Raw genomic sequence first — 115,343 nt, 5'->3', positions numbered from 1 at the left:
GGAAGGCGGTGGCGATACAGCGTGGGATTTCTTGGGGGTCACGGACCATAAAGCTGTGTTTGGTGATGGGCATGGTCATGCCGACGATGTCTGCTTCTTGGAAGGCGTCGGTGCCGATGACGGAGCTTGAGACTTGTCCGGTGATGGCGACGATGGGTACGGAGTCCATGTTTGCGTCGGCGATGGGTGTGAGGAGGTTGGTGGCTCCGGGGCCTGAGGTGGCGAGGCAGACTCCTACTTTTCCGGTGGATAGTGCGTATCCTTGGGCTGCGTGTCCTGCGCCTTGTTCGTGGCGTACGAGGATGTGGCGAATTTGGGTGGAGTCAAAGAGTGGGTCGTAGGTGGGGAGGATGGCTCCTCCGGGTAGGCCGAAGATGTCGGTTACGCCGAGTTTTTCGAGGCTGCGGATGATCGCTTGTGAACCGGTCATGCGTTCGGTGTGGGTTTCGGTTGCGGTGCTGTCGTTGTGTTTGCCAACGTTTTGAGCGAGTACAGCTGGTGTCATCGATGGACCCGTGGTCATTTTCTTTTGCCCTTTGACGTTTTAGTGGTGGTGATGCTTTTCATGGTCGTTGACGGGTGTGTCTGCCGATCATGTTCGTAGGAGGTTTTGGTGTTTTCCTGATACGAAAAAACCCTCCGCCTGAGTGGAGCGAAGGGTACGCATGCATGGAACACAACAAAGTTTTGCCTAGGCTAGCGCGCCCTATCTGACGACTAGAAGGCTAATAATGTGTTGTGAACTGCGTTGCATTTGCATAGCTATAATATTTGTCGTGATGGGCGGTAAAAGTCAAAGACATCTCATCATCCGACACGTTATTGTGAGGTCTTTCGTCTTTTTGGGCGGGTTATGTGCGGTTTATGTCGTCTTTTAACGAGCGTGACCTTATGTTAAATATGACGTGCAAAACATCAATAATGTTTTAATAGTCGCGTTAGAGGGGCGTTTACCCTAGACTGGGGTTCATGACCACACATACGCTTTCTAGCGAGTTCATTACGGCAGCTTTGCACCCAGTATTTGATGAGCAGATTATCAACTATGGTGCTTATAACCTTATTTTTGCTACAGGTCATGCGTTGTATCGCAATCCTGATATTGCTATTCAGCAGCAGGATTCTCAAGAGTATTTCATTATTGGGTATCGTGATACTCCGCGAGAGGTCATTGTGGCTCCCGTACTTTTGCCGCAGGCTTCACCGGCGGGGACTCCTACCTCTATTGATAATACGAACGCGATTCGTGCCTATAGTTTGAATGAAGATACTTTTGGTTTGGAGTCTACGACGGGTACGTCTTTTATTTTGACGATTCCTCAGAGTATTGAGATTGTTTTAGAGAATGGTTCGGGTGTATTAGAGCAGTCTAGTGACATTCTTGATTTTCAGAATTTTCTGAGTGAGTCGTGGCTTGAGGACTAATATTTTTTGATGTTTTCTGCGTGTTGATACGCTCTACAGATGTAGAAAAGGGTGGTTACCGTTTTTGTTGGTAACCACCCTTTTCGTGTGGTGCGCCCCGTGGGACTTGAACCCACAACCCATTGATTAAGAGTCAATTGCTCTGCCAATTGAGCTAGAGGCGCATTCTTGTTGCCGAAGCAACGAATAAAAACTATACCTCGGTGAGGAGGAAGACGCAAATTTTCAGACAAGAGATATACGGCACACCGAGTATCGGGCGAGTCAGTGTTAAAGCATTGAGGGTCTGACTCGTTCGAGTCAGACCCTCAATATTATGTGGTGCGCCCCGTGGGACTTGAACCCACAACCCATTGATTAAGAGTCAATTGCTCTGCCAATTGAGCTAGAGGCGCATTCTCGTTGCCGAAGCAACGAATAAACTATATCCGACATGATGAAGATATAGCAAACCCTACACCCTCAATGTTGCACAAAACACAGTTGTGGGGTTTATTGTTCTCGTTGAGCACGAGCAGCGTCAAGAAGTTCAGGGGTAACAATATCAAGCACCGCAGTTGTTGGGCCAACAACTTGAGACACCTCGACAGGAGCTTCCCCTTCAGGTTGTACAGGTTCAATGTCTCCGGTGAAGTCGGCAAGTCCAACAGCAGCGCGGTGCTCTTCTTGCGCACCGTGAAGAACGATGTCGTTACCTTCTTCTTCCGAGAGTTTACGTACAATATCGACGAGCATCTCACGAAATTCGGGGTTAGCTAATGCGCCCAAGGAGGCGAGATTCTTATCAATTTTTTCAGCGCGTGCAAGCACGTCTCGTCCTGCGTCAGTGATATCTAAAAGATAACTGCGGCGATCGTTGGCGTTGCGCACTCTAAAAACATAGTGGTGAGATTCTAGACGGGATAGAGTCTTTCCCATGGTTTGAGCTTGCACCCCAACGATGGAGGCGATACGAACTTGTGAAGTTTTTCCTTCACGAGCAATGACACCAAGAGCGGTAACTCCGGCGTGAGTTAATCCCAACTCGCGTAGGTGGTTATTCCAGCTATGTTCAAGCATGCGAGCGGACGTAGATAACAAACGATTAATTGACCAATTACCAATATCAGGCATGTATCTAGTATAGGTAAAGTCTTTACATATTTTGACGGAATCTATACTTTGGCAAGCAAAGAATAATCACATTCAGACCTTATACACAGCCCGTGCACATAGTTTCGTCAAGCAAACCTCAGGTTTTTGAGAACGCTCTCAGAACACCGAGAAAAACCGTAGAGCCTCAAGAGATGAGAACATCACACCTAAGTGTTTCACATATTGGACACAGGTTTGGTTTTAGTGACTCCCCCACCCTAAACAATCGCCAACACGCACCTAGTGCAAAACATCTGCCACCCGATAAGATAGACCCCTAAACAACACCCACCCCCTATAAATAGTAGGAGCATTCAATCATGACAGAACGCCTCGACATTGGAACACCAGCACCAGCATTCTCACTCAAAAACAGCAACGGAGAAACCGTCTCCTTAGAACAATTCTCCGGACAAAAAGTCGTGCTCTATTTCTACCCCAAAGCAAATACTCCCGGCTGCACCAACCAAGCCTGCGACTTTCGTGACAACATCGCCTCACTACAAAGCCACGGATACGTTGTACTCGGAGTATCCCCCGATTCTCCTCAAGTACTCCAGAACTTCACCCAAAAACAAGAACTCAACTTCGAACTCCTATCAGATGAGGACCACACTGTAGCGGAGTCTTATGGTGCATGGGGCGAGAAAAAGAACTATGGAAAAACCTATATTGGGCTCATTCGAAGCACCTTCGTCATCGACGAAAACGGAAACATCAGCCTCGCTCAATACAATGTGAGAGCTAAAGGACACGTTGCAAAACTGCGCCGCGACCTCGGCATTGACCCCAGCTAACGCGTATTCCAGCACCCTCATCTCAAAAATTCTGCATTATTTTCTCTGCCGATTTGCACAGCCAAAATATATCGTGTACTATTTCTAGAGTTCGCTCAGCTGAACATGCGCGAGTGGTGAAATTGGCAGACACGCAGGATTTAGGTTCCTGTGCCTTCGGGCGTGAGGGTTCAAGTCCCTCCTTGCGCACTGCATAACATCATAGAAAAGATAAAGCCCGGTATATACTGGGCTTTATCTATATCTACAGGTCAATACAGCTCTTTCGTCGACCTTAACGCTCACAAGGGAAGTGTGTTTCTGTGTCTTCTGGTCTCAACCGCCGCGAACTTTTCCGCTACGGGTCACTCTTTGCTACCGCAACAGCATTTAGCGCCTGCTCTGCACAAGAGCAGAAAGACACCACAACACCACACACCCACGATGCAAGCGCTTCACCCACACCGACCAAACACCAACCGGTCACTCTTCGATTCGCAAACGCAGCACCCACACCATCACTAGATGTCGCCACCAGCGGAACACTTGAAACGGCACGCATCTCAGCACAAGTTCTTGAGCCCCTCCTCAGAGCAAACGTCGACACCGGCCTACCCGAAGCTTCTCTAGCAACCCAATGGGAACTCTCCTCAGACAGGCTCACATACACTTTCACGCTACGAGATAACGTCACTTTCCATGACGGGTCTCCCTTTAACGCAGAATCCGTTATCAAAAACTATCAACGATGGGTCCACGCAGCAGCCGACACCACCGCATATTCTCGCACTGACTACCTGCAACTTTTTAGTGGAGTCACCGCACCAGACCAAAGAACACCTCTAGTCACAGACTGCAAAGCCATCGACGAAAAAATCATCTTCACACTTTCACGCCCCTCAACATCTTTTATTAAGGCGCTCACCCAACCAGCATTTGGCATTGCCTCCCCCGCCTCACTCAATGACGAATACCATTTCAAAAAACTACCCGTAGGAACAGGCGCATACACCCTCAAAGAATGGGACGGCTCAACAGCAACCCTCGAAGCTTCCCCCACCTATTGGGGAGCAGCACCTGTTATTGAACGGCTCATCATCAGCACCATCTCCGATTCTGATAAACGCTACTATGCTCTACGCAACGGCGATATTGATGCCTACGACCTCGTAGCCATCGACAACTATGTTCCGCTAGCACGCTCTGGCAACCTCATCCAACCACGAGACCCCTACGCCATCTGCTATATCAGCATTAACACGGATCACCCCCTTCTGAGCAAGGCGCTCATGCGTCAGGCCATAGCTCACGCCCTCGACCGTCACGATGTCGTGCGCAATAATTTCCCTCAAGGAACAAACGTCGCAAACGACTTCCTACCAGCGCTATTCATGATGAAAAATGATGACACACGCGCCTACTATAACTACGATAAAAACCGCGCCAAAGAACAACTCGAAGCAAGCGGATACAACGGCGAAGAACTCACCTTCTACTACCCCACAGGTGTTTCTTTAGCGACGATGGAATCCCCCGAAGCTATTTATGCGTCTTTGGCAGCAAACCTCGTCTCTATCGGGCTCAACATCAAACCAATGCCCGTGCCGTGGAATGAAGGCTACCTCGACATTATCAGCAAGCAAAGCACAGAACGTGCCCTAGCATTAACAGGGTTCGTAGGCTCCTACCGCGACCCAAACGCCTTCATCTCAAGGGTCCTAGCACCCACCTCAGAAATCGTGCACTCAGCCGAACAAAGTGAAGCCACCTATGTCGAAGACGGCGAATTAGAAATCCTCGAAGAATCAGCACCCGAAAACCACAAACTCGACGCACCAACTGACGAACAACCCAAAGACGATACAGAAGCTCCAACAACAGAAAAAGACGACGCCCCTGCACCAGATACCACTTCACTGGCAGAATTACCGCGAGAAAAAATAACCTATACACAAATTCTCAGTGCGATGAGAGCAGCAGACCAAATCAACGACATCGACGAACGCCGTATCGCATACCAAGAAATTAATCTGCACATCGCATTATTAATGCCGGCAATCCCTATCGCATACCCTATTTCTTCGGTAGCGCTTGGCCCACGCGTCGATTATTACCCGCTCAGTGCCACAGGCATCGCAAATTTTGCTTTAGCAAAGGCTCACTCCTAAAAAATTATCGCGTCTTTTTCAGGTTGCAAGCAAAAGGGTTCACCGTTGAAGGCGCCGAATAAGTTAGTCTAAAACTCAGAGGTTTTTGCGCATCACCAGATACCGCAAAAATCTTTGTGGTAAGTCAAAGAAGACTTACCTCGTATTGACTTATCATCTCTTGGGAGTAATAACCGTGGCTACAACAGAATCGACTGACGTCGTACTCGTCGGTGGTGGCATTATGAGCGCAACCCTTGGTGTGTTGCTCAAAGAATTAGAGCCATCATGGAACATCATCATGTTTGAGCGTCTAGACCGCGTAGGTCAAGAATCTTCTAGCCCGTGGAATAATGCTGGCACCGGACATGCTGCACTATGCGAACTCAATTACGCACCAGCAGGTGCAGATGGTACCGTCTCTACGGCAAAAGCATTAGGCATCAACGAACAGTTTTACACTTCTCGACAACTATGGGCCTCGCTCGTCGCAGAAGGAAAACTCACAGACGCCTCCTTCATCAACTCTGTACCGCACATGTCTTTAGTCTTTGGTGAAGAGCACAGCGCCTACCTCAAGGCACGTTTTGAGGCGTTCCGTCGCGAAAAACTCTTTGAGAGAATGCAGTTCTCTACAGACCACCAAGAAATACACCAGTGGGCGCCACTGACCATGCAAGGACGTCATGCTGAACAAAAAGTAGCAGCAAACTGGTCCCCCGAAGGAACAGACGTCGATTTTGGGTACTTGACCGAACAGCTCACCAACTACCTCACCTCACAGGGAGTGAGCGTACGATACGGTCACCACGTCACTCAACTCGTCCAAGACACCAACGGACAATGGAACATTACGGTCAAAAACCGTTTGAACTCCGAAGAACATCTTGTGGTTAATACTCGTTTTGTGTTCTTAGGTGCTGGCGGTGGAGCATTAAAACTCCTCCAAAAATCTGGTATCCCAGAAGGAAAAGGCTACGGAGGGTTCCCCGTATCTGGCCTATTCTTAAGAAACACCAACGAAGCCACCGCAACAGAACATTGCGCCAAAGTGTACGGTCAAGCTTCTGTCGGAGCCCCACCCATGTCGGTGCCTCACCTTGACACCCGCTATGTTCGCGGGCAACGTTCCCTACTCTTTGGGCCTTACGCCGGTTTTAGCACAAACTTTTTAAAACAAGGATCGTTCTTAGATCTTCCGTTATCGGTACGCCCCGATAACCTCTACCCGATGGTTCGTGCAGGGCTCGATAACCTCTCTCTCGTAAAATACCTTGTAGGGGAACTTGCAAAGAATCAGTCAAGCCGTATTGACGCATTACACGAATACTATCCGTTAGCTCAAGCCGACGAATGGGAACTAATTCAAGCAGGTCAGCGTGTACAAGTCATGAAACGTGACAGCGCTAAAGGCGGCATCCTCCAATTTGGTACAGAACTCATTTCTGCTCACGACGGCTCTCTTGCTGCGCTTCTTGGTGCTTCTCCCGGAGCATCTACAGCTGTTCCCATCATGTTGAACCTCCTACAACGATGCTTTAAAGAACAGTTCCCAGCATGGGAGTCTCGTATCCGTGAACTGATTCCAGCTTTCGGCGTTCGACTCAACGAAACACCAGAACTTGCCGACGAAGTACTAGAACACACCTCAAAGGTTCTAGGACTCTCGTACTAACACCCACAAGATACAGACGATTCATGTATATCAGAGTAGAAGGCGTGCAAAGATTTTTTGCACGCCTTCTACTCTATTGTCACTTGTCATAACCCTTATCAACATAAAAATACAGTATCCCAGTATTTTTGAGGGAAGCTAACAGCTAAAGCCCAAGAGTTCTAGAAGCACACTGAACAAACATGTTAAGCTTACGTAGCAACTCATTCGCATCGACTAGGAGTTCGGATGTCTTTAGAGGAACAAACAATCACTCGCGCTCAAGAAGCCCCCGCACCAGAAAAAGTTCATAAACGCTACACCGTCAAAGAAGTCACCAAATTTAACTGGGGGTACGTCATCAAACGTGCCTTTAACAAGTTTGGTACTGACGGTTGTACCGATATGGCAGCAGCACTCACCTACCATGCGGTGCTTTCCATCTTCCCTGCTCTATTAGCAGTAGTTTCTCTCCTCGGCGTTTTCGGACGTGGCCAAGAAACCACGCACGCAATTATCAATTTCATTAGTGATATTGCCCCAGCAGAAGTTCTTTCTATCGTCGAAGAACCCATTTCTCAGCTCACCTCATCAAGTGCTGCTGGTTTAGCGCTTATTACCGGTGTTGTCGGTGCGCTCTGGACAGCTTCCGGATACATCGGCGCTTTTGGGCGTGCACTCAATAGGCTTTATGGTGTCGTTGAAGGCCGACCCATCTGGAAACTTCGACCTCAAAACCTATTAGTCACCGCGATTCTCGTCTTCATGCTTGTTCTCATGCTCATGGTGCTGCTCATGAGTGGTGGAGTCCTCACCTTCATCTCAGATAGCGTCCCCGGTCTAGACCTCACCGCATTCACCAGTGTATGGCTCTGGTTCCGTTGGCCTATTATCCTCTGCCTCGCCGTTGCACTCGTAGCATTGCTCTACCACGGCACGCCCAACGTCAAACAACCCAAACTACGAATCTTCTCGGCTGGTGCAGCCTTCGCACTGGTCTCAATGGGTATCGCCGGCTTAGGGTTCTCGTTCTATGTATCAAACTTCGGCAAATATAACGCCACCTATGGTCTAATCGGCGCTGTCATCGTCATGCTCCTATTCATCTGGATTATGAACAATGTGCTACTTCTCGGCGCAGAAATTGACGCAGAAATTGAGCGTATGCGCGAACTACGTGCCGGTATTTCGGCAGAAGAATTCGTTCAGCTTCGCCCACGCGATAATACTCAAGCCATCAAAATTATTGAGACAAAAGAGAAATTTATTGCTGAGGGGAAAGCGATTCGCCTATCCCAAAACGGTTTAGATTATCAGGCGCTCGCTCAAAAACTTGAGAAAGAGAAATCTTCACCTCAACAATAGGTGCTTGTTTTCTGCCCTCGTACACCCTGATAGAGGGATGGGGTGTACGAGGGCAAAACGTTATCTTCCTCATTTTCTTTGGTCACCAGTCACACTGCACACTACAGTGGACTGGTGACTATTTTTCCTCCTCTTTCGTATCGGATATTCCCTGCTGCACAAAACAGCCCAGAACGTTCCCCTATCATCTTTTTACACGGCTTCGCCGCAACCGGAGAACAATTATGGGTGCGCACCGGATGGGTCAAACGGTTCACCGCTGAAGGGTATCCTTGCATCATCGTTGATTTGCCGTATCACCGCAATGAAGACCTCAAAAACCCAGACCCATCACTAACCTATACGGGTGATATTCCATTACCTGAAGAACACGGATTCTTCGTATCAGCAGCTCACGCCGTGGCACAATTTATTGACGAGCTTGACGCCCCTGCCCACCTTGTAGGGTTTAGCGCTGGTGCCCGTATCGCATGGGAAGCTAGCTCCTACGCAGGTCATAACGTGCTCTCTACAAGTATTGGTGGGCTACCTCAGCACGATCATCTACCGCTCATCGCACAATATCTTTTAGGTTCCTTAGAGCAAGAAAATATTAATCCAACATTCCCCGCCGTCATTAATCATTCGCTCATACGAGAATCATCACTCAAACATTTTGCATGTTTGCCGTTAGCTTTTGATTTTGACCCAACACTTTTACACCCGCTCTGCCCTATTCTGCTGGTGCGCGGCAGTGAAGATAGCGTAGCCGGTGATTATTCGTGGCTTACTGAGGCTCTGACCGAAGCCCACGTTCCCTATGAACAGCTCATCTTAGACGGACGTAACCACGTCAATGCTCTTACCAGCGGAGTCTTTAAAAAACGTGTGTTAGCGCTCGTTCAAGAAAGCGAAGAAGCCTTTATTATCTAGAGCAGTTTCTCTATCTCCTAGTACAAGAAACATGGGTGTGCCCCTGCCGAACAGAAAAGCTCAGCAGGGGCACACCCATATTTTAAGGGGAAGAGCCTTATGAGGTTGTCGACGACGGAGGGTCAAAATCTTCTAAGAGTGGAAGACGTTCTTCGTAGGTTGCTCTCCATTTGGCACCATATACGTGAGATAAGAGCGCAAAAAGAACAGCAGCAAATAGCGGAATAAGCATCGCTGATTGTTGCCCTAAACTCTCACCCACGGTTGCCGCCCACACATACCCTAAAGCAAGCCCACCAATATAAGTGGTTTGTATGGCAGATAAGGCTAAGCCCACGTTGGCACGCGCCGCAATAGCAGTCATAATCGACTCCATACACATCAGTGATGCGCCAAGTAGTCCACCGTAGATGGCAAGAACAACAGTAATCCAGAATTGAGATTGTGGGATAGACAGAATCAAACCCACCAATAACAGTAGATGAGCGTCTAAGAGCCAGCCCTGCCATGTGCCTAAACGTAACCGTAGAACCGTCAAAATAACGCAGGTACAAGCGCCAGCAGTTCCCATCATGCCAATATAAAACCCCACAAATTCGAGGGTGTCAGAATGTAGACCGCGAATCACCAACGCGGTCTGTGTCGAGCCGATTGCTGTACCAATGCAGGCGATACCAAGCATCGGCAAAACACCAAAAGGAGGCGGGTTACGGATGGGAATAGGTATCGTCTCAATGGAGGGGTGCGAAAATTTGAGCGTTACGATAGCTTTCGGAAACCACAAGATAAAGAAAATTGCGAAGACGTCAATGAAGATAACAGCATATAGCGAGGATAACGCCCCCGAAAAAATAGCGATAGCACCCACACTTGCCGCAGCCAGAGGCAACGCAATCACGTCAAGGATAGATTCTAAAGCAATAGCAGAGTTCAGGAGTCGGCGGTCTTGAGTTGCCGTATAACGTTCACTCCAATAACTACGCATAGCGGCACTTATCGGTATGGTGGTTGCTCCTGCCAATGCAGAAGCTATCAAGAAGATAGGTATGGATCCGCTGGCACGGTTGGGAGCAAATTGCACCGTTTGCACCATCAAAAACGCTACCGCCGGAATGTTCAATGTTGCCGTAATGCACACTACTGAACGGTACCCAAGACGTTGAGCTATACGCCTATAGGTTCTTTGCATCACCGCTGAGCTCATCGTGATGAGCCCCGCAGAATACGCGCCAAGTGTGATTTCGCTGGTGCGTGTTCCCATGCTAATGAGCACTGCGAGCGCCACCATGTAGGTGGGTAGTCGGCTAAAAAGTGAGAAGATAATAAATTTTTTGCCGACAATCGATGTCAGGTAGATGAGGCGGTTTTGTAAGTAGCGTACGGAGTGTCGTATGCGTAGTGTTCTGGTGTAGCTCGGTGTTTCGGTCTGTTTAGGATATTTGGGTGACAATATCTGACCCTTCTGGTGAGCTGACCAAGGTGATGTGTTCAGGTATTCGGGTTTTGAGTTCGTTCACGTGTGAGATGAGTCCGATGACGCGTCCTTGTTCGCGTAGTCCGTCGAGTGTTTCCATGACGTTGTTGAGAGTGTCTTCGTCTAAGGTACCAAATCCTTCGTCGACGAAGAGGGTGTCTATTTCTATTCCTCCGTGTCGGTGTTGTACGACGTCTGCTAGTCCGAGTGCGAGGGAGAGTGATGCCATGAAGGTTTCTCCTCCTGAGAGCGTTTCGGGTGAGCGTTGTCTATCGTGCCAGTGGTCGTATACGGCTAATCCTAGACCAGATTTGCTCTGTGTTTTGTGGTCGCTGTGTTGGAGTTGGTATCTTCCGTGTGTCATGGCTTGGAGGTGTTCGCTGGCTGCTTGTGTGATGTCTTCAAGTTGTGCAGCAAGGATGTAGGTGGTCAGCTGCATTTTGAGGGTGTTGTCGGTAGATGTTGCGTGCGCAATTTTAGCGAGTTCTTGTTTCATCTGTGCTTGAGATGTGAGTTCTTCGCATGTTGCACGGTGTTCTCGGTATTGTTCGAGGAGTTCGGTGGTGGTGTTTTGGGCTTGTTCGAGGGTGAGGGTTTGTCCGAGGAGGACGTCTTTATAGGTGCTCAGGTTTTTGGTTTTGTGTTGTTGGTGTTCGAGGTCTTTGGGGCTTGGTGGTTGGTGTCCTTGTGCTAGTTCGTTGGCGACGGCAACCATGTGTTCGTGGGTGAGCGCTTGTGTGATGTAGTGGGTGTTTGCGTCGTGGTTTGTGATGTCTTCTTCCCACTGTTGTAGTTGTGTGGTGGGGATGGTGGCGTCTTGTATTGTTTGGATGCTGGTGAAGGATGATTCTTCTAGTTTCTGGTGCCATTCATCCTGATTTTTTTGGTGTTGTTCGCTGATGTTTTGTGCGTGGGCGCGGGTGATTTTGAGTTCGTCGAGAATGCTGTTGAGCTTGTTGAGGTTTTGTATTCTTTCGTTCAGTGTGTAGTTGGTGTGGTGTTGTTTGAGGGTGTTTTCTTGGGTAGTGATGTGTTGGTGTTGTTCGTTGAGAGTTTTCTGGTGTTCTTCGTAGCTGGTGTGGTGTTGGATGGCTTGTTCTTTGAGTTCTTGAAGCTGGTGTTCTAGGGAGTTGAGTTGTTCTTTGAGGGTGTTGCGTTGGTGGTGGCGTTGTTCTGCTTGGTGTTGTTGTTCACGGTGTGCGGTGAGGTTTTCGTGGGCTTGGTCGATGGGTAGTGCGCCGTTGCGGGTGAGTTCTTCTAGGTGTTGGGTGATACGTTGAACGTTTTGGTGGCTGTTTTTGGTGTTTTCGGTGGAGTGTTCTAGTTGTTGTTGTGCTTGGTCGATGTCTCGTTGTTCGACGAGTTCTTCGGTGGTGTTGTGGTGTGCTGGTGCGGGGTGTTCGCAGGATCCGCAGACGGGGCAGGGTTCGTTGGGTGTGAGGTTGATTGCGAGGCTATAGGCGGCTTGGTTGTAGCGTAGTTGTTGTAGTTTTTCGAGGTGTTGTGCGTCTTTTCGTCGTTGTGTTTCGTAGGTTTTGTAGTGTTCTTGTTCTTTGTTGAGGTGTTGTTGTTCTTTTTCGTGTTCTTGGGATAGGGCAAGGATGTTTTGTGCGTGGGTGTATTCCTGTTGGGCGTGTATGAGTTCTTCTTCGGTGTCTGCTAGTTGTTGGTATTGTTCGTTGAGTTCTTCGTAGCGTTGTTGTGTTTTTTCGTGTTGTTGTTGGTTTTGTTCAAGGGCCGTGCTCAGTGTTTTTTGGCGTGTGAGTAGCTGTTGGTAGTGTTTTTTGGCGTGGTTGAGTTGTTCTTCTTCTCGTGTGAGTTCGTGCAGTGTTTGGAGTAGGTGTGGGAGTTGTTCACCATATTCTTTGAGATTGGTGTTGTGTTCTAGTGGGTGTTCGTAGAGTTGTGTGATGAGGGGCAGTTCAATGCTTTGAGGGTTGTGGTGGATGTGTTGGTGGTGTTCGGTGCAGAGTTGTTGTATGTGGTGGGCAAGTTTTTGTTGCTGTTGGGTGTTGTGTTCTTGTTGCTGTTGGGTTTCGATGAAGCGACGGTAGAGCGGTAGGAGTTGTTGTGCTTCTTGTGCTCGGCGTACTTTTTGGCGTTGTTCGTTGATGTGGCTGGTTTGCGCGGTAAGTTGCTGTTGTTGTTCTTGTAGCTGGGTGTAGTGGTGGTGGTGTTCTATACGGCGTTGGAGCTGGGTTTTGTGTTCGTGGTTGCGTTCTAGTTCTTCTGCAATGTTTTGGTGTAGTTGGCGTACTAGTGGCAGTACACGTTGGATGATGGTGTGGTGTTGTTCCATGTGTTCTTGACGTTGGTCAAGAGTGTATGTGTCGTCATCTTTTAGGGTGGTTGGGGTGTGTTGTTGGGTGAGTTGTTTGAGCTGTTGTAGGTAGGTGTTGTGTTGTTCTTCGGGGAGTTCGTCTATGAGGTTTTGTGCAGCGTGGTTGAGTTCTTCTTCGAGGTGTTCGATACGGCAGCGTTGGTAGGTGTTGAAGAATTGTTCCTCAAGGTGGCGGAGTTGTTCCGTTATCTGTGTGGTGTGTTCGTTGGCTTGTTGTGCTTGTTCTTTGAGGAGTTCTTGTACTTTTTCGAAGGTGTCGATGGGAAATAGTTTTTTGAGGAGGGTTTCTCTTTCTGCTGATTTTGCGTTGAGAAACTTCGCAAATTCGCCCTGTGGTAGGAGCATGATTTGGGTGAATTGTTTTTCGTCGAGTCCGATGAGTCCGGTGATATAGGTGGCGGCGTCGCTGATTCGTTCGGCGAGGGTGTCCCATTGTTGTGTGGTGGTGTTGAATTGTTGGACGTGAACTCGGTGATGGTTTTTTGTTTTTTTCTGCGGGTTTTGCCATTCGGGGCTACGCCAGATTTTTAGTCGAGTGTTGCTGATGGTGCATTCTAGTTCGACGGAGGGAATGGCTTCTGGTGTGGCGAAGTGGCTTTTGAGGTCTGCTCTTGCACTAGAGGTTTTTCCGTATAGGGCGAAGCAGATAGCGTCAAAGATAGTGGTTTTTCCTGATCCGGTGGGCCCTGTGAGGAGGAAGAGTCCGCTCTCGTTAAGTTTTTCGTAGTCGATGCTGACGGTGTGCGCAAACGGCCCAAAGGCGGTCATTTCTAGTCGATGCAGTCTCATCGTTAGCCTTCTTTCGCTTCGAGTTCGCGTTGTGTTTGTTGGACGATGCCGTTGACGTATGTTTTTTCTGTTTCGGTCAGTGGATTTTGTCGGACGTGTTCGAAGAATTCGGTGCAAGTCGCAACGACGTCGTGACTTTTTTTGATACGTTCGCGGTATGTTTTTGGTTCTGTTTCGCTGCGTTGTTCTGGTTCAAAATGGAGCTCAGCGATACTCTGATATTTTTGGCGTAGTTGTTCAAGAGCACCAGTGGGGCGGGGTGTATCGGTGATGTAGATTCTGCAATAGTGCTCATAGTAGGCGCTGTATTCGGGGTTGTTGAGTAGTTCGTGTAGTGCGCCTCGAAGGGTTTTCAGGTTAACTGTTGTGCGCCAGTGATGTTCTTGGATGTTTAGTGCCCCGTCGTCAGTAATATCGAGAATCCACGCCCCTTTACGATGTTTTTCCTCTGAGTAGGAGTACGCCAATAATGATCCGCTATAACGGATGGTGTCGGTAATTTTTTGAGGGCGGTGCAGGTGCCCTAACGCGGTGTAGCTGAACCCTTCAAAGGTTTGAGCGCCTACGGTGCCTAACCCGCCCACATGGATGTTGCGTTCTGATTCTGAGGGTTCCGCGCTGGTCACAAAACAGTGCGCCATCATGATAGAGGCCGTGATGTTTTGTTGTTTTTGTAGATTTTTTTGGGCTTGTTTACTAGCGTATTCGAGAACGTGCGCGTGGGTTGGTTCCACCTCAAAGCGTGCGCCGGCGCTTCGTGGTTCGAGGTATGGGATGGCGTAGATAGCTACTTTTTGGTTGTCACGTTCGATGATGACCGGCTGGTCAATGTTGTCGATACTGGTGCGCATGTAAACTTCGGAGCGTTCAAGAATTTTTGTTCCAAACCCTAAACGGATAGAGGAGTCGTGGTTACCGCTAGAAATGACGATAGCGCACCCTAAAGCGTTAATAGTTTCGAGGGTTTGCGACAGCATTTTGACGGTATTCACACGTGGCTGAGCCTGATCGTAGACATCTCCACTGATAAGAAGCACGTCGATAGATTCGGTGCGGATAGTATCTATCAGTTCTTTCAGAAGTTCTTGGGTGTGTTCTTCTAGGGAGAACCCGTGGAATGAACGTCCAAGATGCCAGTCAGAGGTGTGCAGAATACGCATATCCCCCAGTTTACCTATTGGCGCTTAACACTGCAGAAGTTTTTCTTCAAAGTAGTTCACTGTTGAGTTATCTAGAGTTTAGAATGGCAGTTATGATTTCTGCAGAAGGTATTATTGCCCCTAGCCCCGAGTCGCCTACGTATCGAGATTCTCTTCGAGGCGTTTTATGGGGTACAGCTCTAGGAGACTATGCTGGCAGGCAGGTCCTCTCCCCCGAGTCTTCTTCAGCAGATGACATTTTAGAAGATGCTGTTGTACGTCATGAGCTTTTACGTTCATTGTTCTCGCATCACATCACCTGCTTTACAATTTCTCAAGATACTCAGCTGACCCTGTTCACTTTAGATGCTCTTACAGAAGTTCTTGAATGGAATAATGAGGGTTCTTCAGCGGATGAGTTAGCGTGCCTGTGGTTAGCGTATTTGCGGTGGTATCGCGGTACCGGACGTGTCCTCGAGTCTGATGCGCCAATATCTTTGCCACGCGAGATTGATAGCCACCCAGCTTTACAAAAAGCTCACACTCTTGACCCCGCTATTTCTCGCTCATTAAACACTGGTCAGATGCAAACGCTTGATAAACATGTTTGCCCCGATGAGCAAACTACCGGAGCGTTAGCGCCTTCTGCTGTTTTTGGTTTTCTTCCTCTTGAGCAAGAAAGCACTGTTATTTCGTTGAGTGCACGGGCTACGGCTCTTACCCACGGGCACCCCGAAACAATAGTTTCTTCTATTGCCTATACGTTGTTGATTCGTTATGCCATTGCCTATCGTGAGGTGGTAGAGCAGCCTATTCGGCAGGCGGTTCTTTCGGTCTTGGAATGGATTGATTCTCTTCCTCAGCGTGGGATTCCTTCTAACGGTGAGAAGATTCGTTGTGCATTACGTCAAGCAAAAGCCTTGTCTGAGCAGGATGTGCCAACACATCTTTTAGATGAGGCGTTTCGTCATGAGCAGGTTTCTTCTGCGGTGCTCGGTCGTGGAGTGTTGTCTGCTTTGGTTGCAGAGAATCGTGAAGAAGTTTCTGCTCTTGACGCGATTGCTCATGCGGTGCGTGTGCCGTTGGTGTCTGATTCTTCTGCAACGGTTACGGGCGCGCTTTTGGGCGCCGGTTATGGTTCAAGTATTTTTTCGCCAGAATTTACGTCGCGTCTTGAAGTGCTTGATGTGATAGATGAGGCGCTCAATCGTTGGTGTGCCCAGTTGGGTGGTTCTGCCGTTCAGCAGAAGAGCTAGATGACGGTTCTCATATTTTTGAGTTGATAGTGGCTTGTTTGTGGGTTTGTCTCATCGGCAAGCCACTATTTTCATAGTGAACGGCTCTATGTACGTAGGTTCTGATGTTTTGTGATGTTTAGTTCTGTTGTATGAGGCTTTGACGGTGCGTTTGTAACCAGTGGTCGGCTCTTTCGACGGCTAAACGGATAATACCGCCACCTTTACCGTTATGAATGGCGTATGCTACCGCTTCTAACGCCACCAGACGAGAGATAATTTGTGCCCGATGAATCTCATCTTCTCCTAAGAATGAGCTGAGGCAGTCCCACCCGTACCAGTTCCCTAAGGACGCGTAATCGTAGGCGGGGTCGGCAAGAGTTGCGTGGTCCCAGTCAATGACGCCAGTAAGTTTATCCCCGTTCCAGAGGATGTTATGCCCTGCAAGGTCATTATGGATGAGTACGGGTTCAACCTCGGGAAGGTCATGTACTTGTTGAATAATGTTCTGCGCTGTTGAACGGTTCGTTTTGAGAAGACGCGGAAGCACATCCTGTTCGAGGGCACTCAGCCCGTCTTCTCCGCCCCAGTGCTGGTGTGCAGAATCAAGGTATGGTTCCATCCCCTCATAATCAACACGGTGTATTTCGCGGACGAGTTGCGCCAAATATTTTGCTGGTGCAGGCCCGGGGTTTCTTGGTTCGCCTTTAATCCACCGTAATCCTACTGCGGTAAAGCCTTGGCGGGTGATGGTTCGAGTAATGGGGCGAGGAACTTCAAAAGAAAAATGGTGCGGTAAACGGCGAAGCACTTCTGTACGACGCGCCACATGGCGGGCAACTTGGTCACTTTTTGCCACGCGAATACTCAGCTCTCCGCCCATATTAATCACAATATGGGCGGAGCCGCTGGTGCGAATATCCCACCGATCTTGTGAAATATTCAGGCCGGCTTGAGCCATCACAGCTTGAACCACTGGCAGGTATTGTGCCTGCTCTAGATACCCGTGATGTGGTGTCATCGTTTACTCCTACGCCGCTAACATCTGAAGAACTATTGTTCGTCTGAACCGTGTTCGTCAGATAACAGTGCAATCAGGTGAGGAATCAGCGCTTCAAATGCGCGAGCGCGGTGACTCATCGAGTTTTTGACCTCGCGTGGTATTTCTGCGCAGCTTTGCCCCACGTATGGTGCTTCGAGGTCTTCGGGTACGAGAATGGGGTCGTATCCGAAGCCTCCTTCTCCGCGTGGTTCGCGTAGTAGCGTTCCGCGCATGTACCCGTGTTCGACGTGTTCTTCGCCGGTGGGTGTGACGACGCTTGCGGCACAGCAGAATTGTGCTCCACGGTGTTCGTCGTCAATATCGGATAGTTGGGCAAGTAGTAGGTTGAGGTTTGCGGTGTCGTCGCCGTGGTGTCCGCACCAGCGTGCCGAGAAGATACCGGGTGCACCGCCGAGCACGTCAACGCTTAGTCCGGAGTCGTCGGCGATGGCGATAAGCCCTGTTGCGGCTGCAACGGCGCGCGCTTTTTTGAGGGAGTTTTCTGCGAAGGTTACGCCGTCTTCGACGACGTCAACAGCACCTATGGTTGAGGCGTCGACGACGTCTTCGTCGACGTTGAGTCCGCTAATTTTGTCGCGCAGAATCTCTCGTAGTTCGCGTAGTTTTCCGGTGTTGTGTGAGGCGAGGACGATGCGGGCTGGCATGTTTATTCTCCTAGTGTTTCACGCTGAATACGGGTGAGTTCTGCTGTTCCTTCTAATGCTAGGTCAAGGAGTGCGTTAAGTTCGTCTCTGTCGAAGGGCGCGCCTTCTGCTGTTCCTTGTACTTCGATGAATTTTCCGTCACCGGTGACGACGATGTTCATGTCGGTTTCGGCGCGGACGTCTTCTTCGTAGGGTAGGTCAAGCATGGGTGTTCCGTCGATGATGCCGACGGATGTTGCGCAGACGCTTCCGGTGATGGGTTGTGCGTTGCGGTTGATAATGCGTTCTTTTTTAGCCCATTCGATAGCTTGTACGAGGGCGATGTATGCGCCGGTGATGGCGGCGGTGCGTGTTCCGCCGTCTGCTTGGAGTACGTCGCAGTCGAGGACGATGGTGTTTTCGCCGAGTGCTTGGGTGTCGATGACGGCGCGTAGGGAGCGTCCGATCAGTCGTGAGATTTCGTGGGTGCGTCCACCAATTTTGCCTTTGACGGATTCGCGGGTGGAACGGCTGTTGGTGGCGCGTGGCAGCATTGCGTATTCTGCGGTGACCCATCCTTTGCCTTGTCCTTTGAGCCAGCGTGGTACGCCTTCGGTGAAGGATGCTGTGCAGAGGACGCGGGTGTTTCCGCATTCGATGAGGGCTGAGCCTTCTGCGTTTTGTGACCATCCGCGGGTGATGGTGATGGGGCGTAGTTCGTTGTGTGCGCGTCCGTCTTTGCGTGTTGTCATGAGTTGTTCTCTTTTCTTGTCGGTGGTTGGTGTGCGGTTTTTAGAGTCGTTTTCCGATGACTTTGAGGGTGGTGGTGTGTGCTGGTATGTGTTGTGGTCTGGGGTGTACGACGTAGGTTGCGCTGGCTTCTGCTATTCCGATTCCGCCGTCGTATACGGTTTCTGCTTCGGCGCGTATGGTTTCGGGGTCGTTCCATACGGGTAGGTGTGTGAGGAGGAGGTTGCGTGCGCCGGCTTCTTTGGCGGCTTCTGCTGCGCGTTTTCCGGTGAGGTGGATGCCGCGTAGGTGGTCGTCTCGTCCTTCTTGGTAGGCGGCTTCGCAGAGGAAGAGGTCTGCTTGGTGTGCGGCTTTGACGAGTCCGGGGCAGGAGTCTGTGTCTCCAGAGTATGCGATGATGGTGTGCCCTTGGTCTGAGTCGCATTCGATACGTAGCGCGTAGGGTGCTACGACGGGGTGGACAACATCATAGGGTGTGACGGTGAATGGGCCGATGTTGACGGGTTGTTCTGCTTGCCATTCGTGGAAGGTGAATTCGGTATCCATGCTGGTTTCCATGGTCAGTCCGTGTGTGTTGAGGAGGTATTCGTGGATGCCTTCGGGTGCGTAGAGTGGGATGGGTGGTTTGTTCCATCCGCGGGGGTCCCATTTGACGGCGACGTGTACGCCGGAGAGGTCGATGCAGTGGTCTGGGTGGAGGTGGGAGATGAGGATTGCGTCGATGTCTTCGAGTTTGACGTGACGTTGGAGGACGCCTAATGCCCCGTTGCCCATGTCTACGAGTATTCGCCAGGTTTTGCCGTTGAGGTCTGTTGCTGAGATCATGTAGCAGGACGCTGGTGAGGTGGCGCTAGGGAATGAGCCGGAGCAGCCGATGACGGTCAAACGCATAGATGATGAACCTTATTTGTTGTGCTCGCTGATGGCAGGTGAGACGCTGATACGCGGGGTTTCTGGTGTCATCACTGCTAGTGAGCCGGTGGGGTATTGGTGTGCGATGGATTCTGTGTGTCTAACGCTGGTGACTTCTGGGCCGAGGAAGCGTCGGGCAAGTTTTTCGAAGGATTCTGTTTCGCCGGTGGCAAGGAATTCGTGGGAGGTGCTCAGCCCTGCTTCTCGTTCCATGCCGTGTTGTACGAGTGCACGGTAGACGTCTTTTGCTGATTCTTCTGAGGATGAGACGAGGGTGACGTCCTCCCCCATGATGTATGAGATGACGCCGGTCAGTAGCGGGTAGTGTGTGCATCCTAGCACGAGGGTGTCGACGCCTGCTTCTTTGAGGGGTGCGAGGTATTTTTGTGCGGTGGCGAGGAGTTCTTCGCCGGAGGTGATACCGTTTTCGACGAATTCGACGAATCGTGGGCAGGGTACGGAGTAGATGTCGCAGGTGCTCACGGCGAAGGTGTCTTCGTAGGCTCGTGAGTTGACGGTTGCTTCGGTGGCGATAACGCCTATTTTTCCGTTGCGTGTTGCTGAGACTGCTCGGCGTGCTGCTGGTTGGATGACTTCTACGACGGGTATCCCGTATTTTTTGGTGTAGCGTTCGCGTGCGTCGCGTAGTACGGCTGCTGATGCGGTGTTGCAGGCGATGACGAGCATTTTGACGCCGGAGTCTACGAGTTCGTCCATGATGCGTAGGGCGTTGGCGCGTACTTGTGCGATGGTCAGTGGCCCGTATGGGCCGTTTGCGGTGTCTCCGACGTAGATGATGTTTTCGTGTGGGAGCTGGTCCATTACTGCACGTGCGACGGTGAGTCCGCCGACTCCGGAGTCGAAGACTCCGATGGGTGCGTTGGAGGTGGAGGTTGCTGGTATGTGCGTTCCCCAACTCGTTTGTATGGTGGTGTGTTTTTGGTCGGTCATGGTGTTTTCGAGAATACTGTGTGTGGGTGTTGTTGTGGTGTTCCTGAGTGTTATGTTGTGGGAAAGAGGATAAATCTCACGCTGTGGTGTGAGGTGGGTTAGTTTTCGTCGGGTAGTTGGCTGAGCATTGCTTCCATGAGGGTGTCTTGGAGCCATGTGATGAAGTTGTAGACGAAGGACATGTATTCTTCGACGGTTTCGACGGTGTTGTTGGTGTATTCGCCGATTTTCTCGGCTTGTTCTTCACTGTGGATGTTGAGTCTTTCGCCAAGGGTGAGGCGTACGTCGTTGAGTGCGGAGGCCCATGCTTGTGCGTGTTCGTCGTTGAGGGTGATGTTTTGGTGTTGTACTTGCATGTGTGCAAGTTTGAGGTTGCCTATTTTGTGTTGGCGTAGTGAGAGTTCGGTGTAGCGTCGGTATTCGTCGGCTACTTCTGGGTCGTCGGATGCGACGGGGAGCATGCGTGCAACGGCTGGGTCTTCGGGGATGTCGGTGTTTTCGGTGATACCGATGAGTGCGGCGAGGGGGTCTTTGTCTGGTTGTTCGTCGGGGGTGAGTGCGGTGGCTACGTCGTTGAAGAGTTTGCCGAGTAGTTCTGCTTCGGTGGCGGAGAATTGTGCGGTGTATCCGCGTGGTGTGGCTTTGAATCCTTGTGCCATGTTAGTTTTCTGCCCTTTCGAAGGTTGCCCAGAGTCCCCAGCTGTGTAGTGCTTGGGTGTGTTTTTCGGCGGTTTCTTTGGTGCCGGTGTAGACGATGGCTTTTCCGTCGTTGTGTACTTGTAGCATGAGGGTTTTGGCTTTGTTGGTGCTGTAGCCGAAGTGTACTTTGAAGACGTATGTTACGTAGCTCATCAGGTTGACGGGGTCGTTCCAGACGATGACGTTCCAGGGGGTGTCTGGTTGTTGGTGGGTGCTGGCCTCTTGGTGTGGGGCTTCTTGTGGGGCAATTGACATGGTTGCTCCTTACGTCCTGGGGTGGGTGAGCTCTCGTGTGGATGGGTGGTCGGTAGCTACTGGTCTATCCTATCGGTTGAGCTGTCTTTGGCCAGTGTGGTGTGGAGTGTGGTGTTGTTTTGTGTCCAGCAATCTACTTACATGCAATTTTACCTTATGTATTTAGCATAAAGTTCGTGCTGGAGGTTATATAACGTTCTTTCAGGCAGTAAAGTTAGTGTCGTGTCTACTTCAACAGCTTTATTAACTGACCATTATGAATTGACGATGCTTCAGGCAGCGCTTAAGTCTGGTACGGCGCACCGTCATAGTGTTTTTGAGGTCTTTACTCGCCGTCTTCCTGCAGGCAGACGCTACGGTGTTCTTGCTGGTACAGGACGTTTCTTAGAGGGCCTTGCAGATTTTCGTTTTACCACCGCAGAGCTAGATTATTTAGCGGATGCGCAGGTGGTCAATGATGAGACGCTCTCGTATTTAGAGAATTTTCGTTTTAGCGGAAACATCTATGGTTATGCTGAGGGTGAGGTGTTTTTCCCTCATTCTCCAGTGTTGCAGGTGGAGGGCACTTTTGCTGAGGCCTGCATTTTAGAGACGTACCTGCTGTCTATTTTGAATTATGATTCTGCGGTGGCTTCGGCGGCGTCTCGCATGTCTGTTACTGCAAACGACCGCCCGTGTCTTGAGATGGGTAGCCGACGCGCCCACGAACAGGCGGCGGTGGCGGCTGCTCGTGCCGCCGTCATTGCCGGTTTTGAGGGGACGTCTAACCTTGAGGCAGGCAGACGCTACGGTTTGCACACGATTGGTACGAGCGCTCATTCTTTCACTCTTTTGCACGATAGTGAAGAGGAAGCATTCCGCGCACAGTTAGCTTCTCTTGGTAATAAGACCACTCTTTTGGTGGATACCTATGATGTGGAGAAAGCTGTTCGTTTAGCGGTTGATCTTGCCGGTCAGGAGCTTGGCGGTGTTCGTCTCGATTCTGGCGATTTGGTGGTTCAGGCGCGTTGGGTGCGCGAACTTCTTGACTCTTTAGGAAATACAAACACGAAGATTACGGTCACCAGTGATTTAGATGAGTACGCTATTGCGTCCTTAGCTGCTGCCCCTGTTGATTCGTATGGTGTGGGCACTAAGCTGGTGACCGGTTCTGGTGCTCCTACCTCCTCAATGGTGTATAAGGTTGTTGCCCGCGAAAATAGTGATGGTGTGATGGAGCCTGTTGCTAAGGCTTCTCGGGGTAAGGGTTCTCATGGTGGGCGTAAGTCTGCTGTACGCCAGTTGAATTCTCGTGGTGTTGCTACGGCGGAGCTGATTGGTGTTGGTCCGACCCCATTGAAGGTTGAGGGGTCTCGTGAGCTACTTGTCGAGTTTGTCAAGGACGGGCAGCTTCTGCCTGGTTTTGTGGGTGCTGAGGGTGTGCGGCGTGCGGCGGAGCGTCATCAGCGTTCTATTCAGGAGCTTCCATATACGGCGCATCGTCTTTCTGCTGGTGATCCGGTGATTCCTACCGAGTTTATTGACCAGAAATAGGGTTTTGTCTTTTTTTGATATGGTGTTGCCTCACCTCGTAGCCGGCTGGTTATGTGGTGAGGCAACATGTACACACAGCATAGATGTCTAGAAAAGAAACGGGTTTATACCATGTCTAAAGCGTTGATTATTGTCGATGTTCAGAACGATTTTTGTCAGGGTGGTTCTTTAGCTACTGAGTCTGGTGCGGAGGTTGCGTCTCTCATTAGTGAGTATGTGGAGAACAACCATCATAAGTACAGCACGATTGTGGCAACCTTGGATTGGCATATCTCCCCTGGTGAGCATTTTAGTGATACTCCTGATTATCAGGTGTCGTGGCCAGTGCATTGTGTTGCCGATAGTGAGGGCGCGCAGACTCACCCTAACCTTGATACCGATTATATTGACGGGTATTTCCGTAAGGGTGCGTTTGAGGCTGCTTATTCTGGTTTTGAGGGGCTTCTTGCACCGGAGGATACTGTGATGACTGGTGAGCGTGATGCTCAGGCTCAGCAGGTGGATGATTCTCCGAAGGTCTCTCTTGATGATTGGCTTCAAGAGCATGAGATTGCTGAGGTTGATGTGGTGGGTATTGCCACCGATTTTTGTGTGAAGGCTACGGCGCTTGACGCTATTGATGCCGGCTATGACACTCGTGTTCTGCTGGGTTTGACAGCACCTGTGAGTGAGCAGGGTTTGTCTGATGCTGTTGAGCAGTTAGAGGACGCGGGCGTTACCGTCGTAGAAGACTAGCACTCCCCCGCTTTTTCTGCCGTTAGAGGCTTTTACGGTGAGCGTACTGCACCCCACATAGGGTGGTGTGTAGTACACTCACCGTATTTTCTTTAATGTTTTATGGGCGTTCTACACTTATACCCACACATAGTGGGTGTTGTTATTTTCTTCCAATAAACCAGTCAGCCAGTTTATCGATGCGTGCCCTAATTTGGTCGGCAGTTGCCTGCGCAACCGCTGGCCCACCACATGCGCGACGCAACTCGTTATGAATCACCCCGTGCGCTTTTCCAGAACGAATAGCGTAGGCAGAAACATTCTTCGCTAACTGATTTCTGAGGTTCTTGAGCTGCCGGTGATCAACCACGGTGGGTGTGCTGCCTTGTGGTTTACGTGCAGCGTGTTCTTTTTGGCGTGCTTGAAGTAGCGTGCTGACTTGTTCGGCGTCTAGTAGCCCGGGGATGCCGAGGAAGTCTTGTTCTTCTTCGGAGCCGAGTGCTACACCGCCGGTGCTGTATTCTGCGCCGTCGTAGAGCACCCCATGAAAAGACGCTTCAGAGCCGAGTGCCTCAAATTTTCCGCGGGTGAGTTGTTCGCTGGCGCGGTCTTCACGGTTGGCTTCGTCGATGAGGTGGTCGTCGAGTCCTTCGTTGAGCGGGTCGGCGGGTGTGTTTGCGGTTTTTCTGTCGAGTGCGTGGTCTCGTTCGGTTTCCATTTCGTTGGCGAGAATCATCAGTTGCGGTACTGATGGGAGGAACACCGAGGCGGTTTCTCCTCGTTTGCGTGCACGCACAAAACGTCCGACGGCTTGTGCGAAGAAGAGCGGGGTGCTGGTTGATGTTGCGTAAACACCGACGGCGAGGCGGGGGACGTCGACGCCTTCGGATACCATGCGCACGGCGACCATCCAGCGTTGGTTTCCGGCGGAGAATTGGTCAATTTTTTCGGATGCGGTTTTGTCGTCGGAGAGTACGACGGTGGGTTTTTCGCCGGTGATGGCGTGGAGTTTTTCGGCGTAGGCGCGTGCGTCTTGGTGGTCTGTGGCGATGACGAGTCCGCCGGCGTCGGGTACGGTTCGGCGTACTTCGGTGAGGCGTTTGTCGGCGGCGGTGAGCACGGTGGGTATCCATTGCCCTTGCGGGTCGAGTGCGGTGCGCCATGCTTGTGCGGTGACGTCTTTGGTGAAGCCTTCACCGAGTTGTGCCGCCATTTCTTCGCCGGCGGAGGTGCGCCATTGCATTTTGCCGGAGTATGCCATGAAGATGACGGGGCGCACGACGTGGTCTTTGAGTGCTGGGCCGTACCCGTAGGAGTAGTCGGATGCGGAGCGCCGTATGCCGTCTTGGTCTTCTTCGTAGCGGACGAATGGGATGGGTGAGTCGTCGGAGCGGAAGGGTGTGCCAGTGAGGGCGAGCCGGCGTGTGGCGGGTTCGAATGCTTCGCGTAGCCCGTCTCCCCATGAGAGGGCGTCGCCGGCGTGGTGGATTTCGTCCATAATGACGAGGGTGCGCCCGTTTTCGGTGCGGGCCCGGTGTAGCAGGGGTTTGTGCGCTACTTGCGAGTAGGTCAGCGCTACGCCTTGGTATTCTTCGCCGTGTGAGCCGTCGGAGTTTTTGTAGTTGGGGTCGATGGCGATGTGTACTTTTGCGGCGGCGTCTGCCCATTGTTTTTTGAGGTGGTCTGTGGGGGCGACGACGGTGAGCCGGTTGATGACTCCGCGGTTGAAGAGTTCTTTGGCGACGGTGAGCGCGAAGGTGGTTTTACCTGCGCCGGGGGTTGCTACTGCCATGAAGTCGCGCGGGTTTTCGCTGAAGTATTTGTTCATGGCTTCTGCCTGCCATGCGCGTAGTTTGGTGGCGGTGCCCCATGCTGCACGGTTGGGGTATGCGGGTGAGAGTTCGGTGTTGGGTGTGTTATGTGCGTCGAATAGTGATTCTTGTTCGTTGTTTTCGCTCATGGTGTTCTCTCCCCCTGTGTTTGTGGTGGCGCCCGTGTGCTTTGTCTGCGTGGGTGCTCTGTTGAGTTTAGTGTGCTTGGCTTGTTTTCTCTACTTGCGCACGAGTTCACGTACATCACAAGGGAAGGCAGGTGGGGTGTTTTGTGGTGTACGTGAACTCGTCATAGGTGGTGAGATTCTGTGCGTTTACAGGGGTGAGCTGGAGTTTAGTTGGTGTGTTGTGTTGTGCTCCAGTTCAGCTATTTCTTTATTTTTCTCATGATTTTCTGAAATTCTTTTCGGTAGTTTTTGGCTCCACCTCAGCGGCTTGGTTCTCCGCTTGGTTCTCGAGGTTATGATTCGTTTCCCTTTTCGTGGAGGTTCTGCAGCAATAATTATCTGCTGGTATTGTTCAAATAAAACACTATTATTCAGTTCAGAAGATAAACCAACCCTATGGACTACATAAGAAAAAGATAGAGTACAACACAAAAAAACAATACAGAACATAAGAAAAGGTGGAATTGAAACAAGACTCAAAAAATAATTTTTCTCTTCCCAAAAACTAGAAAATATATTAGCTAAAAATAACGAGATTAAAAATTTACCCACACCTTCAATAAAATTAAACTTGCCAAGGCTCCAATTTTGAATAAATAAAACAAAAAGAACTACAGCATATATCCAAAGAACAACAAGGAAAAGAATACGAAAGTGTTCAAACTTATAAAAGTAGTTAATAGTATAACCAGATGAAACGCTCAATAAAAAAATCTCTACAATGATAAAAATTTGAATACTACGCAAAAATATCCATAAAGCCCACTTTCTATAAAATTTTAAATCACCTAGGGGTTCTTTAGTGTCAAAAATTACACATCCGTACAAAGAAAATACGCCAAAAACAGATAAGGGTAAGCCACCTAAGAATACATTGCACATCTCATCCCAAATCTGTTTTTTGCTCTCCTGATTAAACAACCCTAATAAAATATATAAGATGGAGTACAAGCACAAAAAAATAAGTGGGCTCGCTAGTACAAGTGTAAAAAGTCCCTGAGTTATAACATAAATACGCTTCGTGATTGTCGACTGTCTTTGTTCCTTATTTTCTAAGCCAGAAATTCTAGAATCTTCATGGGATTTTAAAACATCTGAAGGGTGCAAAAACAGCAAAAAATAATCCTTTAAGGTTTTTCGGAATTTTACTTTAAAATACTTCACATCAGAATAATATGCGACACGGGAATGAACTTTCCCTTCAAGAAATTTCCACACTTCATATTGGCTAACACTGTATTCATATGCTTTATTCTTGATATACTTCCGCATAGCAGTAAGACCTAAGAACTCAGCATTAGCAATCTGGCCTTCTTTTATGTATTCACTCTTTTTAGCTTTATCTATTTTTTCTTTATCGCGCCCAGAAATAATATCAAAATCAGTTTTCGCATTAAACTCTTCTTCGAGGTCTTTTTTCCAGTCTTCATGTGCAGAATCGGCCATAAGAACTCCTTACTAGAAATATAGTGAAACTTGCAGAGAACACACCGTCTCCACCTAACCAGCCTTATTATAAGCTGAACTAAAATTTTTAGCACCTACACTTCGTCACAAAAGCGCACACAAAAATGACCCTACCCAGCCACATAGCTAGATAGGGTCACCTCACAGCTTCAGCTAATTCTCGCCGTCGCCATCATCCTTACCCGGACGCAAACCATCATAAATTTCCTGACACTGCGGGCACACCGGAAACTTCTCAGGGTCACGCCCCGGAGTCCATACCTTACCGCACAACGCACGCACAGGATTACCCGTCAGAGCAGACTCCATAATCTTCTCTTTACGCACATAATGGCTAAAACGCTCATGGTCACCCGGCTCAACAGTCTCCGTCAGCTCACGCTCCAACAACGCAGTGCCACCACGCGTATCCGGCACAAAAGGATCTTCAACTCCAGGAATAGAAGACATCTCTCCTCCTCACAAACAGCAATACATCAATAACCACATACTACACAAAAGAAAAGTATGTTACCGCTTCAACTGAGCAAAACACTCAGGAGCATGACGCTCATACCGGCGAGCACTCACACGCATCACACCCCACACGCACAGCACACCATACACCAGCGACACTGCGCCAGTGCACCATGCCCACACTGCCTGCCCCGTCAACAAGTAGACACCGTACAGCACAAAGGTTGGTATCAGCGCCACAAAAATCAATAACGAGACACCTAAACGTGCCAGAACCAAACCAGCACCGCCCGTATTCTGCGGTGTTTTAAACGGGCCAGAACCAGGTGGCGGAGTCGGCGGCGGCAACGTCACATCAAATAATGAGCTAATAGCAGCAGCCGTACAAAAAGCACCAACCGAACCACCAGCAAGAGCGAAAAACTCCACAAAACTAGCGCCACGATACCACAAGAAAAACGTTAAACAGAAGAGCAGAATCGGTAAGAAAAGAATGCTCAAACCATAGAAACGGCCCCAGCGGTCATCTTTTCCACTCAGTGGAGAAATAAGATGTGTAGCCAAGGCAGAATCATCATACGCCACCAAATAATAGAACGTAGAGCCTACCATCAACGCAATAAACAATGGGCCAATATCAGAAAAAGCGCCGCTATCCCTGCCAGCAGAAGCTGAGAACGCTTCACCAAAAGCCATCAGCACATAGAATGCAGGCGGAATCACCATATATGCGCTCATACGAGAATCGGTGAAGAAAGAATGTATGGTGCGAGCAGCAACAGCCCAACGTGTATGGGCTGGAAAATGCGCAAAAATACCGATATTCCCTGCTTCTTTAGTGCGTGTACCGGTTTTCGCTGTTGAAGCACCCAAATATTCCATCTCATGAGTGAGCAACTTATTCCATAGCACCCAACCAGCCGCAACATACACAGCAGTTAGAGCACAACGGCCAGTAGCCATCCACCATGCGCCGTCAAGAACATCACCGGGAACAGCCCATATAACGCCCAGCGGGCTCCACGCCAAAATGTTAAGAATGGTTGGAAGATAATCCCAGATAGATGCCACAGCACCAGCAATCAGCATAAGAAACGGGACTAAACAAATCATCAGAATAACCGTAACTACCGACATCACGTTACGCAGCATACGATTCTGATAAATGCGCTGTCCCACCATATTAATCAGGCGAGACATCATCATCATTAACAGTAGCCCCACCGGAGCACACAAAACATAGCTAACCAACACTAACGGCTGATGAATGAAAGCACCAGCAGTCACGAGCGTGGCAAGAGCCGTTAAAAAGCCGGGAACACCTATGAGGTTGCCCCACAGTTGCGCCCATTGAATATCTCGTGCCGACAACGGGTACGGGGCAAGCTTATCGAGGTCAAGCGCATTATCAACCCATGCAAAGAACAAGGGCACCACCAGCCAGATAAGGCTAAACACCACACCAAAGCACAGCGCCCATATCTGCTGTTGGGGTGATTCTGTGCCGGCTGTCAGTGACGCAAAAGCCCATAAGGCAAGAAGACCAGACCCATAGAGCAACGCAATAATGGTGCCAATGATAGCCCACATATTACGTTTAAAAGAGGCAAGAAAATCTGCCCATTTTAGTTTGAGGAGGACTTTAACCATGAGATTCCCTCCGAAACAACACGTCCACCAACTAGTTCAATGAACCGCTCTTCTAAAGTCTTGCCGGCGCACACATCATCTAACGTGCCAGAAGCAACGATACGTCCCTCGTTCATCACCGCCACGTGGTCGCATAGGCGACCCACCAAATCCATCACATGTGACGAGAGCACAATCGTTCCACCCGATTGAATGTACCCGCGTAAAATATCCTGAATGTTCGACGCCGAAACAGGGTCTACTGCTTCAAACGGCTCATCAAGAATCAGAAGTGAAGGAGCATGAATCAGCGCGCACCCTAACCCAATTTTCTTTGTCATACCAGCAGAATAATCGCATACGCGACGCCCACCAGCATCACCCATTTCAAGGACGTTCAACAAGTCGGCACTACGTTCTTTAACCGTCTGACGGTCTAGCCCATGTAACATGCCCGCATAATATAAAAGTTGTTCACCGGTGAGCTTATCAAAAAGACGCACACCATCAGGAAGAACACCCACCTGCTTTTTAGCGGCAATAGGATCTTCCCAAATGTTTATTGTGCCAATATGCGCTGTTCCAGCGGTAGGACGCAACAACCCTGTTGCCATGTTCAGTGTGGTCGTTTTACCAGCACCGTTACGTCCCACCAGCCCAAAGAAGGAGCCACGAGGAATGTCCAGATTAATACCGTCTACAGCCACCTTATCTCGGTATTCTTTGACCAGATGACGTAAGCTCAACGCCATGGAGCGTGACGGGGCAGAATGCTCTGGTGTTGGAATCTGCTCGCTCACTTGGGAAAAGTCGTGTTCTTCGGTGTCTGGTTGAGAAGGTGTATTCCACGGAATCTGATCTGTCACGAAGCGTTCCTCTCGTTGCGAGCGCATACTATTTCGGCACATCATCTAACAGTTAAAATAATAAATGCTGTGGTTCACAGTCTAGGTGTTCTTGTCAACCACAGCAAATATTCGTCGCTCATACTACGCGCCCAACACCGTACCGGTGCAAGCGGTTAGGCGGTGTGTGGCGCTCTCTTTTAGAAGAGGGCGGTCATTAAAGCAGTGCGCGCTTTAACCACGCGAGGGTCAGCAGAACCAACCACATCAAAAAGCTCTACCAGACGTTCACGCACCGTGTTCTGAGCCGAAGCGTCCACCTGTTTAAACACGTTAATAAGACGATTAAACGCGTCCTCAACATGCCCACCCGAAATATCAAGGTCAGCAACAGCCAACGCCGCCTCAACATTCAACGGCTCTTGCGCCGCCTGAGCACGCACCTGCACCGTATCATAGGCAGACACCCGCGATAGCAGATTCACCTGAGACAGCCCCAGCTTAGCGTCCTTATCCCCCGGGTTCTCCGCTAAAGCACGCTGATACGCTTGCTGAGCAGCAGCATAATCACCACGATCAATAGCGTCTAATGCCTCTTGATGTAACGGAGGTAAAGGCTTCTCGGCAACCTCACCCGCAGAAGGAGCGAAACCACCTGGAAGCTGGTGCTCTGCAGCAATCTGAAGAACCTGTTGCAACAGCTCTGTCGCCTGCGCAGTATCAATCGGAGTATTAAACAAAGGTGCCGGGCGCCCCGCAAGAATTGCTACACCTGCCGGAACGCTCTGCACCTGAAACGCCTGAGCAATCTCAGGGTGAGCACCCACATCCACCGACGCCAACAACAAATTACCGCCAGCAGAGTTTACGACCTCCTCAACGGCACGCAACGTCTGCTCCGAAGCGGCAGACTGTGCAGACCACAGCACAAAAATAACAGCACCTTGCGAAGACATCTGAACATACTTCTGAAAATCCTCGCCACTGGTAACCTCATACCGGTAACTCACCGCAGTATCACCAGCAGGTGCAGAAGACTCAGCAGAAGCCGGCTGTTGAGCCAACTGAGATAAGTCAGGTGCACGACGTACCGACGACGGAATAAAAGGTTCATGAGAAGAAGCCACAGTTTACCTCCTACAAATAAAAGAATGTTGTGTTATCTAAAATCTACCGTTTTTTCTCGTCATAAAGCAGTGTTTCTAGCCGTCGGCTGAATCCTACTCTCAGGAATAAGGTATAAAGTTGTCTCAGATACACCGTATATCAAGACGAAAATAAAAAAATTATGACCAAAGAATCTGCAGTCGAGAAAACTTTCAAACATCTCAAAGAAAAACTCAACCAATGCAAAAATAAATGCGTAGGCTTACCTAGCCCACAACCTCGCCCACGCTTTGAACCACCAGAAGAACCCGAAACGTTAACAGAAGAAACCAGCATCGACACCATCGAAAACACGGCAGAAGAAACCGACTCTTCACCCAACACCTTCGAAGCGCCCGCTATCGCTATCGCTAACCCTGTTCGTGTCGGCTTCCTCCTAACCGTCGGTGTTGGTGCAGCACTACTAGCACTCTACTTCCTCACCAATATCGGCCCACTCGCCGGCTGGATTGTTGGGGCACTCTTTATCGCCCTCGGACTCGACCCCGCCGTACGCAAGCTAGAAAGTCTCGGCCTTCCACGTGCAGCCGCCGTACCCGCCGTCGTCATCACCTTCGCCCTCGTCGTTGTCGGACTCATCTCATGGGTCGTCCCAAAAATTGCGCGACAGACCATCCAATTCGTCAATTCTTTCCCCAACGACTTCGCAGACTTCCTCAACTCACCATTTTTCACCTCCATCGACGAAAAATTTGGTATACGTAACTGGGTCACAAACGAAGTATCAAAAACATTCCAAGGACTCACCTCAGATTCCAACGTTGTCAGTTCCTTCTTCAACACCCTCGTCAACGCTGGCTCAACCGTTGCCAACATTCTTACCGGAACAATTATTGTGCTCTTCTTGAGCCTCTACTTCCTCTCATCACTACCCCTGATGAAAGCATGGTTTGTTCGACTCACTCCCGCCTCAAAACGTGAAACCGTCAGCAAACTCACCGACAAAATCACCGAATCCGTTGGTAACTATGTTCTCGGGCAAGCAGCCGTAGCCTTACTCAACGGCACTTTTGCGCTAACCGTCATGCTCATCGTCGGGGTTCCTTTCCCTGAGCTTTTCTCACTCATCGTCGTCATCCTTGCCTTTATCCCCCTTATTGGTGGAGTCTCCGCAGGAATTATCGTCTCCGTATTCTCACTCACCGCTGGATGGCAAGTCTCTCTAGCATTCGCTATCTGCTACTTCATCTACCTACAAGTTGAAGCGTACTTCATCTCACCGCGCATCATGTCTAAAGCTGTTGCAGTCCCCGGCGGTATCGCCATCATTGCAGTGGCTGCAGGCGGAAGCCTCTGGAGCGTACTCGGTGCACTCATCGGCATCCCTGTTGCGGCGTCTTGTCTCATCCTCGTTCAAGAAATACTCGTACCAAGACAAGACAAAAACTAAAACCATATAACACCAATACAACGGGGTGTGGGGTATGAAGAATCGTTCTTCATACCCCACACCCCGTCCTATTGCAGGATTACACCTAAAATATCAACGGCGACGAGTCTGCCAACACCTCTGATGCCAATGCCGACGCTCAGCAATAGCCTGAGCCTTACCAAAAAGATGATTTTCTTGCCACACCACCAAATGTGCAACACCGGGGCTAATAGTTCGCCCACATTCAGGACAAATATAATTCTTGCGAGCATTCACCGCCGGCATATACTGCACATACCAGTGACCATCTGAAGCGACCTCAACCGTCGGAGACGGATCAAGAATCCTCGAAATATCACGGCCAGAAGAAACAGCGGCACGCTGCCACTTACTAGGAGCACGGCCAGAATTGCCATTACGACGACGAGAAGAATTGCGGGACATAAATACTACTATCGTACATATCCGGCTCACACTCAAATACACGCCCACAGAATCGACACCCAGCGCCTGCACAAACTGTTAGAGTTATGTGCGTGCGACTTGTTATAGCAGAATGTTCCGTAGATTATGAGGGCAGATTACGTGCCCACCTCCCCCGTGCCACACGCCTACTCATGCTCAAAAATGACGGCTCGGTACTCATCCACTCCGACGGAGGCTCCTATAAGCCCCTGAACTGGATGAACCCACCGGTCAATATGCACGTCCTAGAGGGAGAAAAACTCACCCAAAGCAGCCAATTCACCGAACTGGCAGACCCCGAAATACAACAATTATGGACGGTACAAGCAGCCAAAAGCGACGACCGTCTTCTCATCAGAATCTACGAGGTCATCGGAGAACTCTCCCACGACCTCGGCATCGACCCCGGACTCGTCAAAGACGGCGTAGAATCCGATCTACAACGCCTCCTTGCCGAACAAATCGAAACCCTCGGTGCCGGATATACTCTCGTCCGCAGAGAATACCCCACCGCTATCGGCCCTGTTGACATCATGGCACGAGACGCCAATGGTGCATCCATTGCGGTAGAGCTCAAACGTGTAGGCGACATCGACGGTGTTGAACAGCTCACCCGATACCTCGAACTACTCAATCGTGACCCGCTACTTGCCCCCGTCAAGGGCGTATTCGCAGCTCAACGCATCAAACCACAAGCGAGAACCCTCGCAGAAGACCGCGGTATCCGCTGTATCAGCCTCGACTACGACGCCATGCGCGGAGTAGACCAATCAGAAAACCGACTCTTCTAAACCCCAAAATATAACACCATATAAAAATTCATCATGCTCTTAGACTCACAGTGTTAGAGCACCACCATTAAAAACAAGAGGTGTTTGCTTCTTCACCCTTCTGAACAGAAGGAGAAGAAACAAACACCTCTTCTCATATGAGGTTTATTTAGACCTTCGCGTGCTTAGCAGCAATAGTGACGCGGTCATTAGAAACCGTCAAAAACCCCTCTTGAAGAGTGGTCGTCATCGGCTCACCAGAAACCGGCTCAATGTACAGCTCACCATCTTCAGCAAGAAGAACACACGTCGGGATATGCCCCGGAAGGATACCCAAATCACCGGTGACAGTGCGAGCACGAACATATTTCGCCTCGCCCTCCCACACACGGTGTTCACGAGATACAACCTCGACTTTTAGTGCCGTCATTACTTGGCTCCAGTCTGTGCCTTGATTTCCTCGTAGCGGCGGAAGACATCGTCCATACCACCAATGTTGTAGAACGCCTGCTCAGGGATGTGGTCTACATCGCCGTTGCAAATCATCTGGAAGGACTCAATGGTGTCCTTCAAAGGAACAGTTGAACCCTCAACACCGGTAAACTGCTTCGCAGTGTAAGTGTTCTGAGAGAGGAACTGCTCAATACGACGTGCACGAGAAACAACAACCTTCTGCTCTTCAGAAAGTTCGTCCACACCAAGAATCGCGATGATGTCCTGAAGTTCCTTGTTCTCCTGAAGAATAGCCTTCACACGGATAGCAGTATCGTAGTGTTCGTTACCGATGTACTGCGGATCCAAAATACGTGAGGTTGAGGAAAGCGGGTCAATAGCAGGGTACAGACCACGAGAAGCAATCTCACGAGAAAGCTCAGTTGTTGCATCCAAGTGAGCGAAGGTTGTCGCTGGAGCAGGGTCAGTGTAGTCATCCGCAGGAACATAAATAGCCTGCATAGAGGTAATAGAGTGACCACGAGTTGAGGTAATACGCTCCTGCAACAAGCCCATCTCATCAGCAAGGTTAGGCTGGTAACCCACAGCAGAAGGCATACGACCGAGAAGGGTGGATACCTCAGAACCTGCCTGAGTGAAACGGAAGATGTTGTCGATGAAGAGCAGAACGTCCTGATTCTTCACATCACGGAAGTATTCCGCCATGGTCAAACCAGTCAAAGCCACACGGAGACGAGTTCCCGGAGGCTCATCCATCTGACCGAATACAAGCGCGGTGTCTTTAAGAACGCCGGCTTCTTCCATTTCAACCCAGAGGTCGTTACCTTCACGAGTACGCTCACCTACACCGGTGAATACAGAAGTACCACCGAAGTTACGAGCCACACGGGTAATCATTTCCTGAATCAAAACGGTCTTACCAACGCCCGCACCACCGAACAGACCAATCTTACCGCCCTTAATATAAGGGGTCAGCAAGTCAATGGACTTAATACCGGTCTCAAGCATTTCGGTAGAACCTTCAAGTTCTGCGAAGCCAGGAGCAGTACGGTGAATAGGCCAGTAAGTGTCAGCCTTAATCTCGGAGTTATCGACGTCAAGAGCGTCACCGAGAACGTTGAAGATGTGTCCTTTCACGCCGTCGCCCACAGGAACAGAAATAGGTGCTCCAGTGTCAACAACAGCCTGTCCACGCACCAAACCGTCGGTCTGCTTCAAAGAAATTGCGCGGATGATAGAGTCGCCCAAGTGCTGAGCGGTCTCGAAAGTAATCGTAGTAGTAGTGCCACCGAGAGTTAAATCAGCGGTGAGCGCATTGTAAATATCCGGTACCTGACCGGCAGGAAACTCAACGTCGACAACAGGGCCGATGACGCGCACGATGCGGCCAGTAGCGCCCTGAGTCGGCGTAGCTGCCGATTCATTTACAGTGGAGGTCATAGTTCTCACTTACCTAATAAGAGAAAGTTATTGGTTGGTCTTCTGTTAAGATGCGGCGAGGGCGTCAGCGCCACCGACAATCTCAGAAATCTCGTTAGTAATCTCAGCCTGACGAGCGTTGTTCATCAAACGAGTGTACTTCTTGACAAGTTCATCTGCGTTATCACCAGCAGACTTCATCGCACGCTGGCGAGAAGCAAGTTCGCTAGCAGCAGCTTGCAATAAGCAGGCGTACAGACGAGACGCCACATAACGAGGCATCAACGCGTCCAGCACTTCCTGAGGGCTAGGTTCAAACTCGAACATAGCATCCTGTTCAAATTGCTCTTCATCAAGGCGAACACCTGGAACAATTTCTTCACCCATACGACGTGCTTCTTTAACAGCAATCGGTAGTAGACGAAGAATCTTTGTTTCCTGAGTTACCATCGACAAAAATTCGGTGTACACGATATGCAATTCATCGACACCGCCCTCTTCGAAAGGACGCTCATACGCATCAAGCAAAGCTTCACGCATTTCGATAGCCATTTCGACGTTGGGGTTATCGGTGTTACCCTCCCATGCACGCTCATACGGGCGTTCACGGAATTCAAAATATGATTTTGCTTTACGGCCAACAAGGTAAAGCTGAACCTCGCGACCTTCGCTACGCAACTTCTCAATCAGACCCTCCGCTTTTTTCAAAACGGATGAAGAGTATGATCCAGCTAAGCCACGGTCACTCGTCATCACCAAAATAGCTGAACGACGATGCTTAACAGACGTATCAGTCAACAACGGGTGTTGAATGGGGTGCTGAGTAGCAATAGCAGTAACAGCCTTTGTCAAAGCAGCAGCATAAGGGCTTGCAGCATCTGCGCTCTTACGTGCCTTATTGATACGAGAGGTCGCGATCATCTCCATCGCCTTGAAGATTTTTTTCATCGACGAGGTCGAATTAATCTTCTGGCGGTAAACCCTAATTTGGGCTCCCATAGAGCTTCCTTTCAGTCCTAGCAGTTGTGCTGTTCTACGCTGTTAGGCTCAGAACAGCACAACCACATCAGGATTATCGCTAACCGATGGTTTCCTGAGATACGTCCGCATCAGATACTGGCTTATGCTCCTCATGACCAGCGTCTACGAGGTGGCTAGTACCTTCAGAGGAAAAGTTACGCTTGACTTCAGCAACCGCATTCTTCAATGCAGCTACAGTGTCGTCTTCAAGCTTTCCGGACTCGCTAATAGCGGTCAAGACGCCAGTGGAACGACGGAGGTAGTCGATGAACTCTTTCTCAAAACGGAGTACGTCAGAGACCTCAACGTCATCAAGGTATCCGTTCGTACCTGCCCAGATAGAAACAACCTGCTCTTCAACCGCGTACGGGGTGTACTGAGGCTGACGCAAAAGCTCCGTCAAACGAGCACCGCGAGTGAGCTGCTGTTTGGACGCATCGTCCAAGTCAGAAGCGAACATTGCGAAAGCTTCCATTGCGCGGAACTGTGCAAGGTCGAGTTTGAGAGTACCGGAGACTTTCTTCATGGCCTTGGTCTGTGCGGCACCACCCACACGAGAAACCGAGATACCTACGTCAACTGCAGGACGCTGGTTTGCGTTGAAGAGGTCAGACTGCAAGAAGATCTGTCCGTCGGTAATGGAAATAACGTTCGTAGGAATGAACGCGGAGACGTCATTTGCTTTGGTTTCGATGATGGGGAAACCAGTCATCGAACCAGCGCCTAGCTCGTCAGAGAGCTTTGCGCAACGCTCGAGCAAACGAGAGTGCAAGTAGAAGACGTCGCCGGGGTATGCTTCACGTCCTGGTGGGCGGCGTAGAAGCAAGGAAACAGAACGGTATGCTTCTGCCTGCTTTGACAAGTCGTCAAAGATAATCAAAACGTGCTTGCCACCGTACATCCAGTGCTGACCAATAGCAGAACCGGTGTAAGGTGCGAGGTACTTGAAGCCTGCTGCATCAGATGCAGGAGAAGCAACGATGGTGGTGTATTCCAAAGCGCCGCGTGCTTCAAGGGTGCTACGTACTGCAGCGATAGTCGATGCTTTCTGACCGACAGCTACATAGATACAACGAACCTGCTTTTGAGGATCGCCAGATTCCCAGTTAGCTTTCTGGTTCAAAATGGTATCGACGGCGATAGCGGTCTTACCGGTCTGGCGGTCGCCAATGATGAGCTGACGCTGTCCGCGACCGATAGGAATCATTGCGTCAATAGCCTTAAGGCCGGTCTGCAATGGTTCGTGCACAGACTTACGCTGGGTAACACCAGGTGCCTGTAGTTCTAGCGCACGGCGACCTTCAGCTTCGATAGGTCCCATGTCGTCGATGGGGTTACCCAGAGGATCAACAACACGACCAAGGTATGCGTCGCCTACGGGTACGGAAAGAACTTCACCGGTGCGGTGTACTTCTTGTCCTTCTTCGATACCGGTGAAATCGCCAAGGATAATAGCACCAATATCGCGGGTGTCTAGGTTCTGCGCCAAGCCAAGAGTGCCGTCTTCAAAACGAAGCAACTCATTAGCCATGACGGAGGGAAGACCCTCAATGCGGGCGATACCGTCAGATGCTGACGATACTCGACCCACCTCTACTCGTTCTACTTTGCCGGGTTCGTAAGACGCTGCAAACTCGTTTAGCGCGTTACGGACGTCGTCGGCGTTGATGGTCAAATCGGCCATCTTTTGTCCCTGCTCTCCTAATGTGTGGTTCTCCCCCACAGGTCGTGGGTGAAAACCGAAACTTGCTTTACGGTTGGTACGTTCTTCTAACCACCGTGGTGAGAAGAACCGCACCTTCCATCTGTATCTGCTAAATCACTATTGCGTATGCAATCCGTGGTCTTAGGCAACGATAGAGCGGTTGAGTTCGTTCAGACGTGACTGGACGGTGCCGTCAATAATGTCGTCTCCAACTTGAACCTTGAGTCCACCTATTACCTGAGGATCAACGGTGATGTCTAGCTTCAGTTCTTGTCCATAGGCTTGTGAAAGCCCACGGCGCAACTTTTCGATGTGTGCGTCGGTTAGAGGTCGGGCTGATACAACACGTGCAACCGAGCGTTTTTGACGTTTGACGATAATTTCAACGAATTTTTCTGCCAAACGTGCAGGTGTCATTCCGCGAGGTGCGACGCTCACACGTTCAATCAACAACTGGCCTTCAGCTGTTGCTGGAGAACCAGCAAGAGTGAGGGCAAGTTTTTTCTTTGCTTCTGGTAGTGCACGGTCGTCGTTAAGAGCGATCTGTGCTGGTGCAGAAGAATTCAAAGTGTTGATGAAAGTGAGTAGTTCATCAAGAACCGTCTCCAAAGCGTTGGCGCCTGCGCGTACCTCTGCAGCTTGAGCTGTTGCATCAACAGCCACATGCTCGAGAGCATCAGCTAAATCACGTTCAGCAGACCAACGTGCAGTTGCAGCCGCTACAAAAACGTTCAGTGCCGGCTCCGAGACCTTACCGCGAAATACTTTCTGAACGATTCCTTCGCGTGCTTGTTCGCTACGAGAAGGGTCGGTCAGTGCTCGTCGCAGACCGCCATCAGCGTCTAGGACGTCAACAACAGCAAACAGCTCTTTAGCAAGATAGTCAGGACTTACTGCACGCTGTGCAGCAAGAACCGCTTCCACCTTCTTCAGTGATTCAGTAGATACTCCTGCCATTACCGAGCTACACCTGCGTTCTGCTGCTCGGTTTCAAGGTCAGCAAGAAAACGATCTACTACACGAGCTGATCGCTCATCATCGTTAAGGGATTCGCCAACAATTTTGCCAGCCAAAGATGTTGCTAAAGTTCCTACCTCTGAGCGAAGAGAAACTAGAGCAGCTACACGTTCAGCTTCGATAGTCTTCTGTGCATTATCGGTAATGCGCTGAGCCTCAACAGTTGCACGTTCTTTGAACTCAGCAAGAATTGCTTCACCCTCAGTACGAGCTTCTTCGCGAATCTTCTGTGCTTCCAAACGAGCGCTTTCAAGCTGTTGGTTGTACTCTTCGCGTGCTGCGGCCGCTTCTGCCTGAGCTTTTTCAGCTTTAGCAAGACCGCCCTCAATAGCCTCTTTACGTTCCTGATAGATCTCTTCGAACATCGGGATAACGTATTTGGTAACGATGAGGAGGAGGATCAGGAACCCGATGAAGACAATGACCATTTCCCAAACATTCGGGAAGAGAGGGCTAACGCTGTGCTCCTCTCCAGCAGCCATCAAATATGACATAGGGAAAATTCCTGTTCTATAGATTAGAGAATAAGGCGTGAGCCTTTATTACATAATGAACGCGAGAATGAGACCCAAAACTGCAAGTGCTTCAACCAAAGCGAAGCCCATGAAGAGCATTGGCTGAAGAGTGCGCTGTGACTCAGGCTGACGAGCAACGCTAGTCATGTAAGCAGCGAAGATTAGACCAACGCCAATACCGCCACCGATAGATGCAAGACCGTAGCCGATAACACTCAGGGAGCCTGCGATTGCCATGTTGTTTCCTTTCAACAGTGCCCGTTATGTGTTTTGTTCAACGAGCAGAGTTTTGATTATGTGGTGATTACCCGCATGTTACGGGATGCTATATCCTTCAAGCTCTAGATGAACTTGAGAAAACTTTTTTAGTGTCCTTCTGAAACTGAACCTTGTAGATAAACAGCTAGAAGCAACGTGAAGATGTACGCCTGAATGCACTGAATCATCAGTTCAAGGAAGTAGAAGAATAGACCGAGAGCACCAGAACCTACAGCTGCAAGAGAACCGAATCCCCCCACCTCAACAATGAGGTACTGAGTCAAAGATGCAGCAACCAAAATCGCCATGTGTCCGCCGAACATCGTCGCAAAAAGACGAAGGGCGTGAGTTACAGGGCGAATCAAAAGATTTGAGAGGAACTCAATCGGTACAAGAATGATGTACAAGATAGGAGGAACACCAGAAGGCATGGTGAGATCTTTGAAGAACGTGCCAAAGCCCTTACGTTTGATACCTACGCCAACCCATGTAAACCATGCGAAGCCTGCCATCACATACGCTGCGCCAGCGTGAGACATTGGAGGTAGCTGAATACCAGGGATAGAACCAAAAAGGTTATTAACCAAGATGAAGAAAAAAGCAGTAAAGAGCAATGGCACAAAAGGCTTATATGCGTGAGCGCCAATGAGTTCTTTTGCTAGAGAGTTACGAATAAAAAGGTAACCGCTCTCTGCGATAAATTGCTCACGTCCGGGAACCATCGCACGCTTGCGACCTGCATGCATAAAAAATGCTGCGACGATGACAACGGAAAGTATCACCAGCAGCATCTGCTTGCCGAAACCAAACGAACCAATCGTGAAAATATCGGGAAGATGAGTATCTTCAACCGTGGGAGGAACATATCCCGCGGCGGTAACAAGCCCGTTTACGATCAAGGCAAGTCCTTTCTTGCATCAAAGTATTGGTCAAAATGACCGTGTACATATAAGTATGTTATTGAAAAATTATGTGTGACTCAATGATGTGGTCAGTTACGGTTCGTCATGTGATACCAAACGAGGTAGAACCCTCCGATTGCGCCAACAAGGGCACCAGCAAAAACTAACCATCGAGTTCCTAAAAAGTGATCCAGCACAAAGCCTACCAAACTCCAGATAGCAATGCCCAATATGACATAGAGCAAAGTCATGATTGCCCCAGCAATTCCGCCACCTGCAACAAGCTCTCCCGTAGTACGAAGCTTTTTATCGCCACGCCACCAAGGATTCTGCGCTTTACTCACTTTTTATTTCCTTCACACTTATTCTGACTATCTACCTTAATCATGATCAGCAAAATACAAGATACGCATTGCCATAATGCTCTTCATTGTCATCACTAACCACACCAATGTAGTAATCAAAGCGCCAGATAGCATCCAACCATTCGTCATCGCTTGTGGCAAAGGAACAATCAGTAGCAACATTGCACCAATCATTACTTTAATGACGTAGCACACCACCATTTGGCGTGCCACATTTGCCATCGAAACACGCTCAGCACGATGAGCAACAAGAACATCTATGCTAAACCATATCTGAACGATGAGACTACCTACCAAGAAAGCTAGAAAACCCCAGCGCCCTTGAATAAGTGCTCCCACCATAATACCTGTGATCGTTACTGGAATAACAATTTTACTCACCGAAAAGAAAATGTTTTTCCAGACAGAGCTATTACTGCCCATCAACAGACCCTTGCCCCTGACTCTTTTCAAGGCTATCTTTTTTAAATTTCTTCACCAGCTGAGGAGAATACAAATACATACCAAGCAACACAAAAGTCAGTAAACCGGCCCAAATAGCTTCCTGAGTTTCATACGGCAACGTCACAATAGCAAGAACCGAAATAAAAATAGTCAACAACGAAACCACTAAAGCACTTTGGATATGGGATAAACCAACATCGGTCAAACGCTGATAAGCATGTTGGCGATGCGGACAATACCACTTCTCTTTACGATAGATACGCAGCCAAAGAGTCACACCCGTATCCGCCAAATACACCAAAACAGGAGATAACAAATACTCTAAATACACTCCAGAGAGAAAAGCGCCAACAGCCATTGACGCAATAGAACCACCTAAAAAGTAAGAACCAGAATCCCCCAAGAAAACATTATTAACACTTCTAAGATTCCACGGTAAAAATGCTAAATACGCCAGTGATAAAGCAGAGCCACCAATAAACAACCAATTGAGATCATTCACCCAACCGGCATAAGCATAAAATCCGCCAACAATAAAACCGTGCAACCCAGAAATACCGTTCAAGCCGTCCATAAAGTTTGCAACGTTGATATAAGCGGCAATGGCCAAAACCGCTAGAGGAACCCACACCCACGATGTATGCAAAGAATAGGTCAGCAAAGATGTCACGACCACGCCGATAGCAAGTTGAATACCAAAACGCCAAAGAATAGGAACGCCTCGATAATCTTCGAGCCAACCAAGAATTACTGAGCCAAGCATTCCCACCAAAACAGAAAGCGCAACAGAACGGTCAATAGAAATCATGCCGAAAACAATCGCGAGAATATAAGCGATACAAGTGCCAGCAGCAGCGGCAATACCCATCCCCCTCAACGTCTGACGGTGATGCGAAGAACGTTCAGTTGGAATATCCACCATGTTCCATTTTTTCAGCAAAGGAATAATTGCCCGGGGCAAAAAAAGACTCACCATAAAAGCAACGAAGGCAGGAACCCACATCATAATGTTTTCCACGACAACACCCCATTCTGAAAAGACACGAGAGGATAGCAGGTCATCCTATTTTCGCCCATACCCACGGTGATTAATATAGTTTTGACACCACTGCTCATAGTCTAAATCTGCTGGTGCAAACGGCGGAACATGAGCATGAGAAATATGTTTATTCTTCTCATTCGAAACGTTTTTCTCTTCTTTGCTGAAAAGAACTTCCTCTAACTTTTCGCCATCCCGTAATCCGGTGTATTGAATATCAAGGTCAGGGCACTTATACACCTCAAGTATTTGCCGAGCAATTTTCTCGATAGGAACAGCCTGTCCCATATCCAGAACGAGAACTTCGCCACTATTGCCCAAGGCACCAGCAAGAAGGACCAATGCACAGGCGTCATCAACCAACATGAAAAAACGGGTAGCTTCAGCATCTGTCACCGTTAACGGTTTATTATTGCGAATCTGCTTGATAAATAGCGGTTTAACAGAACCTCTGGAACCAAAAACGTTACCGAAACGAACGGAAACATATTTTTTTCCAGTAGTTTGCCCGTACCAGCTACACAGTCTTTCAGCGGTGCGTTTGGACTGCCCCAAAGCACTCTTCGGGTCAGCAGCTTTATCAGTAGAGATATTCACAAAAACATCAACCTCTACTTTAGATGCAGCTTCAAGAATGTTAAGCGTTCCTTGAACGTTAGTCTTCCAGCCCTCTTTCGGATTCGATTCAAGAGCAGCCACATGCTTCAACGCAGCAACATGAAAAACCACATGTGGACGATGTTCTTCAAAAGCATTGTTCACAGCCTCAACGTCACGAATATCAGCAACCACGATACCGTCATCAGCTAAAGAACCAGAATATTTAATTCCATAAAGGGCGTCTAAAAGCAAGGTCTCATCACGATCGAGCATGATTAATTTTTCTGGCTCATACTCCATAATCTGACGGCACAACTCAGATCCAATAGACCCACCAGCACCAGTCACAAGAACACGCTTACCCTGTAAATATTGAAAAATATCCTGGCGCTCAACGTTGTAATCGACTTTTCCGCGTACAGCCTCAATAATTCTACGATCTATTTCAAGCTCAGGATTTCTCATTAAAGGGTATTCATAATGGAGATTCCCATTCACTCCAGCCGTCACTCCAGCATAATGCAAAAAATCCACACCCAAACTTCGCATCTCCTCCGCAACCGTCTGATACCCCAGCGGCAATTCTTTCTTTGCACAAATAACGGCAGATGCGCCAAGCCTCGTCACCAAATGACGAAGATCTTCACGGGTTCCTCGAATAGGAACACCCTGAATACGCTGATTACGTAACGAAGGATCATCATCAACAAGTGCAACAGGATGATAGAGAGAGCTCGGGTCCGATAATAGGTTCGTCACTAATTGTTGCCCAAGAAAACCTGCACCATACACAATCACAGGAACTGCCTTATCAACAGGAGAAAGATTCTGATATTCCTGAAGCATCCTCTTAAAATAACGGAACACTGACATAATAATCAGAGCAAAAGGCGCAACAATTAATATTGCTGAGCGAGGCACACCAATATGCCACGAAAACTGAATAAGAACAGCCTGAATAACTGCCACAGCAGATAAAACGGTATACCCCAGAAGCTTCGTCTCTGCAAAAGAACCATACGGTAAACGATTACTGTACAAACCAACGGCATACCCAACTCCAAGCTGAATACTTAGAGCTATCGCAGTAACCACAGAAAAACCGAATGGGTTAATCAGCTCAAAACTTCCATACCTCAAGAAGAACCCAATGAATAAAGCGGCAATCCAAGCACCAGCGTCCAAGGCCATACGATAATAAATCCACCGCTGTTTATGGTCGCGCTCAAGGCGTGCAGAAGAATCATGCACCATATCACTGGACATATCCGTCATGAACATTTTTCCTTCCGCAGGTTATTATCAACCTGCCCACTACCAATCAACGACCGAAAAGCCTTTTTACGTAATCCAACAGGAACAAAACGATACACTAGACGAACACCTAAATTCGTCACAAAATCAGTCTTGTTAATCATACCGCCGTTATAAAGAGTCTGTTGCACTTTCACATCCTTAGTAAAAGCACCCACACCGCCACGACGGGTATACACACCAGCACCAGTACGATATTTCACCAAAGAATCAGCAATATTCTGGAACACAAAGCCAGCAGCATTCATACGGCTCCACAACCAATAATCCTCAGCTCCAGGGACTTCCTCATAACCCCCAACAGCTTCCACTGCAGACTTGCGAAAAATCACCGTAGGATGAAACATCGGATTTCGATGAGCAAAAGCAGAACGAATCTGCTCAGAACCAAGAACAGCATGCCGTTCAGACTCAATATAAGAAGCATCCAAAGATACTTCAAACATCGACGAACCAAGCACCGCAACATTCTTGCCAACCAACTCAGGAAGCTGACGTTCAAAACGATGCGGTAAAGAAATATCGTCAGCATCAGCACGAGCCACTACATCATAGGAACATTCTTTAAGCCCCTCGTTCAAAGCATTTGCAAGACCCGCATTACGAGGTAACGAAACCACCTTAATCGGGCACACCTCACCTTTTCGAGAACGAGCACACCAACGCTCAATGACCTCATCTAACTCAGGTGTTAGAACACCATCTTTGACCAAAACAAACTCATCAGGAGCTCGATTCTGCTCAACCGTATTCGAGGCAATAGCACGGTCAAGGAAACGTGCATCATCACGAGAATAAGTGCTCATCAACACCGAAAACTTCTGATCAGGCGAAGAACACGACACACACTGCTGACGAACATCTGAAAAATCATACGCCCCAGCAAGCACGTCCTGATTAGAACGAAAAGGCTTCAAAGAACTTTTAATACCATGATAGAAATAGCCGGCGTACTTTTTTTTCTTTGAAGTACGCAATAAAGTACTACACCACAGTCTTACCGTAGAACCGCTGTACAGCACTTTTTCTAAAGGAGTGAGCGTACGACAACGTGTAAACACCCATATCTTATTACGCACATCATTATAAAAACGTTTCCCGGGGTCAGCATCTGTTGTGCCGAAAGTCTTAGTATGGTGAACCACCACAGAATCAGCCACAGCAATAGCATGCCGATGATGAGCCAAACGCGTAGAATACTCAAAATCATCATTCCAGATGAAAAAATCAGCCCAAGGCAACCCCACACGACGCATCACAGCAGCGTCCATGAGCAACGACACAAAAGACCCAGAACGAATTGGACGCCCACCCACTTTTTGCGCCAACTGATGTTGACGACGAGTAGCCCCAAACATGGTACGCATCGTATTCATCGGATGGTCAAGACCGTTCTTCCACACCACACGAGAAGCAACAAAAGCAGGGCGTTCCGAACGAATCACCGAATAATCACGCCACGCACGATAACTGGCTAAAAGAGTATTTTCTAAAGGCTGAGTATCGTCGTCCATCACCCACACCAAATCTGCCTGATGAGTAAACAACGCACGATCAATACCAACAGCAAAGCCACCAGCGCCACCAGTATTTTTAGATAAATGAATAATATCTAAAGGAATGTCATATTCAAGGTCATCTAAATATGCAGCCGTCCCATCAGCAGAATCATTATTTACCACCACAACACAATCAGGACGGCAAGCACCCTGTCGTATTCCCTCCATGGTCATACGCAGAAGATCCAACCTGTTATAGGTCACAACGACCGCTACAATATGGTCCTGAGAACTCGTCGCTGAGTTAGGTACTCGTTGGGAGCTATGAAGATGCGACATTACCTCTAGACCATAACCTTTCTAGGATTCATACAACTCTAAGCACCTGCTAAGAGCTCAAATCGTCGATGCTCTCTACTTGTCAGTATTGAACAACTCTAGCTAGTTTACTGAACATCAGACGGTGACACCCCTTTTATCACCCATAAGATACCTAAAAGGTTGCTGTGTCTGTTAGTGATTTTGCACCACTTATGATTATGTTAGGTATATCAGCCCGTCATTAACCTCATCGACGGGTCTAGAAAGGGGACATTGTGGCTGAGGCAAGCTGGAAAGTTATTGGAGCAAGCGGATTCGTCGGGTCGTCCATTATTGCACGTCTACAAGCAGACGGCATCGACAGCGACCCTATCGAAGCTCCTCGTCTTGCAACATCACAGACAAATCCGCAAGCACTCATCAAAGAAGCCTATAGGCTCGAAGGAATCATCAACTCTCTGGCTGATTCTTTTGCTGGAGCAGACGTCGTCATTAACGCATCAGGATTAGCTGCCCCACACCAACAAGAGTTAGCACCTCTCATCGGAGCCAACGCCCTGCTACCAGCAGTTATCGCTATTGCAGCCCAACGTACCGGTGTCAAAAGAATACTTCACATGTCATCTGCCGCAGTACAAGGTTCCTCCCCTGTACTCAACAACGAAATCAAAACCTCACCCTTTTCGGCATATTCTTTCTCAAAAGCACTCGGAGAAAAAGTACTCCTCATGCTCTTAGAAGAATCACAACAACACGCTCGCACACCAGAAATATGTATTATCCGTGCAACCAGTGTGCAAGGCTCAGGACGTAAAACCACAGAATCCTTTGCAAAAATTGCGTCTTCATTCCTCGGCTCCGTTGCCGGAACAGGTCAGCAATCCTCACCTGTTTCATCATCCTACGCATTAGCAGAATTCGTGTCCATGGTCGGTCAATTCCCTCAACGACTACCAGCAATCGTTGTTCAGCCGTGGGAAGGAAGCACCTGCTCCTCCGTTCTCATTGATGCTGGTCGACGACGCCCATTCACCCTACCTCATCAACTATGCCAAGGCATCATTAGAAGCGGCTACGCTTTCTCCCGCCTTTTAGACGACCGTTTTCAAGGCACTGTACGCCGTGTAGAAGTCATGTGGTTCGGACAAAGAATAGATGACTCTTGGGCACGTCATCATGGGCTCATTCCAGAACCAAGAATCCAAGAAGTTCTCAGAAGCGCTCATCTTGCCCTCGGACGTAAAAAGGACCGAAAATACCGTTCCTCTTCAACATCATAAAACCATAAAAATATGGGGTGCTCCTCACCAACGTGAGAAGCACCCCATATTTTTATGAGGAGAACACATTAATTCGCTGAACTCTCATCTTCAGCACCGTCAAACACCAACGAATGAGCCTGAGCAGTACTCAACGGCTTCGTCACAGTTGTATCTAACGGCTGGCGGACAGAACGCACCGGCTGAGCCAAAGAACGACGCTGATCAATACCAGATACCGGTGAAGACTCCGAAACAAGACGTTCATGTAAACTACCCGAAGCCGGCACCGGTGCTTGACGATAACTAGGAGTATCCGACGACTCATCAGATTCTAAAAAGTCATCATCAAGTTCAGAGAATTCATCATGATTCTCCTGAGGATCTTTCAACTGGCTACGAGACTCTAACTCAGCTTTCGTGACAATCTCCGGAACAACTTCACGTAAAGCATCAAGAGAAATAGCACCCTCACGAACAACGACAGCCTGCTCCCCCGTGCAATCCACAATAGTAGAAGCCACCGGAACAGTATGCTCAGCATCCTCACCGTCAAGAGCACGAGAACCAGCATCAAGAATTAGCTCAACATCGTCACCTAACTGGTCTAAAGCTTCTTGCGCGTCCACCGCGGCAGGACGACCTGTCTTATTAGCAGAAGACACCGCTAACGGGCCCGTTAAACGAAGCACATCAATAGCAACCTCATCGTCAGGAACACGAAGAGCGACAGTTCCTTGAGTATCCCCCAAATCCCAGTTCAAAGACGGCTGAGAGTAACAAATAATGGTGAGTGCACCGGGCCAAAACGCTTCTGCCAAAGCAGAAGCATCAGCAGAGACCTCATCAGCAAGACCAGGTAAAACAGAAGAACTATAAATCAACACCGGCGGAGGCATACGCCGTGAACGCCCCTTAGCAGAGAGTAACTTAGTAACCGCTTCAGGAGAAAACGCATCAGCGCCGATACCATACACGGTATCGGTAGGAAGAACAATCGTTTTCTTCTCTTTAATAGCTTTCTGAGCAGCAGCAAGCGCCTCAGTACGGTTCTGTTCAGTATCGGTTGAATACAGGGTAGCTTTCACGTGGTTTATTCTCTCATGTTCTCAAAGAACTCTACGGATATTCTCTTAATTATTCTGCGAATAATTCGGTTTCTCACCGGCAGTATGTCGTGCACGAGAGGCTAAATCGTCAATAGATTCAATAGCATTGAACCCTAAAGACTCAAAAGTCTCAACCATCACCTCACGCTGAGTCTGAGCATGCTCCATGATGCAATACCCACCAGGCTTCAGAAGTTCAAAAGCCCGAGAGGCAATAGCCCGCGGAATTCTCATACCATCCTCACTACCACCATAAAGCGCCATATGAGGGTCGTGTTCACGGACTTCCACATCACACGGAATAGCGTTCTCAGGGATATACGGAGGATTACTCACAACAATATCGTAACTCCCCTCTTCTCCCTCGAGAGCATCTCTGGCATCAGCTTGCACCAAGCGAACGCCCGTTCCTTGAAGATTACGCTCCGCCCAAGCATACGCCAAATCGCTCAGCTCAACAGCTGTCACATCTACATGGTGTCGTTCTGTTGCCAAAGCCGCCGCAATAGCACCAGAACCAGTACACAAATCAAGAATACGGATAGGAGAATCTATAACAGAACGTAACCTATCCACACGCCCTAAAGCGTGTTCGACAAGAAGTTCTGTTTCAGGACGAGGAATAAAAACACCAGGCCCAACAGACAATTTAAGAGAACGGAAATACGCAACACCGGTAAGATGCTGTAGCGGAATCCGCTCAGCCCGCAAAGACACCAGTTTCTCGTATCCGGCAGGAACAGGCGCACCCACTAACGCTAAGGCTTGAACTCTCCCGCGAGAAATAACCTCTCCGGTTTCTTGTTCAAGAAGATGCGCTACAAGTAGCTGAGCATCAACCTCAGCCTGATCAATTCCAGCTTCTGCTAAGTGCGCCGATGCCCGACGAAGAGCGGAATCAAGCTCCTCATCGGGCATAAGCATAAACTCTGAACTCAAGAATCTAGTTCTCTTCCTGACCTAACTGCTCCAAACGAGCCGCTTCATCCATGGCAATAGCAGACTGAACGACCGCTTCGAGGTCTCCGTTAAGTACCGCATCAAGGTTATAGGACTTATATCCAGTACGGTGATCAGCAATACGGTTCTCAGGGAAGTTATAGGTGCGGATACGTTCAGAACGATCCATGGTACGCACCTGAGAATGACGCTTTTCAGCATTCTCAGCATCAATCTGTTCTTGCTGCCATGCCAGAAGACGAGCACGCAACACACGCATCGCCGCTTCACGGTTTTGAATCTGAGACTTCTCATTCTGCATAGCTACCACAATGCCAGTAGGCAAGTGAGTAATACGCACAGCAGAGTCTGTTGTGTTCACTGACTGACCACCAGGACCAGAAGAACGATACACGTCAATCTTCAAATCATTCTGGTTAATCTCAATTTCTTCAGGCTCATCCACTTCAGGAAACACCAAAACACCGGCAGCTGAAGTGTGAATACGTCCTTGAGACTCAGTAGCGGGAACACGCTGAACACGGTGCACACCGCCTTCGTACTTGAGATGCGCCCAAACGCCCTCTGCAGGGTCTGTTGACTGCCCTTTAATAGCAACCTGAACATCTTTATAACCGCCGACGTCGGTGCTCGTCGAAGAAATAATCTCGGTCTTCCAACCCTTAGACTCAGCATAACGAGAATACATGCGTAACAAGTCTGCAGCGAAAAGACTTGCTTCGTCTCCGCCTTCTCCGCCTTTGACTTCAAGGATGACGTTACGTCCATCGTCAGGGTCACGAGGAATGAGAAGACGGTGTAATTTTTCGGAGGCCTCGTCAAGTTGTTGTTGTAGAACAGGGACTTCTTCAGCGAAGTCTGGGTCTTCGGAAGCCATTTCTTGAGCTGCTTGCAAGTCTTCAGTCAAAGTGTTGACACGATGATAAGCCTCAACGATACCGTTCAACTCAGAATAGCGTCGCCCCAGTTTACGGGCTTTACCCTGATCTGCGTGAACTGCTGGGTCTGCTAGTTGTTTCTGAAGATCAGCATGCTCATCAAGCAGAGACTGAATTTCGTACAAAATATGCCTTCTTTACTATCCGCGAGAGCGTCCATCCCTCGACTTTTAGTGCAAATAATAGTGGTCGATATGATACGTGTGTGCCGTCTCATCCAAAGACGGCACACACCAACTATCTCTAGTCTCCTGTATTCGTTCCCAAACCGGACTTTTGAACGGTCAAAAGGAACTCAACATTTGATTGGGTTTCGCGTAGCTTTGAGGTGAGTACGCCAAGAGCCTGCTCTTGTTCCAGACCAGCAAGAACACGACGCAAACGCCACATAATCTTAATTTCTTCTGGTGAAAGAAGATTCTCTTCACGGCGAGTACCCGAAGAGGTAACATCCACCGCAGGGAAAATTCGCTTATCTGCCAGCTGACGAGATAGACGCAATTCCATGTTGCCAGTGCCTTTGAACTCTTCGAAGATGACCTCATCCATCTTAGAACCAGTCTCAACCAATGCGGTGGCAAGAATGGTCAAGGAGCCGCCTTCTTCAATGTTGCGTGCTGCACCGAAGAATTTCTTAGGTGGGTACAGTGCCGCAGAGTCTACACCACCAGAGAGGATACGACCAGAAGTCGGCGCTGAAAGGTTGTAGGCACGTCCCAAACGAGTCATCGAGTCAAGTAGAACGACAACATCCAGCCCCTGTTCGACAAGGCGCTTTGCGCGTTCAATAGCGAGTTCAGCAACGGTTGTGTGGTCGTCTGCGGGACGGTCAAAGGTCGAAGCAATCACTTCACCCTTGACAGTGCGCTGCATGTCGGTGACCTCTTCAGGACGTTCATCAACAAGTACCATCATCAGATGAACTTCAGGGTTATTAGTCGTAATCGCATTAGCGATGGACTGAAGCATGAGAGTCTTACCTGCTTTAGGAGGTGAGACAATCAATCCACGCTGGCCTTTACCAATCGGTGCGATGAGGTCAACCACACGGGTGCCCAGTTTCTTCGCATCGGTTTCAAGACGTAGACGTTCTTGAGGGTATAGCGGGGTAAGTTTGCTAAAGTCACGACGGTTCTTTGAAGTTTCAGGGTCAAGACCGTTGATAGAGGTCAGCTGTAGTAGCGCGTTAAACTTTTGACGGTTGTTGTGCTTATCGTTTTCACGAGGAGCGCGGATAGCACCGACAATAGCATCGCCTTTACGTAGCCCGTATCGTTTGACTTGGTTCAAAGAGACGTAGACGTCAGAAGGTCCGGGGAGGTATCCGGAGGTACGGACAAACGCATAGTTTTCGAGGACGTCTAAGATACCGGCGACAGGAACGAGTACATCGTCTTCGCTGATTTCTGGTTCGTCGTAATCATTGTGATGGCGTCGGTTGTTTCGGTTGCGACGTTCGTTTTGGCGTTCGCGTCGGTTGTTTCGGTTGCGTCCACGGCGGTCTTCATCAGGACCATGTGAATTTTCGCGCTCGCCGCGGTCGTTACGGTCACGGTCTCCACGCTCGCGGTCACGGTCGCGGTCGTTACGGTCATGACGATTACGAGTACGCTTACGCTGAGGACGCTCATCATCCTCAAAACGTTCTGAACTCTCATCGGCAACAGAAACATCCTCAGCAGAAGTATTCTCTACCTCTTCAGAAGAAACATTCTTCTTCTCATCATGTTTCTGCTCAGAACCCTTACGGCGACGATCAGTACGAGTACGAGTACGGCGAGTAGTCTTCTCAGATTCCCCCGCTTCCCCATTCTCTTGCTCCTGAGCTGAAGATTCTTCAGAAGACTGTGAAAGGTTCTTCTCCTGAGCGTTACGGGAAGAACGACGACGCGTAGTTTTCTTTTCGCTCTTCTCGCTCTTTGACGGCTGAGCAGAATCTGCTTCACCGGCTTCGCTAGAAGTCTCTACCTCAGCAGCAGAAGATTCCTCAACCTTCTTTGCACCACGGACGGTACGCTTACGAGTAGTTTTTTGAGCTTTAGCAGGTTTCTGCTCCTGAGATTCAGCACTTTGCTCTTCGCGCTCAGCCATTGCACCACCACGCTGATGGTTAGAAATAGCTTCAACAAGATTAGATTTACGCATACGTCGTGCACCCGTAATACCTAGCTGTACTGCTAGAGATTGAAGCTGAGTAAGTTTGAGAGTGCTCAAAGACGGCGATTTAGTTTCCTCCGCACCAGCGGTACGGTCGGTAGTTTCAGCCAAGAAGGTTCCTTCCCCCTCGATATTCGAAATAAGATTCGGTAATGATCGGCACAACAGAATAAGTGCCACACCAGACATCAGATAGCCCAGTGAATAGTTAACCCACATGCATCCGCACACACCACACACCGACATCGAAAAAGTTGGTGATAGGGCAGACACAATATTCCAAGAAAACAAGGAAAAGAGTTTCTCAAGAGAATGTCATGTGAAAGTTAGACGTCCAAGCGCACGGCTATGCACATGCTTGAAAACGCATACGAATCGTAAAGTCTTCCATTACAAAATATCAGCACTTTACAACATAAAACACGAAATAGCTGCTTCTTAGCTATCCCGCCTTGTGTCAAAGAAACACCATTTTTCTTCACCATAAGAGGTCAGATAACGGTTTCTTCTCCAGTAACTATAGCACCTTCTCGATCAATATCTACAGGTAATACACGCCAAAAAAGCTTTTCTGACCCATATTCGCCAATATCAGAACGCTCAAGGCCCTCAGCAATAGCATCCATCACCTCGCTACGCTCCGACATCGAACGGCCCAAAACCATCACCGTCGGCCCAGCACCAGAAATCACCGCACAGTACCCACGCTCACGCAAAAAACACACCAGTTCATACGACGGACGCATCGCATCAGCACGATACTGCTGATGCAACAAATCCTCGGTCGCCGCAAAAAGATGCTCCGGATAAGCATGCAAAGATTGAGTCAATAACCCCGTATGCGCAGAATTTACCGCAGCATCACGATGGCTCACAACCTCCGGAATCAACGCCCGAACACTAGCAGTAGACACCTCATACTCTGGAATCGCAACCACCGGAAAAATTTCTTCATGCACAGCAACATTCAACGTATACCACTGCCCCAATTCACCATACGACAACGCAAAATTACCATCTAAACAAGGAGCAACATTATCGGGGTGCCCCTCCATATCCGAACAAATCGTCAAAAGTTCGGCAGCACCCTTACGCAAAGACTCCGGTAACAACGCATTAGCCGCATACACACCAGAAACAATGGCAGCAGCAGAAGAGCCCAAACCTCGAGAATGAGGAATATTATTCTTCGCCCGAAGATGAAGACCAGGCAACCCCTCTAAACCGACAACCTCCCACAGCCTCATCATCGCTCGAACCACTAGATGAGAACTATCACGAGGCACACTCTGAGAACCAGCACCACAAATATCAAATTCTAAGCCCTCAGAAATGCGGGTCACCTCCAACTCATCGTAATGACACAATGCCACACCCAACGAGTCGTAGCCCGGGCCCAAGTTAGCGCTCGTAGCAGGAACACGAACACTAACGCGCCGACCCACCGGAATATAATCCGCCACGAAACCACGTGAAATACCAGAAGAAACAGGCATAGAAGTCACACTTTCTCCACAAACACAACAGCACACAAGGAAAAATTACTCCCCTTCTACCGCCACAACAGAAATAATCTCGCGAACACTCTCAAGAGAATCCACAACAGCCATCGTCCGGCGTACCGAAATATCACTTGCACGGTGAGTAACCAAACGAATCACCGCAGAATCCCCCGAACGATCTTTCACCTGACGCACAGCCTGCAACGAAACCCCATGCTCAGCAAAAATACGCGAAACATTAGCCAGCACACCGAGCTTATCTTCAACCCGCAAACCAATAGCAAAACGAGTCACCACCTCGTCCATACCAACAGCACACAAACCAGCATAGGTAGACTCTGGAACACCAGCACCACCAAGAACCATACGTCGCGCCAACGACACAAAATCACCTAACACCGCAGAGGCAGTCGGAGCACCTCCTGCACCAGGCCCATAAAACATCAGCTCACCGGCGTCACGAGCCTGAACAAACACCGCATTATACGCATCATGCACAGACGCTAAAGGATGCTCACGCGGAACAAGCGTAGGACTAACACGAATATTAATCCCCTCACCTTGACGCTCACAAATAGCCAAAAGTTTAATAACATACCCATCTAATGCGGCAGCCTGAACGTCCTCCGCAGTGATAGCACTAATACCCTCACAATGTACATCTGCCAGCGTAAACTCAGAATGAAACGCCAACGACGCCACAATTGCAGCCTTAGCAGCAGCATCAAGACCTTCAACATCAGCCGTCGGATCAGCCTCTGCATAACCAAGCTCTTGCGCCTGCGCTAAAGCATCAGAAAATTGCGCCCCAGTGGTATCCATCTGGTCAAGAATATAGTTAGTCGTCCCATTCATAATGCCCAAAACACGTTGAATCTGATCCCCCGCAAGAGAATCACGTAACGGACGCAGAATAGGGATAGCACCAGCAACAGCTGCCTCATACGAAAGCTGAGCACCGCTAGCCTTCGCTGCCGCTTGAAGCTCAGCACCATGCTGCGCCAATAAAGCCTTATTACCAGAGACTACAGACTTACCAGCGTTAAGAGCACGAAGAATACGAGTACGCGCCGGCTCAATACCGCCGGTAAGCTCAATCACAACATCCGCAGCGTCAATCAATGATTCCGCATCAGTTGTATACAACGATGCAGGAGCATTCCAATCACGAGAACTCGTTACATCACGTACAGCAATACCAATAAGCTCAATATCAGCACCGATACGCTGTCCTAAGGAAACAGCGTCCTCTAAAAGAATACGAGCAACTTGAGAACCAACAGTACCCGCTCCTAAAAGGGCTACCTTAATCTTTTTCATCGGGTACAACTCACCAATCTTTCTATGGATAAGGGGTGTATCGTCTCCTTCCCCATCACAGGAGAGAAGCGCTCATCAACTATCGTTATTTTTGCAGGTTCTACAAAAGAACGCACGCCTTAGCTTAGAGATATCCAAGCGTTACGGCAGTGCGTTCTTTTATGTCGTTATATGAATCAACATCAACTATTGTGTTATTTCTACATCATAAGAGAGCATCTCATCTTCACTTTGACCGCGAACAATCACAGATGGCTCTCGATCAGTCGCTGTAGAAACCACCGGCGGACGCGTCAAATAGTTGTAGTTTGAGCTCAACGCATAGCAATACGCGCCAGTTGCCGGAACAGCCAACATGTCGCCGGCACGGATATCTTGTGGAAGATAAACATAACGCACCACGACATCTCCCGATTCGCAATGCTTACCGACCACACGAGAAAGCACCTGCTCCCCCGTGGGAGCACGATTCGCTAAAACTGCCGTATAGTCTGCTTCATACAAGACTGGACGAGCGTTATCACTCATACCACCGTCTACCGACACATACCGGCGGACACGCGTCTGACCATTCTCGTCTTCAACAGCAACATCTTTGACCGTTCCTACCGTATATAAAGTCATTCCAGAAGGACCAGAAATAGAACGTCCCGGTTCAAAACTCATATGAGGAATAGCCATCGACAGACGCTCACACGTTTGCGCAATAGAATCTGCTAGTTCTTGAGCAATATGTTCAGCTTCACGCGGAGTATCTGAGCAGGTGTACCCAATACCGTAACCGCCACCTAAGTCAAGCTCAGCAAGGTTGATACCTAGACGCTGATTCAGATATTGCATATATTCAAGCACCTTTGTGGCAGCAGCGATAAAACCATCTGCCTCAAAAATTTGCGACCCAATATGGCAATGCACACCACGAAAATCAAGGTGTTGGCTTTGATGAGCTAACACCGCTGCAACCGTTGCATAAGAATCTTCTTGGCCGATACCCAAACCGGTTAACGTCTGCGAATCTAACCCGCTCAGTTCAGCTGTCCCAGATACCAACGACTGACCAAATTTTTGATCTTCGTGTGCGGTTGCAATGAAATCATGAGTTGAGGCATGAACACCAGGAGTCAAACGTAAAAGTACCGGCGCAATAACACCCATCGACTCAGCAATCCGAGCAATCTGCTGAACTTCAGGCACAGAATCAGCGACGATACGACCAACACCGTACTCTAAAGCACGACGAATCTCAGCGTCAGACTTGTTATTACCGTGTAAAGCAACTTTATGTGCCGGCACACCGGCACGGATAGCTAAAGCGAGTTCCCCGCCCGAAGCAGTATCAAGGTAAAGCCCTTCGTCATCTGCCCAGTGAGCAACAGCGCTACACAGAAAAGACTTACCAGCATAGTAGATAGATACCGGCGCCCCGACTGCTTCAAAAGCTTGCTCAAAAGCAACTCTAAAGGTACGAGCGCGCCGACGAAAAACAGACTCCGAAAAAACGTATTGTGGAGTGCCAAAACGTTCACGCAGCTGTTCAACCGGTGTTCCGTCGACGAGTAGTTCGCCAGATTCTGCCCGTGAAAAGTTTTGCTCCCAAATGGTAGGTTCAAGAACTTCTGGGTGTTCGGGCATTTGTAGCCACGACGGCACGTAAAGAGGTGTTTGGTCGCTCACGTTACATTCTTTCTGGTGCGGTTACACCCAGCAGGTATAGCGCGTTGTGAAGCACCTGTGCGGTGGCGTTGTTAAGGAGCAAGCGACTGCTATGTACGGCGGTAATTTCTTCGTCACCACGTGGTGCGACACGTGAAGAACCGTACCAGCGGTGGTATGTTCCAGCCAATGTTTCGGCGTAACGTGCTACACGGTGAGGTTCACGGAAGAGCGCTGCTTCTTTGACGGTGTTAGCGTATTCTCCGAGCACGCCAAGGAGCTGAGCGTCGAGTTCAGAGTCAAGCGCTTGCGGGTCAAAGAGGTCGGTGTTCACCCCGGCAAGTTCTGCGTTACGTGCGACAGCGCAGGTACGAGCGTGTGCGTATTGAACGTAGAATACGGGGTTTTCGTTGCTCTGCTTGGTGAGCAGATCAAGGTCAATATCAATATTTGAATCCACAGAGTAGCGTGTCAGTGTGTAGCGTGCGGCGTCTACTCCAACTGCTTCGACGAGGTCTTCAAGGGTGACGATGGTTCCGGCACGTTTAGACATACGTACAGGTTTTCCATCTTTGACGAGATTGACGAGCTGGCCAATCATCACTTCGACGCGACGTGGATCATCGCCAAGTGCGGCGGCAGCAGCTTTAAGACGTGCAGTGTACCCGTGATGGTCTGCACCAAGCATGTAAATGGCGATGTCTGCGGGGTTTTGTGCACGGTGAATCTTATCTTGGAAGTAGGCGATATCTCCGGCGATATAGGCGGCGTTCCCGTCAGATTTGATGACGACGCGATCTTTATCGTCACCGTAATCGGTAGATTTGAGCCACCATGCACCATCAGCGAAGTACAGGTTTGATGATTCTTTGAGCTTTTCGAGGAGCTCATCAACTTTTCCAGATTCGAAGAGGGAGTTCTCGTGGAAGAACACATCAAATTCCACACCAAACTCTTTCAGAGAGCGTTTGATTTGGGAGAACATGAGTTCGACGCCTTCAGCGCGGAACACTTCTTGGGGGTCTTCACTCTCAAGAGCATGAGGGTGAGTTTTGAGAATGTCCTGAGCAATTTCAGAGATGTAGTTTCCACCGTAACCGTCTTCGGGTGCAGGTTCGTTTCGTGCGGAAGCAAGAAGGGAACGTGCGAAACGGTTAATCTGGTTGCCGTGATCGTTGAAGTAGTATTCTCGTACAACGTTTGCGCCTTGAGCTTCAAGAATACGCGCGAGAGAATCTCCTACCGCAGCCCAACGGGTACCACCAAGGTGGATAGGTCCAGTAGGGTTAGCGGAAACATATTCGAGGTTAATGGTTTTTCCGGCGAGGGTGTCGTTGTGTCCGAAGGCTTCTCCAGCTGTGACGATGGTGCGTGCAAGTTCTCCTGCTGCGCCTGCTTCGAGGACAATGTTTAAGAATCCGGGGCCTGCGATGTCTACTGATGCGACACCTGAAATATCTGATATGGGTTGAGCAAGAATCTGTGCAACTTCTCGAGGATTTTTACCCACTTTTTTGGCAAGTTGCAGAGCGATATTGGTCGCCCAATCGCCGTGTTCACGGTTCTTTGGTCGTTCCACTTTAACGGTGGGAAGTTGTTCTTCACCGTTGAGGGTTAGTTCACCAGCGTTAACGGTGTTAGAGAGGATTTGTGCAATTGCCGTTGAGAGTTCTTCAGGTGTCATGCTGATAAGTTTACCTAAAAGTATCGGTGAGCCAAGTTTCTCTATAGGGTAAATCGTAGATTCGGCGTCTCCTCCCCACTTTTAGATGTTTTGTGTTGTTGATATTGCACCTAAATTGTTCACCGCAAATATCGTCTTCCTCGGGTGCTTCTGGTATCGTGGATAGTCGTTGCATCCATCGTCCGTAGACGATGTAGCACCGTGCCCCCGTAGCTCAGTGGATAGAGCACCAGTTTCCGGAGCTGGGTGTCGAAGGTTCGAATCCTTTCGGGGGCACTTTTTTCTTCCCCAAAGATACCTCGCCACCACAAAAACTATTCGACGTGATTCATCGTTACAAAGAATCAAGGTTACAAAGAACAAAGCCATTACGGCTTCTACCGCCCCACTGTGAACATCACCTAAAGTTGCGTACCCATGTCTGAGAAAAAAACTTCGCCTCAAGCCCCTTCTTTAAGCGCTCTTGCCGCTACTATTCATCACGCCCCGACCCGTATGAGCAGCTCATCAGCACAAGAGTCACACAAGAACGTTCCTCGTTCATCTCGCGGTACAAGTAAATCTGGTGCCCCAAAGAATACACGGCGTTCCCGCCGTTCATCATCGCAGGGGGCAAAGCAGCCACCAAAGCCACGGCGAGTTATTGCACCAGAAAGTATCACCTACCCTGCAGACCTTCCAGTTTGTACGCAACGACAAGAAATCATCGATGCCATTCGCTCTCACCAAGTTGTGATTGTTGCTGGTGAAACTGGTTCAGGTAAAACAACTCAGCTACCTAAAATTTGTTTAGAAATGGGATTAGCAGAATATGGCATGGTCGGTCATACCCAACCACGACGTATTGCAGCGCGCTCGGTAGCAGAACGTATCGCCGAAGAGTTAGGTGAAGAGCTCGGTCACACCGTCGGTTATCAGGTACGTTTCACCTCACAGGTGAGCGATACTTCTGCCATCAAATTAATGACTGACGGTATCCTCCTTGCAGAGATACATCACGATAAGCTGCTAACAAAGTATTCTGTTATCATCATCGACGAGGCACACGAACGTAGCCTTAACATCGACTTTATCCTCGGGTATCTCAAACAGATTCTTCCCAAACGGCCAGATTTGAAGGTGATTATCACCTCGGCAACTATTGACCCAGAACGTTTTAGCCGACACTTTTGTGCAGAAGAACTCAGCGCCGACGACGAGCTACCTCCTCATGCGCCACCCATTATCGAAGTCTCGGGAAGAACCTACCCTGTTGAAATCAGGTATCGCCCGTTATCGGAAGAGACCGAACACCCTGACGAAGACTCCGAAGACCTAGCAACAGAAGATAGAGACCCTATCGACGGTATTCTCGACGGCATCGTTGAGCTATCACGTGAAGGGAACGGGGATATCCTCATCTTCTTCGCCGGAGAACGAGAGATTCGAGATGCTCAAGAAGCTATTGAACAGCTTATCCGTAACACCCCTCAACTGCCCCGCTACGAAGTTTTACCGTTATATGCTCGGCTCTCTTTAACAGAGCAAAATCGTATTTTCCGTACCGGTTCAAAACCTCGTATTGTACTGGCAACAAACGTAGCAGAGACATCGCTAACAGTACCGGGTATCACCTACGTGATTGATACGGGCACGGCAAGAATCTCACGATACTCAGCACGCACCAAAGTTCAGCGTCTACCGATTGAAAGAATCTCTCAGGCAAGTGCACGGCAGCGTTCTGGTCGTAGTGGCCGTACCAGTGCCGGTATTGCGATACGTCTCTACTCTGAAGAGGATTTTCTTTCACGCCCAGAATTCACAGACCCCGAGATTCTACGCACGAACCTCGCCGCCGTCATCCTCAATATGAGCGCTATGGGTGTAGTTCAGTCCATTGGGGATATTGAGCGTTTCCCATTTGTGCAGAAACCTGAGAATCGAGCCATCAACGACGGCGTCGCCTTATTGAGAGAGCTCGGCGCATTAAGTATGAAATCTTCTCATAGCCGACGTCGCGGTTCCTCACCGCTGACCGCTATCGGGCGTGCCATGTCTAAGCTTCCTTTAGACCCGCGTTTGAGCCGTATGATCGTTGAAGCTCAAAAACGTGGATGTGCTAAAGAGATGATGGTTCTTGCTGCTGCGTTGACCATTCAAGACCCTCGAGAACGTCCCTACGAACAACGCGCACAAGCAGATACTTTCCACCGCCGTTTTGTCGACGATAACTCTGATTTTTCCAGTTTCTTATTGTTATGGCAGTATCTGCATGAGCAGCAAGAAGAACTTTCCTCATCACAGTTTAGAAAGCTTTGTCACCGCGAACATATCAACTTTTTGAGAGTTCGAGAATGGCAAGATCTCTTTGCGCAGCTACGCGATATTGCCCAAGAAGCAAAGATTAAGGTTAGCGCTGGGCGCATCATTGAACCGGCAGCGCATGAAGAGAATTTGCACAAGAGTGTTCTTTCGGGTTTGCTCTCTCATATCGGGTTAAAAGATGAGCGCACACGCGGAGAATATCGTGGAGTCAGAGGAACACGTTTCCATATTTTCCCTGCTTCGTCACTATTCTCAAAAAAACCAGAATGGGTGGTTGGTGCAGAACTTGTAGAAACATCAAAACTATGGGCTCGAACCAACGCCAAAATATCCCCAGAATGGGTGGAAGAAGTCGGCTCGCACCTCGTTAAACGACAATATGATGACCCTCATTGGTCGGCTGCTGCTGGTGCCGTCCTCGCTCACGAGAAAGTAACATTACTGGGGTTGCCTATTATTGCTGACCGTAAAGTTCAGTACTCTCGTATTGATCCAGAGTTATGTCGCGAGATATTTATTCGCTCAGCACTTGTTGAAGGTGACTGGAAGACACGACATCGTTTCTTCAAACGTAATCAGCGCGCTTTAGCCGATATTGAAGAGTTAGAGACGCGTCTTCGACGACGAGATTTACGTGTCGATGACCAAGCTCTCTTTGATTTCTACAATCAGCGTATTCCTGCCCATGTGGTCTCAGCACGACATTTTGATCGGTGGTGGAAAGAAGAACGTACTCGCAACGAACACCTTCTCGATTTTTCGACTGACCACCTCATCGATCAAGAAGCAGCCGATTACGATGAAAGCCAGTTCCCCCGAACGTGGACCGTCACCACAGACGGTGGTGAGCTACACCTCGATTTACGATATGAGTACGCTCCTCACCCCGTCGATACAGCATCATCTGCGCATACTGATGGTATTGCGGTGCAGATACCGTTACTCTTTTTGAACCAGCTCAGCCCAGAACCTTTCCAATGGCTTATTCCCGGTCTTCGTGAAGAACTCGTCACAGCATTAATTCGTTCATTACCAAAACAGATTCGCAAGAATTTTGTTCCAGCGCCAGACGTTGCTCGCCAGGTCATAAAACTTTTAGACGAAGAATTTTCTCCGATAGAAGATGTTTTTGACCAGTCCGTGGCGCGGTGTCTTAAACAGTTGCGTTCAGTGCCGGTGCAGCCCGAAGACTTTGATCAGCAGAAGATACCTGAACATCTACGTTTCACGTTCCAGGTGCGTAATCATCAGAACGTTATCGTAGGAGAAGGAAAAGATCTTCTTGCTTTGCAAAGCTCTCTTCATGAACAGGTACGAAACGCGTTAGCCCAGTCATTAGGAGCTAGTGTTGAGGATATTGTGGCACTTACTGCTCTGGGCAAAACGGCTCATACGGTTGCACAGTCTTCAGTGCCCAAGCCATCACCACAGAAGAAAGCTGGCGCTGCGAGCCAAGGAGATTCGACAGCTTCTGATAGTTCAGTTCGTGAACGTTCAGGTCTGTTGCACTGGCCAGAAGAAGATTTTCCGCGAACAATAACTCGCACTATTGCAACCCAACAGGTTACGGGGTATCCGGCTCTTACCGATCAGCAAAAGAGCGTTGGTTTGCAGATTTTTTCACAGGAGGTGGAGGCCTGCTCCTCACAACGTCAAGCGGTCATACGGCTTCTAAGTCTTGAGTTACCGTCGGTAGTTCGTTATGTTAGCGATCATCTTTCGCATCAGGAGAAACTGATTTTTACCCAGAATCCGCACGGTTCGGTAGATCAGTTGGTTCAAGATTGTTTAGCAGCTGCTATCGATCATCTCACCCCAGAAAACCCGCCATGGACGAAAGCTGAGTATCAGATACTTTATGATCGTGTACGAGCCGATTTAATAGATGCTGTCTTTGAGGTTACGAAGCTTGTTGCAGATATTCTTCGTGAGTCTGCTGCTGTACAGAAAATGTTAAAGAAGGCTACCTCTTTATCGGTCATCCATGCTGTGAGCGATATGAAATCTCAGCAGGAGAATCTTGTTTACCCTGGGTTTGTCGCTCAAACGGGGTATCAGCATTTAGCGCATATTCCGCGCTATCTTCAAGGTATTTCACGCCGTCTTGAAAAGTTAGGGTCTCAGCTACATCGAGATCATCAGCAGATGCTCATTGTACAAGAACTCGAAGATTCCTATGATGAGGCAGTTAAATCTTTACCAGCTGGTACGCACGTTACCCAAGAGTTAAAAGATGTTGGCTGGATGACCGAAGAGCTACGCATCAGTTTCTTTGCACAAAATTTGGGCACAGCATATACAGTCTCCGAAAAACGTATCAAAAAAGCTTTACGTGAAGCGTTAGAAAAATCCTCTCGAAACTAGCTCATCTACGGTTGTACCGGTTCGTGCTGTTCAATGCTGTGGGGTGTGGGTAAAACTGACACTAGTTTTACCCACACCCCACAGCTATGGACGCGAGTTATTCTGCTAAGGCCTCACGTAAGGACTGTGCATGTTGTGCTAGTTCTTCTGGCGGAACGTCACGTTGGATAGCTTCGGGCGAGAAGTCTGCCATGCTATTGGCAGGGTACACGTGAAGGTGAGTATGCGGAACTTCAAAACCAGCAATCATCAAAGCGCTACGTTCTGAGTCAAATACTGTACGTTGAGCTTGTGCAATTTTCTGTGCCACAGCAAAAAGGTGGTTACGTAAACCATCGGGCAAGTCGACCCAATGGTCTATTTCTTCTCGAGGGACAACAAGCGTATGTCCAGGGTTCACTGGTTCAATCGTCAAAAATGCTGCGCATTGGTCATCTTCATAGACGATGTGTCCAGGTAGTTCGCCGGTCATAATTTTTGTAAAGATGGTGGTCATCAGGTGTTCTGCCTTTCTTTGAGCAGTTCGTCAAAACTTTAGGAGATCTCTACGCTCTCTTTGGGTTCAAGTAACGAAAATTCTGTTCCATACCGTGCAGCAAAGTTCTTCGTGTGTGTGCCAATCATCGTTCGACCAGAATCTGCTAAGAGAGAATCATGAATTTGGTAGGCACGTGGAGCACGTACTGAAGCCACAAAGTCAATAACCTCACCAATTTTATTCCACGGTGCGTGGATTGGAACAAGGAGCGTTTTAACGTTGACTCCATCAGGAACAACAAAATTGTCACCGGGGTGGTATAAGTTATCGTTGATAAAGTACCCAACGTTAGGAATCATTGGGATGAGCGGATGAATCAACGCATGCTGACCACCAAATGTTTTGATATTAAAACCGTCAAGAGTGATGCTTTCTGCACCAGCTACAGCCTGTATCTGGGAGTTAGGTAGGGTGCGAGACATCTGTTCTGCGACAGGCGCCGGCGCGTAGATACGTACCTCAGGATGTTCTTGAAGATAAGGGTCAACACGTTCAGGGTCATAATGGTCAGGATGCCCGTGGGTAATCAATAAATAGTCGGCGCCCTCAAGAGCTTCAGATACTTCCGAGAAGTTTCCGGGGTCAAGAACTAGTATTCTTCCTTCGTGTTCAAGACGAACACAAGAATGAGTGTATTTCGTAAGTTTCATGTATCCACCCTAATATGAGTGTGCTTTATAGTCTCTCAGATTATTCTAGAGATGGGGATAAATATCGCAATATAGCGTATCTATATCCCCTAGTGTAAGGTGTTGAAAGTATATTTTCGGTGATATGAAGGGCTAGAGCATGATGGCTGAATCTCAGAACGCTAAACCTGAGGTACGCAACACAAAGCAGCGTCGCATTGTTAAAGCAACGTTAGAGGGCTTAGATGATTTTATCTCAGCGCAAGAATTACATATGCTCATGGTCTCACGTCAAGAGGCTGTTTCTTTAGCGACAACGTACCGTATTTTGCAATCTTTAGCAGAATACGGTGAGGTGGACGTACTCAAAACCGAAGATGGAGAATCTATCTACCGTAAATGCGAAGTAGAACATCACCATCATCATTTACTCTGCCGCCGTTGCGGTGCTGCAGTTGAGTTAGAAGCACCTTCTATTGAGGATTGGGCCACAGCTATTGGAGCACAATACGGTTATACAGATATCGACCATGTTATTGAGGTAACCGGTGTGTGTTCCTTATGCCAGAAGAAAGACCTCCCCTAGCAGAGCTCTCGTTTTATACGATATTTATACCCGTGATGATACGCTCACGGTTCGACGTCCAGAGCCACTATAACGGCGACGTACTGCGCTGATAACACGGCTTATCAGATACAAAATAAAGGAAATGCTTGTAACGTATGGGCTAATCGGTAAAGAGCCAGCAAGCGCAAGCATAATGCCACCAACAATAGATATCTCGGCAAAAAGAATAGATAACGCTAACGCTTTTAACGGGTTAGCACTTAGTTGCAAAGCTGCAGCAGCAGGAGTAATCAGTAGCGCTAGCACCAATAGAGACCCTACAATCTGCACAGATAGGGCAACTGCGACTCCTAAAACTAGCATAAAAACCATCGACAAAAATTGCAGTGGTACGCCTTTAGCGCGAGCAACGTCAGGGTCTAAAGAAGCAAAAGTGAGAGGCCTCCAGATAGCGATAAGAATACCGATAATAAAGATGGCACCCACTATCATGTAGTTCAGTTGTGACTCATCAACAGAAACAATTTGTCCGGTCAGAAGATAAAACTTGTTACCAGAACGTCCAGGGTATAAGGACAAGAATAAGATGCCCATTCCTAACCCAAATGGCATCAATGCACCAATAACGGAGTTTGTACTATGTGTTTTCGAACCAAGTACGCCCATCAATAAAGCAGAGAGCACTGAGCCAACAAGAGATCCGGTGACGACGTTATATCCCAGCAGGAGAAACAGCGCTGCACCGGCGAATGACATTTCAGCGATACCGTGAACGGCGAATGCATGGTCACGCATCATGACGAAGGTACCGACAAACCCTCCGATGAGCCCTAGTACTGCGCCTGCCAGAATAGAAGGCATGAGCAGTTCAACCAGTTCTCCATACCTGTCGAAAACAAAGATTTGTGAGAACAGGGAGGAACTATATGCAAGAGTGGTAATCATGAAAGTTCTCCCGAGTTAGTGCAATGGGTGTGTTCTTCAACAGTTGCTCCTGGCGCGTGGTTTTCTCCACCAACGACGATATATCGTCCATTTGTTTTGATGACGCTCACCGGAGTCTGATAGAGGTTGGTTAGCACTTCACTGCGCATGACTTCTTCGACTGTTCCAATCGTAAAACGCCCGTTAGCAAGGTAGAGGACTCTATCAACATGGTCAATAATGGGGTTTATTTCGTGGGTTACGAAGATGACAGTCCCTTGCTGTTGGCGATTATATTGGTGGATGAGTTCAGCAACAGCGTATTGATGGTTTAAGTCAAGAGAAAGTAGAGCTTCATCGGCGAGAAGAATTTTTGGGTTATGTGCGAGTGCTTGGGCTATGCGGATACGTTGTTGTTCACCGCCAGAGAGTAATCCTACGGGAACGTTTGCGTATTCTTCTGCGCCGACAGCTTCTAAAAGTTCTTCGACTCGTGTTTGTACTTTTCGCCGCCCGTGGGTCAGTATTCCCCAACGGTGCCCGTCGATACCTAAACGGACAACGTCACGGGCACGTAAGGGGGTGTGTGCCGGCATCATTTTTTGTTGTGGAATATATCCGACGCCGGGGTGTCCGGTGCGTGCTGGGGAGCCAAGGATGCTGATTTTTCCGTGGCTGAGGGTTTCTAGTCCCAAAACAACTTTGAGGAATGTTGATTTTCCGGAGCCGTTGGGTCCAAGTACTGCAAAGTATTCTCCTTGTTTAACTGTGAGGTCAAGGTCTTTCCAGAGAGTTCTTTGCCCGTAGGAAAGTCCGCCTCCGCGAATGGTGATAGCAGTCTTAGAGGCGGACTTTGTGATGTTGTTGTGCATATTTTTAGGAAGTTAGTGATTTTTTGATGTTCTCAATGTTTTCTTTCATCCATCCTAGGTAGTCTTTCCCTTCAGGCAGGGTTTCGGTGAATGATACATGAGGAATCTGTGCTTCCTGAGCGTCTTTGAGCAGTTCTTCTGTTTGTGGTGAAGATGTCTGTTCATTGTAGGCGAAGAATCCAACCTGTTTTTCTTGGAGTTCTTCTTTAACCTGGTTCATGATTAATGGTGCAATGTCGCTACCGGATTCTACGGCTGAGGTTAGTTCTGAAGGTGTTGCGTCAGAGAATCCTGCCATGGTGAGTAGGTATCCGGGGACAGGTTCTGTTGCAATATATTTTTTGCCTTCAGCGTTAATTCCTCGAGTTTGTGAGATGAGTTCTCCCAACTCTGATTTAAATTTTCCGGCTGCTTGGCGGTATTGTTCAGCGTGCTCGGGGGCTTCTTCTGCGAGGTCTTCTGCGATAGCTCCCGCAAGTTTTTGCATAGCTACAAAGTCATACCAGACGTGTTCGTTAAAGTCCCCGTGATGATGGTGATGGTGTCCGTGCTCGTGGGAGTGGGCATGTTCGTCGCCGTGCTCGTGGGAGTGCTCGTCCCCATGTTCGTGAGAGTGGGCGTGTTCGTCGCCGTGTTCGTGAGCGTGGGCGTGCTCGTCCCCATGTTCGTGAGCGTGGTCGTCACCGTGCTCATGGTCGTGCTCGTGAGCGTGGTCATCATCTTTTTGAAGACCAGAAATCTCAACAGCATTCAGCACTTTCTGGTCTTTATGATCTTGACCAGCCATATTTTCAAGGAACTGATCGTAGCCACCACCGTTAAGCACCACCAACTGCGCATCTTTAACACTCAGCCGGTCAGCACTAGTTGCCTCGTACGAATGAGGATCCTCGCTCGTTGAGTTAATAAGAGGAGTTACTTCGACAGTGTCCCCACCAATACTCTCAACAATATTTGCATACACATCAGTGCTCGTCACAACTTTAATAACGCCTTTTTCGGAGTTCTTCGCCGACTCTTCACTCTTTTCGACGGTGCTTCCACACGCACTTAAACTCAATGAAGCAATAGAAAGAAATGCGATTCCTGTCAAAAACTTTTTCATAGCGGGAGCTCCAAACTCTATAGACCTCTGAAAACGGTTCTCATTTAGCATACTCCATTATCAACTAAACATTGCTCATCACAACGAGTACTACATCACTTTTAGCACCAACACCCACCACCTAGAGCAAAAGGAGTAGACCGCCACCGGACTACCCCCTTTAAAACTCTTATACCAACTTACGAACGACGCAAAGACACATCACGCTTACGCACATGTTCCTGAGTCGTATCTCTAATCTCGCCCACAAGCTGTTCTAAAACATCTTCCAAGAACAAGACACCATAAGACGTACCATCCGATGTTGCAACATGCGACACATGGCAACTCTTACGTTGCATCACAGCAAGAGCATCATCAATTTCCATCGACGGAGGAACAACCGACATCGGCCGAATAGACCCCCATGGTATTGCCTCCTTACGACGCTCCCCCACCACTGACAACGCATCTTTAACATGCACATACCCCAGATACGGGCCACCCTCTGAGGATTCAATCAAAAACCGAGAATAACCAGTATGAGCAACAGCGCGCTCAATATCTTCAGGAGTACTCGAACGAGGCAACGTCACAACATCAGAAGGCAGAATCATAATCTCCGAAACCTTCTTCTCAGAAAACTCTAACGCCCCAGAAAGCACACCCGAACCGTCAGCAACAGTTCCTTCAGCCGTCGACTCTGCAACAATATTCTGCAACTCATCCAACGTAAAAGTAGAAGACACCTCGTCCTTCGGCTCAATCTTCATCGCCTTAAGCGCACGGTCTGCAATGCTATTTAAAAACCAGACAATAGGCCCAAAAAGCTTTGAAAACCATACCAAAGGCGGAGCAATCCACAAAGCTACCCCCTCAGCCGCCAACGACACCGCAGCATTCTTAGGAACCATTTCACCAAGAATCACATGCAAAAACGTCACCAACACCAAAGCAAGCAAGAACCCTAAAGTATCCGCCACAGCAAGAGGAACACCCCAATGCTCTAACGGGCCAGCAACCATATGATGCAAAGCAGGCTCAGAAACGTTAAGAATCAACAACGAGCAAACCGTAATACCCAGTTGACAGGTTGCCAACATCAACGAAACGTTTTCTAACGCATAAAGTACCGTTTGCGCTCGCTTATTACCAGCTTGCGCTAAGGGCTCTACCTGAGAACGACGGGTAGACATAATCGCAAATTCACCGGCAACGAAGAAAGCGTTACCAGCTAAAAGCAGTACTAAAAGCAACATTGCGGTAATATCATTCATTATTTTTTACCCTCGTTAGCAGCTGCCAAAGTAGTTTTACGGTAGGGATCTTGCGGGATGAAACGAATCCGATCTACTCGCCGCTGTTCCATCGCCTCAATTTTAAAAGAGCCCTGTTCAATGGAAAGAGTATCTCCCACTTTGGGAATACGCCCCAGACGATCCATCACATATCCGCCCATCGTTTCGTAGGAGGCGTCGTCCTCAATGTGGAGAATGTTAATATACTCGTTGAGTTCGTCCGGTCGAAGTAGCCCCGAGAACAACCAGTCTCCATTACTGAGCATGAGTGGCCTGTCTTCGGTTTCAAGAAGCTCATGTTCGTCAGAGACTTCTCCAACGATTTCTTCGATGAGGTCTTCTAAGGTCGCCATGCCAGCAGTTCCACCATATTCGTCTAAGACGATAGCTAGCTGGAGTGCACCATTGCGTAGCTGTAACAGTAAAGAATCCAGATGAACAGTCTCAGGAACCTGAAGTATATTTTCCATCAAGGTTCCTGCTTGCAAGGTTTCACGCACCTCAATCGGAACACTTACAGCACGTTTAATGTGGACAACGCCCACAACGTTATCTTGATCTCCACGATAAATAGGAAAGCGAGAATATCCGGTCTTCTGTGCGGCTTTCACAACTTCAGCGACGCTTTCAGTATCTTCTAGCATGACAACTTTACGTCGCGGTGTCATCACGTCTGCAGCGGTGAGTTCGGCAAATGAAAGAGTTTTACCAACGAACCGTGCAGTATCAGAATCTAATACGCCTTGTTCTGCGGAACGTCGCACCATAGAAGAAAGTTCTTCGGGTGAGCGAGCACCAGAAAGTTCTTCTTTTGCTTCCATACCAAAGAGGTGAAGAATCTTATTAGCAGAGCCGTTCATGAGACGGACAAAGGGTGCGATGATTTTCGTGAAAACAAGTTGTGCGGGAGCTAATGCGCGTGCCACTTTATAGGCTTCGGCGATAGCGAGGTTTTTAGGGATAAGCTCACCGAGAATCATGGATAGCAAGGTGGCGATAACCATCGCAAAGATAAGGGTCAAGATATTAGCGATGCTATCGGGTAGTCCCCATGACGAAATAGTATCTACCACTAGGCTTTTCATGGCGTAGTCGAGAGTATAGCCGGTGAGCAAGGTGGTGATGGTAATGCCGATTTGGCAACTTGAAAGTTGTGTAGAGAGTGATTTGAGGCAACGGAGCACTTTTTCGCCGCCACGATCTCCAGAATCAATTTCTTTTTGCACTGCTGATTGGTCAAGTGCAACTAAGGAGAACTCTACGGCAACGAAGAACCCTGTTCCGAGAATCAGTAGAAGCCCTAGTAAAAGTAATATCCATTCCATCGTTAGTGCACCGCCGGCTTCATTGCGCGGGCGTTTTGAGATGGTAGCGCTGGGTAAAGGGCATAGAAATATTGGTCGCTCATAGTGTTATACGAATGCTCAATAGCATAGGTCATGGGTCTATGGCGATAACTAGAAGGTTCATCCATGGCACAAGATTCTACCAAAGGGGCTGCCTTAAGGTGGAGGGGAACATCCATTCTGTTTCAAAGTGAGAGATAGCTATCTACTTGAGGAAATGGAGCATACATATCACTTGAATATGCATCAGTTCACATTTTATTGTGAAATGATTAGCGTCAAGGTGGAAAGTTCAGGTAAAAAATTACTAAACTGAGTTGAAGCACACACCGCCAAGGTTTTTGGTGGTGCAAGCATCCCACAATACAACAGTGAGAAACCACCACTGACACTTCAAAACCTTTGAGGTTTTAGCGCGAGGCTCTCGCTGCTCTGTATGAAACATGACACTTATGGAAGAGGCGTAGAGACTGTGCCCACACTGCCAGAGCACCACGTGCCCGAAGAATTTGCTGGCAACGAATGGCTCGTAGAAGAGCTATTTGAACAATACCAGCACGACAAAAACTCCGTATCACAAAGCTGGTGGCCTATTTTTCAGGCAATGCAGGCTGAACAAACGAACACCACCCCAGCTCAGACAACTCAAAAACCAGTAGCACAAGCTCCTGCCGCTACAACATCTCATCCCACACAACGTGCTACAACACCAGCACCAGCTGCTTCCCGTCCCACACCTCAAGCAGCTAAAACACTCCCCCGCAAGACAACAGCTGAACCAAAGAACAATACCCCCAAAGAGGACAAAGAAGTTCCTTTGCGTGGTCCAGCAAAAGCTGTCGTCACCACGATGGAAGAATCGTTGAGCGTTCCAACCGCAACAACCGTTCGAGCCATACCAGCAAAACTCCTGATTGATAACCGTCTGGCCATTAACGAGTATCTTAAAAGAACGCGTGGCGGAAAAATTTCTTTTACCCACATCATCGGTTATGCCGTCATTCGTGCAACAGTTGCCCTACCGTCTATGAACGTCCTCTACGGAACAAATGACAAAGGCAAGCCTGTTGCTATCCACCCAGCACATATTAATTTTGGTTTAGCCATCGATATTCCTCGCCCTGACGGCTCACGAAATCTCGTCGTACCCAATGTTAAAGGCGCCGAAGAACTTAGCTTCAGCGAATTTTGGGAAGCCTATGACGACATCGTCAAACGCGGCCGCGACGGGCAACTAAGCGTCCAAGATTTTCAAGGCACCACTATCTCCTTGACGAACCCCGGCGGTATTGGAACAGTCCATTCTGTGCCACGTCTTTCCAAGGGGCAAGCATGCATTATTGCAGCTGGTGCACTCGATTACCCTGCCGAGTACCGCGGTTCATCAGAAAAAACTATCGTCCAACACGGTGTCTCTAAAATTTTGACCCTTACCTCCACCTATGATCACCGTGTTATTCAAGGTGCCGGCTCAGGTGAATTCCTACGACAGATTGAACACTATCTGCTCGGCGGAGACGGATTCTACGACCAAATCTTTGAAGACCTCCGCATCCCCTTTGAACCAGTTCGTTGGGCAGTAGATAACCAAGTAGACCCTTCAGCGGAAGTATCTAAAGTTGCTCGTATTCAGCAACTCATCCACGCATACCGTGTACGCGGACACCTCATCGCCCAAACTAACCCCCTCGGCTATGAGATGCTCTCACACCCCGACCTACGCATCGAAAATTACGGCCTCACTCTTTGGGATCTTGACCGTATCTGGCCAACAGGCGGTTTTGGAGACAAAGACTCACTCCCCCTACGAACCATCCTCACCCTCCTTCGTGAAGCATATTGCTCCACGATGGCGGTTGAATATATGCACATTGAAGACCCCCAAGAACGTCGCTGGTTCCAAGACCACCTTGAGCACGGGTACACCAAACCATCACGAGAAGAACAATTCCGTGTTCTTGCGAAGCTCAACGCAGCAGAAGCGTTCGAGACTTTCCTTCAAACCAAATACCTTGGGCAGAAGCGTTTCTCTCTCGAAGGTGGAGAGTCACTCATTCCTCTGCTAGATTCTGTCATCTCCGAAGCAGCCGACGCCGGGCTCTCTGGCGTTGGTATCGGCATGGCACACCGTGGACGCCTCAACGTTCTCGCAAATATTGCTGGAAAGTCCTACGCACAAATTTTCCGTGAGTTTGATGGGGAGCTTGATCCTCGTCTCAGCGGCAGCTCCGGTGACGTCAAATATCACCTCGGCACCGAAGGTATTTTCAGCTCTGACGACGGCAACCAAACGCAAGTCTATTTAGCAGCCAACCCTTCACACCTTGAAGCCGCAAATACGGTACTTGAAGGCATCGTCCGAGCAAAACAGGATGTTCTTGAAGAACACGGCATCACAGGTTTCCCGGTGCTACCTATTCTCGTGCACGGTGACGCTGCATTTGCGGGTCAAGGTGTTGTGATGGAGACACTACAGATGTCCCAGCTTCAAGGGTATACCACAGGCGGCACGGTTCATATCGTTGTTAATAATCAGATTGGTTTTACCACCTCGCCTGATGATGGACGTACTGCCACCTATTCAACGGATATTGCCCGCATGGTCCAAGCACCTATTTTCCACGTCAATGCAGACGACCCTGAAGCGGTAGTTCGTGCCGGACAAATGGCTTTTGAATACCGCCAGATGTTCCATAAAGATGTTGTTATCGACCTCATCTGTTACCGCCGTCGTGGACATAACGAAGCTGACGACCCGTCAATGACTCAGCCTAAGCTCTACCACGAGATTAACTCTCATGAGTCCACCCGTAAACTCTACACAGAAGCTCTTGTTGGACGTGGAGATATCTCCCATGACGAAGCCGAACGAGTACGTAAAGATTATCAAGACCTTCTCGAACAAATTTTCACGGAAACTCACGCAGCGTTAGCGTCCACAACGCCTTTGGTCACTGCTGATGCGGCAGCAGTATCTAATATTGAACGACCCGCCGCTCAACAAAGTGAAGATGATGTTCGTGTACCGGGGTCAACCGCTGTTAGCACTGAAGTTATTGAACGTATTGGTGCGTCTTTTGTCGCTTTCCCCGAAGATTTCACCCCTCATAAGAAACTCAAAAAGCTGATGGAACAGCGTCAAGCGATGGCTACAGACGGTGGTATTAACTGGGGCTTTGGTGAGCTGGCAGCTTTTGGTTCATTGTTGTTAGATGGCGTTGATGTGCGCATGTCTGGTCAAGATGTTCAGCGTGGTACTTTCGTGCAACGACACACTGTCTTACATGATGTGCACAACGATAGTGAATGGAACCCACTACAGCATCTGTCCAGCACCCAAGGACGTTTTAGCATCTATAATTCTCTGCTCTCCGAATACGGAGTTCTTGGTTTTGAGTACGGCTATTCGGTAGAACGCCCTGATTCCTTAGTAGTCTGGGAAGCCCAATTTGGTGACTTCGCTAATGGTGCACAAACCATTATTGATGAGTTTGTTAGCTCTGCAGAGCAGAAGTGGGCGCAACGTTCTTCACTCGTATTACTTCTACCGCACGGTTTTGAAGGTCAAGGCCCAGATCATTCTTCGGCACGTCAAGAACGTTATTTGCAACTTTGTGCAGAGAACAATATGACGGTGGCTATTCCTTCAACACCTGCTTCGCACTTCCACCTATTACGGCGTCATGCACTATCTCGTCCGCATAAACCGCTTGTTGTCTTCACACCAAAACAGCTATTGCGTCTCAAAGCAGCAAACTCTTCGGTGGAAGATTTCACACAAGGTAGCTTCCAGCCGGTCTTAGCAGATACTGCAGGGTTGAGTCCTCAGAATGTTAAGCGTGTGGTGTTTGTCAGTGGACGTCTCTACTATGACCTTGAAGCAGAACGTGCCCGACGGGCAGACCGTACCACTGCAATTATTCGTGTAGAACAGCTTTATCCTTTGCCGTTAGAAGAGATTCAGGCTCAATTAGCTCAGTATTCTCAGGCAGAAGATATTGTGTGGGCTCAAGATGAACCAGCTAATCAGGGTCAATGGCCGTTTATAGCGTTATACCTGTTGCCAGAGATTGGGTATCGTATGCGGTTGGCTTCTCGTCCAGCTGCTGCGGCTCCTGCTGCTGGTACAGGTAAACGCCATACGGCAGAGCTTGATAGCCTCATCGAAGATGTTTTTGACAGCTAAACATATCTGTCAGTCGATGAGACACGTCCTCAAGGTGTGTTCTGAAGCCTGCGGATAAGTAGCAAAAATGCCATCAGAAGAGTATTTTCTGGTGGCATTTTTGTTCTTTTTCAGGTTCTTTTTCTCAACTCACCTCTATTTAGAACACAGAAGTGCGTATAGAGTTTATTCTTAGTAACAAGAGAGTGAACCTCTAAAGAGGTTTACGCCCATAGTTTTGACAGAAAGATTCTTGTGGATCAGCGAAATATTCGATTAGTTGCCGTTGGTGACGACCTCTTAGCTGGCGTAGGCGATCCGCGTGCGCTGGGCTGGTTTGGTCGTGTTCTTGCCCGCACACCTCAGCACACTGCAAAGGTTTCTGCATATAACCTTGCTGCCCCTGGGGAAGGTTCTGAACTGCTTAACGCACGTTGGTTTGATGAAGCTAGCCGTCGTTTTGCTCAAGGTGCAGATAACCGTTTGGTGATTGCACCTTCTACCTACGATATCGACCTTGATATTACAAGTGCGCGAAGCCGTTTGAACTTGGCAAATATGGTAGATATGGCTTCCCAAAACAATGTGAAGGTTTTGGTTGTAGGCCCTCCTCCATCCTTAGATACTGAACGTAACCGTCGTATCGCCGACCTCAACGCTGCATATGCTGATGTTGTGACCCGCCGCAATCACGTCTACGTTGATACTTTTAACCCACTTTTGCACCATGAGCAGTGGCGTAATGACTTAGCGGCTAATGGCGGGCGCCCCGGGCAGTCTGGTTACGGTCTTATTGCGTGGCTTGTCCTTCATCGTGGCTGGTATAACTGGTTGCAATTACCAGAACCTATCTAAACCACGTTATACCCCCGCTTTTGCCCCCTTGAGAGAATGTGTGATGTTCTTTTCCTTAAGAACATTCTTCGTCTGAGGTGCATTTAGCGGTGGAGTATGCCAAAATAGAAAACGGTGTCTCTTGTTGAGACAGGACATAAACACAAGATTTTCTTAAATCATTTGTGTTGAACTTTTATAAGGAGGCTCTCATGAGCAAGCGCGGTCGTAAGCGCAAGGACCGTCGTAAGGGCGGCGCAAACCACGGTAAGCGCCCCAACGCATAAGGTACCTTGATACTTTTCAGCTCCTCAGCTTATTACAAGCTGAGGAGCTGTCGTTTAAGCTGACACAGCAGATACCACTTTCGCGCGGATTCTATTCAGATTTTTCGGAGCATTCAAGGATGTGCCCTTGTTTGAGGTTATTGATAGTCCCTAGAATACGAGCTTTTAAATCAGACGGTGCGCTCTGCCGGCAAGAACGTTTCACCACAGAACGAATCACGCACTCAAGATCGTATTCTTGTGCACAATCGTGGCATTCTGCTAAATGATTTTGCAGTTCTTGCAAATCTTCGCAGGAAAGAGCGCCATCAAGGTATTCGTAAATTCTAGTGAGTTTTTCGGAACAAGAAGAGTGAGACATCTTATGCTTCCTTTTGAGTGGGGGTCTTTAAACCTTGGCTATGGGCATATTCGGCGAGAGAGTCTCGCAGGAGTTTACGTCCACGGTGCAAACGAGACATCACTGTTCCCACGGGAGTATTCATAATCTCCGATATCTCTTTGTAGGAGAAACCCTCCACATCGGAGTAGTACACCGCCATACGAAAATCTTCTGGCAGGTTTTGTAATGCGGTAATCACGGCACTATCTGGCAGGTGTTCTAGAGCTTGTGCTTCTGCAGAGAGCAGACCCGTTGACTGGTGGGAGCTAGCCTTTGCAAGCTGCCAGTCTTCAATAGTGTCGCTGTGCGTCTGGTACGGTTCACGCTGGCGTTTGCGGTACAAGTTGATATACGTATTGGTCAGAATACGATATAACCAGGCTTTTAGGTTGGTGCCATCAGCGTATTGATGGAAAGAAGAGAAAGCTTTAGCGTACGTTTCTTGTACGAGGTCTTCAGCGTCAGCAGGATTTCGTGACATGCGCAGAGCGGCAGCATACAGCTGATCCACATACATCATGGCTTCTCGTTCAAAGCGTATCTTATGCTCTTGAAGATTCCCCTCGCTAGGAGGAGGAGCCGTCGCTTCTGGGGTTATGGGCGTGTTCATTAATGACTTTCTGAGTGTGTTGCTCTTTTGTCTCTTTTCTAGCATATCGAGTCACTTTATGACGGAACATTATTTTTATGCGCGTCATTTAGCAGGTATATCACTTCGTGTGCTTAGTATCGTTATGACAGACTTTTAGCAAAACTCGGAAATAATTCCGCTCCAAGGAGGAAAAATGTCTTTTGTACGTCGCCTTGCACGCCCACTTTTGGCATCAAGCTTCATCATCTCCGGTGTTGAGCGTTTACGTGATGCAGACTCAACCGTGCACCTCAACCGTGCTCTTGAGCTCAGCTCCAAAGCTGTCCCTCAGCTAGAGTCATTCAAAGGTCAAGAAAAACTAGTTGGACAGGTCATTGCAGGAACACAGGTTGTTGCTGGAACCCTTTTCGCTCTCGGCAAGTTCCCTCGCCTATCCTCCGTGACTCTTCTGGGCACCGGCATCCTTAACGCATACGTTGAATACCAAGCAACAGAAGCAAACTCATCAGAAGAACGTGCTTCTCGCCGCCGCCACGCACTCACCAATGGTTCTCTTCTTGGTGCTATCGCCATTGCAGCAGTAGACCGCGATGGTAACCCCTCCCTCGCATGGCGCGCTAACCAGCTCAGCGAAAAAATGGCAAAGAAATCTGAAAAGATTTCTGCTGATGTTCGTGAACGCACCGAAGAATTCCTCAACAACTAAACTCTAAACTTTTTCATAAAATGTACCTCGCCTCACCGTAGGCGAGGTACATTCCGTTAAACGAACATCCCCCACCCCGTTCAACAGGCAGTGGTATTTAGCATGAACCTGCGTAGAATGGTGAAGACAGGTTTGAAGAATATCACCAGCCCCATCCATAGCATGAGCTATTCTTCTATCAATAATTGTGAACGAAAGTGTGTCTGTGACTGAGAAAAACATCCCCGGTACGTCTTCAGAATCTCCTCATATCTGGAACGCCCCCTACGGTGGTTCTCATCCGCACTCCCAAGCAACCGTTGCCATCCCCGGTTCTAAATCTCTCACCAACCGTTACCTCCTTCTAGCAGCCATAGCAGACTCCCCCAGCACTCTTCGAGCGCCCCTTCATTCTCGTGACTCCGCGCTGATGATTGCGGCACTCGAACAATTAGGCGCCAAATTCGAAGAAATTGCAACAGACTCCCCTTTCGGCCCAGACTTGCGCGTCACCCCCATCAACTTTTCTTGCCTTACACCCTGCCACAAAAATATTGATGTTGGCTTAGCCGGCACCGTCATGCGTTTTGTTCCACCGTTAGCTGCGCTACTATCTGGCTCCTTCTCTTTTGACGGTGACCCGCATGCACGCAAACGCCCCATGGCACCTGTTATCGAAGCATTACGCTCTCTCGGTGTCAGCGTAGAAGACAACGGAACTAACGCGTTACCTTTTACCGTGCACGCTACCGGAAATATTCACGAACAAAACCTCCGTATCGACGCCTCCTCCTCTTCACAATTTGTCTCCGCATTGCTCCTTGTTGCCTGCCGTTTCACTCATGGGTTACATCTTGAACACTCGGGTGCTTCACTTCCATCAATACCTCATATTCAAATGACCGTTGAAACCCTCAAAAATGTTGGTGTTAACGTCGAATATCAAGAACCAGCAACATGGATTGTTGAAGCAGGATCATTTGCAGGTTTTGATGTTCTCATCGAACCAGACCTTTCTAATGCTGGGCCTTTCCTCGCTGCAGCAGCAGTTCTCGGCACACAGGTTGCTATCCCGCATTGGCCTAACAAAACCACCCAAGTCGGGGCGCACTGGCAAGAAATTCTTCCCCTCTTTGGTGCAAAAACAAGGCTTCAGGAAGGCACTCTCATCGCCCAAGGCACACCACAATTTATTGCCAACGATCACTCTGAACTAACGATTGACCTATCACATGCCGGTGAACTAGCACCCACAGTTGCCGCCCTGTGTGCACTTCGCCCAGGAACAAGCACACTACACGGTATTGCACACCTACGAGGCCATGAAACCGACCGGTTAGCAGCTCTCGTCACCGAAATTAACCGTGCTGGTGGTTCTGCAACAGAACTACCCGACGAAATACGCATCCACGCACCCGTCCATGAACCTGCGCTCATCCACAGCTATGACGACCACCGTATGGCAACAACCGGCGCAATCTTTGGGTTAGCGGTTAAAGGTACACAAGTGCACAACATCCAAACCACAGCAAAAACACTCCCCGACTTTGCGTCCATGTGGCACAACATGCTTGAAGAATTTGCCCAAGAGGTGAAACGCAATGGCTAAAGAATACCGCACAAGCTGGGACGAACACGCGGTACGTATCCGCCCCAATAAAAAGGGTTCCCGCCCACGCACCAAAGAACGCCCCAAATATGAGGACGCGATGATTGGTCGTATCATCACCGTAGACCGTGGACGGTACACCGCCATCGTTGATGAAGGCACCACACAAGAACGTTCAGTACTTGCAGTACGAGCTAAACAATTACACCGTCAAGCGATTGTTGTAGGCGACAGGGTTGCCCTCGTCGGTGATACCTCCGGCCGTGAAGGGACGCTTGCACGTCTTGTTCGTATTGAAGAACGCGACACCGTACTACGTCGCAGTGCAGACGACACAGACCCCTATGAGCGAGTTGTGGTCGCAAATGCCACCCAGCTCATTATTGTTGTTGCAGCAGCAAACCCCGAACCTCGCACAGGCTTTATTGACCGTTCTATTGTTGCCGCATTCGATGCAGGCATCACACCCATCCTGTGCATCACAAAAACTGATGTGAAGCATCCGCAAGAAATTCTTGACTACTACGCTCACACCTCATTAAAGATTATGCTTTCAGGTTCTTCTGATGGTCTAGCACCTAGCGAAGAAAACGCCCAAGGACTCGATACAACGTTGATTGAACCTCTCACACAGGTTTTAGACGAACATGTCTCCGTGCTTTTAGGGCATTCAGGTGTCGGTAAATCTACACTTGTTAATGCTCTCACCGGCGCCCAGCGAGACACCGGTCATGTTAACGCGGTCACAGGGCGAGGGCGACATACCTCATCCTCAGCTTTAGCATTACGACCTTCACACTCTTCAGAAGGTACGTGGATTATTGATACCCCCGGTATTCGCTCTTTCGGGTTGGCACATATTCCCGCCGAAAATATTGTGTCAGCCTTTGAAGACTTATCGCCAGCGAGCGCCCACTGCCCTAAAGGTTGCACCCACGGTTATGATGCTACAGAGTGCGCTATAGCAGAATACGTCCAACAGGGGCATGCTGGTGAGGCGGGTGAGGCTCGTCTTGAGTCTCTTCGGAAGCTTCTTGGTGTTGCAGAAGATTCTTCTGCAAACGCCGATAAAGAACTTGGTGTTGTGTACTAACAGTTTCTTCTCAGAAAGACAGAATTTTTATGGCTAATGTTTCTTATACTGACGATTTGCGTTTAGCGCATATCCTCGCCGATAGTGTTGATAGGTTGACGCTGTCACGTTTTCAGGCTCATGATTTTACCGTTGAGACAAAACCTGACCTTACACCGGTAACCGACGCAGACCGTGAAGCAGAGCAGCTGATTCGTTCTCAGCTTTCTCGTGTGCGCACTCGTGATGCTGTTCTGGGTGAAGAATTTGGTCAGAGCGGTTCGTCCCCTCGTCAGTGGGTTATTGACCCTATTGATGGGACAAAGAACTTTGTGCGTGGGGTGCCAGTATGGGCGACTCTGATTGCTCTGATTGATCAGGGTGAGCCGGTAGTTGGTGTTGTTTCTGCGCCTGCATTGCAACGACGCTGGTGGGCTGCACGCGGTACCGGTGCTTATACGGGGCGTTCGTTAGCGAAGGCTACCCCGATTAAAGTGTCGCAAGTGTCGACTCTTGCCGATGCGTCCTTCTCGTATTCTTCAATGACGGGGTGGAAAGAAGCCGGCAAACGCGAAAAGTTCCTTGAACTCACTGATACGGTGTGGCGTACCCGCGCCTATGGTGATTTTTGGTCGTATTGTATGGTTGCCGAGGGCGCTGTCGATATTGCTGCCGAACCAGAACTCAACCTCTATGATATGGCGGCACTTGTACCTATTGTGCAAGAAGCTGGTGGGCGGTTTACCTCTTTAGAAGGTGTTGACGGCCCGTTTGGCGGTAATGCGATGGCGACGAACTCTCTCTTACATGATGAGGCGTTGAAATATTTAGGTGCACAATAGTCTTTAGACAATACGTTCTAACACATGTACACCATGGGTAAAAAGAACACCTGCTGTTACCCTCTCGTTGATAGGGAATAACAGCAGGTGTTCTTTATGTATATGAGGTTATAAGTCTTGTGACGAGTCGTCATAGCTTTCGCAAATAATTTCGTCCACGCTACCAGGCTCGACATTATCGCAGTCTGGGTCAAGGTTTCCTAGCTCTGGGAAGACAATCAAAAAGATGGTCGTACAAATCGCTGAAAGGATGGCGAACCCTAACCCAAGGTTCGCGTAAAGTTTTGATTTGCTTCGATAATATGCTGTTTGCGGACGCTGCTTAAACCGTTTAAACGCAATCGTTGCATAGATTGTTGCAACGATGCACGGAATATAAGATAGACCGCTTGCACCAAGAAGCATAAAGGTTAGTACCAGCGCAAAAACACCGCTGGTGAGCGATACTACGGCCGGAAAGTATGAGATTCCGCGTTTATCCGCAGGGTGCGCACCGTAGGGGCGCCGGTATTGTTCTGGTACTTGGTATTCTTCGGGCACATCACCTAACCGTGGTGCACCATACACAGGCTCTGCCGGTGCTGGTGGGACAGTATTCTCAGGTTGTGGTGTGTTTTGGTCGGTAGCTACGTTCATCAGTGCCCTTCCCCTGCTTTCCGACATGTACGATAAGTCGTCTAGCAATCATTTTTCTTTGAAACCATTTAACCACACTCCATAACCAGCAAACCAGAACTAGGCGAAGTTTTATCTGGTCAGATGAATCCTGACACCAGTTCTCTCCCCCCCCTCAACATTTTTGTTATACCTATTGATGGCTGGAAACTTGGAACGATATTCTATATTTAGAACATGGTAACCAACTGATGTTCTGAGAACGTCATCCCTAACAAGCAACAAGACGCTACAAGAATTTACCGCGAGTCCTTGGTCAAAGTCTCTATAGAGTATGTTGTTGCTGGCAAATATAGGGTTTTACCGGTCTAGTTAAAGACAGGGCGGTAGCAGTTAAGGCAGACACCTGTCGAGATGAACAATCAGTAAACAGAGAGGTTTATTGTGAAAAGTATTCGCGTTCAGAGCATCGGCGCTTTTTTACTTGCATTTTCTCTTTCCTGTCTTTTCTTGGTAGTGAGTCAGGAGATAGAGAATCTTCATTTACCAAAGGTTCTTATGATTTCTTTGAGCATGGGTCTGTGTTCTTCTGTCATGTACTTCTTGGCATTTAGGAAGCACGATTAGTCAAACATGTTAGTTTGCGACCTCTTAGGGGTAGGTTCGTTCTCAACCCTCCCCTATTTTGCGTAGCCGCGCACGTAGTATTTCTCGCTGTTATGGGGGGGGGCGTGAACTAGAGCTACACCTCGAAAGTTCAGGGCACATCCCCTAAAACAATAAACCTCAGTGTTTTTCGAGCATCAGCGTGTTATTACTGATTACCTGCATCCGAGGGGTGGCACTGTTACGGTTAGGAGCGGAAATACTATGCGACAGTGCCAGCTCCAAATTCGATGACAGCACACACCTTCAAATTTCTCTGTCCAAAAGCTCTGCCAGGCCTGTTGAATACGTAGGTTGAATACATGGGCAAGATTAGGTAAAACAAATCATCATAAAATGCCCGACCTTGGCCGTAAATATTCATTTATCTGCCTCTTAACATGAAGTACCGGACAGATATTTCGCCGGTTGAGGTGAAGTATCTACCTGTCGGACTCGTTGTGATGTGAACTATTTGGAGCTCTAAGCAACCTCGCGGGCTAGGTAGGTAGCTACCTTTAAATCCATGCTGGGGTCTGATTGACGAATCTCGCAAATGAACCTGACTGATCCTTTTTCACGTCAAGTCCGGCTCTCTGCGCTACATTCCTTGCCCAACCAAGGCCACGCTAGAAGCACATCGGATTTCGGAGTCTATCAGGTAGAACCCGAAATCCGAGGGGTTCGTTCCATCATACTTTTGTATCCAAAAGTAGGTGCTAATAGTTGCCTCCACACAGACTATGGATACGTTTAAAGAGTGAGGATATTTTTCGGGCTAGGGTTGCATTCTATAGGTAGAGGCGGAATACATCTCGCATGCGAACGATTTTGTCGATAATCTCGTCAATGAGTTGCGGATAATTGGCTGGTTCATCAAAATTCAGACCTTCAATGATGTATTTGATGCGTGAGGCTTTCTTGTCATCCATTCGATACCAGCTCAGTTCGAACCCTAACGCGTGGTGGATATCCTCGGCCTGATAGTAGAACTGATCGAACAATTCTTTGTTGTCATTAATATAGACTTCTAGCCCGATTTCACCAGAGACACTCAACAAGGTGATAGACAAGTGTGCTTCTGAAGTTCCCATCGCTACGTCGTACCAGTGATCGGTTGACGCCTTACGCGGATTGAATGGTTTACCTTTCTCAACCAGCGCTTCATTGAGTGCTGTCCAAAAGTCTAGTCGGGCTGCTTGTACTCGGCTTTGTTCTTGGCTTCCTGCTTTACGGTTGGTAGCTTTCGTGAAGTCGTTAGGTTTTTCTATCACTTCAAACTTCGGCGCTGGTAGTGAATCGCCAATCTTGTAGGCATGAATCTCAATCAAGAAGAAAGAGATTCCGTCGATGGTTTTCAGGTTCAGCCACTCTATAGCGGCGCGGTGTTCTTCTCGTGCTTCTTTGACGATCCACACGATGACGTCAGCGTCCAGCCCGGAAGCATAAGTGATGATTTTGCCGAGGTGATCATGGTCTGTTGCTTCGAGCTGGTTTTCGATGATTACGTTAATATTCGATGTTTCATCGCGCGCAACAAGATCGGCTCGGTATGCGCCAACGAATGCTTCTTGCTGAATATCTGTGAGTGTGAGCCCGATGGCGTCATTGAGTTCTTCAATGTTTTCTGGTTGCGCTAGCCAGTTTGAAAACCCGTATTGTTCGTGTCGCCATAATTCTCGAACGTTGACTTCTACAAGTTTTCCGAACACATCTATCCCTCTGATTAGTTTCATGCATGCGGGGACGCCATTGCCCCGTAGGAATTTTCTCACGCGGGTGAAGTAACCACAAGTTCCAACGGCTAGCAGGTCTTTGAACATCAATTTACCAAGGCAGGTCAGTCAACCCAGTAAATGTTTTGACTACCCTATGCATTCCGACGCGAGGCTACGCCTCTTGACACTCCCCAGATACACGCCCAAAAATCCTGCCAGATCCGCACGCAACGAACATTGAAGCTCCCACAGGTGCTTCGCGGAGCTCCTAATACCGCGTCAGCAGTAAATCCGAATGGTTAGCAGGAAAAACCCACCTATGGACATGAAAAAAGATGCTGGTTTGGATTGTATCCAAACCAGCATCTAGGTGGTGGAGTTCAGGGGGCAGATGTCGAACTCCGTACCTACGGGGGTTATTTGTTACCTGTTGTATTGGAATATATTCGTCGCCATTGCCAATACTTGTAATCATCACGACCATACTCATTTGAAGAGACTGTGAACCAAGAATCAGAAATAGCGGTCTCTTCATGAGATATAAGCGAATGCTATGATGAGGGTTATGGCAAAGAGCGGTGTTGTGTTACCCCTCGAAGTTGGGTTATTGCGGATTTGCGCCCAGGGGCTTGTTCCACGCATGTTATCATCTGATGTCGTTGGTGTGGTTGAGCATTTATTGGCGATGCAAGGTCAGCAAGTTTCGGCTTTTCCGCATGCCTTGTTGGTGCGTAGTCGCGGTACTACTGGAAGAGATGTAGCCGCGGCTTTTGAACAAGGTGTTTTAGTTCGTCATCGTCCGATGCGCGGAACTGTGCATATCACCCATGCCCGCGATTTTCATTGGATGCGTATGGCATTAAAATCAGAGTATTCCTCCTGGGACCAGAAACACTACGACCATCTCGGTATTAATGAGCACGTAACCAATCAGGCTGTTGAAGTTGCTCGCCAAGCCATCAGGGAAAGAAATGGGGCAATTTTCCGTAAAGAATTATTCACTACTTGGAGTACTAATCTCAGTACTTCTCATCTTGACCTCAAAGATATGCGGCGCTGGTGTCAATGGCTGATGTTCCGCCTAGCCCATGATGGTCAACTAATCGAAGGTCCGATGCGAGCCAACCAACACCTGTTCATTGATGCTTCCGTACTTCCCGCTGCTGACAGCCCCGAATCAGGTTTCCGCCTCACCACAGATAGTAAAGATAACGGCCGAAGAGAAATAGCTCGCCGTTACATCTACGGACATGGGCCCGTCGGCATTGACGACCTTTCATGGTGGGCTGGAATAACCAAAACAGCAGCTGCTGACTACCTTGAAAAAGCATTAGAAGCTGATACATCACTAAGTCGCTACCAGATCGAAGAGGACCGGCTTATCCCAGCTAAGGCAACAACTGACGTTAAAGAGCGCAAGCGCCTGCTTTATATGCGCCGGGACCTGCCAGATTTGCTTGCAGGCCAAAGAAAAGAAGCCCAAGAACTAATGTTCTTACCCTCTTTTGATGAATTGTACGTAGGGTATTCCAACCGCACTTGCCTGACTGACTCTGCAGGTGATGACTTGATTTGCCCATCCCATAACGGCATGTTCAGACCTCTTATCATCAGCGAAGGGAAACTAATTGGTGTGCGCCCGGTAGCCCAAGGACTGCAATGGCTGGCTAAACCTCCAAAACGACTTGCAGACAAGACTGAACGCCTCGTACAGGATACTCTAATTCGCGTTAACGGCTAACTCCAAGTCAACGTTAACTCACCTATAATTTTCTACCGGATGAATCTTAGTACGTCATTACTCAGGGATTAGGCAATAGCCTAGTGAAGCTACCATCGCTAGAGGCGGTGATGCTGGTGTACCATTAAGTTAACTAAAAGGTTGCGTGCTTCTAGGAGCTAAGTTGCGATGAAATTATGTACGACTTTTTGCGTTTCTAGCTCGTTTTCTTCTCACACCTCGCCGCAGTAAACCAGCCATTTGGTAGCAATGGAGTAACGGATTTTATGAAGATATTCGGTGGCAAGAATGTCTGCTCACCCCCGTTCGTATAGTCATCTGGGCGCAAGCTGGTTAGTTGCTCCCATTTTTGCGAATCAATATAGCCAGGACTAGACGCGACTTTCTGAGCGAATTTATAAACCGATGCCACCCCGTTTCCAGTTACTATCTGGTAGTGGTGGGTGCAGAATAAGGGCTTTATGGTCGAAAAATTCTCTGACCTACTCACACACCCCATAACGCACCAGTATCCGGGGTATCTGTGACACTTCTTATTTTCTCTCTCATACCCCTACGCAGCTCATAAGTATGCGTTATTTATACTTCTTATTTACCGTAATCAAGTCCTTATCGTTATCCTTATACGTGCTGACAATTCCGCGTTTTATCAAACATTCAAGCAGTGCTTTGTCCGCTGAAGTATTCGGAACGCGTGGATGTTCTCGTCCTGTTTTTGTTAACTTCGAGTACTCGCCACCCATCGCATTTAAGATTGTGAAAAGTTTGTCGCTCGGGAGATTCTCGAGGTGTGGCTCAAGAAGAGATATGATGTCCCTTGTGTCAGTCCCTGCCTCTGCCATCTTTTGTAGGACAGAGTGAGGAATAGTGCGCTCATATTGCACAGCTAGTCGTGCCAATACTTTAAGTTCTTCTTGCCCAACATCCTTGACATAGTCTGCAGGCTTCTCAACGATTACCAGCTTGATTGAATCGTTAATTTTATCGTCGGTCAGGATCGCCATTAGATCCGGTTTCACTAGTTCCGGTGTCATGTAGTTTACGAAGCCCGTTGACTCACAGATGAATGCCTCTCGCGTTGGCCAATCAGTTGTTGCAAGGCACTCGTAAGATTCTACGGTATCTGCAATAATGCCGTGCTTTAGCAGTAACGCAAACAAGTCGCCCTTCTCTGCAGTAATATTGCTAATATCGACAGTCTTATCCAATTTCAAGCTTGCAACAAGGTTTGCTCGCGTCGTTGCGTCCGGTAAAGTTTCCCGCGATGTAAGAATCTTAATTGCCAACGTGTTTTTCTTATCTTCTTCAACCGACTCCACCTCAGTGATTGCATCTTTTTTAGACAGTAGCTGAGCAAGGTTCTCATCGATTCCAAAGGTATCAACGTATAGGCTCACGTTATTGAATGTTTCGGGGAACCGCTGGTACAGTGCTAACACCGGCCACACTTTCTTAGAGATATCACTCAGGTTGGAGACCTGACATGCTGGCGCAGCGTTCTCAATTACACGGGCTAGGACATGTATATCATGCTCAGCTACTTCAGACGCCCCTTGCCCGAGTAAATCCTTAAGCAAGGATACGAGTTGTTCACACGTGTTGACCGTTGTGGAAGTTCCTTCGACCGCACGCAGATAGGTATCTATATGTTCGAGGACGTAATAATAGACCGTCTCATTTGTCTCTCGGATAACGTCTAGTGCCACAGTCTCTTTATTTTCAATTGCGAGTGTCAGGTTCTCATACGTAATGTCATACAGACTGCGTGAGATAAACAACGAGCGCACATTTGGAGAGAGAGGCATTAGACTAGGTAGCTTGATATTCGCCTTATCGAAGAACTCGCCAATTTGCTCTATTTGAGAAGGTGTTCCGTCAGTTGTGAGCACTGAAAATTCCGCGTAATGCATTCGCAAATAATCAATAACCTGTTCATCAACACATTGTACCTGTGATGAGAGGTTCGCTAGTGCAACATCCATTAGCTCCAGCAACGAAGCTTCGTCTAGTTCTACCGTGTTCACAAGATAAACAAGCACTCGCGAAGAGAGCTCCGTAAATCGCCGAATAAATTGCGGGCAATGCTCACCTGCGGCCAAGTATGCTTGCAGAAATTGTGTCTGTCTCTCTCCCACTATCTAATGAAGAAATCATGATATCGGCTGCGTTTTCGTCAGTCTCAAGAATCCGATCAAGAATCGCGATGTTGTAGAGTGCCGGATCTTTTAGCGCGTTCTTGCTACGTTCTCTTATAACTGCGTCGACGTCCTCCGGGCTAAGTTCAAAGTGCATATCCATCAGGTCACGTTCAACGTGGTGGATGATAAAGTTAGTCGCTGCTGGACTTACTCGGTCACCATGGAATGTGGAGGTGTAAAGGGTGAAGTTACGGTTAATATACCCTTCTCTCACTAGCTGATATACGAGTCCAAGCTTCAGCAGTTTCTCAGCTACAAAGTTAAACGGTTGTTCCTCTCCCTCATAGGTGACACAAAACTCAGTACGTTCCATGAGTTCACCAATATCGGCGCTACGAAGGAATTTAAGATTCTCGGTCTTCTTTTCGATATCTTTGTTTAGTGTGTCACGGATTGAGGCATCCCACTCCTTAGCATCGAGTGAGTACCCCAGCTCTTTTTCCAAATAACTCCGAGTAAAAGACAGCCTTTCGCCCGAATAATTACTACGCCAATTTAATACGGGATTCCCATTAGCCGTGACAAAACTATTCCAAAATTGGACGCTCTGAAGCTCCTCGGTGGAAACAGCCTGGTCATTGTATCTATACTCCTCACCATAACGGTGGTAAGCGGCAGCATCCGTGACCCGTTCAACATGCGCTAATAAGCGTTCTCCCAATTCAACACTTCGGTTTGTCACCCCATCGATTTGTGTAAGCTGATTTTGGAGTTCTCGACGTTCGCCCTCAATCCGCTTGATATTCTCAGCTATAAATTTCCGGCTGAAATCGTATAGAGTGTCTAAGTTACTCTTGCCAAGTCTAATCATCTCAAAGTCCGTGAGGTGCGTACTCTTATAGAGCATCATCGCAAACAGTTCAGTCTCGCTCAAATCGAGTTGCTCACCATCGCCTGAAAAGATTCGATCTCGAAAGACAATAAACTCATTGCGGATATTCTTCAGCAACCGCATATCAGGAACATATTTTATAGCTAAATCGAGCAACTCCAACTCAATCTTATGTTCAATCTCTCCTAATAACTGTAACGCTAAGTTTCGAGCACTGCGATGCGTGATGAAGGGAACCACCGGAATAACGAGATCGAAGAACTTAGTCCGATTCGCACGCACCACCTCTGCTTGTGCAGGATCGTCACTTGAAAATGAACTTACCTCAAGATTACGGCCTTCCATTTCTAGACCAATTCGGTCGAATATGCTGTCTTTAATCGCGTAGATGAAACGGACCGGCTTCCTAATCTGAGGTGAGGAGTTAAGCAAAGTATTGAGAGCACGCAACGTCTCAAAAATATACGAATTGTTGAAGCGATCAATATCCTCGAAAATTACAACATCACAGCCAGACACATCAAAAAAGTAGACAATCTCATCAAGGTACTGGTCGAAATATGAAACAGAGTTATCAGCAAGTGTAACCGTCGCCGCCCCCGTCGAGAACTGCTTGATGTGCATCTTCCCGTGGAACAACCAGCGGAATATCAGTATGGCAATCGCCATAATTACCCAAATCATTAAGTGTATGCGATCCGCTAGAGTCTTTAGCACGGTGAAGGTCTCTGCAATCTGGTCAGTCCACCCAGTTAACAGGAAAACGACGGTACCCAGGAGCCCCAACAAGATCACAATACCAGATTCTCTCCGCCACTGAAAACCTTGTATTCGACGAAACCGCGATGCCGGAGTCTTACCAGGTTCCTCTCTATAAAGCAGCTGTTTCACAATCTCCTGTTGGATACGATTAGTTGGGGTCATTGCTTGCTTAGGCACTGACTCCTCATCATCTGGTACCTCAATCGGCGCAAGCGTCGATAACGAAAGTTCGACAACGCGACCATCAAGCCGATTCCCGAGCTCACGCAAGATACTACTTTTGCCGACGCCGTAGTTACCAGACAACGCAATGTTACGGATTTTATCGTCTTCAAGCGATCTCTCGAGCGCCGCGACATAAACACTGTGCTCAGCTTCAATATATTCAGGGACGAGTGGAATAAGACTCCACTGGGACTTTTCAGTCGAATCCGTCGAGGCGTGTCCTATCACTACGATTCCTCCCACTGGGTAGACAACCTTAAACATCATTATCGGTTTCAGCTCATGTCTCAAACCACGCTGGGTGTCTCCTCCACCCCATATGACGCAACATGAGTTATGCCCCTTGGAGTGTGTCCTATACTACCGACAGACGCGGACAATCCAAGAAGCCACACCACACGAACTCGACCGAGCATCACGATCTAATCCCGATTACCTGACAACCAATACTTTCCGCGAACAGCTACCCACCCACACCATTTCAACCAAGAAGTCTGCACCACCAAACACTACGTAAGTCACCTTGCCAATTAGAACCTGAGTAATCACTTCGTCACACATACTACGTGAACAAGGGGCAACACCATCAAAGTAATCAGAAAGAGTCGTTTCTGCATGCAAAAACACCCGCGCCTTGGCATGGCAACAAAAGGACTAACTCCCACAGAATCAAAAGTGTGCCCATTAGTAGGATTACGACACCAATGTAATCCTGGGCCAAGCATAAAAAAAGGGGAAGTACGAACCCTCCCAAAAGAGTTCGACACTTCCCCCTCAAGTGGAGATGCGGGGAATCGAACCCCGGTCCGACGTGGCCTTGTCAGGGCTTCTCCGTGCGCAGTTTACGCTTCGGTGTTTTCGGCTTCGGTACTTGCGTAAACACATATACCGCCAAACCTATTCGTATAAAAGTCCTTCACTCCCCTACGACGAGGAAGTGAAGCAGTGGCCTTATAAAGCTGATACTAGAAACTCTGAGCTTAAGGCAAGCTCAGGCTAGCAGACTGGACTCGCGCTTAGGCAGCGAGTGCGAAGTCAGTGCGGTTATTAGTTTTTGCACTTATTTTTTGCAGCGGGTATTAACGAGTATCCGCTACATCCTCGGCACGCTTCACCTGTCTCAACTCACGTCGTCGAAACCGATCATCCCCAATATTCTTTTGTCAAAGAACTCCATGAAGTGAAAGTTATCTGCTGGTGTGAGCCTAAATCACACTACAGGACCATTCACTCATGGAAACACCATCCTACACTATAGGTTGAGTGTTTAGCAAAGGTTTAGGAGTTAGAAATTTCTACCTCAATGCCTTTGGACTTTGAATCAGTGTAATCGGTGATGCACTGTTCTAGCTGGGTGGGGTTGTCTTGGTATTCTTTGCAGTGTTCTGCTGCTTCAAAACCAATGTTAATAGCCACACTCCAGAAGAATGCCATCACAATAGCAGCAAGAATAGAGAGCACACCCAAGATAATGCCGGCGATTGCTTTGCCACGTCCAGCCATGGGGTATGGTTTGAGCTTACGCAACGCCATAATACCTAGGATGAGGGCGATGAGGCCCAGTAGACCGCCGATGACGAGCCATCCGCTCAAGAAGCCGAGAATACCGAGAATTAGAGCGGCAAGTGACATTCCTTCGCCGGGTACTTTCTGCCCGGGCATAGGTGCGTACGCGTTAGGCTGAGGCATCTGGTATCCGCCTTGGGGTGCTTGGTTGTTATACCCGTTGTGTGAGTTTTGCTCAGGCTGAGGGGTGTTGCCATAAGGATTTTCAGACATGATTGTTCTCCCGTTTTTTGTTATGTGTTTGTTCAGCTATCCGAGGTTTTTGTATCGCATAGCTCGACGTGCTTCGAGACTATCTTGTTTCTCTCGTAGCGCTTGACGTTTGTCGTACTCACGTTTACCGGTTGCTAACGCGATAGAGACTTTGACCTTGCCCTTTGTGAAGTAGAGTTTCAGTGGAATTACTGCATACCCTGTTTCACGAAGTTTTTGGTCAATTCTGTTGATTTCACTGCGGTGCATGAGGAGTTTTCGTCGCCGTTTCGCGGCGTGGTTCGTCCATGAGCCACGTCCGTATTCGGCAATGTTGACGCCTTCTAACCAGAGTTCGTTGCCGTACATCTGGCAGAAACCATCGACAATAGATGCTCCGCCGTCACGCAATGATTTCACTTCTGTACCTAACAATACAATGCCGGCTTCATAAGTATCAATGATGTTGTAGTTGTGTGTAGCTCGACGGTTTGAGGCAATGACATGGTTATTTGGGTCTGCCCCTGAGCTTTTCTTTTTCTTCGCCATCTAAATGTTCACCTCCTATCCTTCTGCGCGTTCGGTAGCGCGCCATCGAATACCCGCATCGATAAAGCCTTCTAACTTTCCATCGAATACGGCGCTGGGGTTACCTTCTTCGTAGTTTGTTCTGAGGTCTTTGACCATTTGGAAGGGGTTCAGAACGTAGGAGCGCATTTGGTCACCCCATGTTGCTTTGACGTCTCCTGCGAGTTCTTTCTTCTTTGCGTCTTCTTGTTCTTTTTTCAGTAACAAGAGTCGGGATTGAAGAACGCGTAAAGCTTCAGCTTTGTTTTGAAGCTGAGATTTCTCATTTTGCATGGAGACAACGATGCCCGTAGGGATATGAGTGAGGCGAACAGCGGAGTCTGTTGTGTTAACAGATTGCCCGCCGGGCCCAGAGCTACGGAATACATCAATCTTAATGTCGGAGTCGGGAATGTCAATATAGTCGGTTTGTTCGATGAGTGGAATAACTTCTACCGCGGCGAACGATGTTTGACGACGTCCTTGGTGATCGAATGGGGAGATGCGTACGAGTCGGTGTGTACCTGCTTCTACCGAGAGTTTGCCGTAGGCAAAGGGTGCTTGCACTTCAAACGTTGTTGATTTGATGCCGGCTTCTTCTGCGTAGGAGGTGTCGAGTATTTGGGTGGTAAACCCGTTTTTCTCAGCCCAGCGAAGGTACATTCGTTGAAGCATTTGAGCGAAGTCTGCTGCGTCTACTCCTCCTGCGCCGGAGCGAATTGTGACGACTGCTTCACGCTGGTCGTATTCGCCGGAGAGCAGCGTGACGACTTCGAGATCAGCAAGTTTTTGTTGAATATCTTCTAGCTCTGTTTGCGCGTCGTCAAGCATGGTTGGTTCATCTTCTTCTTCAGCAAGTTCGACGAGGGCTTCAAGGTCGTCGATGCGTGAGTGAAGACGTTCTAGACGTTCTAGTTCAGATTGTTTATGTGATAATTGTGAGGTTATTTTTTGCGCTTTTTCTGGGGAGTCCCATAGGTCGGGCGCGCCTGCTGCTTCAGATAGCTCTGCGATAGAGTTTTTGAGCGCGTTAATATCGCTCACCTCGGCAATTGATGCGTAGGTTGAGCGTAATGTTTTAATCTCTGCAGAAAAATCTAATGAAGCCATGACTCTTAAGCCTAACTGAAAAACAATAATTCTGCTGTATGTTTACTGTTCTAGACGGCTACGAGCAGAACTTGTTGCGCTTATTTCTACTCCTTCAGGGACGATAACGCTCACAAGAGGGAGTTTAACCCGTGCACGCAAGGTCACAAGGGCGGTCTCGGGTGTAGATGCTCCTGTTGGTGAGGAGAGTATCAAGGCCTCAAATTGTGTGTATGCAGAACTTTCTCGAAGAAAATTTTGTGCACTCTCTTGCACAGAGGCGTCGTTCAGAAGGACTCGAGGTTTTACCCCACCACGATGTAACGCTCTAATCTCTTGTGCAGCGGCAGAGCTAGTGCGGTCCGCAAGAACTTGCAATTTTTTATGTTCTACATATACGGCGCTAATTCCAGCAGTAACAGAGGCAATGAGTAGAAGGACTAGACATAACCCAATCAGCAAGAGCATGATACTCCCCTGCTCTTGTTCCTTATGTGCGGGTGTAGAGAAGCTAATGGCATCGTGTGGTTTTCTTATCAACGGTATTTTCCTATCCATACAGAGCTTGTGGAATTCATCGTTGCAATAGAACCAACATCAAGTAAGGGCATCAAAGGTAGTTGAACGTCCACACTAGCTGTTACATCAATCCGTTGTTGGCTGTGGCAATCATTCACACAACTTAGTTGAAAATGTATTTGTTCACCGTTGAGGTTATAGTCTTTCCCTACAAGTTCTGCAATATTGCGTAAGGCTCTAGGGTTGAGCGCTTTCCCACCTGCATCATGAATGGTCTGCCCCAGTTGTGCAGAGATGGAAGAGGCTGCTAGAGCACCAGAATGTAGGGTAAAGACGGTGAGAAGAAAATAGACGGTAGGGATAAAGAGCATGACGCTTAATCCCACGAATTCAATCAAGGCGTTGCCGTCTTCTCTTGTGTTCTTTTGAATGAACTTTGTGATGGTGGCTTTAAGGCAAGAAGATGCGTTCATCTTTTATGTTCCTTCTGGTGTAGGAACTATTGCGTGTGCCGCTACATCAATACCGTGTTCAAACCCGAAAGGTCCTACGACCGGTAGTGCGCCATGCACACGGATTTCGAGAGTCTGATACCCATCTACCGTAACGAGTTGATAACTCACCTCTGATGAGTACGCGGTTGGAAGTTCAGAGGCAATGATGTCTCGTGTGCGTTGTGCACCGTCAGAGTAGTTACAATCGAGGAGGGCGCCGTATCGTGCACCTGTTGAGGCAGCATCAATCAAAATATTGCGAGTATAAATTGCAAAGGTTATTTGTAATACCAGCGCAAAGAACAAGACAGCAAGAGAACTGACCATCACAAATTCTGCGGTGGCATTACCGTCTTCTGCAGTGTTGCGTATTTTTTCTTTGGACAAAAGATGCTGCCTCAACGGGGTGTGAAAGAATCTGAGTTCTTTTGTGCTCATCAGCTTAAGCTCACGCTTATTGACCAATCATTCCGATGGCGTTGTTGAACATGTTCAGCAACGCATCTTTTGCGACGACGAGCAGCGCAGCAACAAGGATTGCGGTCATCATCGTGATCATCACCCAGCCGGGGACGTCTCCACGTTCTTCTTCTGTTTTAGCTTGTAAAGTCCAGATAAATGCGGTAACGGTGGCAAGAATTTTTTGGATGAGCTCTTTCATGGGTGTTCTCCTTAGGTAGTTTTTTGGTCGTAGAGACCCGTGTTTTTTAGAAGTTGAGGTTGATAAGCGATAGTCCTGGGAAAATCGCGAAAACAACCGTCAATGGCAAAATGAAGAAAATAATGGGTGCCATCATGGCAATCTCTTTTTTTCCTGCAATTTCCATTAACTCTCTTTTTGCGTTGTCGCGTACGTCTTGTGCTTGTGCTCGAAGAACATCAGCCAGTGGTGTTCCTCGTTCAATGGCGACGACGATACCGTCCACAAAACGTGATAGCGGTGGTAAAGAAGTACGCTGCGAAAAATCTTGAAGGGCGTTCACGAGGCTGTCTCCTGAGCGCATTTGGGAGAGAATCTTTTGGAACTCTGTCGCAAGTTCACCAGAAGAACAGTTGCAGACTCGTTCGATGGCGCCGAGGGCTGATTCTCCTGCGGTAACCGATAGTGCCATGAGTTCGGCAAGGGCTGGGAACTCTGCAATCATTTGGGATTCTCGTTGTTTGATGTTTTGAGTCAGCCACCAATCTCTTGCAAGGAATCCGGTGATGGCGCAAAAGATGGAGAGCAAGAAGGCTGCGATAAAGTCTATATTTCCTCGTAATGCGCCCGTGCCAAAGATGAGTATGCTCAATAAAAGTGCCGTAGTTGCCCATACGAGTTGTTCAGCTCTAAAGGTTGTGACGTCCATTGAGCTGCCACTGTGAATAAGGCGTTTTTGCAAGGCTACGCTGTTGGCGGTTGACGAGTTGAAACGTTGCTGTATGGATTGGGATATGGGTCGGATGAGTTCAACGCTGCCGCTGATGAGGCCTAGATGTTGGTTTCTCGCGTGGAGGTGCTGGGTTTTCATCTCGATGGCTTTGAGTTGCGGGGCGATACGATCACTAAAGTCTGTTGTGCGCCCTCGATAGAGTGCATCTCCTACGAGCCAAAGGCCGGCGGCTAAGATCAGGCTGAGTATGAGGAGGATGCTCATACGAGGACTCTTTTCTCTTCGGGTAGCTCGCCAAGTTTGAGCATAAGACGGTAGGCAATAATTGAGATGATGAGCCCACTAAGCATGACCATAAATCCAGAAAAGCTATTGTAAATATGGACAGTTCCTGGTTGGGTTGCCATGAGGCAGAGTACGACCCAGGGTGCTGCGACAGCAAGTTTTGCGGCGTTGATGGTCCATGACTGTCGGGCTTCAAGTTCGGATCGGGTTCGGGCGTTTTCTCGTAAGAATTCGCTGAGGGTTCCCAATAGTTTTCCGAGGTCAGTGCCTCCAACTTCTCGTGTTACTTTGAGCGCTTCGACGATGTTATCTGCGGTGGGGTCTGAGAGCCGTTCTTTGAGTCGGTTAAGGGATGCAACGAACTCGCCAGTAGAACGATAGTCAGCAGAGAATTGTTCGAAAGCTGGACGGAGTTCTTCTGGTCCACGGTATTGGAGTTGCATCAGAGCCTCTGGCAGGGAGAGTCCTGCACGGATGGCAGAGCGTAGATGGTCTACGACGTCGGGCCAGAGTTCTCGCATGAGAGCTACACGTTTCTTTGCTCGCTGACGAATCATCATCCATGGTGCTATACATCCTAGGCAGGTGCTCAATAGTGCAAGGTTATATAGTGCAGTCAGCGCAAAAATCACAAGCCCCAGAAACAGTGCAAAGCATATGCTAATAAGGTAGAACATTTTTGCGGAGACTCGGTGTACGTCTGCTTGGTGAAGTAAAAGTCTTATTTTTGAGTCAAAAGTATTTTTTCGTGGTTCTTTGGCTGGTTGTTCCCAACAGGATAGCCAGATGAGGAATACCCCAATGCCTAAGGTCAAACCCAAAATAATGTTCATGAGACTCCCCTAGCTTTGCCCTAGTACGTTCTCAAAGGTGTAACCCTGTTGAGCAAACTTTTCTGCTGCAGGTAATTCAGATGCGTATAAGGTGAAGTCTTCTCCGTCTCGTTTAAAAATAGTGCTTGTTTCGATAATCCCGTTTTCTACGCGATTTCCTAGCGCAATAATTTCTTGAACGTGGCGTTGACCGCGACGTGTTCTTGTGCAGTGCACAACGAGGTCAAAACAGGAGGCAACGGTTGGAACCACAAATTGCGAGGAGATATTTTCACCGGCAAGAAGGGGCAGAGTGCACATTTTGGTGACGGCATCTCGTGCAGAATTAGCGTGGATGGTGCACATACCTGGTAGACCAGAGTTTAGTGCGATAAGCATGTCGAGGGATTCTGCTTCACGGACCTCTCCGATGAGTAGCCGGTCAGGGCGCATACGTAGCGCTTCTTTGACGAGCCTACGTAGGTGTATTTCGCCTTTTCCTTCGAGGTTAGCTTGCCGACATTGCATCCCAACGACGTCTCGTAATGGGACGTTGAGTTCAAAGATTTCTTCGCAGGTGATGACGCGTTCTCGTGCTCCGATGCTTGAGCAAAGACAGTTGAGCATGGTTGTTTTCCCTGCTTGCGTTGCACCGGAGACGAGAATGTTCAGTCCGCTGGCGACAGCCGCATCGAGGAATCGAGCGGCAGCGGCGTTCAATGACCCTAAACGGACCAGGTCGTTGAGGCTTCTAGCGCGCGCAATAAATTTTCGGATGTTGACGTTCCAATGTTTCTTGGTGATGTCGGGAATAACCACGTGCAGGCGGCTACCGTCGGGCAATGAGGCGTCGACGAAGGGTGTGCTGAGGTCTAGCCTGCGTCCAGATATTTTGAGCATGCGTTCTACGAGAGAGCGGATTTGTTCACTATTGAGTGTTATTCCGGTTAGTTCAGATTCGCCTGCTCGAGCAACAAAAATTTCGCTGGGAGAGTTAATCCAAATTTCTTCGACGCTGGGGTCTTCAAGGTATGGCTGTAGCGCACCAAAACCACAGATTTGGTGGATGAGCCATTGTCGTGCGTTGGTCAAGTCTTCAATGCGCGGGAGGGTTCCACGAACCATGCGTGTTTCGTAAGCGTTGAGAGCTTGATCGATGAGTTGATGCGCTTGTTGAGTGTTGTTGAGAGGGTCAATTCCGCTTTCACGGATGAGCTCTCGAACATCGTCTTCAAGGATTTGATGCCCTGAGTTGCGTTGTTGTGTTAGGTGCATGGTTTTCTTTGCGTTTGTATGGCAGTGGTTAGCCTAAACATCAGTTCAGACATAAAAAATCTAAATCTACAACATTTTTATTTCAACTAAATGTTATTTTTGTGGATAAGTTGAAGACTTTTGGACACCTTGGAGCACATGTTTTCACCCAAATGGCCCACTAATTTTCACTAAACATTTAATGAAAGTGCTAGTCAAGAGTTCTTTCAAGAAATAAATATGTTAAGTTGTCTACAGAAGACCCCACAAGAAGTAATAAAACGTTATCCCTTGCCATAACACAAACATGCGGGTAACCTGCCCGAGGTTACCCGCATGAATATCTATCACAAGATGAAATTATTGTTTAGGAGTCGAGACTCTCACCGCGCATAATCTTCACGGCATCGTCAACAGGCCCGTCAAAAACCATATGTCCACCGTCCATGATGATGCCACGATCACAAATCTTTGAAATCATATCTAGCTCGTGGCTCACCACAACGAGAGTCTTTCCCTCCAAACACAACTGGCGGATACGTTCCAGACACTTCTTCTGGAATTTTTCATCACCAACAGCAAGAATCTCATCAACTAAGAAAATTTCTGGATCTGTGTGTACTGCTACCGCAAAAGCAAGTCGAAGATACATGCCTGAAGAATAAAACTTCACTTCAGTATCCATAAAATCACCAATTTCTGCGAACTCTTCAATAGAGGCAAATTTTTCGGTAATTTCTTCTTTGCTCATACCAAGGATAGCGGCATTCAAATAGACATTATCGCGTCCGGTCAAGTCAGGGTGAAAACCTGCACCCACTTCAATGAGACCTGCGATACGGCCACGAGCCAGCACCCGACCAGAATCCGGAACCATCACACCAGATATCAGCTTAAGCATGGTGGATTTTCCAGAACCGTTTTTACCTAATAAGGCAACACGCTCCCCCTCGCGGATGTCGAAGGTCACTTCATTGACGGCATTAAATTTTTCGTTCAGGTCACCTTTACGTCCGTTCACAAGCCAAATAAAAGCTTCTTTCATAGAACGTGTATGACGCAGCACAAAACGTTTGATAAGCCTATCAACACGAATGACCACAGTACCATGAGGGTTCACTGGAGGTAAGTCAAACTTTTTAACTTTCATCAATGATCAGAGCTCCTGAGCGAAGTTGCCTTCAAAGCGGCGGAAGAAAATATCTCCCAGCAACAAGAAGAACAACGACACCAAAATCGCTACAGGCGTCCAGAACGTCAGTAGATGAGGTGGAATCTGTGCAGCAACCGAAGACGCTAATTCTGCTTCATCAAGAGTTGGCATCCAAAAAGCGTAATGATAAAGCTCCACAGCAATGGTCACAGGGTTCAGCAAGTAAAGGTTAATAACCCAGGGGTAAAGGGTGTCGCGCACCATCGTCCACGAATACAGCACCGGAGAAATCCATGTTGCAATCATCAACAACATATCAACGATGTTTTCAGAATCCCTAAAGAAAACATTGGCTACACCGAATATTAGCCCCAGCCCTGAAGAGAAAATCATAATGATAATCGTGGCAACGATGACCGCGCCGAGTTGTTTCACATCTGGTGACCAGCCTGCAAAGAAACAGGCGACTAAAAGCACCACCACTTGCGGAACAAAATGTATCAACGCCACCCAAACCGTTGAGACAGAGAACAGCTCACGCGGCAGGTAAATCTTTTTAATCAAAGAACCATTAGCGATGAGTGCCCTCGCCCCATTACTAAACCCTTCAGAGAAGAAGTTAATAATGACCATTCCAGAGAAAAGGTAGATGGCGTAATTATGCATTCCCCGTTCTAGTCCCAAGAACACGCCAAGAGCAATATAGAACACACTAAACTGCACAGCAGGTTTAATGTACGACCATAAAATACCTAGCACAGATCCGCGATAACGAACCTGAATCTCCTTATCCACAAGAAGTTTAAGAAGGTACTTATGGGAGGGTATATCGCGTAGACCACGACCTGAGCCCGGAACGGTTAAAGGAATATCAGCAAGATTTTTCATCGAGTAATTTCAGATTCAGTATGTTGATCAAACGTTTTCTTCCATGACTCAAAAGAAGTCAATTCAGTAGCAGCCGCGCGGTATTGCTGACGTAGCTGAGGCCAGCTCTTAAGAATCTGTGCCGTCAGTTTTGTTGATTCAACAAGTTTAGAGCGCAACTGCTGAGGGTCACGTTTATACCATGAAACGGCAGAACCTTCTGCATTAGAAACCAAAACAGAATCATACTGGGACATACGCCACCAACGGTTATCGAGGTGGGCAATATGTGCCTGTGGACGGTTCTTATAGGTATCTTCAACAGGTTTAACAAGCTGCTTTGCAAGAGTTTTAACAGCCCAAGGAACCAAGCTCTTATAGGATGGTGGCGCAAAACCGCGGCCATTACGTGGGGGCTTGTGCATCTTCGGTTCGGGGAAGGACTCGATGTCTTCTTTGAATTGTGCATCCGAGTACTGTTGTACAAGTTCACGAATCTGGGGAAGACGCTCAGACAAAATCGTATGTAGCTGTTCGGGGCCTTGAAGAATATCGCGTAAAGCCATAATTCTTCCATGTTCAGTAAAGTACTGCATCGAAATAAGATGTTTCACATCTGCAAACGAAGATTCTTGTAAGAGCTTTCCGCCACGCTCATAAGGTGAGTGGAGTAATGAGGTGATGATGCGGTTACGAATGTGGAAGTATGCCTGCCAACCAACAAGATCATCTTTATCTGCCCATGAGACGTGCCAAACAGCTGCACCAGGTAGAGATACAGTATGGTATCCAGCTTCTTTAGCTCTTAGACCGTACTCCACGTCATCCCATTTGATGAAGATGGGTAGAGAAAGACCAATTTCTTTGATGACTTGCGTTGGGATGAGGTCCATCCACCAACCGTTGTAATCGACGTCGGTTCGACGATGCAACCATGGGGTATTACGCAAGCTACCGTGCAAGAAATCATGTCCAAGGAATTGATCTGCGTGAGGTAATGAGGGTTGGAAGCGATAGCGGTTTACAACCTCGCCAAAGGTGTGTAAGACCGTACGGTTGTAGAGGTCAAACATGTGTCCACCCACAATAGTAGGTTTACGGCACATATCGGCAAAAGTGAGTAGACGAATAATAGATTCTGGTTCAACGACGACATCGTCATCTAGTAGAAGGGCGTAGTCGCTACCGTTTTCTACTGCTTCATACATGCCGCGAGCAAAACCACCAGATCCGCCCAAGTTACCTTGATTGATGATGCGCAGTTTTCCAGGAAGCTGCGCTGCGACTTCTTCAAAGCCTTCAGCATCTTGAAGTTTTTGGCTACCTTGGTCAACGATAAGAATTTCTTGAAGGTTTTCCAAAACTTCTGGATTTTTTGCCAGCAGACGTAGGTTATCTAGGCAGAAGTCTTGTTTGTTCATGGTGGTAATCTGCAATGTAATTTTCCCTGCAGTTTTACCGTCGTCTTCACCCATCCACTGAGCAGAGTGAAGAATCAGGTTATCTTCACCGCTAGCAATGAGCTCGAACCAGTACCAGCCGCCGTCACCAAAGGGTTTAAGCGTCAAATCGAATTCTGTGGTTTCTTTACCAGAAAGGCTTTTCGAATCAACACGCTGAATAGACCCGCGTGCATTGGACTTATACACAACGATAGTTCCAGTGCCGTTCGTACGTGTTTGCAAACGCACAGAGGTCAGGTTTGTCCAACGTTTCCAATAAGAAGCAGGGAAAGCGTTGAAGTAGGTGGCAAAAGAAAGCCGTGTTCCGGAACGAATGAGGGTAGAACTACGACCGATAAAGTCCTCGATTTGAGTTTCTGACACCTTCGAACCAAGGTTTGCAGAGTCGGTGCGTTCTGTTGTGTCTGCGGTGTCTAGGGAATCATTAGAGGTGAGTGCACCTGAGACGTGTGAGAGTTGCACACCAGTAGCAATACCAGAATCTACGTATAGAGGGATGGTATCGGTCTGTTCACGTTCAGGGAAGATAACGCGTTGTAGAGTCTTCATGGTTAAAGTTTCAGCGCCCATAACCTATACCTCTACTCCGCCAGAGACAATTTTCTGGCCTTTTTCGAAGTGAGGTCGAATTTTATTATCGAACATTGATAGTGCAGAGCCAATAGCCATGTGCATATCAAGGTACTTGTAAGTTCCAAGACGTCCTCCGAAGAGTACGCTCTTCTCCCCTGCGGCAAGGTCGCGGTACGCAAGAAGTTTTTGACGATTGCTGTCAGTGTTGATGGGGTAATAGGGTTCGTCGCCCTTTTCTGCAAAACGAGAGTACTCACGCATAATGACGGTGGCGTCTTTGGTGTAGTCACGTTCTGGGTGGAAGTGACGGAACTCGTGAATGCGGGTGAACGGAACGTTTTCATCAGAGTAGTTCATCACTGCACAGCCTTGGAAATCTTCCATTTCAAGGACTTCTTCTTCCAAGTCGATAGTACGCCAAGACAAGTCACCTTCAGCGTAATCGAAGTATCGGTCAATAGGGCCAGTATAGACAACAGGGATCTGGCCAAGAACTTTTGAACGAGAGTATTCATGGCCATCTTCAAAGAAGTCAGTGTTCAGGTGAACCTCAATATTGGGGTGTGCAGCCATACGCTCTAACCATGCAGCGTAACCGTCTACAGGAAGACCTTCATATTTATCGTTGAAGTAACGGTTGTCGTAGTTATAGCGCACAGGAAGACGAGAAATAATAGATGCGGGGAGTTTCTCAGGCGGGGTCTGCCATTGTTTTGCGGTGTAGTGCTTAACAAAAGCTTCATACAGCGGACGGCCGATAAGAGAGATACCTTTATCATTCAGGTTTGCGGGGTCAGTTCCAGCAAATTCTCCAGCTTGTTCTTGGATGAGAGCCTTAGCTTCTGCAGGAGAGTATGCGGCGTTGAAGAACTGGTTGATGGTTCCGAGGTTGATAGGTAGGGGGTAAACGATGCCTTTATATTGTGCGTATACGCGGTGTTTATAGTCCGTGAACTCTGTAAAACGGTTGACGTATTCCCAAACACGTTCATTTGAGGTGTGGAATAGGTGCGCACCATATCGGTGCACTTCAATACCAGTGCGCTCTTCTTTTTCACTGTATGCGTTACCGCCAATGTGAGAACGACGGTCCAGAAGCGCAACCTTCAGTCCCAATTCAGTAGCGGCTTGCTCTGCGATTGTCAGTCCGAAAAGACCTGAACCTACGACAACAAGATCAGCGTTCACAAATACTCCTGTACTTCTCGCTTGAGTGATAAGCCGCTCAAGCTTTCTTTATTATCTTGGCGTAGCCCCCAACAGCGCTACAACGGGTGGTTCTTATGATGCTTTTATTAAAAGACATATCAACAAAAACATTCAGTAAACAAACTACCTGAATTTCTATTGTATCTCTCGTGTCCTCACAGCGGTTCATGCACTTGAAAGTGATTAATCCATCAAAAAGTGATGAAGAAGTCAATATATACCTTATTTTGGGGAAAACTTTCAGAGATATTTAAGAAATATCCCAAGTTATCCACATCTTATTGCGAGGTTCTTGAAGCGCCCTTATACCGCTAGCTCTAATGGACGTATGGAGCGCTTTTTCTTGATATATCACCACAACGCTGGCACCTACACACCTATCCGTGTTGAAACGCATGAAGAAATTTGCGGGGCTTCATTCCAAGCAGCTTTAGAACACTCATCGCAGATACCGCCACTATACGTCCACGACCTTGCCCTCTCAAAGGTGACTGATATTAGGTTGTTACCCTCAGGAACTATCTTAAACACCGAGCCTCGAAGCCTTCCCCACCATTCAAAAGTTATCTGTTACCTCTGCGTTGAAAGTGGCCCAGACTGCGGCCTAATATACCCACTCACACGTGGAACATACACTATTGGACGTTCTGATTGCGATATCACTATCGCAGATATGGCCTTAGCCCCTCACAACGGAACCATCACAATATCTCCTACACAGTTACTTTTTCACCGCGATGAGCACACCTCAGTTTCGTTAGCTCTAGATACCCCATTCCGTATGGGGGATTCGCTCTGCGTCCTAATTCAAGACCTTTCATGTAGGCATCGTCCACTAACACCTGAAATGCTAGCTCCGCTAGACATCACCCCACCAGCGACCGCTAAAAACACTCTTCAACGAGCGCTGATGACACTCATGCCATTAGCATTGGGAGTGTTCATTGCGTGGCTCATGCATACGTGGATTTTTCTTCTCTTTTCAGTAGCAACTTCTGTACTCATGGGCATCCATTGGATGATGACTAGGCATGAGAACACACAATACCGTGATTTTATACAGACCAAAGCGCAGGAAGATGCAGACCAAGCCAATCATGTTCATCATGCAGGCTGTCCGGGGTACTCCCCCAAACACCAGCCAAGGATTCTATGCCTTGGCAGAACTCAACGCTATGCAGCACTCACTCACAAAAACTCACATCTAACGAATCTACCTCTCATACACGATGTTGGTTTCTTCTTAAGATACGGAGAGAAAGATACCGTACGTATCTATACACATATCTCACAAGGAGCTTTACGTTCTTTACTTCTACAAATATGTTCGCAGCATAAGCACACCATTATTTTTACGCCAGAGTTCATTCACGAATACCCTGCAGAATACGCGCTATTAGAAACCCTCACTCTTATCGAGACGGCAGACATTAACTCGTGTCATAGGCCGTGGATTATTACAACCTACTCTTCAGAAAAACCACAACACCTCCAGAAAGAAAAAAATTATCTCCTCATCTGTACCTCACCAGAGGATCTCTCACATTCCTCACATATGGCAGAAAACAGCATCACGCTTTTACAAGAAAACCCTTATACCTCTCTCATCACAGTACACACTCCCAGTTATTTCTCCCGATACGTACCAGAAGATAGCCAGCAATCCATAACAGTATTAGCCAACCAGATGAGTGTTCAGGCCTTCGCAAACTCCATCAGTCGACAGTTACGCCACCATCGAAATCACCAACATCAGCTAATATCTAGCAGCATTGAGTCATTCTCGCTCTTTACACAAACGCATCCGTTATATCAGATGCTTCCACCCAAAATCCCATTAGAAATTAATGTGCTCGTTGGAGTTGTTGACGGGAAAGAACATTATCTAGGACTTAATCAAGATGGACCGCACTGGCTTGTTGCAGGAACTACCGGCTCTGGAAAATCACATCTGCTTCGAGCCTTATTGCTGTCAATGCTCTACCAATATGCGCCAGAACGTCTTGGACTAGTACTCATCGACTATAAGGGTGGGAGCACATTTAGTCCCTTTGCTCAGGTGCCACATACGCGCGCTTTCCTAACTGATCTTGATGCCTCTAGCGTACAGCGGGCGTTTCTCTTCCTACGAGCAGAGTTACGACGTAGAGAAGAACACTTTGCAACCCTAGGTTGTAGCTCCTACACCGATTACCTCAAACAGCACACCTCAGGTTCTGGACTACTTCCAGAACTCGTCATTGTGATTGATGAATATAAAATGCTGATAGATGCCCACCCAGAAGCTCACTCACATATTGTGGCTATTGCCAGTATCGGGCGTTCTTTGGGAGTACATCTCATTCTTTCAACGCAAAGACCGCAAGGAAGCGTTGCATCAGATATTCGAGCTAATATCGCCACGACACTTTGTCTTCGGGTTTCTTCAGTACAAGAATCTATGAGCCTCATCAATAGTGACGCCGCATCAAAAATATCAACTTCAACACCCGGTGCAGGGCTTATTTATCAAACAGATGAACAGTTGCTCCCCTTCCAAGGGGTGTCTATCGACACCCCAGCACACCAACCAAAAACACCATTGACTATCCAATACATTGGTTCTTCACAGCATCCTCCATCTGTAGTTGAGCAGAGCCATGACGAAGATTCTATACTTCGCAGTTACCTCGAACATATTGAATCCACCAAAGTTTTCGAAAGCCCTATTCTTCCCGCACCAGACAAACATCATCTGCATTACAGAGCATCTCATCGGCAAGAGCATTTTGGTGGGGTGTTAGAGCTTCCCGCTCAAGGATTACACCATAGATTACGTTTCTGCCCAGAAGAAGGAACCTATGCCCTCGTAGGAGCCCCCGACGAGACAGAAAATTATCTCTATTCATTCCTTGCCCAAGCAGCACATATGGGCGCTGACCTCTACCTATTTACGGCAGATACACGGTTCTATGAAAAGATGAGAGCACTCCAGCCAGAAGGGAAAAACGCGTGTTTTAAAGTTTTAGTAAGCCCCTATGACCCAGAATTTTTACGACATACTATTGAACATCTCATATCTCATCCTCCTCAGAACAATTCACAAGTCATTCTCTTTGACGCACTTGATGTCTGGCTCGAAAACTACGCCCGAGAACGCACCTTAGAAAACCTGATTCTCTCACTACTCATCGACCAGATTCCTCAACGCACGGTATTAGTCACCGCGCGCCAACCTTTGAAGGGAAGATTCTCCACTATTGCACGCACAGCATTATATTCGGCACACACCGTTGAACATGACCCTCTGCGGGCCCATCAACGGAACTACCCTATACCAGCACCAGGAGAGTTTACGTTGGAAGGAGAAGCCCTCCACCGCGTTAAAGGTGCAGAAAAGATGAGAGCGGGGTTAGTTTACCCGTCTCATTGTTCTTATGAAGAGTTAGCGCAAGAACTCCCCATCACACAGCCTTTATTCGAACAAATACCAGAACATATCTCGTGGAAACGATGGCAAACAGCTATTCAAAACTCCCATAAATATTCGGATAGCGCATCTTTAGCTATCGGTGTAGAAACCGCAAAAAATACTGTACATATCCCCATCGTTTCAGGAGCATATACTCCTATCGTCGGGGGTGCCCGTAGCGGTAAAACAAATACGCTCAAAGTCCTACAACATAGCAACCAGCACTATGCTGGCTTATTGATTCACGGGCAGAAAACGAGTTCTGCTCAGAGCCTCAAAGAACTTTTAGAAAAAATATCTGCCCCAGAACAACTCATCGTTTTTGTAGATGATGCTCATTATCTAAGCTCAGAAGCGCAGAAGGCTCTCTTAGAGTTTAGTTTTCAAACCCGCCATATGTTCTATGTTTACAGTCCAGAAGCACGTTGGTCACATCTGCCACTTGCAGTAGCAGCTAAAACGGCACAGCAGGGGGTGCTGCTACGACCTCAAGGGCATGCTGAGTTACAGTTCTACCCACATCTACGACTCCCTTACACTGCGATGACAGAAGGCAAAATACCTCCAGGCAGAGCTGTTCTCATAGAATCTCAGGAACGAAGATGTTGCCAGGTGCCCCTAGCTATTGAAGATATTTAGACACTGTAGAGCTAAACAATACGATGGTGTTTACCCCCGCGCTCAGAAGCACGATGAGAGCAAGGATATGCCCCGAAACGATAACAGCTTGAACCGCAATAATGATGATAAATAGTTGCCACACGAGAATCAGTGAACGCGCATATCCACGAGCCTTAAGCAACGCATAGGCACTCCACCCCAGACACAACGCAATAGCAATGAAACAGAAAGTCAGAGGTAAGCCAACGGCAAGATCGGTAGCAAATACAGTGAGTAAAACAGCATATACGCTGATACAAAGGGCTTGAAGAAAGACCAACACTGAAACTGTTTTAACGGCTGTTGGTGCGTTATATCCTAGCATCGGCACTCCCCTGTATTGTCGAACTGTTCACCGGAAGACATCCTATCTCAGATTTAGACTGCTCAGAAACGGTTGCGTGATGCTCTGTGATAGAACACTCAAGTTTTATTGACATTTTTCCGGTTAAAACTCTTGTCTATAAGTTCATTACGTGCGAACCTTATTGAGGTTTGATATGGCCCCTAACCTTAGGGGCCATGATTTGTTGTAGAAGCATCATGCAGCTATTAGTTGGGTGCTTCAGGTCTATAAGGAGAACGTGCTCATGGATTGGCGTAGCCGTGCTGCTTGTTTGGAGAAAGACCCAGAACTCTTTTTTCCCGTAGGAAATAGTGGTCCGGCTCTTCTCCAAATTGAAGAAGCAAAAACGGTGTGCCGCAACTGCACGGTTATGGACACCTGTTTGCAGTGGGCCATCGAAACTAGCCAGGATTCTGGTGTTTGGGGTGGAACAAGTGAAGACGAACGCCGTGCCATTAAACGACGTGTCGCCCGAGCTCGTAGAGCTTCCTAAACATACCGCATCTAACAGCGAGGTTTCTCATCTCTCAACTATGAAGGAGATAGGAAACCTCGCTGTTATTTTATCTCCCAAAAGGGGTACTCCTAGAACTACGGGAAAGACTATTCCCCTGTATCAACCAACACTGCATCAATAACAACTTCAGTTCCTTGTGGTTCGGCAGGACGCCAACGGATAGAACCGTTCAATTCACTTGCCACAAGAGTACGAACAATCTGCATACCAAGTCCCTCATCGTTACTAATCGTCAAGGAACCGGCATTATCTGAGGCAGGGATACTGGTATCTCCCATACCAACGCCATCGTCAGTAATAGTGATTCTTAAAGTATCTTCATGGGCCTTGTTGTGGCCTCTCTCCCCACGAAGAATAACAGTTCCCGCCTGACCAGCTAAGCCATGTTCTACAGCATTAGCAACAATCTCATTAATAATCAGCGCTAATGGAGTGGCAAACTGACTCGGCAGCTCCCCAAAACTTCCTTCAAGAACGGTACGAACTTCCTGACCGGGGGAAGCTAACTCTGCAGCAAAACGGAATTGGCGCTGAATTAATTCATCAAAATCTACGCTTTGTGTCAGCCCTTGAGAGAGTGTCTCGTGTACTAATGCAATAGTTGCCACACGTCTCATCGCCTCCTCAAGTCCTTGTTTAGCTTCTTCGGTGTGCATACGTCGAGATTGCAAACGTAGCAACGCAGAAACTGTTTGAAGATTATTTTTAACACGATGGTGTATTTCTCGGATGGTGGCATCTTTGGTCATCATCTCTAACTCGCGACGGCGTAGTTCAGTGACGTCACGGCATAGTAGTACTGCACCATAGCGTTCTTCTCCAAGCGCTGTGGGCCGTCGAAGAGGAATTGCGCGAAAGGTCACGCTTGTGTTGTTTGCTCGTACTTCACCACGCCATGGCATTCTGCCGGTGAGCACGAGTGGAAGCGTTTCGTCTGCTTTCTCACCGCAAGGAATGAGTTCTCGTGTTTTATCGACAAGTCGTGTATCTTCTAGTTCTTCTTTTAACCCTAATCTTTTATAGGTTGAGGCGGCATTGGGGGATGCAAAAAGCACTTTGCCTTCTGCGTCAAGAGTAATCACCCCGTCGCTAACTCGTGGGTTACCACGAGAGCTTCCTACGGGGGCAGTAAATTCAGGCCATGCTCCACGAGTGACCATTTGTAAAAGATCCATAGAAAACTTTTGACACATCAATTCAACTTTCGGTGGAATACGTGCGTCAAATAATTCTGTGTGTACGGTCAATAAGGCAATAACCCGTTCTTCCCTCATGAGGGGAACCATACAGGTGTTAGTTCGTGTGCCGGTTTCTGGCAGTATGTGAGAAAACTTTTTAACGGTTTTTTGAGACCATGCCTGTTCTGCATGAGGGACAAGATCTTCATACATAGTTTTGTTCACCATATCGCGGTGAAACAGTGTATGCACAGTAGAAGGACGCACCTGTGCCACACTCATAAATTGGTGTGGTGGTTCGATACTTTGGGGTAGCCAGAGGACAAGGTCTCCGTGGGCAGCGTCAGCGATAATCTGCCAATCACCGAGAAGTAAATGTAACCATTCGGAGTCTCGTGGACTGAGGTTCTCAGAATAAATGGTGGCTTCTCTAAGCATTCTTCTGCCCCTTGGTGTGCAGCTCGTCTTGATTATCTACACACATGACGATACCACCTGTTAGGTAGAGTTTTTCTTCCTCCACCACCGTTTTTTTGGAGGTTTGGAGCTATCGTCATGGCGTTTAACACTCACCACCGTAGCTCCTTCTTGATTCGCATGTTGTGCAGATTTTTCTTCACCTGTTGTAAGTGTCGATAACATGTTTCGTATTGTTTGTGTCATCGGAGATTGTTTGGAAACTTCAACAACGGTTTTCCCAGAAAGAGCACATTTGTCGACGATAGACGGTTCGTGAGAGATGAAGCCTCTAATAGGTTTTTCGGGGCCAAAGCGTTGCCATGATTGCAGTATTTTTTCTTCAGGTCGGTTTCCTACTGAGTTTGGACGAACTTTATTAACCCAGATATCGACGGTGGCGTTGAGGTTTCTTCGTTGTTGGAACTCTTGGAGTTCTTCATACGAGCGCAGCAGTCTGGGGATTCCTAGTACATCAGCGCTGCCGAGCAGAATGATGTTGTCTGCAGATTCTAAGGCAACGTGCGTTGCCGCATTACGACTTGGTGCGACCCCATCAAAAGTAATTTCTTCGTCCTCTTCTATGCAGAATCCGGTATCGATAATGATGAGGTCATAATTTTGGCGCAAGGTTGTTAGAAGAAGTTCGAATGCTTGAGAACGGATTTCTGGCCAACGGTCGCTACGTGTGATTCCAGTAATGACGTCGAGGTAGCCACCTTCAATTTTGATAGTACTTATGATCTCATGAATGTTCTCTGATGTTAATGTTGCCCTGTCTGCAAGGTGACATAACTGAGCTAAACCAGAGTAGTCTTCTAACATTCCTAAAAGTGCGCTCACTGATGGGGCGTAGGTATCAGCATCAATCAGACATACTTTTTCTTGTTCTTGAGTTGCGCATACGGCAAGGTTTATGGCGATTGTTGATCGTCCAGGTGACCCTGCCCCACCCCAGACCGTGAGAATTTTTGCGTTATATGACCCCTCATCTTGGGGTTCTTTATCCGCGTTGTGAGGAGAGTCTTCCTCCCGTTTTTCAGGTTCTTGATGGTGTTCGCCGTCTTTTTTGTATTCTTCGGTGAAGGTAATCTGTTCAATCTGGTTGAGGAGTTCTTGTGTGTCAGTGAGGGAACTGATGGTATGAGCACCGGCGATGTGGGGTGCTTCGCCAGGGTCTGCGATGATAAGGGTGATGACTTGAGATTCAGAGAGCTGATGCACTAATGATGCGGTGAGGTCTTCATAGCCGCTGACGAGCAGGGCAACACGCGCTATACCACTATGTGCGATACCGATGAGGTCACTGAGTTCTTGAACGTGTCGTACAACGTTGATGGCGCCACGTTGACGTTCAATTGCTTGGATATATTGTCCAGCAGTATCACCTAAAACAACTACGGGGATATTCATAGGTTTTCCTAGAAAGATGGAACTAACGATATTTTGCTGTCGTTAGAGGTGGCGTGGAGAATAGAGGAGAGGACGTCTTCACTAACGAGCAGTTGTAGGGCGGTTTTTCCGGTAGAGCCAAGGACTGAATCTTCGCTGTTGATACGAGCTATTTCGGCTTGTTCCATTAGACGCACAGGAGTTGCGTATCCGTTACCGGTCTCGTTCTTTGAAGATACCCAAACATCTACGAGGTCTCCTGCTTTATATCCTGATGCAATGGTGGAGTCGAGAACGATTGTTGTTTTCTTACGGTCATTTTGTTCGACTTCTCCGAGAGAGTTTTTAGGTATGAGCTGGTGTGCACCAATAAATTGGGTTGCAATATGTGGTGTTCCGCTGTCTTCTGTAGAGAGATAGTGCGAGGAGGCTTCGCTGAGTCGGACGTCTACTTTTTTGAGGTCTTTTTCGCTGATTTCTTCTCCGACATAGATTTCTCGTGTCGTGACCCAATAGGGTTTTGTTTGGTTGGAGATATTGACGACGGTGATAACTCCGGTGAGTGACATAAGAATCAGAAAGAGTCCGATAAGTAGCTTCGGGTCTTTAAAACCAGGTTTTTGTAACCGTGAGGCAAAGGCTTTAGGTGCTTTGGGGTCTGTTTTCATGAGGGACTTCTGTCAGTTCTCTAGGCAGTTTTGGGCTTGGGTAACAGCCTACTGAATTTTCAGATTCTTAGCATCTCAAAAACAAAAGTTTCATTTCTTTACCATAAATCTGTGGATAACCCCACCTTGTGATTATCAAAGTAGAGCACATTTCAATATCCGCTATCAAATAGCATGAAATACGGGTTATAGTAATGAACAGCTATCCCCTCTTTCAAAACGCTAACGAGGATATTTTTATGGTCAAGCAACGTTTTTACACACTGACAGAAGTTGGAGAAATTCTCAATATTTCTCTCGCTCAAGCACGCGCTATCGTGCGTTCAGGTGAGCTTCCTGCCATACAAATTGGCGGACGAGGTCAGTGGAGAGTTGAAGACGTCAAACTTGAAGAATATATCGCACAAGCGTATCAAAAGGCTGAACAAGCTATTGAGCAGAATCAGTTAACCTAGTTTTCGGTTGATATCACACGTTTCGAGGGGAGCAAGCTGCCCCCACATTTTCTAGTCCGACAACACGCATACCAGTAATATTTCTTGAACGGTATTGCCCGTCTAAAGGGTGTAATGCAACTTCTATAAAATCTAACCCTACTTTTTCAACTGTCCCTTCAGTCGTTGTCACAAAATCACGGTGAAAAATACGTAGGGGTGTTCTAGCTACACTAAGCGCTCGAAACGCATAGGAAAAATTAAGTTTTCTGGTAATCGCTCCCGCATCTAGTTGAGAGCGCCTGTTTTCGCCTTCCCACCACAGAATAGAGCGTAGGGGTATCAGAATATTTTCTGTTGTCGAGCGAAGCTGCACCCACCCGTTACCTACAGTTTCAAGCTCTACACTCCACAGTATGGACGGATGGCAACATACTCGAATACGACGTCCTTGTTGTGCTGCTAAACGGTCCACCTGCTGGATTTTTGCAAATTCTGCACGTCGCGATTCCTGAGCAGATGACTCTATCTCTTGTTGTCGCAGTGAATCGAGTTGAGCTTCGTAGTCTCTAAAAATCTTTTCCATCGACACTTGTATATCCCATCTTTGGTTCTCATCAAGATATTTTTTTCTATTTTCTATGAAAAATTATTTAAAACTCTTTACTTTTAACATCAAGACAGTACATACTCTATCTAAAGACGTCAAACTACATCAAATGGCATAATAAGAGGTGTTTATGTATCAAACGAGCATGTTGGGTAAAGCCCAAGTCAGCTGTTCAAGAACTGACTATCTTCTCAGCGTTGGAACACCTCTCCTCGCAATATGCACAATTTTCGGCTCTCGCTTAGCACTAACCACCACAAAACCAACACATCTTGATTATGTATATGTACAGTTCGTCCTTTGTCTCAGTGGTTTAGTCCTGCTTTGGTGGTGTACAAGTATCTTCTTCATTCTGCGTTCATACCGATTCCAGCAGAGAAACCCTCACAGGCGCCTTCACCTTCCCTCGTGGGCACCGACGTGCCTCAAAAACTGTGCACTAGCGCTAATCGGGATTGGCGTTATCTGCACTCCAGCACAGGCGTACTCCCCCACACAAACAGCAACCGCAATCACTTGCGTAGGGCAAGGACAAGTAGAGAATATAGAGTCCAAGCCTATGAGCCCTCCGTTGACGACATTCTTTACGTCAAAAATTTCTCAGCATGATTCTGCCGAAAAAAGATCTTCTGGATATGAGGCCAAAAATAGTTCTCTACACCACATCATGCTCTCAGCCTCAGAGAAAGAATATATTCCGCTCACTCCACTCTTTGGAGTCACCACATCAACACGAAGCGTGCACACTAAAGCCCCCGCAAAAGATCACGTTGTTCAAGCAGGAGACACCCTTTGGAACATTGCACAAACACATTTAGGAGAAGACGCAACGCCTAGCAGCATTCTGGAATATAGCTACCAGATTTACCAACATAATCAGGAACTCCTACGTGCCTACGAAGCACCCATATATCCAGGAGAAAAACTCACTCTTCCCAACACCTAGAACCACCCACCCTACCTATATACCAAAGACGATATAAGGACATCATCATGGCTATCCACCAACCCGAGTCCACACCAAACCAACAACGTTTTACTGTTATCTCAGCTGAAGAATATGAGCGTTTCCGACAGGCCTTAGCTCGAGAAGAAAATATCAACTTCCGGCCTAAACGCCCCATCAGCCCAAGCAACGAAGAATGTAAAGCTATCGAAATCATGTGCGCAGGAATCAGCGTTGCAATTTTAGAAGTTTTTGCAGGACGACGTCCAACACAGCATATTGCACGGTGGCTTAGTCAAGAATGCTACCAACAGGTAACGCAAAGAGCTCAGCTCACCCAACAACTCCTACGGCAGCATAGTATGAGGACACCTCTCAAACCTTCTCCCACATCTCATAGGGCAAAACTGCCCAAAGCTCGCCGTGCTAAAGCGCAAAAAGTACGAACAGATACGTTTGAAGTATGTCTCATCATGGAAGATTTGGCCCGAGTACGAGCCATAGCTATGAGAGTAGAAAAAGTTTTCTCCAAATGGAAGATTACAGCTCTAGAAATTGCATAAAATGACGGTGGGGTTGTTTACAAATATTGTCAGCACCCCAACCGAACAAATTTAAAATTTT

At 48.2% G+C, this 115,343-nt stretch carries 100 protein-coding genes, 4 tRNA genes and 1 other RNA gene (1 of these 105 running past the window's edge); 30 read left to right on the top strand and 75 right to left on the bottom strand.

The window, feature by feature from the left end; genetic code table 11:
* Positions 1–523, bottom strand: the start of a protein-coding gene (locus ACN081_RS03385; protein ID WP_419106954.1) for an acetolactate synthase large subunit. 1,310 nt of this gene lie to the left of the window's left edge; the window shows 523 of its 1,833 coding nt (coding positions 1–523); its start codon is at positions 521–523; its stop codon lies off the left edge, out of view.
* A gap of 446 nt (positions 524–969) precedes the next feature.
* Here ACN081_RS03385 and ACN081_RS03380 point away from each other — a divergent pair, with 446 nt between their 5' ends.
* Positions 970–1,425 (top strand): hypothetical protein, encoded by a 456-nt coding sequence (locus ACN081_RS03380; RefSeq protein WP_419106953.1) that lies wholly within the window; start codon positions 970–972, stop codon positions 1,423–1,425.
* A gap of 88 nt (positions 1,426–1,513) precedes the next feature.
* Here the strand turns inward: ACN081_RS03380 and ACN081_RS03375 are convergent.
* The 3 genes from ACN081_RS03375 to ACN081_RS03365 all read right to left on the bottom strand — a co-directional run bounded on the left by ACN081_RS03375 (position 1,514) and on the right by ACN081_RS03365 (position 2,538).
* Positions 1,514–1,589, bottom strand: a tRNA-Lys gene (locus tag ACN081_RS03375).
* A 155-nt stretch (positions 1,590–1,744) separates the two neighbouring features.
* Positions 1,745–1,820 (bottom strand) — tRNA-Lys (locus ACN081_RS03370).
* 97 nt (positions 1,821–1,917) lie between these two features.
* The gene (locus ACN081_RS03365) at positions 1,918–2,538 is read right to left on the bottom strand and encodes a MarR family winged helix-turn-helix transcriptional regulator (RefSeq protein WP_419106952.1); all 621 of its coding nucleotides are present in this window, start codon (positions 2,536–2,538) and stop codon (positions 1,918–1,920) included.
* A 341-nt stretch (positions 2,539–2,879) separates the two neighbouring features.
* Here ACN081_RS03365 and bcp point away from each other — a divergent pair, with 341 nt between their 5' ends.
* The 6 genes from bcp (at position 2,880) to ACN081_RS03335 (ending at position 9,413) form a co-directional block, all read left to right on the top strand.
* A complete protein-coding gene (gene bcp / locus ACN081_RS03360) occupies positions 2,880–3,356 on the top strand; it encodes a thioredoxin-dependent thiol peroxidase (RefSeq protein ID WP_419106951.1) in 477 nt (158 codons plus the stop codon).
* Between the two features lie 107 nt (positions 3,357–3,463).
* A tRNA-Leu gene (locus tag ACN081_RS03355) sits at positions 3,464–3,545 on the top strand.
* A gap of 113 nt (positions 3,546–3,658) precedes the next feature.
* A complete protein-coding gene (locus ACN081_RS03350; RefSeq protein WP_419106950.1) occupies positions 3,659–5,503 on the top strand; it encodes an ABC transporter substrate-binding protein in 1,845 nt (614 codons plus the stop codon).
* A gap of 169 nt (positions 5,504–5,672) precedes the next feature.
* Positions 5,673–7,157, top strand: coding sequence for a malate:quinone oxidoreductase (locus tag ACN081_RS03345; RefSeq protein ID WP_419107006.1), 1,485 nt, complete (start codon positions 5,673–5,675; stop codon positions 7,155–7,157).
* 228 nt (positions 7,158–7,385) lie between these two features.
* Positions 7,386–8,501: a YihY/virulence factor BrkB family protein gene (locus ACN081_RS03340; RefSeq protein ID WP_419106949.1), complete on the top strand. Its 1,116-nt coding sequence runs from the start codon at positions 7,386–7,388 to the stop codon at positions 8,499–8,501.
* 114 nt (positions 8,502–8,615) lie between these two features.
* Positions 8,616–9,413 (top strand): alpha/beta fold hydrolase, encoded by a 798-nt coding sequence (locus tag ACN081_RS03335; RefSeq protein ID WP_419106948.1) that lies wholly within the window; start codon positions 8,616–8,618, stop codon positions 9,411–9,413.
* A 97-nt stretch (positions 9,414–9,510) separates the two neighbouring features.
* Here the strand turns inward: ACN081_RS03335 and ACN081_RS03330 are convergent, their stop codons facing one another.
* Genes ACN081_RS03330 through ACN081_RS03320 form a run of 3 tightly spaced genes read right to left on the bottom strand, consistent with a single transcriptional unit; the run spans position 9,511 to position 15,177 of the window.
* Complete coding sequence (locus ACN081_RS03330; RefSeq protein ID WP_419103888.1) at positions 9,511–10,863, bottom strand: hypothetical protein; 1,353 nt, start codon at positions 10,861–10,863, stop codon at positions 9,511–9,513.
* Complete coding sequence (locus tag ACN081_RS03325) at positions 10,844–14,017, bottom strand: AAA family ATPase (protein WP_419106947.1); 3,174 nt, start codon at positions 14,015–14,017, stop codon at positions 10,844–10,846. The genes ACN081_RS03330 and ACN081_RS03325 overlap by 20 nt, the downstream gene beginning before the upstream one ends.
* A 2-nt stretch (positions 14,018–14,019) precedes the next feature.
* Positions 14,020–15,177 carry a metallophosphoesterase family protein gene (locus ACN081_RS03320; RefSeq protein WP_419106946.1) on the bottom strand — a complete coding sequence of 386 codons (1,158 nt, stop codon included), beginning with the start codon at positions 15,175–15,177 and terminating at the stop codon, positions 14,020–14,022.
* A 92-nt stretch (positions 15,178–15,269) separates the two neighbouring features.
* Between ACN081_RS03320 and ACN081_RS03315 the strand changes: the two genes are divergently transcribed.
* Positions 15,270–16,412 (top strand): ADP-ribosylglycohydrolase family protein, encoded by a 1,143-nt coding sequence (locus ACN081_RS03315; protein ID WP_419106945.1) that lies wholly within the window; start codon positions 15,270–15,272, stop codon positions 16,410–16,412.
* 118 nt (positions 16,413–16,530) lie between these two features.
* Here ACN081_RS03315 and ACN081_RS03310 read toward each other — a convergent pair whose 3' ends face one another.
* The 7 genes from ACN081_RS03310 to clpS form a co-directional block, all read right to left on the bottom strand.
* Entirely contained in the window at positions 16,531–17,412 is an 882-nt protein-coding gene (locus ACN081_RS03310) for a phosphotransferase (protein ID WP_419106944.1), read from the bottom strand.
* A 32-nt stretch (positions 17,413–17,444) separates the two neighbouring features.
* The gene (gene rdgB, locus ACN081_RS03305; protein WP_419106943.1) at positions 17,445–18,098 is read right to left on the bottom strand and encodes an RdgB/HAM1 family non-canonical purine NTP pyrophosphatase; all 654 of its coding nucleotides are present in this window, start codon (positions 18,096–18,098) and stop codon (positions 17,445–17,447) included.
* Between the two features lie 2 nt (positions 18,099–18,100).
* Positions 18,101–18,829: a ribonuclease PH gene (gene rph / locus ACN081_RS03300; RefSeq protein ID WP_419101453.1), complete on the bottom strand. Its 729-nt coding sequence runs from the start codon at positions 18,827–18,829 to the stop codon at positions 18,101–18,103.
* A gap of 40 nt (positions 18,830–18,869) precedes the next feature.
* A complete protein-coding gene (locus ACN081_RS03295; RefSeq protein ID WP_419103894.1) occupies positions 18,870–19,718 on the bottom strand; it encodes an MBL fold metallo-hydrolase in 849 nt (282 codons plus the stop codon).
* A gap of 12 nt (positions 19,719–19,730) precedes the next feature.
* Positions 19,731–20,690 carry a glutamate racemase gene (gene murI / locus ACN081_RS03290; protein WP_419107005.1) on the bottom strand — a complete coding sequence of 320 codons (960 nt, stop codon included), beginning with the start codon at positions 20,688–20,690 and terminating at the stop codon, positions 19,731–19,733.
* A 98-nt stretch (positions 20,691–20,788) separates the two neighbouring features.
* Positions 20,789–21,349: a DUF2017 domain-containing protein gene (locus ACN081_RS03285; RefSeq protein ID WP_419106942.1), complete on the bottom strand. Its 561-nt coding sequence runs from the start codon at positions 21,347–21,349 to the stop codon at positions 20,789–20,791.
* A gap of 1 nt (position 21,350) precedes the next feature.
* Complete coding sequence (clpS, locus tag ACN081_RS03280) at positions 21,351–21,644, bottom strand: ATP-dependent Clp protease adapter ClpS (RefSeq protein ID WP_419101457.1); 294 nt, start codon at positions 21,642–21,644, stop codon at positions 21,351–21,353.
* 267 nt (positions 21,645–21,911) lie between these two features.
* On the opposite strand from clpS, the gene ACN081_RS03275 reads away from it, so the two are divergent.
* Both ACN081_RS03275 and ACN081_RS03270 read left to right on the top strand, forming a co-directional pair.
* Positions 21,912–23,177: a nicotinate phosphoribosyltransferase gene (locus ACN081_RS03275; RefSeq protein ID WP_419107004.1), complete on the top strand. Its 1,266-nt coding sequence runs from the start codon at positions 21,912–21,914 to the stop codon at positions 23,175–23,177.
* Positions 23,178–23,288: 111 nt separating this feature from the next.
* Positions 23,289–23,912 carry an isochorismatase family protein gene (locus tag ACN081_RS03270; protein WP_419101458.1) on the top strand — a complete coding sequence of 208 codons (624 nt, stop codon included), beginning with the start codon at positions 23,289–23,291 and terminating at the stop codon, positions 23,910–23,912.
* A 142-nt stretch (positions 23,913–24,054) separates the two neighbouring features.
* Here the strand turns inward: ACN081_RS03270 and ACN081_RS03265 are convergent, their stop codons facing one another.
* The 6 genes from ACN081_RS03265 to ACN081_RS03240 all read right to left on the bottom strand — a co-directional run bounded on the left by ACN081_RS03265 (position 24,055) and on the right by ACN081_RS03240 (position 31,414).
* Positions 24,055–25,851, bottom strand: coding sequence for a DEAD/DEAH box helicase (locus tag ACN081_RS03265; protein WP_419103896.1), 1,797 nt, complete (start codon positions 25,849–25,851; stop codon positions 24,055–24,057).
* A 186-nt stretch (positions 25,852–26,037) separates the two neighbouring features.
* Positions 26,038–27,336, bottom strand: coding sequence for a hypothetical protein (locus ACN081_RS03260; protein ID WP_419106941.1), 1,299 nt, complete (start codon positions 27,334–27,336; stop codon positions 26,038–26,040).
* A 174-nt stretch (positions 27,337–27,510) separates the two neighbouring features.
* The gene (locus tag ACN081_RS03255) at positions 27,511–27,807 is read right to left on the bottom strand and encodes a DUF3039 domain-containing protein (protein WP_419106940.1); all 297 of its coding nucleotides are present in this window, start codon (positions 27,805–27,807) and stop codon (positions 27,511–27,513) included.
* 60 nt (positions 27,808–27,867) lie between these two features.
* On the bottom strand, positions 27,868–29,463 hold the full coding sequence (locus ACN081_RS03250) for a hypothetical protein (RefSeq protein ID WP_419106939.1): 1,596 nt from the start codon (positions 29,461–29,463) through the stop codon (positions 27,868–27,870).
* Positions 29,439–30,194, bottom strand: a complete 756-nt coding sequence (locus tag ACN081_RS03245; protein ID WP_419107003.1) for an ABC transporter ATP-binding protein — start codon at positions 30,192–30,194, stop codon at positions 29,439–29,441. The genes ACN081_RS03250 and ACN081_RS03245 overlap by 25 nt, the downstream gene beginning before the upstream one ends.
* A 293-nt stretch (positions 30,195–30,487) precedes the next feature.
* Positions 30,488–31,414 carry a co-chaperone YbbN gene (locus ACN081_RS03240; RefSeq protein WP_419106938.1) on the bottom strand — a complete coding sequence of 309 codons (927 nt, stop codon included), beginning with the start codon at positions 31,412–31,414 and terminating at the stop codon, positions 30,488–30,490.
* Between the two features lie 161 nt (positions 31,415–31,575).
* Between ACN081_RS03240 and ACN081_RS03235 the strand changes: the two genes are divergently transcribed.
* Positions 31,576–32,844, top strand: a complete 1,269-nt coding sequence (locus ACN081_RS03235) for an AI-2E family transporter (protein ID WP_419106937.1) — start codon at positions 31,576–31,578, stop codon at positions 32,842–32,844.
* A gap of 93 nt (positions 32,845–32,937) precedes the next feature.
* Here ACN081_RS03235 and ACN081_RS03230 read toward each other — a convergent pair whose 3' ends face one another.
* Positions 32,938–33,270: an ATP/GTP-binding protein gene (locus ACN081_RS03230; RefSeq protein WP_419101466.1), complete on the bottom strand. Its 333-nt coding sequence runs from the start codon at positions 33,268–33,270 to the stop codon at positions 32,938–32,940.
* A 92-nt stretch (positions 33,271–33,362) separates the two neighbouring features.
* Between ACN081_RS03230 and nucS the strand changes: the two genes are divergently transcribed.
* Positions 33,363–34,082, top strand: coding sequence for an endonuclease NucS (gene nucS, locus ACN081_RS03225; RefSeq protein ID WP_419106936.1), 720 nt, complete (start codon positions 33,363–33,365; stop codon positions 34,080–34,082).
* A 148-nt stretch (positions 34,083–34,230) separates the two neighbouring features.
* Here nucS and ACN081_RS03220 read toward each other — a convergent pair whose 3' ends face one another.
* From ACN081_RS03220 to ACN081_RS03160, 13 genes are all read right to left on the bottom strand, one after another.
* Entirely contained in the window at positions 34,231–34,491 is a 261-nt protein-coding gene (locus ACN081_RS03220) for a F0F1 ATP synthase subunit epsilon (RefSeq protein WP_419101468.1), read from the bottom strand.
* Positions 34,491–35,954 (bottom strand): F0F1 ATP synthase subunit beta, encoded by a 1,464-nt coding sequence (gene atpD, locus ACN081_RS03215; RefSeq protein ID WP_419101469.1) that lies wholly within the window; start codon positions 35,952–35,954, stop codon positions 34,491–34,493. The genes ACN081_RS03220 and atpD overlap by 1 nt, the downstream gene beginning before the upstream one ends.
* Before the next feature lie 45 nt (positions 35,955–35,999).
* The gene (locus tag ACN081_RS03210) at positions 36,000–36,932 is read right to left on the bottom strand and encodes a F0F1 ATP synthase subunit gamma (protein ID WP_419103608.1); all 933 of its coding nucleotides are present in this window, start codon (positions 36,930–36,932) and stop codon (positions 36,000–36,002) included.
* A 79-nt stretch (positions 36,933–37,011) separates the two neighbouring features.
* Entirely contained in the window at positions 37,012–38,637 is a 1,626-nt protein-coding gene (atpA, locus tag ACN081_RS03205) for a F0F1 ATP synthase subunit alpha (protein WP_419103657.1), read from the bottom strand.
* Between the two features lie 162 nt (positions 38,638–38,799).
* Positions 38,800–39,615 (bottom strand): F0F1 ATP synthase subunit delta, encoded by an 816-nt coding sequence (locus ACN081_RS03200; RefSeq protein WP_419103609.1) that lies wholly within the window; start codon positions 39,613–39,615, stop codon positions 38,800–38,802.
* A complete protein-coding gene (locus tag ACN081_RS03195) occupies positions 39,615–40,169 on the bottom strand; it encodes a F0F1 ATP synthase subunit B (protein ID WP_419103610.1) in 555 nt (184 codons plus the stop codon). The genes ACN081_RS03200 and ACN081_RS03195 overlap by 1 nt, the downstream gene beginning before the upstream one ends.
* 48 nt (positions 40,170–40,217) lie before the next feature.
* The gene (gene atpE, locus ACN081_RS03190) at positions 40,218–40,427 is read right to left on the bottom strand and encodes an ATP synthase F0 subunit C (RefSeq protein WP_419101473.1); all 210 of its coding nucleotides are present in this window, start codon (positions 40,425–40,427) and stop codon (positions 40,218–40,220) included.
* A gap of 128 nt (positions 40,428–40,555) precedes the next feature.
* Positions 40,556–41,347 (bottom strand): F0F1 ATP synthase subunit A, encoded by a 792-nt coding sequence (atpB, locus tag ACN081_RS03185; RefSeq protein ID WP_419103611.1) that lies wholly within the window; start codon positions 41,345–41,347, stop codon positions 40,556–40,558.
* Between the two features lie 92 nt (positions 41,348–41,439).
* Positions 41,440–41,694 (bottom strand): hypothetical protein, encoded by a 255-nt coding sequence (locus tag ACN081_RS03180; protein WP_419103612.1) that lies wholly within the window; start codon positions 41,692–41,694, stop codon positions 41,440–41,442.
* A gap of 36 nt (positions 41,695–41,730) precedes the next feature.
* Positions 41,731–42,138 carry a hypothetical protein gene (locus tag ACN081_RS03175; RefSeq protein ID WP_419106935.1) on the bottom strand — a complete coding sequence of 136 codons (408 nt, stop codon included), beginning with the start codon at positions 42,136–42,138 and terminating at the stop codon, positions 41,731–41,733.
* The gene (locus ACN081_RS03170; protein WP_419106934.1) at positions 42,128–43,177 is read right to left on the bottom strand and encodes an MraY family glycosyltransferase; all 1,050 of its coding nucleotides are present in this window, start codon (positions 43,175–43,177) and stop codon (positions 42,128–42,130) included. Before ACN081_RS03170 ends, ACN081_RS03175 begins: the two co-directional genes overlap by 11 nt.
* A 45-nt stretch (positions 43,178–43,222) precedes the next feature.
* Positions 43,223–45,073: a polysaccharide biosynthesis protein gene (locus tag ACN081_RS03165; protein WP_419106933.1), complete on the bottom strand. Its 1,851-nt coding sequence runs from the start codon at positions 45,071–45,073 to the stop codon at positions 43,223–43,225.
* Complete coding sequence (locus tag ACN081_RS03160) at positions 45,070–46,950, bottom strand: glycosyltransferase (RefSeq protein ID WP_419106932.1); 1,881 nt, start codon at positions 46,948–46,950, stop codon at positions 45,070–45,072. Before ACN081_RS03160 ends, ACN081_RS03165 begins: the two co-directional genes overlap by 4 nt.
* Positions 46,951–47,207: 257 nt before the next feature.
* Here ACN081_RS03160 and ACN081_RS03155 point away from each other — a divergent pair, with 257 nt between their 5' ends.
* A complete protein-coding gene (locus ACN081_RS03155; RefSeq protein WP_419103617.1) occupies positions 47,208–48,212 on the top strand; it encodes an NAD-dependent epimerase/dehydratase family protein in 1,005 nt (334 codons plus the stop codon).
* A gap of 68 nt (positions 48,213–48,280) precedes the next feature.
* Here ACN081_RS03155 and ACN081_RS03150 read toward each other — a convergent pair whose 3' ends face one another.
* The 8 genes from ACN081_RS03150 to argS form a co-directional block, all read right to left on the bottom strand.
* Positions 48,281–49,279: an L-threonylcarbamoyladenylate synthase gene (locus ACN081_RS03150; protein ID WP_419106931.1), complete on the bottom strand. Its 999-nt coding sequence runs from the start codon at positions 49,277–49,279 to the stop codon at positions 48,281–48,283.
* A 45-nt stretch (positions 49,280–49,324) separates the two neighbouring features.
* Positions 49,325–50,239 (bottom strand): peptide chain release factor N(5)-glutamine methyltransferase, encoded by a 915-nt coding sequence (gene prmC, locus ACN081_RS03145; protein WP_419103619.1) that lies wholly within the window; start codon positions 50,237–50,239, stop codon positions 49,325–49,327.
* Between the two features lie 4 nt (positions 50,240–50,243).
* A complete protein-coding gene (gene prfA / locus ACN081_RS03140; protein WP_419101483.1) occupies positions 50,244–51,323 on the bottom strand; it encodes a peptide chain release factor 1 in 1,080 nt (359 codons plus the stop codon).
* A 118-nt stretch (positions 51,324–51,441) separates the two neighbouring features.
* Positions 51,442–53,466 carry a transcription termination factor Rho gene (gene rho / locus ACN081_RS03135; RefSeq protein ID WP_419106930.1) on the bottom strand — a complete coding sequence of 675 codons (2,025 nt, stop codon included), beginning with the start codon at positions 53,464–53,466 and terminating at the stop codon, positions 51,442–51,444.
* A 380-nt stretch (positions 53,467–53,846) separates the two neighbouring features.
* Positions 53,847–54,851, bottom strand: coding sequence for a homoserine kinase (gene thrB / locus ACN081_RS03130; protein ID WP_419107002.1), 1,005 nt, complete (start codon positions 54,849–54,851; stop codon positions 53,847–53,849).
* Between the two features lie 45 nt (positions 54,852–54,896).
* Positions 54,897–56,177 (bottom strand): homoserine dehydrogenase, encoded by a 1,281-nt coding sequence (locus tag ACN081_RS03125; protein ID WP_419106929.1) that lies wholly within the window; start codon positions 56,175–56,177, stop codon positions 54,897–54,899.
* Between the two features lie 186 nt (positions 56,178–56,363).
* Positions 56,364–57,851 carry a diaminopimelate decarboxylase gene (gene lysA / locus ACN081_RS03120; protein WP_419106928.1) on the bottom strand — a complete coding sequence of 496 codons (1,488 nt, stop codon included), beginning with the start codon at positions 57,849–57,851 and terminating at the stop codon, positions 56,364–56,366.
* A gap of 1 nt (position 57,852) precedes the next feature.
* Positions 57,853–59,514, bottom strand: a complete 1,662-nt coding sequence (argS, locus tag ACN081_RS03115) for an arginine--tRNA ligase (protein WP_419106927.1) — start codon at positions 59,512–59,514, stop codon at positions 57,853–57,855.
* Positions 59,515–59,717: 203 nt separating this feature from the next.
* Between argS and ACN081_RS03110 the strand changes: the two genes are divergently transcribed.
* Both ACN081_RS03110 and hrpA read left to right on the top strand, forming a co-directional pair.
* Positions 59,718–59,790, top strand: a tRNA-Arg gene (locus ACN081_RS03110).
* A 141-nt stretch (positions 59,791–59,931) separates the two neighbouring features.
* Positions 59,932–64,182 carry an ATP-dependent RNA helicase HrpA gene (hrpA, locus tag ACN081_RS03105; RefSeq protein ID WP_419106926.1) on the top strand — a complete coding sequence of 1,417 codons (4,251 nt, stop codon included), beginning with the start codon at positions 59,932–59,934 and terminating at the stop codon, positions 64,180–64,182.
* Positions 64,183–64,279: 97 nt separating this feature from the next.
* On the opposite strand, the gene ACN081_RS03100 is transcribed toward hrpA, so the two are convergent.
* Both ACN081_RS03100 and ACN081_RS03095 read right to left on the bottom strand, forming a co-directional pair.
* Positions 64,280–64,678, bottom strand: a complete 399-nt coding sequence (locus tag ACN081_RS03100; protein WP_419103625.1) for an HIT family protein — start codon at positions 64,676–64,678, stop codon at positions 64,280–64,282.
* 38 nt (positions 64,679–64,716) lie between these two features.
* A complete protein-coding gene (locus ACN081_RS03095) occupies positions 64,717–65,370 on the bottom strand; it encodes an MBL fold metallo-hydrolase (RefSeq protein ID WP_419106925.1) in 654 nt (217 codons plus the stop codon).
* 139 nt (positions 65,371–65,509) lie between these two features.
* On the opposite strand from ACN081_RS03095, the gene ACN081_RS03090 reads away from it, so the two are divergent.
* A complete protein-coding gene (locus ACN081_RS03090) occupies positions 65,510–65,935 on the top strand; it encodes a Fur family transcriptional regulator (protein ID WP_419106924.1) in 426 nt (141 codons plus the stop codon).
* Positions 65,936–65,959: 24 nt separating this feature from the next.
* Here the strand turns inward: ACN081_RS03090 and ACN081_RS03085 are convergent, their stop codons facing one another.
* The 5 genes from ACN081_RS03085 to ACN081_RS03065 form a co-directional block, all read right to left on the bottom strand.
* A complete protein-coding gene (locus ACN081_RS03085; RefSeq protein WP_419106923.1) occupies positions 65,960–66,862 on the bottom strand; it encodes a metal ABC transporter permease in 903 nt (300 codons plus the stop codon).
* A complete protein-coding gene (locus ACN081_RS03080; protein ID WP_419106922.1) occupies positions 66,859–67,713 on the bottom strand; it encodes a metal ABC transporter ATP-binding protein in 855 nt (284 codons plus the stop codon). Before ACN081_RS03080 ends, ACN081_RS03085 begins: the two co-directional genes overlap by 4 nt.
* A 4-nt stretch (positions 67,714–67,717) precedes the next feature.
* Positions 67,718–68,818, bottom strand: a complete 1,101-nt coding sequence (locus ACN081_RS03075) for a metal ABC transporter solute-binding protein, Zn/Mn family (protein ID WP_419106921.1) — start codon at positions 68,816–68,818, stop codon at positions 67,718–67,720.
* 179 nt (positions 68,819–68,997) lie between these two features.
* Complete coding sequence (locus tag ACN081_RS03070; protein ID WP_419103631.1) at positions 68,998–70,074, bottom strand: hemolysin family protein; 1,077 nt, start codon at positions 70,072–70,074, stop codon at positions 68,998–69,000.
* On the bottom strand, positions 70,074–71,420 hold the full coding sequence (locus tag ACN081_RS03065) for a hemolysin family protein (RefSeq protein WP_419106920.1): 1,347 nt from the start codon (positions 71,418–71,420) through the stop codon (positions 70,074–70,076). Before ACN081_RS03065 ends, ACN081_RS03070 begins: the two co-directional genes overlap by 1 nt.
* A gap of 493 nt (positions 71,421–71,913) precedes the next feature.
* On the opposite strand from ACN081_RS03065, the gene ACN081_RS03060 reads away from it, so the two are divergent.
* The 3 genes from ACN081_RS03060 to ACN081_RS03050 all read left to right on the top strand — a co-directional run bounded on the left by ACN081_RS03060 (position 71,914) and on the right by ACN081_RS03050 (position 76,727).
* A complete protein-coding gene (locus tag ACN081_RS03060; RefSeq protein WP_419106919.1) occupies positions 71,914–75,627 on the top strand; it encodes a multifunctional oxoglutarate decarboxylase/oxoglutarate dehydrogenase thiamine pyrophosphate-binding subunit/dihydrolipoyllysine-residue succinyltransferase subunit in 3,714 nt (1,237 codons plus the stop codon).
* 234 nt (positions 75,628–75,861) lie between these two features.
* Complete coding sequence (locus ACN081_RS03055; protein WP_419106918.1) at positions 75,862–76,461, top strand: GDSL-type esterase/lipase family protein; 600 nt, start codon at positions 75,862–75,864, stop codon at positions 76,459–76,461.
* Positions 76,462–76,652: 191 nt separating this feature from the next.
* Positions 76,653–76,727 (top strand): 50S ribosomal protein bL37, encoded by a 75-nt coding sequence (locus tag ACN081_RS03050; protein ID WP_095343185.1) that lies wholly within the window; start codon positions 76,653–76,655, stop codon positions 76,725–76,727.
* 91 nt (positions 76,728–76,818) lie between these two features.
* Here the strand turns inward: ACN081_RS03050 and rsrA are convergent, their stop codons facing one another.
* Entirely contained in the window at positions 76,819–77,088 is a 270-nt protein-coding gene (gene rsrA, locus ACN081_RS03045; RefSeq protein ID WP_419101501.1) for a mycothiol system anti-sigma-R factor, read from the bottom strand.
* Position 77,089: 1 nt separating this feature from the next.
* Entirely contained in the window at positions 77,090–77,719 is a 630-nt protein-coding gene (locus ACN081_RS03040) for a sigma-70 family RNA polymerase sigma factor (RefSeq protein ID WP_419103635.1), read from the bottom strand.
* 175 nt (positions 77,720–77,894) lie between these two features.
* On the opposite strand from ACN081_RS03040, the gene ACN081_RS03035 reads away from it, so the two are divergent.
* From ACN081_RS03035 to hisN, 4 genes are all read left to right on the top strand, one after another.
* Entirely contained in the window at positions 77,895–78,407 is a 513-nt protein-coding gene (locus ACN081_RS03035; protein WP_419101503.1) for a DoxX family protein, read from the top strand.
* A 205-nt stretch (positions 78,408–78,612) separates the two neighbouring features.
* The gene (aroA, locus tag ACN081_RS03030; protein WP_419106917.1) at positions 78,613–79,995 is read left to right on the top strand and encodes a 3-phosphoshikimate 1-carboxyvinyltransferase; all 1,383 of its coding nucleotides are present in this window, start codon (positions 78,613–78,615) and stop codon (positions 79,993–79,995) included.
* Positions 79,988–81,088: a ribosome small subunit-dependent GTPase A gene (gene rsgA, locus ACN081_RS03025; RefSeq protein ID WP_419103638.1), complete on the top strand. Its 1,101-nt coding sequence runs from the start codon at positions 79,988–79,990 to the stop codon at positions 81,086–81,088. Before aroA ends, rsgA begins: the two co-directional genes overlap by 8 nt.
* A 29-nt stretch (positions 81,089–81,117) precedes the next feature.
* The gene (hisN, locus tag ACN081_RS03020) at positions 81,118–81,909 is read left to right on the top strand and encodes a histidinol-phosphatase (protein ID WP_419103639.1); all 792 of its coding nucleotides are present in this window, start codon (positions 81,118–81,120) and stop codon (positions 81,907–81,909) included.
* A gap of 108 nt (positions 81,910–82,017) precedes the next feature.
* On the opposite strand, the gene ACN081_RS03015 is transcribed toward hisN, so the two are convergent.
* On the bottom strand, positions 82,018–82,545 hold the full coding sequence (locus ACN081_RS03015) for a hypothetical protein (RefSeq protein WP_419103640.1): 528 nt from the start codon (positions 82,543–82,545) through the stop codon (positions 82,018–82,020).
* Between the two features lie 1,415 nt (positions 82,546–83,960).
* Positions 83,961–84,881, bottom strand: a complete 921-nt coding sequence (locus ACN081_RS03010) for a DUF4268 domain-containing protein (protein WP_419106916.1) — start codon at positions 84,879–84,881, stop codon at positions 83,961–83,963.
* A gap of 571 nt (positions 84,882–85,452) precedes the next feature.
* Between ACN081_RS03010 and ACN081_RS03005 the strand changes: the two genes are divergently transcribed.
* Positions 85,453–86,628 (top strand): DNA glycosylase AlkZ-like family protein, encoded by a 1,176-nt coding sequence (locus tag ACN081_RS03005; protein WP_419106915.1) that lies wholly within the window; start codon positions 85,453–85,455, stop codon positions 86,626–86,628.
* 575 nt (positions 86,629–87,203) lie between these two features.
* Here the strand turns inward: ACN081_RS03005 and ACN081_RS03000 are convergent.
* Both ACN081_RS03000 and ACN081_RS02995 read right to left on the bottom strand, forming a co-directional pair.
* Positions 87,204–88,727 carry a hypothetical protein gene (locus tag ACN081_RS03000; RefSeq protein ID WP_419106914.1) on the bottom strand — a complete coding sequence of 508 codons (1,524 nt, stop codon included), beginning with the start codon at positions 88,725–88,727 and terminating at the stop codon, positions 87,204–87,206.
* Complete coding sequence (locus tag ACN081_RS02995; RefSeq protein WP_419106913.1) at positions 88,714–90,873, bottom strand: hypothetical protein; 2,160 nt, start codon at positions 90,871–90,873, stop codon at positions 88,714–88,716. The genes ACN081_RS03000 and ACN081_RS02995 overlap by 14 nt, the downstream gene beginning before the upstream one ends.
* 73 nt (positions 90,874–90,946) lie before the next feature.
* Between ACN081_RS02995 and ACN081_RS02990 the strand changes: the two genes are divergently transcribed.
* Complete coding sequence (locus ACN081_RS02990) at positions 90,947–91,162, top strand: hypothetical protein (protein ID WP_419106912.1); 216 nt, start codon at positions 90,947–90,949, stop codon at positions 91,160–91,162.
* 259 nt (positions 91,163–91,421) lie between these two features.
* On the opposite strand, the gene ssrA is transcribed toward ACN081_RS02990, so the two are convergent.
* The 15 genes from ssrA to glf form a co-directional block, all read right to left on the bottom strand.
* Positions 91,422–91,796: a transfer-messenger RNA gene (gene ssrA, locus ACN081_RS02985) on the bottom strand.
* 127 nt (positions 91,797–91,923) lie between these two features.
* The gene (locus ACN081_RS02980) at positions 91,924–92,424 is read right to left on the bottom strand and encodes a DUF4190 domain-containing protein (protein WP_419106911.1); all 501 of its coding nucleotides are present in this window, start codon (positions 92,422–92,424) and stop codon (positions 91,924–91,926) included.
* 36 nt (positions 92,425–92,460) lie between these two features.
* A complete protein-coding gene (gene smpB / locus ACN081_RS02975) occupies positions 92,461–92,952 on the bottom strand; it encodes an SsrA-binding protein SmpB (protein WP_419101518.1) in 492 nt (163 codons plus the stop codon).
* A 15-nt stretch (positions 92,953–92,967) separates the two neighbouring features.
* Positions 92,968–94,080 carry a peptide chain release factor 2 gene (gene prfB / locus ACN081_RS02970; RefSeq protein WP_419106910.1) on the bottom strand — a complete coding sequence of 371 codons (1,113 nt, stop codon included), beginning with the start codon at positions 94,078–94,080 and terminating at the stop codon, positions 92,968–92,970.
* Positions 94,081–94,122: 42 nt separating this feature from the next.
* Positions 94,123–94,599, bottom strand: coding sequence for a pilus assembly protein TadG-related protein (locus ACN081_RS02965; protein ID WP_419106909.1), 477 nt, complete (start codon positions 94,597–94,599; stop codon positions 94,123–94,125).
* A complete protein-coding gene (locus ACN081_RS02960; RefSeq protein WP_419106908.1) occupies positions 94,596–95,051 on the bottom strand; it encodes a hypothetical protein in 456 nt (151 codons plus the stop codon). Before ACN081_RS02960 ends, ACN081_RS02965 begins: the two co-directional genes overlap by 4 nt.
* Positions 95,052–95,054: 3 nt before the next feature.
* The gene (locus ACN081_RS02955) at positions 95,055–95,510 is read right to left on the bottom strand and encodes a TadE/TadG family type IV pilus assembly protein (RefSeq protein ID WP_419106907.1); all 456 of its coding nucleotides are present in this window, start codon (positions 95,508–95,510) and stop codon (positions 95,055–95,057) included.
* Between the two features lie 16 nt (positions 95,511–95,526).
* The gene (locus tag ACN081_RS02950; RefSeq protein ID WP_419101523.1) at positions 95,527–95,733 is read right to left on the bottom strand and encodes a hypothetical protein; all 207 of its coding nucleotides are present in this window, start codon (positions 95,731–95,733) and stop codon (positions 95,527–95,529) included.
* 46 nt (positions 95,734–95,779) lie between these two features.
* Complete coding sequence (locus ACN081_RS02945) at positions 95,780–96,709, bottom strand: type II secretion system F family protein (RefSeq protein WP_419106019.1); 930 nt, start codon at positions 96,707–96,709, stop codon at positions 95,780–95,782.
* Positions 96,706–97,563: a type II secretion system F family protein gene (locus ACN081_RS02940; RefSeq protein WP_419103653.1), complete on the bottom strand. Its 858-nt coding sequence runs from the start codon at positions 97,561–97,563 to the stop codon at positions 96,706–96,708. The genes ACN081_RS02945 and ACN081_RS02940 overlap by 4 nt, the downstream gene beginning before the upstream one ends.
* A gap of 9 nt (positions 97,564–97,572) precedes the next feature.
* Complete coding sequence (locus tag ACN081_RS02935; protein WP_419101526.1) at positions 97,573–98,817, bottom strand: CpaF family protein; 1,245 nt, start codon at positions 98,815–98,817, stop codon at positions 97,573–97,575.
* 346 nt (positions 98,818–99,163) lie between these two features.
* Positions 99,164–99,946, bottom strand: coding sequence for an ABC transporter ATP-binding protein (locus ACN081_RS02930; RefSeq protein WP_419106906.1), 783 nt, complete (start codon positions 99,944–99,946; stop codon positions 99,164–99,166).
* Between the two features lie 6 nt (positions 99,947–99,952).
* A complete protein-coding gene (locus ACN081_RS02925) occupies positions 99,953–100,837 on the bottom strand; it encodes an ABC transporter permease (RefSeq protein ID WP_419106905.1) in 885 nt (294 codons plus the stop codon).
* Positions 100,834–102,849 carry a glycosyltransferase gene (locus tag ACN081_RS02920; RefSeq protein WP_419106904.1) on the bottom strand — a complete coding sequence of 672 codons (2,016 nt, stop codon included), beginning with the start codon at positions 102,847–102,849 and terminating at the stop codon, positions 100,834–100,836. The genes ACN081_RS02925 and ACN081_RS02920 overlap by 4 nt, the downstream gene beginning before the upstream one ends.
* A 3-nt stretch (positions 102,850–102,852) precedes the next feature.
* Positions 102,853–104,040 (bottom strand): UDP-galactopyranose mutase, encoded by a 1,188-nt coding sequence (gene glf, locus ACN081_RS02915; RefSeq protein ID WP_419103516.1) that lies wholly within the window; start codon positions 104,038–104,040, stop codon positions 102,853–102,855.
* A 349-nt stretch (positions 104,041–104,389) separates the two neighbouring features.
* Here glf and ACN081_RS02910 point away from each other — a divergent pair, with 349 nt between their 5' ends.
* Positions 104,390–108,151, top strand: coding sequence for an FtsK/SpoIIIE domain-containing protein (locus ACN081_RS02910; RefSeq protein ID WP_419106903.1), 3,762 nt, complete (start codon positions 104,390–104,392; stop codon positions 108,149–108,151).
* Here ACN081_RS02910 and ACN081_RS02905 read toward each other — a convergent pair.
* On the bottom strand, positions 108,135–108,497 hold the full coding sequence (locus tag ACN081_RS02905; RefSeq protein WP_419103518.1) for a hypothetical protein: 363 nt from the start codon (positions 108,495–108,497) through the stop codon (positions 108,135–108,137). The two genes, ACN081_RS02910 and ACN081_RS02905, sit on opposite strands and share 17 nt — an antisense overlap.
* 265 nt (positions 108,498–108,762) lie before the next feature.
* Here ACN081_RS02905 and ACN081_RS02900 point away from each other — a divergent pair, with 265 nt between their 5' ends.
* A complete protein-coding gene (locus tag ACN081_RS02900; protein WP_419101533.1) occupies positions 108,763–109,011 on the top strand; it encodes a WhiB family transcriptional regulator in 249 nt (82 codons plus the stop codon).
* 110 nt (positions 109,012–109,121) lie between these two features.
* Here ACN081_RS02900 and ACN081_RS02895 read toward each other — a convergent pair whose 3' ends face one another.
* The 3 genes from ACN081_RS02895 to ACN081_RS02885 are packed head-to-tail and all read right to left on the bottom strand — an operon-like array spanning position 109,122 to position 112,729.
* Positions 109,122–110,651, bottom strand: coding sequence for a sensor histidine kinase (locus tag ACN081_RS02895; protein ID WP_419103519.1), 1,530 nt, complete (start codon positions 110,649–110,651; stop codon positions 109,122–109,124).
* Positions 110,652–110,711: 60 nt separating this feature from the next.
* Complete coding sequence (locus tag ACN081_RS02890) at positions 110,712–112,082, bottom strand: AAA family ATPase (protein ID WP_419106902.1); 1,371 nt, start codon at positions 112,080–112,082, stop codon at positions 110,712–110,714.
* A gap of 8 nt (positions 112,083–112,090) precedes the next feature.
* On the bottom strand, positions 112,091–112,729 hold the full coding sequence (locus tag ACN081_RS02885; RefSeq protein WP_419103521.1) for a flagellar biosynthesis protein FlgA: 639 nt from the start codon (positions 112,727–112,729) through the stop codon (positions 112,091–112,093).
* Positions 112,730–112,968: 239 nt separating this feature from the next.
* Here ACN081_RS02885 and ACN081_RS02880 point away from each other — a divergent pair, with 239 nt between their 5' ends.
* On the top strand, positions 112,969–113,184 hold the full coding sequence (locus ACN081_RS02880; protein ID WP_419106901.1) for a helix-turn-helix domain-containing protein: 216 nt from the start codon (positions 112,969–112,971) through the stop codon (positions 113,182–113,184).
* A gap of 13 nt (positions 113,185–113,197) precedes the next feature.
* On the opposite strand, the gene ACN081_RS02875 is transcribed toward ACN081_RS02880, so the two are convergent.
* The gene (locus ACN081_RS02875; RefSeq protein WP_419106900.1) at positions 113,198–113,749 is read right to left on the bottom strand and encodes a hypothetical protein; all 552 of its coding nucleotides are present in this window, start codon (positions 113,747–113,749) and stop codon (positions 113,198–113,200) included.
* A 154-nt stretch (positions 113,750–113,903) separates the two neighbouring features.
* Between ACN081_RS02875 and ACN081_RS02870 the strand changes: the two genes are divergently transcribed.
* Positions 113,904–114,719 (top strand): LysM peptidoglycan-binding domain-containing protein, encoded by an 816-nt coding sequence (locus tag ACN081_RS02870; protein ID WP_419106899.1) that lies wholly within the window; start codon positions 113,904–113,906, stop codon positions 114,717–114,719.
* Positions 114,720–114,766: 47 nt separating this feature from the next.
* On the top strand, positions 114,767–115,282 hold the full coding sequence (locus ACN081_RS02865; RefSeq protein WP_419106898.1) for an Rv3235 family protein: 516 nt from the start codon (positions 114,767–114,769) through the stop codon (positions 115,280–115,282).
* Positions 115,283–115,343 lie beyond the last annotated feature (61 nt).

The sequence above is a fragment of the Rothia sp. P13129 genome (assembly GCF_048512865.1).
Taxonomy (GTDB): domain Bacteria; phylum Actinomycetota; class Actinomycetes; order Actinomycetales; family Micrococcaceae; genus Rothia.
This window is presented reverse-complemented; position numbering and strand designations above follow the sequence as displayed.

Coding starts and splice junctions, on each gene's coding strand:
- ACN081_RS03380 (WP_419106953.1), top strand. CDS start 970: ATGACCACACATACGCTTTCTAGCGAGTTCATTACGGCAGCTTTGCAC.
- ACN081_RS03365 (WP_419106952.1), bottom strand. CDS start 2,538: ATGCCTGATATTGGTAATTGGTCAATTAATCGTTTGTTATCTACGTCC.
- bcp (WP_419106951.1), top strand. CDS start 2,880: ATGACAGAACGCCTCGACATTGGAACACCAGCACCAGCATTCTCACTC.
- ACN081_RS03340 (WP_419106949.1), top strand. CDS start 7,386: ATGTCTTTAGAGGAACAAACAATCACTCGCGCTCAAGAAGCCCCCGCA.
- ACN081_RS03325 (WP_419106947.1), bottom strand. CDS start 14,017: ATGAGACTGCATCGACTAGAAATGACCGCCTTTGGGCCGTTTGCGCAC.
- ACN081_RS03320 (WP_419106946.1), bottom strand. CDS start 15,177: ATGCGTATTCTGCACACCTCTGACTGGCATCTTGGACGTTCATTCCAC.
- ACN081_RS03315 (WP_419106945.1), top strand. CDS start 15,270: ATGATTTCTGCAGAAGGTATTATTGCCCCTAGCCCCGAGTCGCCTACG.
- ACN081_RS03310 (WP_419106944.1), bottom strand. CDS start 17,412: ATGACACCACATCACGGGTATCTAGAGCAGGCACAATACCTGCCAGTG.
- rdgB (WP_419106943.1), bottom strand. CDS start 18,098: ATGCCAGCCCGCATCGTCCTCGCCTCACACAACACCGGAAAACTACGC.
- rph (WP_419101453.1), bottom strand. CDS start 18,829: ATGACAACACGCAAAGACGGACGCGCACACAACGAACTACGCCCCATC.
- ACN081_RS03295 (WP_419103894.1), bottom strand. CDS start 19,718: ATGCGTTTGACCGTCATCGGCTGCTCCGGCTCATTCCCTAGCGCCACC.
- murI (WP_419107005.1), bottom strand. CDS start 20,690: ATGACCGACCAAAAACACACCACCATACAAACGAGTTGGGGAACGCAC.
- ACN081_RS03285 (WP_419106942.1), bottom strand. CDS start 21,349: ATGGCACAAGGATTCAAAGCCACACCACGCGGATACACCGCACAATTC.
- clpS (WP_419101457.1), bottom strand. CDS start 21,644: ATGTCAATTGCCCCACAAGAAGCCCCACACCAAGAGGCCAGCACCCAC.
- ACN081_RS03275 (WP_419107004.1), top strand. CDS start 21,912: ATGCTTCAGGCAGCGCTTAAGTCTGGTACGGCGCACCGTCATAGTGTT.
- ACN081_RS03270 (WP_419101458.1), top strand. CDS start 23,289: ATGTCTAAAGCGTTGATTATTGTCGATGTTCAGAACGATTTTTGTCAG.
- ACN081_RS03265 (WP_419103896.1), bottom strand. CDS start 25,851: ATGAGCGAAAACAACGAACAAGAATCACTATTCGACGCACATAACACA.
- ACN081_RS03260 (WP_419106941.1), bottom strand. CDS start 27,336: ATGGCCGATTCTGCACATGAAGACTGGAAAAAAGACCTCGAAGAAGAG.
- ACN081_RS03255 (WP_419106940.1), bottom strand. CDS start 27,807: ATGTCTTCTATTCCTGGAGTTGAAGATCCTTTTGTGCCGGATACGCGT.
- ACN081_RS03250 (WP_419106939.1), bottom strand. CDS start 29,463: ATGGTTAAAGTCCTCCTCAAACTAAAATGGGCAGATTTTCTTGCCTCT.
- ACN081_RS03245 (WP_419107003.1), bottom strand. CDS start 30,194: ATGGCGTTGAGCTTACGTCATCTGGTCAAAGAATACCGAGATAAGGTG.
- ACN081_RS03235 (WP_419106937.1), top strand. CDS start 31,576: ATGACCAAAGAATCTGCAGTCGAGAAAACTTTCAAACATCTCAAAGAA.
- ACN081_RS03230 (WP_419101466.1), bottom strand. CDS start 33,270: ATGTCCCGCAATTCTTCTCGTCGTCGTAATGGCAATTCTGGCCGTGCT.
- ACN081_RS03220 (WP_419101468.1), bottom strand. CDS start 34,491: ATGACGGCACTAAAAGTCGAGGTTGTATCTCGTGAACACCGTGTGTGG.
- atpD (WP_419101469.1), bottom strand. CDS start 35,954: ATGACCTCCACTGTAAATGAATCGGCAGCTACGCCGACTCAGGGCGCT.
- ACN081_RS03210 (WP_419103608.1), bottom strand. CDS start 36,932: ATGGGAGCCCAAATTAGGGTTTACCGCCAGAAGATTAATTCGACCTCG.
- atpA (WP_419103657.1), bottom strand. CDS start 38,637: ATGGCCGATTTGACCATCAACGCCGACGACGTCCGTAACGCGCTAAAC.
- ACN081_RS03200 (WP_419103609.1), bottom strand. CDS start 39,615: ATGGCAGGAGTATCTACTGAATCACTGAAGAAGGTGGAAGCGGTTCTT.
- ACN081_RS03195 (WP_419103610.1), bottom strand. CDS start 40,169: ATGTCATATTTGATGGCTGCTGGAGAGGAGCACAGCGTTAGCCCTCTC.
- atpE (WP_419101473.1), bottom strand. CDS start 40,427: ATGGCAATCGCAGGCTCCCTGAGTGTTATCGGCTACGGTCTTGCATCT.
- ACN081_RS03175 (WP_419106935.1), bottom strand. CDS start 42,138: ATGGGCAGTAATAGCTCTGTCTGGAAAAACATTTTCTTTTCGGTGAGT.
- ACN081_RS03165 (WP_419106933.1), bottom strand. CDS start 45,073: ATGACGGATATGTCCAGTGATATGGTGCATGATTCTTCTGCACGCCTT.
- ACN081_RS03160 (WP_419106932.1), bottom strand. CDS start 46,950: ATGTCGCATCTTCATAGCTCCCAACGAGTACCTAACTCAGCGACGAGT.
- thrB (WP_419107002.1), bottom strand. CDS start 54,851: ATGCCTGTTTCTTCTGGTATTTCACGTGGTTTCGTGGCGGATTATATT.
- ACN081_RS03125 (WP_419106929.1), bottom strand. CDS start 56,177: ATGAAAAAGATTAAGGTAGCCCTTTTAGGAGCGGGTACTGTTGGTTCT.
- argS (WP_419106927.1), bottom strand. CDS start 59,514: ATGACACCTGAAGAACTCTCAACGGCAATTGCACAAATCCTCTCTAAC.
- hrpA (WP_419106926.1), top strand. CDS start 59,932: ATGTCTGAGAAAAAAACTTCGCCTCAAGCCCCTTCTTTAAGCGCTCTT.
- ACN081_RS03100 (WP_419103625.1), bottom strand. CDS start 64,678: ATGACCACCATCTTTACAAAAATTATGACCGGCGAACTACCTGGACAC.
- ACN081_RS03095 (WP_419106925.1), bottom strand. CDS start 65,370: ATGAAACTTACGAAATACACTCATTCTTGTGTTCGTCTTGAACACGAA.
- ACN081_RS03090 (WP_419106924.1), top strand. CDS start 65,510: ATGATGGCTGAATCTCAGAACGCTAAACCTGAGGTACGCAACACAAAG.
- ACN081_RS03085 (WP_419106923.1), bottom strand. CDS start 66,862: ATGATTACCACTCTTGCATATAGTTCCTCCCTGTTCTCACAAATCTTT.
- ACN081_RS03080 (WP_419106922.1), bottom strand. CDS start 67,713: ATGCACAACAACATCACAAAGTCCGCCTCTAAGACTGCTATCACCATT.
- ACN081_RS03075 (WP_419106921.1), bottom strand. CDS start 68,818: ATGAAAAAGTTTTTGACAGGAATCGCATTTCTTTCTATTGCTTCATTG.
- ACN081_RS03070 (WP_419103631.1), bottom strand. CDS start 70,074: ATGAATGATATTACCGCAATGTTGCTTTTAGTACTGCTTTTAGCTGGT.
- ACN081_RS03065 (WP_419106920.1), bottom strand. CDS start 71,420: ATGGAATGGATATTACTTTTACTAGGGCTTCTACTGATTCTCGGAACA.
- rsrA (WP_419101501.1), bottom strand. CDS start 77,088: ATGTCTCACTCTTCTTGTTCCGAAAAACTCACTAGAATTTACGAATAC.
- ACN081_RS03040 (WP_419103635.1), bottom strand. CDS start 77,719: ATGAACACGCCCATAACCCCAGAAGCGACGGCTCCTCCTCCTAGCGAG.
- ACN081_RS03035 (WP_419101503.1), top strand. CDS start 77,895: ATGTCTTTTGTACGTCGCCTTGCACGCCCACTTTTGGCATCAAGCTTC.
- rsgA (WP_419103638.1), top strand. CDS start 79,988: ATGGCTAAAGAATACCGCACAAGCTGGGACGAACACGCGGTACGTATC.
- hisN (WP_419103639.1), top strand. CDS start 81,118: ATGGCTAATGTTTCTTATACTGACGATTTGCGTTTAGCGCATATCCTC.
- ACN081_RS03015 (WP_419103640.1), bottom strand. CDS start 82,545: ATGAACGTAGCTACCGACCAAAACACACCACAACCTGAGAATACTGTC.
- ACN081_RS03005 (WP_419106915.1), top strand. CDS start 85,453: ATGGCAAAGAGCGGTGTTGTGTTACCCCTCGAAGTTGGGTTATTGCGG.
- ACN081_RS02980 (WP_419106911.1), bottom strand. CDS start 92,424: ATGTCTGAAAATCCTTATGGCAACACCCCTCAGCCTGAGCAAAACTCA.
- smpB (WP_419101518.1), bottom strand. CDS start 92,952: ATGGCGAAGAAAAAGAAAAGCTCAGGGGCAGACCCAAATAACCATGTC.
- prfB (WP_419106910.1), bottom strand. CDS start 94,080: ATGGCTTCATTAGATTTTTCTGCAGAGATTAAAACATTACGCTCAACC.
- ACN081_RS02960 (WP_419106908.1), bottom strand. CDS start 95,051: ATGAACGCATCTTCTTGCCTTAAAGCCACCATCACAAAGTTCATTCAA.
- ACN081_RS02955 (WP_419106907.1), bottom strand. CDS start 95,510: ATGAGCACAAAAGAACTCAGATTCTTTCACACCCCGTTGAGGCAGCAT.
- ACN081_RS02950 (WP_419101523.1), bottom strand. CDS start 95,733: ATGAAAGAGCTCATCCAAAAAATTCTTGCCACCGTTACCGCATTTATC.
- ACN081_RS02945 (WP_419106019.1), bottom strand. CDS start 96,709: ATGAGCATCCTCCTCATACTCAGCCTGATCTTAGCCGCCGGCCTTTGG.
- ACN081_RS02940 (WP_419103653.1), bottom strand. CDS start 97,563: ATGAACATTATTTTGGGTTTGACCTTAGGCATTGGGGTATTCCTCATC.
- ACN081_RS02935 (WP_419101526.1), bottom strand. CDS start 98,817: ATGCACCTAACACAACAACGCAACTCAGGGCATCAAATCCTTGAAGAC.
- ACN081_RS02930 (WP_419106906.1), bottom strand. CDS start 99,946: ATGAAAGTTAAAAAGTTTGACTTACCTCCAGTGAACCCTCATGGTACT.
- ACN081_RS02925 (WP_419106905.1), bottom strand. CDS start 100,837: ATGAAAAATCTTGCTGATATTCCTTTAACCGTTCCGGGCTCAGGTCGT.
- ACN081_RS02920 (WP_419106904.1), bottom strand. CDS start 102,849: ATGGGCGCTGAAACTTTAACCATGAAGACTCTACAACGCGTTATCTTC.
- ACN081_RS02910 (WP_419106903.1), top strand. CDS start 104,390: ATGGAGCGCTTTTTCTTGATATATCACCACAACGCTGGCACCTACACA.
- ACN081_RS02905 (WP_419103518.1), bottom strand. CDS start 108,497: ATGCTAGGATATAACGCACCAACAGCCGTTAAAACAGTTTCAGTGTTG.
- ACN081_RS02900 (WP_419101533.1), top strand. CDS start 108,763: ATGGATTGGCGTAGCCGTGCTGCTTGTTTGGAGAAAGACCCAGAACTC.
- ACN081_RS02895 (WP_419103519.1), bottom strand. CDS start 110,651: ATGCTTAGAGAAGCCACCATTTATTCTGAGAACCTCAGTCCACGAGAC.
- ACN081_RS02890 (WP_419106902.1), bottom strand. CDS start 112,082: ATGAATATCCCCGTAGTTGTTTTAGGTGATACTGCTGGACAATATATC.
- ACN081_RS02885 (WP_419103521.1), bottom strand. CDS start 112,729: ATGAAAACAGACCCCAAAGCACCTAAAGCCTTTGCCTCACGGTTACAA.
- ACN081_RS02880 (WP_419106901.1), top strand. CDS start 112,969: ATGGTCAAGCAACGTTTTTACACACTGACAGAAGTTGGAGAAATTCTC.
- ACN081_RS02875 (WP_419106900.1), bottom strand. CDS start 113,749: ATGGAAAAGATTTTTAGAGACTACGAAGCTCAACTCGATTCACTGCGA.
- ACN081_RS02870 (WP_419106899.1), top strand. CDS start 113,904: ATGTATCAAACGAGCATGTTGGGTAAAGCCCAAGTCAGCTGTTCAAGA.
- ACN081_RS02865 (WP_419106898.1), top strand. CDS start 114,767: ATGGCTATCCACCAACCCGAGTCCACACCAAACCAACAACGTTTTACT.